Origin of the sequence: Flavobacterium sp. 9AF (assembly GCF_902506265.1) — a bacterium.
GTDB lineage: Bacteria > Bacteroidota > Bacteroidia > Flavobacteriales > Flavobacteriaceae > Flavobacterium.
In genome coordinates, this window is record NZ_LR733556.1 from 2,828,829 (window position 1) to 2,944,171 (window position 115,343).

The window sequence follows — 115,343 nt, forward strand, 5'->3', positions numbered from 1 at the left end:
CATTACAAAACATATTTCAAATCCGAAAAAAATAAAAGAGCAACTTTTACATTGGTCAAATCAATTTAGAGAAGTTGCTTTTTTAGATTCTAATGATTATCAGCAAAATTATACTTCTTATGATTGTATAGTTGCTGTAGATGCATTCACTTCAATTATAACAGATTATAATAATGCTTTTGAAGATTTGTACCAATATCAATCGCATAGTAAAGATTGGTTATTTGGGTATCTTTCGTATGATTTGAAAAATGATACGGAAAATTTGCGGTCAAAAAATTTTGATGGTTTGCAATTTGCAGATTTATTCTTTTTTCAACCGAAAAAAATTTTTCTTCTAAAAGGTGAAGAATTGGTAATGTCATATTTAAATTTATGTGATGATGAATTTGAAGAAGATTTTGAAATCATTTCAAGTTTTGAAATTCCATTTTCTAAAGAGACGCATCAATTAACAACTATTCAACAGCGTATCTCTAAAAAAAATTATCTTCAAAAAGTAGCAAAAATGTTAGAATATATACATTTAGGATCTATTTATGAGGCTAATTTTTGTATGGAATTTTTTGCTGAAAAAGCAACAATTAATCCTATAGCGGTTTATGAAAAATTAGATGCTATTTCGGAACCACCTTTTGCAACATTTTTTAAAAATAAAGAACAGTATTTGCTTTCGGCTTCACCAGAACGCTATTTGAAAAAAGTGGGAAAAAAAGTAATTTCTCAACCTATAAAAGGTACAGCCAGAAGAAGTTTTGATCTCGAACAAGATGATTTTTTGAAAAAGGAATTAATCCATAGCGAAAAAGAGCGTTCTGAGAATATTATGATTGTCGATTTAGTTCGCAACGATTTATCTCATACAGCTACAAAAGGTTCTGTGGTTGTTGAAGAATTATGTGAAGTATATACTTTTAAGCAAGTACACCAAATGATTTCTACAATTGTAGCTTCAGTAGATGCTACTATTTCACCGATAGAAATTATTAGAACCACTTTTCCTATGGGAAGTATGACGGGTGCACCTAAAATTTCAGCTATGAAAATTATTGAAGAGTTAGAAGTTACTAAAAGGGGTTTATATAGCGGTGCAGTAGGCTATTTTACACCGAGTGGAGATTTTGATTTTAATGTTGTTATTCGAAGTATTTTATATAATGCTAAAAAGCAATATCTTTCTTTTTCTGTGGGTAGTGCAATAACAGCTCAATCCATTCCAGAAAGTGAGTATGAGGAATGTTTGTTAAAAGCAAAAGCTATGTTTGAGGTTTTGCAAAACAATTAATTTCTTATTTTTGGTCATGCTACAAAAAATCCAACAACATTTTGAAAGAAATTTTTCTTTTATAAAAGAAAAAAGATTTCTTTTGGCCATTAGTGGAGGCATTGATAGCATGGTATTGCTTTCTGTTTGTAAAAAACTGCAATTAGAAATAGGTGTGGCTCATTGTAATTTTCAGTTAAGAGCAGATGAAAGTAATGCAGATGCTTATTTTGTGGAAGAAAAAGCAAACGAATTACAAGTGCCTTTTTTTTTGCAATCATTTGATACAGAAAGTTATGCTAATAAAAAAAAGCTTTCTATTCAGATAGCAGCTAGAAAATTGCGTTACGACTGGTTTCATGAATTATTGATTCAAGAAAATTATGATTTTATAGTTACTGCCCATCATTTAGATGATCAAGTTGAAACCTTTTTGATTAATCTTTCTAGAGGAACTGGTTTAGAAGGATTAGTTGGTATTCCTGCTCAAAATGGAAAAATTATTCGTCCTTTTTTAGGAATTTCAAGAATCGAAATCGAATCTTATGCTAAAGAAAACCAGATTATTTGGAGAGAAGACGCTAGTAATGCTTCAGATAAGTATGTGAGAAATAAAGTAAGACATAAGATTGTTCCTGTTTTAAAAGAATTGAATCCAAGTTTTTTAACTGGTTTTCAAAATACTATAACTCATTTACAGCAAGTAGCACAATTGGTTAACGAATCTAGTAAAATAGCATTTGAAAAAGTTGCAATGATAGAAGGTAATACAATTAAATTTGATTGTGAAAAGATACTGAAATATACTAATTATAAAGCTTATTTGTACCAATGGCTGAAAGAATATGGTTTTACGGCTTGGGATGATATCTATGATTTGATACATGCGCAAGCTGGGAAAAAGATTTTTTCTTCCACATATTTACTTTTAAAAGATAGGAATTATGTATTACTTACTCCTGTAAATAAAGTTGAAACAGAAGAAGTGTATTATATTAAAGAAATAACTCAGAATCTTAAATTTCCCTTAAATATTACCCTTTGTCAGACAGATAACATTTTAAAACCAAGTAACAATAGTATCTTTGTAGACCAAAATAAGTTATCTTTTCCCCTTGAAATACGTAAAAAAAAGGAAGGAGATTATTTTTTTCCTTCAGGAATGCAAGGAAAGAAAAAGTTGAGTAAATATTTTAAAGATGAAAAATACTCCTTATTAGATAAAGAAAAACAATGGTTGTTAATTTCTAATAATGAAATAGTTTGGATCATTGGAAAAAGAGCAGATCAACGATTTTTGGCACATTCAAAAACAAAAGAAATAGTAAAAATAGAATTAAAATAATGAAAAAAATACTTGTTGCTTTCGCATTTTTATTTTCATTTTTAGGACAGTCCCAAATTGTCGATGTAGTAAAATGGAAAACCAAAATAACCCAAAAATCCAATACTGAATTTGAGCTAGTAATGGATGCCCAAATTGAATTTGGCTGGCACTTATATGCTTTAAATACTCCAGATGGCGGTTCACAACCATTAGTTTTTACCTTCAAAAACGCTGGAAAAGATTATTTATTAGTAGGTAAAACAAAACAAGGTAATTATCATAAAGAATACAGTGAAATTTTTGAAGTAGATGAGTATTTTTTTACAAATACTGCGCAATTCAAACAAACGATAAAAGTTACTAATCCTGCATTGAAAGAAATAAAAGTTGCTTTAGAAGGACAAACTTGTATTGACGGTAGGTGTGTGCAAGAAGATGATAATTTAACGTTTATTCTACCAATAATAAAAACGGAAGAGGAACAAATTGAAAATAAAAAACCAACTGAAACTTCAATAGTAAAAGAGGTCGTTGTAAGTGCCGAGAAAGTAGATTCTTTAAAAGAAATAGTTTCTGAAGTGATTGCTACTGAAAGTAAGGATACTATTCAATCTTCTAATTCTCAGTTTGTAAAAATTGCTAATAAGCATGAAAAAGAGGAAAAGAAAAAAGATTTATGGACGATTTTCATTTTATCCTTTTTAGGGGGGTTTGCAGCCTTATTAACTCCATGTGTTTTTCCTATGATTCCAATGACAGTTAGTTTTTTTACAAAGCAAAGTAAGAATAGAGCTCAAGGTATCAGAAATGCGATTGTTTATGGGATCTCAATTATCATAATTTATGTTGGTTTAGGCTTAATCATTACCGCTATCTTTGGAATTGATTCATTAAATGCACTTTCTACTAATGTTTGGTTTAATTTAATATTTTTTGTCATTTTAATAATATTTGCAGCTTCATTCTTGGGAGCTTTTGAAATAGTTTTACCAAATTCTTTGCTAAATAAAATTGATAGACAAGCGGATAGAGGTGGAATAGTGGGAATATTTTTCATGGCATTAGCATTAGCAGTAGTTTCATTCTCTTGTACGGGTCCTATAGTAGGTTCGCTATTAGGAGAATCTGCAAGGCAAGGAGGTATAGGCCCTATTGTAGGAATGTTTGGTTTTTCTTTCGCAATAGCTTTACCTTTTATGTTGTTTGCAATGTTTCCAGGATGGATGAATTCACTACCTAAGTCAGGCGGTTGGTTAAATACGATTAAAGTGTCGCTAGGGTTTTTGGAATTAGCATTTGCTTTTAAATTTTTATCTAATGCCGATTTAGTGTTACAAATGCATTTGTTAGAAAGAGAGGTTTTCTTAGCAATTTGGATAGCTGTATTTGGAACTTGGGCTTTTTATTTATTGGGAAAACTAACGTTACCTCATGATACTCCTCAAAATCATATTTCAGTTGGTAGATTGTTTATGGCTTTGTTAGTTAGTACTTTTACGATTTATTTAATTCCAGGATTGTGGGGTGCACCTTTGAAAATTTTAAGTGGTTATACACCTCCAATGACCTACAGTGAAAGTCCTGACGGTGTTGGGTTTAAAAATGAAGTTATAATAGCCGATTTTTCTAAAGAAAAAACTACAGAAAATGTACATAAAGGGCCATTAGGTTTAATGGCTTTTCATGATTATGAAGAGGGGATTGCCTATGCAAAAAAAGTAAATAAACCAGTTTTATTAGATTTTACAGGTCATGCATGTGCTAATTGTAGAAAAATGGAAGAAAATGTTTGGTCTAATCCAGCTATATTTAACATGCTTAAGAATGAAATTGTTTTAATTTCTTTGTATGGAGATGATCAACGTGAGTTACCAGCTGAACAAGTTTATGTTTCTAAAATATCTGGTAATGAGGTAACTACCATTGGTAAAAAATGGAGAGAATTTCAAATTGAGAGATACAATATTAATTCCCAACCTTACTATGTTGTATTGGATAATGAAGGAAAAGATTTAAATGAACCAGTCGGTTATACACCTGATATTGAAGAATACAAAGCTTGGTTGCAAGAAGGTATAGCAAATTTTAAAAAGAAATAATTCTTTCAGGTTGAAAAAAAATCTTTCTAATTAATGCTTTAATCTTAATACTATATTCTTTATTTTTGAAAAAATTTCATACAAAATATATCAATAAATGAAGAATACTTCTCAACAATATGATGCTATAATTGCTATATGTCGCGATTTGTTTACTAAAAAAACCAAAGATTACGGAACGGCTTGGAGGATTCTTCGTTTACCTTCTTTAACAGATCAAATTTTTATTAAAGCACAACGCATAAGAAGTTTACAAGAAAACGAAGTGCGAAAAATTGACGAAGATGAAACATCAGAATTTATTGGTATCATAAATTATTGTATTATGGCACTCATTCAAATCGATAAGGGTATAGCAACTCAACCCGATTTAGAATTTGAAGAAGCGGTTCAATTATATGATACTAAAATTGCATTGACCAAAAAATTAATGGAAGATAAAAACCATGATTATGGTGAAGCTTGGAGAGATATGCGAGTAAGTAGTTTAACCGATTTAATTTTGCAAAAATTATTACGTGTAAAGCAAATTGAAGACAATAAAGGAAAAACAATTGTTTCCGAAGGTATCGATGCGAATTATCAAGATATGATAAATTATTCCGTTTTTGCACTAATTCATTTAGGAAAAGCTAATCTTTAATTAGGAATTGTAAATTATAAATTATGAATTTTAAAAATATAGTTACACAAATAGCAAGAATTCTAGTAGGAGTATTATTTATTATTTCTGGATTAATTAAACTTAATGACCCACTTGGTTTTTCTTATAAATTAGAAGAATATTTTAGTGCCAATGTTTTAAACATGGAATTTCTTGTTCCAGCTGCTTTAATCATATCCTGTTTTATTGTCATTTTTGAAGTGGTTTTAGGTGTCATGTTACTCATAGGATTTAAAACTAAATTTACAGTTTGGAGTTTACTTTTAATGATAGTTTTTTTTACCTTTCTAACCTTCTATTCTTGGTATTTTGATAAAGTAAAAGATTGTGGTTGTTTCGGTGATGCTTTAAAATTAACTCCTTTCGAATCTTTTATTAAAGATCTTATTTTATTATTTTTAATCTTAATTTTATTCTTTAATCAAAATTATATAAAACCTTTATATGGAAAATCAGCTTTAAACTTGTCCGTTTTTGCTGCTTATTCTTTATGTTTATTTATGGCCTATTATGTTTTACAGCATTTACCAATAATTGATTTTAGAGCTTATAAAATAGGAAATAATATTCAAAAAGGTATGGAAATCCCTGATGGAGCTCCTAAAAGTGAATATGAAATGGTTTTTATTTACAAAGTAAACGGGGTAAATACTGAAATTCCTTACAATGATGTAATGAATAATAAAATCCCTGAAGGTGCAGAATTTGTAGATAGAAAAGATAAATTAATAAAAGAAGGTTATGTGCCACCTATTCATGACTTTACAATAGAAAAAGACGGCTCTAATTATGTAGAAACTATCTTACAAGAACCTAAGGTTGTACTTCTTATAGCTTATGATTTGAACAAGTCTAAGGAAAAAGGGATGAAAAAATTAGAAGATTTTAATCAAAGAGCTGTAAAAAATGGGTATCAAGTGATTGGGTTAACCGCTTCTGATGAAACATTGATAAGCGAAACAAAAAAGAAATTCAATCTTTCTTATGATTTTTATTTTTGTGATCCTACTACTTTAAAAACAATTGTTAGAGCCAACCCTGGAATTGTGATTTTAGAAAAAGGTACAATTGTGCAAAAAGTACATTTTAACGATTTAGAAAAAGTGGTATTAAACTAATTAAAGTTTCTCACAAATCGAGGAAAATTAGTTAGCTAAATAACAAAAGAGAGGTTTTATCTTTTTTCTAACTAAATTAGAATTCTTAAATAGTACATTTGAAAAAAAATATACAATGAAAAAAATACTTTTTATTATAGGACTAACGCTTTTTCTAACTTCATGTTCTAATGCTCAAGATACAGAATTTAAAAAAGAAGCCTTAGAAAATGTAATGATTACTACAAATAATGAAAACATTACATTCAAAGAAATTACTGAAAAATATAAAGGAAAAACTGTTTTAATTGATGTTTGGGCTTCTTGGTGTCCTGACTGTATAAAAGGGATGCCAAAAGTAAAAGAGTTGCAAAACCAATTTCCAAATGTGACTTATTTATTCATATCTATGGATAAGAAATATGACGCTTGGTTAAAAGGAATTGAAAAATACGAAGTCAAAGGAGAACATTATCTAACTTCAGATGGTATGAAAGGCATTTTTGGTACATCTATAAAATTAGATTGGATTCCAAGATATATGATTTTGGATAAAGAAGGAAAAATTGTACTGTTTAAAGCTATTGAAGCTGATGATAGTAAAATAATAAGTACATTAAAAGGATTAGAAAAATAAACGAATTCTTTTTTTACAAACTATATATACAAACTAAACTAGAAATAATGAGAAAAAATATTGTAGCTGGTAACTGGAAGATGCATAAGACGAATACAGAAACTTTGGCTTTACTAGATGAAATTTTATTAAAAAAACAGGAAACTAAGGCTGAAATTATTGTAGCACCTACTTTTGTAAATTTAAAATCTGCTCAAGACAAAGTAGGAGGGAAAGGCATAACAGTAGCAGCTCAAAATATGCATCAGGCTGAAGGCGGTGCCTTTACAGGTGAAATAGCGGCAAGTATGTTAACTGATATAGGTGTTAAAACGGTTATTTTAGGACATAGCGAGAGAAGAGCGTATTTTCATGAAACAGATGCTTTATTAGCAAATAAAGTTGATACTGCTTTAAAACATGAAATGCGAATAATTTTTTGCTTTGGAGAAGAGTTAAAGGATCGTCAGGCAGATAATCATTTTAATATAGTTGAATATCAACTAAGAGACGGGCTTTTCCATTTAGATAAAAAAGATTGGTCTAGTATTGTATTGGCTTACGAACCAGTTTGGGCTATTGGTACTGGTGAGACTGCTACACCAGAACAAGCTCAAGAAATGCATGCTTTCATAAGAAATTTAGTTGCAAAAGTATATGGAAATGATGTTGCGGATAACTTAACTATTTTATATGGTGGAAGTGTAAAACCTGAAAACGCAAAAGAGATTTTTTCTAAACCAGATGTAGATGGAGGTTTAATTGGAGGAGCTTCGTTAAAAGCGGATGATTTTTTAGCTATCGCAAACGGATTTTAAATAATTTTTTTTAAAATATCTAGAAACCCTTATTATTTCATATAGTAAGGGTTTTGTGTTGTTAAAAAATATAATATTGGTAACAAAAAAGAATTTAAAAAGTCTTATAAGAAACAATTTAACAAATGAAACATTTCCATCTATTTTATAGTTTTTTATTTTTTTGTAATGTTACACTAATTTTTAGTCAAGATAATGCATTTACAGGTTATGCTATTTCAACCGTTAATCAGGATAGTATTGTTACTATGGAAACTTATGGCTACGCTAATTATGCTGAAAAAAAATTATATGCTAAAAATACGATTCAGCCAATAGGTTCGGTAAGTAAAACTTTTATTGGCTTAGCATTGCTGATCGCTCAAGAAAAAGGAATGTTAGATTTAGACACCGATATTAACTCGTATCTTGATTTCAAAATTCAAAATCCGCACATTAAAAAAAACAATATCATTACATTGCGTCATTTAGCAACCCATACTTCTGGAATTATTGATAACGAAGCTATATATAATAGCATTTATACCTTCGAGAAATTACCCCAAAAAAGCCTTCACGATTTTTATTATACCCATTTTTATGTAAATAAAGAAACAGTAGCTACTTTATTCAGTAAAAATAAAGCAGGTAAAAGTTACTCTTATAGTAATATTGGAGCTGCTCTTGCCGCCTATATTGTAGAAAAAGTAAGTGGCCAACCTTTTAATGAATTCACTAAAGAGCATATTTTTATACCTTTACAAATGAAAAATACAGGTTGGTTTCACCATGAAATTAATCTAAATCAATTTTCTACGCTATATGACGAAAAAGACAATGAATTAGAGTTGTATTCTTATGATACGTACCCTGATGGTGGGTTAAAGACGACCATAACCGATTTATCACTTTATCTTATCGAACTTATTAAAGGATATAATGGAAAAAGTAATTTATTAAGTACCAAAGGCTGGCAAACCTATTTTTCTAAAAACTTTAATTCGTCAAGCTTGCAACCCAAAAACATAAAAGAAAAAGAGCCTAATATAGGTGTTTTTATCATTTATTTTAAATCGGGAATGATTGGACATACTGGTTCCGATTTAGGTGCGTCAAGTGTTTTAATGTTTGATCCCGATGAAAATAAAGGGGCTGTTTTTATGGCAAATGAAGACATTACTTCAGATAATTTAAACACTTTTAAAACGCTTTGGAAAATGAACTAAAACTTGAAATAATTTTATATTTCAACAAAGATTTTGCTTATTTTTAAAGCAAACATTCAAACATGAAAAACAGAATTGTATCATTTATTTTAATTTATTTACTATCGGCTTGTCAAACTAAAAATAAGAACGAAAATTCTTTAGAAGAAATTAAAGAAGATACATTTTCAACTACAATTGCTACGTATGAAAAAAATGAAAAAAAAGAAGTATTTTGGAAAGGATACATTAATCAATCTATTCCAATATTTTTACATTATCAAATAGAAGACAATATTGTAGTTGGTGAAATTTTATACCTTAATACAAAAGAAAAAAAACCTATAAAGATTATTGGAAACCTACTAGAAGATGATAATTTTCGTTTATTAGAATTTGACTCTTCTGGAAATATAACAGGAATTATTACTGCTACTGTTTCTTCTGAAAATCGTTTTGTAGGCGAATGGTTTTCACCCAAAAGTAGAAAGAATTATCCTTTAGATTTAACTATAAAAGATACAACTGTTGTAATACCTGAAATAAAAGTTAAGGATAAAAAAATCTTTGGTACTTACCGATATGCTTATAGTGAAGCGGGTTCTCAGGGAGAGTTTTCAATAGAAAAAATTAATGAAAAACAAGTAGCGTTTGAAATTTTTAGCGTTACAAGCGATCCAGCACGTAATATAGCTTCTGTAGAAAAAGACACTATTAATTTAATAAACAATAGTTTTATTTATAATATTCCAGATTCTGATGACTGTGAATTTAAAGTAAATTTCTACAAAGGTTTTGTTTCAATACATTATACTAAAGGATTTTGTTCTGGACAGTTTGGTCACAATGCGACAATTGAAGGTGTTTTCTTAAAAATAAATTAATTATTTGGCAATATAATGACATGTTTAAAAAAGGATTATTATTCTTATTTTAGACGTTTAAATTTTTATCAAACAAACAAACTCTAAATATGAAAACAAACAAACCAAAACTGTTGATTTTGCTAGTTATCTTCTGCAAAATCACGATTCTTGCATCACAAAATTTGAATCTCAAAATCATGTCTTTTAATGTGCAACAACCTTATAGTACTAATTGGGATGGAAGAAAAGCAAATGCAGCTTATATAATTAATACCACACAAGCAGATATAATAGGAACACAAGAGGCTGTAAATTATCAGCGAGATTATTTAATTCAACAAACGGGTTATGCATGGTTTGGTATAGGTCGAGATGGTGGTGACAATGGAGAAGGTTCTTGGATATTTTATAAAGGAGATAAATACAATTTAGATACAGCTAATTCTGGAAATTTTTGGTTGTCAGATACGCCTAATACACCTTCTCGATTTGGTGGAGCTTATAATCGAATTTGTACTTATGTACATTTAATTGAAAAATCATCAGGTAAAGGATTTTATCTGTTTAATGCTCATTTTCCAACTCCAGATTTACCTAATGAAAGACTCAAAAGTATGAAGTTACTTGCTCAAAGAATGGCTAATAGAGCCATACAATCTGATCCAGTATATCTTACAGGGGATTTTAATTCAAATGAAGGAGATTCTGTTACACTTTGGATGAAAAATGGCTCAGATAATCCTATTAAATGTAGAGATACTTACAGAGATGTTTTCCCTTCAGGCAATGTAGATACAGGATTTGGAACAAAATTTGATTATATTTATTGTGTGAATAATTCGAATTATTCTTCTCAAAATTCATGGGTTATTAAAACTCCTGTCGCTTCAGATCATTTTCCTATAGTAGCTCAAGTGCAATATGCTTTCCAAAACAATCCACCTTTACCCGTTACACACAATATTCCTGGTACAATTGAGGCAGAACAGTATGCGAGTCAATTTGGAACACAATTAGAAAACACTACAGATAGTGGTTTGGGGCAAAATGTAGGATATTTAGAACCAAATGACTGGATGGATTATAATGTTAATATTTCAGCTACAGATAATTATACTTTCGAATTGCGAATAGCAAGTATGAGTGCCAATGGACAATTGAATGTGTTTGTTGATGGGCAGTACAATCAAACTTTAAGTATGCCACTAACTAACGGATGGCAAAATTGGGAAACTATTATTAAAAGCATCAATTTATCTTCTGGCTTGCATACTGTTCGATTAGAAGTGGTAACAGGTGGTTTTAACTTGAATTGGTTCAAACTTACTAAGCCAAATTTTCCTCCTTCTGGTTTAGTTATTCCTGGAAAAATTGAAGCAGAAAATTATTCTTTTTCTTATGGAATTCAATTAGAAGATACTTCTGATGCTGGTGGTGGAAAAAATGTGGGTTATTTAGATGTAAATGATATTTTAGAATATAATGTTACAGTAGCAACTTCAAATAATTATAGCTTTGATATTAGGGTAGCCAGTCTTTCTTCTAGTGGTCGAATAAATGTTTTAGTAGATAATCAGATTAAAAAAACAATCGATTTACCAATTACTAATGGATGGCAAAATTGGCAGACACTTACAGAAATTATCTATTTGCCTCAAGGAGCGCACACCATAAAACTAGAAGTAGTTAGAGCCGGATTTAATTTAAACTGGTTTCACTTTACTGCTGCTTCTAATGTAAGGCAAAGTTTAGTTTCAAATGAAAAATCTTTAAATTCTTTTTATCCTAATCCTACTACTGATTTTATCTATTTTAACCAAGAATACCAATGGATTGTTTATGATCTTACTGGTAAAGAAGTAGCTAAGGGTCGTTCACAAATAGCCGATTTGAGTAGGCTAGATGAGGGTATCTATATGGTGCATTTTAAAGGAGAAAGAAAGAAGTTGATTATTAATTAAGATATTTTAGTTGTTTTAAAATAAATATGCTAAAATATTTAGATAAAGTAATTATGTACTTTTATTTTTGCTATTCTAATTTTTAATAAATTCTCAAGCAAATATGAAAAAAGTAATTTCAATTTTTGTTTTCTTACTTACTACTGTGTGTTTAGCTCAGAAAGCGACACAATTCGTTGATTCTGTAAGAATTGTATATAAAATACCTGAGCTAAGTTATGCAGTAGTAGATAGTAAAAAAGTTTTAGAAATACATGCGCTTGGAAAACATTCGATTTTATTAAATGATTCTGCTACTGTAAATGATCGCTTTCATCTTGGTTCCAATACCAAAGCAATGACTGCATTTATTATAGCTAAATATGTTGAAAAAGGCAAATTAAAATGGACTACTCGTTTCTTTGATTTATTTCCTGAATGGAAAAGCCAAAGTAGATTAGAATATGCAAATATAACTTTACAAGAATTACTCTCTCATAAAGCGAGAATTCAACCTTTTCAAGGAGAAAATGACCCCGAAATTCCAAATTTTAAAGGTTCAAAAAAAGAGAAAAGAATGGCATTTGGAAAATTTGTATTAACCACAGTACCAGTTGATATTGATGAAGAAAACCCTTTTGTGTATTCTAATGCGGGTTATACTTTAGCTACATTAATGTTAGAGAAAGTTACTCATAAAACATGGGAACAATTGGTAAATAAAGTTTTTAATAAAGATTTAAAATTAAATGTTCAATTTTCATGGCCAGAAAATCAAAAAAATAAAGATACTTGGGGGCATTCCTTTGAAAATGATGAACTAATTCCCGTTCCTTCAACGACCGATTATCATTTAGATTATACGGAACCTTCAGGAGATTTAAACTGTGATTTGAAAGATTACATACAATTTATTCAGCTTAATTTAAGAGGATTACAAGGAGAAGACAATTATTTAAAAGCTTCAACTTATAAATTTATACATAAAGGGATAGAAAATTATTCCTTAGGTTGGTATAATATTTATGAAAATGAAAAAGAATTGTCAACTCATTCGGGTACAGCTGGGACTTATTATACACTGGTACACATAGATAGGATTCAAAACAAAGCATATATAATTTTTACTAATTCTTATTCAATCGATACCAAAATGGGTGTAAGAATAGTAATGAGAAAATTAAAAGAATTTTACGAAAACAATTAATTTTTAAAGTACCCGATGAGACTTATATTTCAATTCTACTTTCTTGCAATATTTTCTTTTACAGTTATTAGTTGTAAATCTGAAAAGGAAGAAAAGTTTATGCCTAAAGAAATTTATAAAACGGAAACTTTAGTGATCGCTCAAATAGCTAAAAATTCGTACCAACATACTTCTTTTCTTCAAACGGAAGATTTTGGTTATGTTCCTTGCAATGGTTTAATTGTAAAAAATAATAATGAAACAATTGTTTTTGATACGCCTACTACAGATAAAGCCTCTAAAGAATTAATGGAATGGATTACAAAACAATTGAATTGTAATATAAAAGCAATCATTCCAACTCATTTTCACGATGATTGTTTAGGAGGTTTACAAGCTTTTCATGAACAAAAAATACCTTCTTATGCTTATTTTAAAACGATAGATTTAGCCAAAGCTAATCATTATACTGTGCCACAAAATAGTTTTAATGATTCTTTAAAGTTAAGCATAGGAAGCGAATTTATTATCGCAAAATTTTTTGGTGAAGGACATACTAGAGACAATATTGTAGGTTACTATCCTTTAGATAATATAATGTTTGGTGGTTGTCTTATAAAAGAATTAGACGCTACCAAAGGATATTTAGGTGATGCAAATACAGCAACATGGTCTAGAACAGTAGATAAGATTAAAAAAGAATACCCAAATTTAAAAATAATTGTACCAGGACATGGAACATTAGGTAATACAGAATTATTAGACTATACCAGTAAACTTTTTAAAGATGATGAGATTGAAAATAAATAATATTAGAGTAAGGAAATACAATAAGGCTACATATTTTAAGTACAGTAAAGCTTTATCAAGAATGTGAGTTTAAAAAAAATTAAATATAAAAAAACTAGATTGTATATCAAATTAGTCCATTCTCTTTAATAAAGTTTAACAATTCTACCACATTTTTTACTTGAAATTTAGATAATAAGTTTCTTCTATGTGTTTGTACTGTGAGATAACTTAAAAACAATTGATCTGCTATTTCTTGTGTTGATTTGCCTTCTTTTAACAATTGCAGAATTTCTTTTTCTCTTACTGTTAAGCGTGGAATTGCTTTGAAATCTTGAATTGTTATCTTATTTATTATTTTGTTTACTTCATCGCAAAAAGCTAGTTTACCTGCTATAGCATCTTCAATACATTTAGTAATTTCCTTCATGGATGCACTTTTTAAGAGATAACCATTTGCACCATTTTTTATCATTTGCATTACAATACTTCTTTCCGATTGACTACTTATGCCTAATACGATTATTTTTGGATGTATTTTTTTTAATTTGGTACAAATATCGATACCGTTATTATCAGTTAAGAAAATATCTAAAAAGATAATGTCTATAGAGGATAAATCAGTGTAACTAAAAATACAGTTTCCTTTATTAAAAGTTGCTTTTACATTAATATTATTTAAAGACGATAATAAATTTTTTAGCCCTTCAATAACTATTGGATGATCATCAACTATTAGTGTATTGTATATTTTATTCATGGTTTGTTTGAATGTGTAGTTCTATATTAAAAATTGTTCCAGAATTAGAAGATTTTAAGTCTAATTTACCGTTTAAAATAGCAATTCTATTTTGAATATTTTTTAAACCTAATCCTGTAAAATTATTCATATTATTTGGGTTGAACCCGATACCGTTATCTTCAAATGAGATTAAAAATAAATCATCATTTTGGCTACATTCTAAAAATATTTCATCACAATTAGAATGTTTTAAAGCATTAGATAATAGCTCTTGTACAATTCTATAAATTGTAATTTGATTAGATTCTTTTATGTTTTTTTGAATTTCATATGCAGAAAATGTTATTGGCATTTTTTCTGTTGCCATAGAAATGCACAAATCTTGCAATGCTAATTCTAGGCCTAATTTAAGAAGAGTTTCTGGTATTAAATTATAAGCGGTTTGTCTTAAATCGGAAATAGAATTGTTTAGATCAGTAGTAATTCTTTCTATTTCAAGCATTGGAATATCTTTTGAGGAAAGTTGGCTTATTTGCATTTTTAAAGAGGAAAGTCTACTGCCTATGCCATCATGTAAATCGCGAGCAATTCTTTTTCTTTCAGCTTCTTCACTTTGTATAACAGCTTGCATAATTTGCAATTCATTTTCTTTTTCAATAAATTTTAATTGCTGTTTGTAATTTGCCTCATTTTGTTTAGTAATCCATTTTTGGTTTTTTAAATATTTCCAAAGAAAGAATATCAAAGAGAGTAAAATAATTGAAATTAGGGCCAATATTAAATTGTATAATCTATTGTTTTTTGCTTTTAAATCGGCTTCATTTTTTTCTTTTTCAAGTAATAGTATTTTCTTTTCCTTTTCAGAAACATTAAATTTTTTGTCTAATTTTAATATTTCTTTACGGGTTTGACTCTCTACTAAACTGTCATTAATTTTTATATATTTTTTGCTATATATATACGCATTTTTATAGTCATTTAATTTTTCATAAGTAAATGATATTTCTTTATAATAATTTTTTTTATCGCCAGCTAATAAATTTCCATTTTCTACTAAATCAATTAAAAGTTGATTAGCATCTTTATATNAATTCTTAAAGAGAAAGAAATAGAACTTGAAGTTTATGAAGTATTAGCGAAGCTAAATATTTGATTTACCATCAAAAAAACATTATATCCCAAGTTATTTCCCCTAAACAACTGAAACGTTTAGCTTTTGTAAAAACGGTCTATTTAAATTTAAAAACTCGATTGTAAGCTATCAAATTTTAAAATTTTGAATTATATTTAAAAAACAAACTTCTTTTAAATGGATTTTAAAAGGTTGATTCTTATTTTTTTAGAGTTATTTTGAAAAAACAGTAGTTGTACAACTGTTACCTTTTTATATGTAGCTTTTTTTTCATTCGTGTTTTGGTTCATTAAGGTCAAAATAATTTCCTTTTGTTCTGTCCAAAACCTCTTTAATCAACTTAAAATTATGCTCTGTTGGTTTTAGATTTATATATTTATCAACGATTGTTCTGTGTTTGTATATAATAAAAGTGTTTTCAATACTCACATTTATTTTGTTGCGATTTGCTTCACTTTCTGTATCTGCAAATGAAGACACAAAAGTTAAAGCAATTTTTTTAAGTCCTAATTCATTACCGATTTTTTCTAACTCTATCTGTCGTGCCTGTTTATTGTAATTTTTTGAGTTCCCGTAAACAAAGTATGCTTTAAGATATTTTTCTCTTGATATACTTTCGTTGTCTAATTGTTTAAGCCATTTTTTGATTTCGTCCCAATTTGGATTTTTACCAACAAAATATACAATTCCTTGATAGCGTCCATATTTACAAACAGGGCAAGTCCTTGTTCCTTTGTCGGGTCCAAAGGCGTGAAATGGTATAAATGAAGGTTGGTCTTCTCCAATATTTAAACCCGATTGAATGTCTGTTTTGCTTTTAATAGGGTAATTGGGAATATTTAATCCTAATATAATATTGTGCTCTGCGATTTGAATGTTTCCGTCTAAAACAATTCTTAGTAGTTCTGTTCCTGCTCTGTCAAGTTTGCCATATTTCTTCTTATGGTTAAGATACAATGGGTCATCATCAAAATAAAGATCGGCAAAATATTCGTTAGTGATGTCTGGTTCTTTTACTGATAAATGAATATGCTGTGGAATATTATCATTAGGATAAGCAGTAGGTCTGCTTGTCTTTATTGTATAGTTGCCACTCTTGTCGGTCTTTACCCAACCTCTCAATGTACCGTGTTTCTTTGCTTGTTCAGGTGTTTCCTTGTTTGATGAATACAATCCGCTATCGTCAGTATGCCAATAATAGATGATGACATCAGATGCAGGTGTTTTGCCATCAATTTGAAAAACCTTTCCTGTTAGGATAAGTTTCTTTTTGCCTTTAATCCAACCATTACTTGTGTGTTCTGATAGAATTATTTTTGGTATTCCAACATACATTAGTTCACAACCTTCACAACCACCACCAACAAGTTTGTTCTCGACTTCTTTAATTTCAGCTTGATTGCTTTCAGATTTTGTCTGTCCGTTACAACTTGTCAAAAAATGGAATAGAATAATAAAACCCCCGATTTTAAATAATTGTTTCATTGTTAGATATTTTGACTGCTAAAATGTCTTTTATTTACCTTCTGTACAAATGAAATATAGTATGGTGAGTTTATTTTGTTTTGAGCTGATGGAAATCAGAGAATTTTGATTTGAAATTTTTAGCGTAGTTCCTGCTCAAACGTAATATTGTGTTATCTGAAAGTGTAATATCATAATCTCCATTTTTTCGAGATTCGATTGTCGAAATTTTATAGATATTCACCATATAAGATTTGTGAATACGGACAAACTGTTTATTGTCTAATTGCATTTCTAAGGACTTCAAAGTTTCAGTATGCAGATACTTTTTTTGTGAAATATAAATGCTAACGTAGGGTGTGTTAGCCGAAAGATAAAGAATGTCATTTACCTTTATCAATATTTTTTTGTTATTGGAGTCATTGATTAAAATTGAACTTATAAAATCTTGTTTATGAGTTATTGCTTCTACTTCTTTTTCTATCTGTGATAATTGGATTTTTTTATTAATTAGTGTAAACGCCAAAAATGAAAAGCCGTAAATAATTACCGATTTTATAAAATAAGCCGATAATCCAAAATTGAAAGTCTGCCAATAATCAAAAGTGTGATAGTAAAAAAAATTTGAAATAATCCAAACCAACGCAGGATATGAAAACAAATGACATATAATTGCCAAACTTACAAAAATTAATTTCAGATTTAATCTTTCTGTTTCCTGTATCATCTTTAAAATTAATGTCATTAAAGGCAGAAACAAAAGCCAATAAGAAGAACTGAACAGTAAAGATTCTGAAATGTAAAATGAACTGTTTTGGGATAAGGTAGATAAAAAATCCAATATTACGTTTGTAAAAATGAACAGCACTATACAAGTCACAAAAATGAAATTTGCCTTCTGTTTGTATTGAAAAATTTGATATGTCTGTTTGATTGTCAATGCGTTTTTATTTATAAAGGCTGTTCGGTTAGATTTGTAAATAACGTTTTCGAGCTTGATCTCAGTAGTGTTACATCAACACCAAACCATAACAAATATAAACTTATTTTAGAATATTCGGAGACACAAGCACAAAGTGTGAAATGGTGAAACAATTTTCGGAATAGTACAGAACAAGCCATTACTTGTAACCGTTGTGCTTGTTGTACAATTGCTGTTTTTCTATTAAATGCCTAATTTTATGTTTTTATAGAATCATAAAACTTGATTTAACGCTTATTATTTTTTAAAAATGATTGAAAATCTAGAATTATTGCATTTGATTAGTTGCGCAACAGCCACGCTTGTTGGCAGTTGTACTTTTTTTATCTTTTAAGAAATTCTGTTTCACTTCTAGATTTCAGCTTATTCTTTAATGCTAATATAGCTAAAACTAAAAGAATTATGTATCCAACTATAATTTTAAGACTTCCAAGATTTGAAATTATAAGTACAACTCCTGTAATACCTGGATTTCCGTGTCCAACAAGTTCGTATTCTACACCACTTTCAATTTGAATAGCCAAATATAGTGACCAAATAAAAATTCCGGTTAAAGTTAATAAAGCAAAAAGTTGTCCTTTTGCATAGTTTTTAATACTTGGAATTTCAGAACTATATTTTAAATTCTTGTTTTCACTTTTTATAAACTCAAAAACTTCGTTTTTAATGTTTTCATTGTCGATATATAGTTTTTCTTGTGAGTCTTTTCCAAAAAATATTTTGATATAATTTTTGCCTTTTTGGTTTTCTATTTGTTTAATGTATGAATATGGAATACTGAATAAATCTTTTAAGAAACTAAAATCAGTAGTTTCTGAATTCACTCGATTTAAATCATCTATTTTCGGATTTCCTTTATAGATTACTTTTTCTCGTATTAAAATCAGTTTGTTAGATTTTGATTCGTTTAACTTCCAAATTTTATTCATTTATTACATTTGTTTTTTAGGTTCTGTGAGTGTATTACCGCTAAAGTCAGTCTGTGAAAAAACTTCACAAATCTCTCCAAATATAACCAAAATAGTTGTTATAAAAGGCGAATTTTCGTGTATTTAATAATGTAACACATTCAAGGAATCTCCCGTAATCAGTTATATCTGTACAACTTAGAAGATAAAATTACCCCAGATAATCTTGTGCGCTTTATAGATGCTTTTGTGGGTTGTATTGATCTACAAAAGATAGGATTTACGCCCGTAATTTTAAAAAACAAACCTCGTTTAAATCACTTTAAATGAGGTCAATATTTTTATTTATTTAGAAAATTTAGCTTTTAGGAGAGGTTGTGCAACAGTTACGGCTGTTGGCAGTAGTATTTTTAATATTCAAATTCTATTATTTGATTCGATGGATTTGATGTTAAACTAATATCTTGTATAAAGAATGTGTCAACATTATTTTTCCATTTAAATATTCGCACTCGATTATTACCTATCGCAGTTGTAAAATTAAATGTTGAATTAAGACCCGTCGATTGTTCGTTTTTGCATAAGATAAATTGATTTTCAAATCCATATTCCACTCTATGTTCAAAACCAAAACTATCAGTTGGAACAATTGAGATATAATTATTTAGCTTAATTGTTAAATCGGTCTTATAAGGAATCTTAAAATTTGGTACGCTAATAATTTCATTTCTATTTTCAATACCTGGAATTATAATTTCTTCAATTTTTGGAACAATTTCTTGCAGTAATTCGGATGGTTTTAAATAATTAGCAGTTAAAGAATTTTCTATTTTCACTTTATCAACTAAAATTTGAAATTTTTCACTTGTCCCAAGTTCACTATCTTTTATAAAAGCTTGCATTTCATAATTCCCATTTTCATCGGTTTTAGTTTTCGCAATAACTCTTCTGTAACTGTAAGGAGCAAAGAAAACATATGAGAATGTTACTTCGACTCCTTCAATGCCAGAATTATCTGCTCTAAGAATTTTACCTTTAATTGTTGTGCAATTTCCATTGCAAACAGAATTAATGTCATCCTTTTCACAAGATGTAAATTGGATTATTAAAACAAAAGCCAATAGTTTAAAAAGTGTTTTCATTGTAACGTGAGGTTTAATATTACTGCCAACGGTTCGCAGCTAGGCGGCGCTGGATTTTATGTTTAATTGTTGTCCCCAAGTTAACATTTTAGTTTTTACAAGATTGAAGTTTTGAAACAAAATCCGCCAGTGACACCTAGGTACTGTTATAAGCCGTTTTATTGTCATGGCATCAAAAATATGTCAATAAGTAATTGGTTTTCAAGTCGCCATCGCAACCAACCCGTCAATGGATTTTTGCATTTGTCAATGTAATTTTGACAAGGTTCACCTTCATATGAATTATTTTCGTCATTGTAGAAACAATCATATCTCACTTTAATCCAATCACCTTTAATTTCTATTGGGCAAAACAACTCGTGTCCTTTAGGAATTGCCAATGAGTCTGCATTGTCTTCAGGTTTAATTCTTAATGTGTAGTTTTTTGAAATTACTACATTATCGTTTGTAAGCCTTCTTATTCCGAAAGATTGAGATATGTATTCGTCCCAAGTTTTGAAGTCATATTTCTTTGTCTTAGGTAAATATTTAATTTCGGAAAAGTTCACTAAAACCTTATATGTTTTTTCACTTTTTGCAATACACACAAAATGCATTATCCCATAGTCAGGCTTGAAAAATTTTGAGCATATATTTATTTTAGTTTCATCTTCATACATGTCCCAACTTGCGATTTTTTCGCTCAGCAAACTGTCATTATAAATTTCAAATTTTGGTGGTGCAATGATTAAACCAATACCTAGACTTGATACTTGATTGTCATAACTGAAATTTTTGTCTTGGTCGATTTGTTTGTTAATAGGTTGTGTTGAAAAAGTATCAACGGAGGAATTGTCAATGGTGTCAATTTTACTTTCAATGTTGTTACTTTTCTGTCCGCAAGAAAAGAAAAACGTCAAAATGAATATGGTTAAAAATTGTCTTATCATGGTCGTCTTAAAATGGCTTATAACGCCAGTCTGTGAAAAAACTTCACAAATTATTTTCAAATATAGTCAAAATAATTTCTTAAAAAGAAAGAAATAGAACTTGAAGTTTATGAAGTATTAGCGAAGCTAAATATTTGATTTACCATCAAAAAAACATTATATTCCAAGTTATTTCCCCTAAACAACTGAAACGCTTAGCTTTTGTAAAAATGGTATTTACAGACTTCATAATTTCAAATTTAAGCACCCTAAATTTTAGAAATTTGTATAGGAACTAAAAACAAACCTCGCTTATAAGTGCTTAAACAAGATCAGAATTTTATGTTTTTTGAAATTTTATTTAAAAAATGATAGTTGTGCAACAGTTACGCCTGTTATACGATGTATTTTACAATTCCTTCTTTAAATTCTTCGTAATGATTATGAATATGGTCAAAGCCTTTATTTACTATCCATTTTTCACCATTATATAAAAAAGAAACAAAATAATTAATGTAAGGTCGTCTAAATTTACCATTTATGTTTTCTATTACATATTGAATTTCCATTCTTATTTCATCATTTTCATTAGGTTCATATTCAAAATCAAAAACAAAATCATCATTAAGAAACTTTGCGATTTTTTCCGCTGTTATTTCATCTGTTAGTCTATCTTTTGCTGACATTGGAGTGAAATCTAAACCATCATATATCACAGGTCTGATATATTTTCTTAGTCGCCAAGAGATTTTAGTTTCTTCACATTCTTCCTTACTTAATACTATTTTAGCTTTATGGCGACGAGAATTTTTGTGATGAATAATTGGTTTCACTACATCAAATGAGTCATTTTGAGTGTTGACTGTAATTAATACAAATTGAAAATTTTCTATATTCATTTTCTTGTGATGTCGTTTTTTTAATATATAGTATAACGGTTTGCAGCTTGGCTTAGTTGAGGCCAAAGCGAATTGATTATTTCTGTTAAAATAAAACATTCTGCGTGAATTCATTATTTCAATTTTGGAAAAACCAGCAATTGAGCCAAATGGTGGTTGGCAGATGTTTTTAATTGACATTATATATTTCACCTAAATCTATATTAAAATCTTCTAAAGGTAAATCTATAAAAGCATAACATTGAACTACTTTTGGAATACAATTTAAAAAAGAAATTCCGATGCTTTTTTCATTTATTGAAAACTGTATTCCATTTATTGAATAATATTTTAAATGGTCTAATAATATCTGTTTATGTTCACCATCTTCTGAATACTTTTTAATAATTGAATCAAAAAAAGATTTTTCATTATCAATTTCAATGATGTCATTTAGTTTTATCTTTCTTTCAGGAGATAAAACATAATTTAGGGAAATAATTTGATTTCTAGGGTAAGGACCACCTAGAGAACTAAAAGTTACTATATCAACACTTATGAACTTTGAGGAAATAAGGTGTATATTATAACCTATTTCATAAAAATAATCTGATATTTGAGGAATTTCATTTAAACCCTTTTCTGCATCAATTAAATCATTTCTTAAATCACTTAAAATTTCATAAACAACATTTTGAAGATTAATGTTAATATTATTGCAATCGAACTTATCACTATCTTCAAAAAAAGGTATGGTACATTTATAATCAATTTTTACATTATTATAAATATTTAGAGGTAATTCAATCTCTTTAAATTTAATGATTTTAGAATCTGTTTCTTTTAATCTTAAAATAAAAGCCCCACCGTCATGGCCTAAACCATTAAGTGTACCACTTCGGGGTGTTTGACTTATTTCTTTAGGGAATTTTAATATTACTTGATTTGCTATAACTTCTATTGAAATTTCTTCTTCTTGATTTTCTTCTAATATTTCACACAAAACTTTATTAAACGGACTTGATTCGCCTATTTTTCCATCTTTAACTTTTTCTATACTTCCTGATGTTAAAGCAAATCTTGATTTTCTATTTTCTAAAGATTTAATTCCACCACCTCTTTCGAATTCTTGAAAAATTGCACCTGAATAGCAATTATCAGATATTAAGCAAAAATGCAATAGGTCTGCATTTTTTACAAAATTTAGTATTTCAAGTGTAGAAATCCAACTTGATTGGTCATTAATATCAGCATCGGAAGGAAGCCAAAAAGATGTTTCAATTCTGGGGTTATATTCACCATGACCTAAAAATAAAATTATTAAATTTTCGTCATCTAAAGAATTGATTATGTATTCATAAATTGTTTTGTAAATAAAACTTCTCGTAGTCTGTTCTTTTTGAAGTAATAATTCTACTTCATCAAATTGATATTTAGATTGTAATAGATTAACTAATTTATTTAAATCACTTTGGCAATTATTTAATTTTTTAATTCTTCCATCTAAATATTGATCAATGCCAATTCCTAAAATTTTATTCACCATTTAATTGATTCAAATTTACGTTTAAGTTCTTCCAAAATATCTGCTAACTAGTATATATGCGCTATTGCGTAGCGCCAATTTACCCATTTTGGGAGGTATATGCGAATGTTTGTTGTGTTTTTATTGTTCTTCAAATATAAGGTTTCTAATTGCTACTTACAATAGGTAAAATTATCTGTTTTTATCTTAAAAGTATACACACCCTAAGATAAGAAAATAGAGTACGCTACCAAAAAGAAACCCTGCCATTACTTTTGATGCAGTAAGCGCAGGGTTTATATGTTGTAATAAATATGGGCAGCTAAAAATCAGTTATTAGATTTTTACCGTCCATCCAAAAGTATCTTCTTCTAATTTATATTGAATGTTATTCAATTTTTCTTTTAATGCTAAAGCAATTGGTTGGTCTAACTTTGGTAATTCATAATAGGTACCTTGGTATTCAAATCCTACAATTGGGTTGACCACAGCTGCAGTTCCAGCTCCAAAAATCTCTTGTAAGGTACCGTTTTTGGCCGCAGCAACTAATTCATCAACTAATACCGGACGCACTTCTACGTTGATGTTTTCTCTTTTAGCAAGGTCAATCAAACTTTTACGGGTTACCCCATCTAAAATACGTTCGCTTGTAGGTGCTGTATATAAGGTATCGTTAATTCTAAAGAATACGTTCATTGTACCCGCTTCTTCTAATTTGGTATGCGTCGCATCATCGGTCCAAATGATTTGTTGGTACCCTTTTTCATTCGCTAATTTGGTGGGATAAAATTGTGCAGAATAGTTACCTGCTGCTTTTGCAGCACCTATACCACCATTAGCAGCACGGCTATAATGCTCGGCAATTAATACCTTCACTTCACCAGAATAATAGGATTTAGCAGGAGATAAGATAATCATAAAGCGATAATAAACCGCTGGAGCTGCTACTACACCTTTACCCGATGCAATCATAAAAGGTCTAATATACAACGAATTCCCTTTTCCTTTTTTTACCCAATCTTTCTCAATTTCAAGTAAACGTTTTAAACCACCTAAAAAGACTTCTTCAGGTACTTCTGGCATTGCCATTCTTACGGCACTTTTATTAAAGCGCTCATAATTTTGATCTGGTCTAAAAAGCCAAACGTCATCTTGTTCGTCTTTATAGGCTTTCATCCCTTCAAAAATAGCTTGTCCATAATGAAATACTTTAGCAGATGGATCAATCATAAAAGGAGCATACGGTTCTATAGAAGGTTTCTTCCACACACCATTTTCATAATCACATACCAGCATATGATCTGTGAATACATTACCAAAGCTCACATTTTCAAAATCTACTTCATTAATTTTAGAAGTAGTAGCTAATTTGATATCTAAATCTGCTATCGTTTTTAATTCCATTTTTTTAGTTGTTTATCTTGATTTAGTATAAAAAAATCAATAGAAATATTTACTTCTTGATTTTCATTGCAAATTTAACAAAAAAAGATTTGTTCTTTTTGTTTGTTAAAGAAAATAAATAGTAGTATTATGTGCAAAAAAAGTATAATTTTAAACAATTAAATTATTTTTGTATTAAATAAAACAACAAATCAATGAGAAAAATTATTTTAATGGCTGTTTTTTCAGCTTTTTACATCAGTTGTCAAGATAAAAAACAAGAAGAAACTCCTGTAGCTGATACACCAAGTGAAAGTAAATATGCTTCTTTTGGAGACGCAATTAATGAAGAGGGTGCTTTAACTTCTGAAGAAATGATGAAAAAGTTTGAAGGCTTAAAAGAAGGTGATACTGTTAATGTAAAATTTAAATCAACTATTCAAAATGTATGTCAGAAAAAAGGATGTTGGATGACTTTAGGATTAGCTAATGATAAAGAGACTTTTGTTAAATTTAAAGACTATGGTTTTTTTGTTCCTAAAAATGCTACCGATAAAGAAGTTATTGTAAATGGTAAAGCATTTGTAAGTGTAGAGAGTGTGGAAGACTTGCAACATTATGCAAAAGATGCAGGAAAATCGCAAGAAGCAATAGATAGTATTAAAGAGCCAAAAGTAACTTATTCTTTTATGGCTGATGGTGTTTTAATTGCTAAATAATGAAAAGTAAATTATTACTATTGCTTGTCTTTTTTTATTTTAGTTGTAACCAAAAGAACGCAACTAGTGTAGAAGAAGACAAAGAAGAATTTGAAATGTATGAGTTTTCAGAAATGGCGGGTTTAATGGAACAATTTTATGCTGAAAACAACAAATTGAAGCAGCAAATTATTAAAGGGGATACGATTGCTGAGTTTCCCGAATATTTTTTAAATATTCATACGGCAGTTTTAACAGAGGCTTCAGATAGGGATGATTTTTTTAATGAACAAGCGCGAAAGTTTATTGAAGCAGAAAAATTAATTTTTGAAGATTCATTGGAAAGGAAAGATCATTTTAATGCGGCTGTAGATGCTTGTATTGCTTGTCATCAGCAAAAATGTTTGGGTCCCATACCCAAAATTAAAAAATTATATATTAAATAGTGATAAAGGAAGTTATCTAAAAAGATTCTGTTTGTCTTTCCGAATTTATATAAGCTCGTTGCATCTTCGTTTTCGGAATCTAAATAAATACTAAAATGGAATTAGTATAGAAACTGAAACAAGTTCAGTTTGACAAAATGGACTTTTTTTAGGTAACTTTTCTGTTAAAGGGTAGCTATGAAAAGAGAAATTATTATTACAAACGACGGTTCGGCAAGTATTCATTTACCCGAATGGAATGAAAGTTACCATTCTAAGCACGGAGCCATTCAAGAAGCCAAACATGTTTTTATAAAAAATGGTTTGGATCTTTTTCAAAATGAGGAGGCAATAGCTATTATGGAGATTGGATTAGGCACAGGTTTAAATGCATTTATTACCTTATTAGAAGCGAATAAAAGACAACAGCATATTCATTACACAGGAATTGAAGCTTATCCAGTTTCATTAGATGAAATTGAACAGTTAAATTATGCTATGCAATTAGAGGAGCCTGAAATGCAGCATCTATTTTTGAAAATGCACCAATCGCAATGGGAAAAACCTTTTATAGCTTCGGATTATTTTTCGATTACCAAAAGGAAGCAGTTTTTTGAAGAAATTACTCTAGAAAATCAATTTGATTTAATTTATTTTGATGCTTTTGGTTTTAGAGTACAACCAGAATTGTGGTCTGAAATAATTTTTAAGAAAATGTTTGCTGCTTTAAAAAACAAGGGTATATTAGTAACATATGCTTGTAGAACTAGTATTAAAAATGCAATGAAGGACAGTGGTTTTGAAGTTGAGAAATTGCCTGGTGCGCCAGGAAAAAGAGAAATGTTAAGAGGTAAAAAAAATATATTGTAAAATTTTGATAGCTAGCTTAATAAGGGTGGAACAAGAAATTTTAGCAAAAATTTAGCATAGTTTTACTAAAAAATAAACGCATTCTATTAAAAAAAAAGCTATTTTTACCATATGTTCTTATTACAACGTTTAACAAACATTAATTGAATTAGAATGACTAGATCTATGTTTTCCTATTCAAAAGCTATACTTGAAAGAGTGAGTTTTGACCCTAAGTTATTTTGTAAAGAATTAGAAAAGGCAATTAAAGTTTTATTGCCATATGAAATTGACCAATTACGAGATTGGTTATTACAATTTACCGAAGAAAAACCTGAATTAAGGCAATGTTTAATTTATATAAATTAAAAAAAGGAGCAAATGCTCCTTTTATTATTTTTTGGCTTTTGGACTTATAATTTCCACATCATGAAAAGCGATGGCACCTCTTACTACACCAGCTATTGTGTCTCTTAAAGCATTTATAATATGAATTTTTAATTCGTTCTTTGGGTAAATTAAGCTTACTTCTCTTGAAGGTTTTGGGTTTTTAAATTCTTTTAGTTTAGACTTGTTTTTTTCATTTAAATCTAAGCTATGTAAATAAGGTAATAATGTTATTCCTAACCCTTCATCTGCTAATTTTATTAAAGTTTCAAAACTACCACTTTCAATTTGAAAATGATTTTCATTTAAATAGGAATTGTTTTTACAAAGATTTAAAATGCCATTTTTAAAACAATGTCCATCTTGTAATAAAAGAATACGATCCAAGTCTAAGTCACTTACTTCGATTTCTTTTTTATCAAAATTTTGATGATGTTCTGGTATATACGCTACAAAAGGTTCGTAATAGAGAACAATTTCTTTTATATTTTCTTCTTCCAAAGGAGTTGCTGCAATAGCACAATCTAAGTGTCCGTTTTTTAACTTTTGTATAATGTCTTCAGTAGTATTTTCTTCAATAACCAAATTTACTTTAGGGTATTTATTAATGAAATTAGTAAGAAACATGGGCAATAATGTAGGCATAATTGTAGGGATAATTCCTACTTTAAATTCACCGCCAATATATCCTTTTTGTTGATCTACAATATCTTTTATTCTTCCAGCTTCATTAACTATATTTTTAGCTTGATTAACGATTTTTTGTCCTACTTCTGTTAGTAGAATGGGTTTTTTACTTCTATCAAAAATTAAAACGTCTAGTTCGTCTTCTAATTTTTGAATTTGCATACTTAACGTGGGTTGCGTTACAAAACATTTTTCGGCAGCTAAGGTAAAATTTTTGTGTTCCGCAACCGCTAAAACATAATATAATTGAGTAATGGTCATTGTATCATTTTTTTTGATAAAAATATAAAAACTATCAATTTGACTTATGATAAAACCTGTTTTTTTTGAAATAATTTTGGTTATAAATAAATCAATAATGTAAAAATATGAAAATTAATAAGTTAGGTTTGTCTGTAAAAGAATCTGAAGTTATAGTAGAAAAATTGAATGTGTTGATGTCAAATTTTCAAGTGCATTATCAAAATTTGAGAGGATTGCATTGGAACATAAGAGGAAAACGCTTTTTTGATTTGCATTTAAAGTTTGAAGAATTGTATAATGATAGTCAATTAAAAATTGATTTAATAGCAGAAAGAGTACTTACATTAGGAGGAAAGCCTTCACATACTTTTGAAGCATATTTAGAAAAAAATATTTTAAGAATAGGGGAAAATATTTCGAAGGATACAGAAGCTGTACAATTGGTTATTGAATCATTAGTTACTTTATTAGAAATTGAGAGAGAAATTTTACATTTTTCAGATGAAATAAACGATGAAGGAACGAATTCGATGATAAGCGATTTTATAAAAGAGCAAGAAAAAATGATTTGGATGTTTCAAGCATGGTTGGAAGAATAGTAAAAAAATAAAAAAAAGTTTACTTATACATATAATAGCTTTATATTTGCTATATGAAGTTTTTTTGTAAAATAAGTTTATTATTTTTTTTAATCTTTTTGACTACACCAACCATAATAAGTTTGTGTGCTGAAAAGGTTTCGATTACTTCATTTTATGATTTAGAAGAAGAAGAGGAAAATTTGAGTGAGTTTTCGTGTAAAGAAATAAAACTTGTTTCACAAATAACGATGCCTCATTATGAATTAATTTTTCAAAAGAAAAAGGATCTTGCTTTTAATCTTGTAGATGATTTAATAATTTGTAAATACAAAGTTTCTATTTTTATTCCACCTCCCAATATAATTTTAAAAAGAAGTTGTTAATTGTTTACTACTATTTTTAAAATTAATTTTACATGTTTAAATATTTAAAAAACGATATTCCTGCGAGTATTGTTGTTTTTTTCGTTGCACTACCATTATGTTTGGGTATTGCATTAGCTAGCGATGCACCACCATTGTCGGGTTTAATTGCGGGTATAATAGGTGGAATATTTGTAGGTACATTAAGTGGTTCCAGAATAGGAGTGAGTGGACCAGCAGCAGGATTGGCTGCTATAGTTGCAGTTGCTATAGCTAAATTGGGAAGTTTTGAATTGTTTTTATCCGCAGTAGTATTGGCAGGAGTAATTCAAATTATTTTTGGCTTTTTAAAAATGGGTGTCATAGGTTATTATTTTCCTAATAGTGTAATAAAGGGAATGTTAACTGGGATAGGGATTATTATTATTTTAAAACAGATTCCTCATTTTTTTGGATATGATTTAGAAGCTGAAGGTGCCGATAGTTTTTTTTGGGGTATCTCTGGTGAGAATACCTTTTCAGCTATTGCACATGTTATAGATAATATTACTTTAGGTTCTTTAATAATAGGAATTTTAGGTTTATTGTTAATTTTATTATGGGATACCATATTAGCTAAAAAACATTCATTTTTTAAGATTATTCAAGGTTCTTTAGTAGCGGTTTTTATTGGTACTATTTTGCAAATACTTTTTAGTAAAACTAAAGATTTAGCCATTGAAGGAAAACATTTGGTTGAAATACCTGTTCTTAAAAGTATTTCTGAAATTGATACTATTTTACGTTTCCCAGATTTCAGTAATATTTTTACATCAGATGTTATTATTATTGCCTTTACGTTAGCTTTTGTAGCTAGTATTGAAACAATATTAAGTGTTGAAGCCACAGACAAACTAGATCCAGAAAAGAGTATTACACCTCCTAATAGAGAATTATTTGCACAGGGTTTTGGGAATATTTTATCTGGTCTTATAGGAGGATTGCCTATAACTCAAGTAATTGTGAGAAGTTCAGCAAATGTGCAATCTAATGCTAAGAGCAAATTTTCGGCTATTTTTCATGGCGTTTTGTTATTGTTAGCTGTATTAGTAATACCGTCATTATTAAATCATATTCCAAAATCTGTTTTAGCATCTGTTTTAATTATTGTAGGGTTTAAATTGGCAAAACCTACCTTATTTAAGAAAATGTACAATTTAGGTTGGACGCAATTTGTTCCTTTTATAGTCACTATTTTAGTTATTGTTCTAAAAGATCTTTTATGGGGAATAGGAGCTGGATTAATAGTGGGAGTTATAGTTATACTTGTAAAAAGCTATCAAAATTCGCTATTTTTAAATATTAAAGATTCGGATAATAAAAATGTTGTTGAAATGACTTTTGCAGAAGAAATTACGTTTTTAAATAAGGCTTCTATTCAAAAGGAATTATTTTCATTACCGGATAATTGCAGATTAGAATTAGACATTACTAAAACCACTTATTTAGATTATGATATAGTTGAGATTTTAGAAGATTTTGTAGTTCAAGCAAGAAATAAAAATATTTTTATTCATTTAAAATCAGAAAGAGGAATAGTAGATAATCCTAAAAGTTTTATTGAATTTTTTAAATTAAAGAAGAAATCACATTAAAAGAATGTAGTATGCCAGAATTTTATAAAAAAATAATTGAAAATAATAAGAAGTGGGTTGAAGAAAAACTGAAGATTAACCCAAATTATTTTGCACGTTTAGCCGAAGGGCAACAACCTCCTTTATTATGGATTGGTTGTTCAGATAGTCGTGTGCCAGCAAATGAAATCATTGGTGCAGAACCAGGAGAAGTTTTTGTGCATAGAAATATTGCGAATATGGTAGTGCATACAGATATGAATATGTTAAGTGTTTTAGACTATGCCGTGAATGCGTTAAAAGTGGAACATGTAATAGTATGCGGGCATTATGGTTGTGGTGGAGTAAAAGCAGCAATGGGTAACGATTCAATAGGAGTTATAGATAATTGGATTAGACACATTAAAGATGTGTATCGTTTTCATAATGAAGAATTGGATGCCATTACAGATGAGAATGAACGTTTCAATCGTTTTGTGGAATTAAATGTTAAAGAACAAGTAATTGACTTGGCAAAAACTTCCATCGTTCAAAGTGCATGGAAAAATGGGCAAAAATTGCATATTCACGGTTGGGTATATGGGTTAAACTCGGGTTATGTAACTGATTTAAATGTAAACTTTAGTTCTAACAAAGATTTAGATGAAGTGTATCAATTATATTTCGGAAAATAATTAATCTTCTAAGTTTTCATTAAAGGCAGAAGGTAAAAGTTGTGGAATATACTTAACTAAAATAGGTAATAAAATTCCACCACCAGGAAGTAAAAAAATGGTTAATGAGGGTATGGTTTTACAAATATCTAATAACTGTTTTTTTACTTTCTTTTTTTCTTCTTTATCTAACTCTTTTGTGGTTGATTTTGCTAACAAAACCATAAGTTCTTTACTTTCAGAAATTTCTTTTATTAATCTTTTTTTATTTCTGGTAATTAATTTTGATACCGTTTTATTGGTTTGATCATAAAAGTGTTTTACAGGGTTTGAAAAATTAAAATAGGAGATTTCTTCTTTATTTTTCGAAATAAAATCTTCAATAGTATAAATGCTTTCTGTTAAAAAATGAGGTTCAATATTGAGTTCTATGGTTACATTCGTAAGAAAATCTAATTCATAGGAATCTAATTTAGAATCGCTCCACACAGCCATTTCTACTAAATCTAGTATATATAGTTTTTCAATTATAGTTTCAAATTTATTGAAATTTACATCATTGATTGTTAATGTGTTAATATTTTGAAGTTTAGAATAGCGCAAAGAGTTTTCAAATAATTTTATTAGGAGTTCATCATATTTGGTCTTATTGCTTTTAATTTGAAAAGCTAATGATACAATTTTCATGCAACTCGATTCAAAATCTTTTAAATATTTTTCTGAAAAATCTTTATTGGTAATAAATTGATCATAGGCTAAAACATCCAAAAAGAGCATGGCATTGATTACAATATGTGAAAAACTCTTTGTAATAATATTTTGATTGGTTTGTATGCGATCGTTTATAATGCTCTCAAGTTGTGAACTTTTTGAAGAAGTAGGTAATAACTTGGTCAGAAAGTTATAATTTTCATTTTGTATAGATTTATAAAATGAATTGATACTTTTAAGAAAGTGTTCAATATGGGGCTCTTTATTGTTTAGACAATAAATAGTGTATAAAGTATTTAAGAAAGCTATTTTAGTGATTTCATCTAATGATAATCCAGATAAATCTAATGGCTTTTTTAAAGCTATGGATATAGGATGTCCATAAATAAATCCTGATTTTCTTAAGTCATAATAAAAAGATTCATAATCAGAGTAATCGTTAAAATTGCTTTGATTTTCTATGAAAAATTTGTCTATCCAGCCGTTTATCGAAGGGTTTATCATCTTAAAATTATTGGGACAAATTTAAAAAAATCTTGTTTCTATATCGTTAAATTTACAAAGTATTTATATCTTGCTAAAAAATATTCTTGTATGAATTTTGCTATAATTATTACAATTTGTGTATTACTATTATTAGCCTATGCTTTTACAATTAGTTCATCAAAAACCAAAATACCGTCTGTTATTTTGCTATTGTTATTGGGTTGGGTTGTGAAACAAATAACAGATGTTTTTCATATTGTAATTCCCGATTTAAATTCATTATTACCCATTTTTGGAACAATTGGTTTGGTACTAATCGTTTTAGAAGGATCATTGGAATTAGAATTAAATAAAAAGAAAATACCTTTTGTAAGAAAAACATTAATTACAGCTGTGATTCCATTATTTATCACAGCATTTTTGATAGGACATTTTTTTTATTATTTTTTAGATTCAAGTTATAAAGATGGTTTAATAAATGCTGTTCCTTTATGTATTATTAGTAGTGCCATTGCAATATCTAGTGTAGGGCATTTAAATTCGTATAATAAGGAATTTGCAATTTATGAAAGCAGTTTATCTGATATTTTAGGTGTCTTATTTTTTAATTTTATTGCATTAAATTCTGTGATTGATTTTGATACATTAGGTCATTTTGGATTGCAAATTATATTGATGCTTATTATTTCTTTTATAGCTACCGCTTTTTTAGCCTTTTTATTAAGTAGAATTGATCACCATATAAAATTTGCCCCTATCGTTTTGTTGATTATATTGATTTTTGCTATTTCCGAGATTTATCATTTACCAGCATTAATATTTATTATGTTGTTTGGCTTATTTATAGGTAATTTTGATGAATTTGAGCGATTTAAAGCCATTCAATATTTAAAACCACGTTCATTGGATAAAGAGGTAAAAAAGTTTAAAGAATTGATTATTGAAGCTGCTTTTCTTGTTCGTTCATTATTTTTTCTTTTATTCGGATTTTTAATGAAAACAGAAGATATTTTAAATCCACATACGCTAGAATTAGCTGTTGGTATAGTAGTTTTAATTTATTTAGTAAGAGCATTACAATTAAAGTTTTTTAAGGTAAAATTAATGCCATTATTATTTATAGCTCCTAGAGGATTAATTACTATTTTATTATTTTTAAGTATTCCTGAGGATAGTAAAATCCCTTTGGTAAATAAAGCTCTAATTATACAAGTGATTGTATTAACTGCTTTAATGATGATGATAGGTTTAATTTTTAATAAGAAAGAAGAAATTAATAATGATAAAAATGAAAGTGAAAATCTAACTATCGAAGATATGGAAGTTCCATTATAATAGTTTTTCATTTTATTTAATGTAATAAAAAAATCCACTTTGATAAAAAGTGGATTTTTAAACAAACTAAACCAAAAAATCACAGTTTCTTAGTAGCAATATTTATTTTCGCTAATTAATTTTGCTGCAATCTTTTCTCTTAAACCAACTACGTTTGGCATGTTGGTATATTTTGTAAAACGCTTAAGTCCCATTAACATCATACGTTGTTCATCGCCTTCAGCAAAAGAAACGATACCTTCTTTACCTTTTTGGTTCACAGTATCAACTGCATGATATAAGTATAATTGAGCCATAGCAATTTGTTCTTGAACTTTATCAGCACCTTCTTTCTTAGCTAATTTCTCTGTTCTAAGAATGGTGCTTTCTGCCATATAAATTTCGATTAAAATATCAGAAGCAGCCATTAATAATTGTTGGTGTGATTCTAATTCTGGTCCATATTTTTGAACAGCAGCACCAGCAACCATTAAGAATACTTTTTTCAATTTAGCGATCATTTCTTTTTCTTCAGCAAATAATTCTGAATAATCAGGCACATCAAAAGATGGAATACCCATTAATTCTTCAGCTACAGCCATTGCAGGACCTAATAAATCCACATGACCTTTCATCGCTTTTTTCACTAACATACCTACAGAAAGCATTCTGTTGATTTCATTAGTACCCTCATAGATACGAGCAATACGAGCATCTCTCCAAGCACTTTCCATTGGAGCATCTTCAGAGAATCCCATACCTCCAAAAATTTGGATTCCTTCATCTGTACAGCTTTGTACATCTTCTGAAACCGCCACTTTTAAGATAGAACACTCAATTGCAAATTCTTCTACACCTTTTAATTCGGCTTCTTGGTGCGAATTTCCTTCACTTACTCTAATATTAATTCTTTTTTCAATATCATTGGCTGCTCTATAAGTAGCACTTTCACCAGCATACGCATTGGTTGCCATTTCAGCCAATTTAGATTGGATGGCTCCAAAACTAGAAATAGGTGTTTTAAATTGTATTCTTTCATTTGCATAGTTCACTGCACCAGAAATCGTTCTTCTTTGTGCTTCTAAACAAGCAGCAGCTAATTTAATACGTCCTACGTTTAAAGCATTCATGGCGATTTTAAATCCTTCACCACGACCGGCTAACATATTTTCTACAGGAACTTTCGTTTCGTTAAAGAAAACCTGACGCGTAGAAGAGGAGCGAATCCCTAATTTATGTTCTTCATCTCCTAAAGAGATTCCATTTGAAGGATCATTTTCAACGATAAAACCAGTAATGTTTTTATCATCTTCAATACGTGCAAAAACGATGAAAACCGAACAGAAACCTGCATTCGAAATCCACATTTTTCCACCAGTAATTTTATAATGAGTACCGTCTTCAGATAAAACCGCTTTTGTTTTACCAGAATTTGCATCAGAACCAGCTCCTGGTTCTGTTAAACAGTAGGCACCAAACCACTCACCAGAAGCTAATTTAGGAACATATTTTTGTTTTTGCTCTTCCGTTCCATATAAGGTAATTGGCATGGTTCCAATTCCTGTATGTGCTCCAAAAGCTGTTGAAAAAGATCCAGTTGCTCCAGAAATGTAGTCACAAACTAAAACGGTATTGGTAAAACCCATTTCCATTCCTCCATATGCTTCAGGAACTGCAACGCTTAAATAACCTAATTCTCCTGCTTTACGCATTACTTCTTCAGTAAGTGCATAATCTTTTTTCTCAAAACGCTCTTTATTTGGCCATAATTCTTTATCCACGAATTCGATAACAGAATCACGCATCATAACTTGCTCTTCTGAGAAATCTTCAGGTGTGAAGATGTCCTCACATTTTGTTTCTTTAACTAGGAATTGACCTCCTCTGATAATATTTGACATGACTTATAATTTGTTATATTATTATTTTGGAACACAGATTTATGGAATTAATAAAATTTTAAAAATTTCTCTGATTTCTTAAATCTGTGTTCCTTTTTTTATTTTAAAAACTCATAAATTCCCGCAGTACCTTGTCCAGTTCCTACACACATGGTTACCATTCCATATTTTGCGTTACCACGTTTGCGCATTTCGTCAAATAATTGAACTGATAATTTAGCACCAGTACAACCTAGAGGATGTCCTAAAGAAATGGCACCACCATTCACATTGATGATCTCTGGATTTAGACCTAACTCTCGAATTACCGCTAAAGATTGTGAAGCAAATGCTTCGTTTAATTCAATTAAATCGATATCTGATTGTTTTAAGCCTGCTTGTTTTAAAGCTTTTGGAATAGCCTTTACAGGTCCGATACCCATAATTCTAGGTTCAACACCTGCTGAAGCAAAATTTACCAAACGAGCAATAGGTTCTAAGTTTAATTCTTTAACCATTTCTTCACTCATCACTAAAACAAAAGCGGCTCCATCACTCATTTGAGAAGAATTACCAGCTGTAACACTTCCATCTGCAGCGAATACAGGTCTTAATTTTGATAAAGCTTCAACTGAAGTTCCTGCTCTAGGTCCTTCGTCTTTTGCTACTACGTAAGAGCGAGTTTCTTTTTTACCATTTTCGTTTACAAAAGTTTCTTCTACTGTAATCGGTACAATTTGGTCATCAAATCGTCCTTCAGCTTGTGCTTTTAAAGCTTTCATGTGAGAATGATAAGCAAACTCATCTTGATCTTCACGAGAAACATTAAATTGTTTTGCAACTGCTTCTGCTGTTAATCCCATTCCCCAGTAGTAATCTTCATGCCCTTCTTTAGACAATTTATAATCTGGAGTGGGTTTATAACCACCCATTGGAATATAACTCATACTTTCTGCACCACCTGCGATAATACAGTCGGCCATTCCAGCTTGAATTTTGGCAGTAGCCATACCAATAGTTTCAATTCCAGAAGCACAATATCTGTTTACTGTTACACCAGGAACATCTTCTACTTTTAATCCCATTAATGAAATTAAACGACCTACATTTAATCCTTGTTCTGCTTCTGGCATTGCATTACCTACCATGACATCATCGATACGTGTTTTATCGAAATTAGGTAATTCTTTCATCATGTGTTCGATAGTCTCTGCAGCCAACTCATCTGGTCTTTTGAAACGAAAAACACCTTTAGGTGCTTTACCTACTGCAGTTCTATACGCTTTTACTATATATGCTGTTTTCATATTTTCGATTTTTTTGATTTTTCGATTCTTTGATTTTTTGGACTTCTAACAATCTAGAAATCTAATTATCAAATAATCTAATTTCTTAATGGTTTCCCTTTCGTTAACATGTATTGAATTCTCTCTAAAGATTTTCTTTCACCAGTTAAGGATAGGAAAGCTTCTCTTTCAAGGTCTAATAAATATTGTTCTGTAACTAGAGTGGGTTCAGATAAATCACCACCAGCCATTACGTAAGCTAATTTATTGGCAATCTTTTTATCATGTTCTGAGATGTATTTTCCAGCTTCCATACTGTCAGTACCAACTAAAAACATACCTAAAGCTTGTTTTCCTAATACTTTAATATCTTTTCTTCTAGGAGCTTGCGTATAGCCTTGTTCTGCCATTTGTAAAGCCACTTGTTTCGCTGTAGCAATTTGACGATCTTTGTTTACAACAACCATATCTCTTCCTTTTAGAAGAACTCCAGTATCAAATCCTTCATAAGCAGAAGTAGCTACTTTAGCCATACCTACAGTTAAGAAGTATTCTTGTAAAACGTTTAATTCCACATCATTTTTACGGAATAAGTCAGAAGCTCTTAAAGCCATTTCTTTAGAACCACCACCACCAGGGATGACACCTACACCAAATTCTACTAAACCAATATAGGTTTCTGCAGCTGCAACAGCACGGTCTGCGTGCATTGTTAATTCACAACCACCACCTAATGTCATACCATGAGGAGCAGCAATAACTGGAATTGCAGAATAACGACAACGCATCATGGTGTCTTGGAACATTTTGATAGCCATGTTCAATTCGTCATACTCTTGTTCTACAGCCATCATGAAAATCATTCCTAAATTAGCTCCTACTGAGAAATTCGCTCCTTGGTTGCCAATTACTAAACCATTATATTCTTTTTCAGCAATATCAATCGCTTTATTAATACCTTGAAGTACACCAGCGCCAATAGAATTCATTTTTGATGTAAATTCTAAGTTGATGATTCCATCTCCTAAATCCGTAATAATAGAGTCGCTATTATTCCATATTTTTTTGCTTTCGCGAATGTTATTTAAGATAATAAAAGCATCTTGTCCTGGAATTTTTTCTGCTTTTTTAGACTGAATATTGTAGTAATATGTAGCTCCTTCTTTAACAGAATAGAAAGATGTGTTTCCTGAAGCAATCATTTCAGTAACCCAAGCAGCTGGTTCGTATCCTTCCGCTTTCATTAATTCAATACCTTTTTCAACACCGATGGCATCCCAAATTTCAAATGGACCATTTTCCCAACCAAAACCAGCTTTCATTGCATCGTCGATTTTGTAGAAATCCTCTGTAATTTCAGGAACACGGTTAGAACAATATTGGAACATTGCTGAAAAATTCTTTCTGTAAAATTCTCCCGCTTTATCTTTACCTTTTACTAGTACTTTAAAACGATCAATCGGTTTATCGATAGTTTTAGTTAATTCTAAAGTTGCAAAAGAAGCTTTTTTATTCGGTCTATATTCTAATGTGTCTAAATCTAAAGTAAGAATATCTTTTCCTTCTTTTTTATAGAAACCTTGTCCTGTTTTACTTCCCAACCAATTGTTGTCCATCATGGTTTGAACGAAAGCAGGTAGTTTGAATAATTCATGAGACTCATCATTTGGGCAGTTCTCATAAATACCGTTAGCCACATGTACTAAAGTATCTAAACCAACCACATCTACTGTTCTGAAAGTAGCAGATTTTGGTCTACCAATCACTGGCCCTGTTAATTTATCTACTTCTTCAACAGTTAATCCCATTTCTTTTACCTGATGGAATAAACTTTGAATTCCAAAAATTCCTATTCTGTTACCAATAAAGGCAGGAGTATCTTTTGCAACTACTGAAGTTTTTCCTAAGAATTTTTCACCATAACTATTTAAGAAATCCAATACTTCTTGTGACGTTTTTGGTCCAGGAATAATTTCGAATAATTTTAAATAGCGTGCAGGATTAAAGAAGTGTGTCCCACAGAAATGTTTTTGGAAATCTTCACTTCTTCCTTCGCTCATAAAATGAATTGGAATACCAGAAGTGTTTGACGTAATTAAGGTACCTGGTTTTCTGTATTTTTCTACTTGTTCAAAGACTAGTTTTTTAATATCTAATCTTTCAACAACTACTTCAATTACCCAGTCTGCATCTGCTATTTTAGGCATGTCATCAGTAGTATTACCCGTAGTAATTCTATTGGCAAAATTTGGATGATAAATAGGAGATGGTTTCGATTTTAAAGCATTTGCCAGATGATCATTTACCAAACGATTTCTAACAATCTTACTTTCTAAGGTTAATCCTTTTTTTTGTTCAGCCTCTGTTAATTCTCTTGGAACGATGTCTAATAATAATACTTCAACACCGATGTTTGCAAAATGACAAGCAATTCCGCTTCCCATAATACCTGAACCAATAACAGCAACTTTTTTAATATTACGCTTCATATACTTGGTTATAATTTGTTTTCAAATTCTTCTTCTGAATAAATCTTTTTATCAGCAATTAATTCATTAATTACTTCTGCCACTTCCATAAAATGAAATAGTTTCTCTTCAGAAACATGTTCTTTTATTGTTTCGTTAAATTTTAATACCGTATTTTTTGAGAGTTCTCTTTTTTCCTGACCTTCATTTGTAAGTTGAATAATAACTCCTCTACCATCCGAAGGATTTTTTTTACGAGTGATAAGTCCTTTTTCTTCCATAGACTTGAGAGTTCTGGTTAGACTAGTAGCTTCCATTCCCATTTTTGGGCCTAACATGGTAGAAGGTGTTCCTTTTTCTTTATCTATACTTAATAAAGCAAAACCAGTAGCCATGGTAGCACCATATTTAGATGCTTCTTCATTGTACATTCTTGCCACTGCTTGCCATGTATATCTTAGAATATAATCGATAGTTTTATCTTGCATTCCGAAATCGTTTTAGCAAATATAAAAAAAAATACTATGCATGCATAGTATTTTTTAATTTATTTTATATTTTTTTTTATTAGTTCAAAGTAATTACTCCTAATTGAGTATTTGCGCCAATAGTTACTTGTACATTAGTAATTATTTCTGGTAGTAGTGGAGTAGCAGGTGTAACTGTTACAGTATAAGTACCAGCTTGTAAACCACTTAATTTAAATTGACCGTTTTCATTTACTATAGTTGTATATTCTACTCCAGTGCTTGATTCTGCAGTAACAGTAGCTCTAACTCCAGTAACTGCTAAAGAACCTTGAATATTTCCTTGTACATCAGATTCAACTTCACGTAAAACAGGTTTTAATGTGTAAGTTCCATTTCCTTCTTCTACAATTGATTGATGTGCATCAAAATCTATTAATAATGTATTTTCAACATTTGCTGTTAAGTTTTGATCTACATTAATTTTTAATCCAGATTGTTGTGCACTAGGTGTACTTAAAGGATAAGATTGTCCCTCTACAACTACTGAATTATTCGTACCTAAAATTAATCTCACTTGGTGTACATTAGGTATCTCAATATTGTCGCTTGCAATTTCAATACTTAAACCATTTGATAATTCTAATAAATTATATACTTGTGCATTTGTTTCAAGAACTGCACTTGATCCATTTGCACCAATGACCTCTACTCCTTGAACATCTATATACACTGCATCATAAGGAGCTGGTGCATCTGTCATTCTTACATTGTAAGAGTATTGTGCGTTAGGATTAGAATCATCATCATTACATGATGTTAAAAATAATGATGTTGTAGCTGCAAATAATAAAAAAATCTTTTTCATTGAATTTTGTTTTAATGTTAATATTGCAAAGTTCAATAATGAATGGATAAATTATTTACAGCATTTTTTCTAATAGTTATACAATTTAAATAATAGTATACTAATTATATATTTTAGCGTACAAATCTCTATATTTTTCAATAATTATTTTCCTTTTAAGTTTCATAGTTGGTGTTAAATGACCACTTTCTATTGTCCAAATATCAGAAGTTAATTCGAATCGTTTTACTTTTTCCCAGTTTCCAAATTTTTCATTTGCGTGATCAATTTCTTCTTGTATACGTTCGATTACATTATTATTAGTTACGATTTCTTCATTTGTAGAACCTATAGCTATATTTTTTCTATTGGCCCAATCTTTAATGAATTCAAAATTAGGTTGAATAAATGCGGCTGGCATTTTTTCACCATCACCTATAACCATAATTTGTTCAATAAAACGGGATTGTTTTAAAGTGTTTTCAAGTATTTGAGGTGCTACATACTTACCACCTGAAGTTTTGAACATTTCTTTTTTACGGTCGGTTATTTTTAAAAATCCTTCGTTGTCAATTTCGCCAATATCACCCGTATGGAAATATCCATTTTGTAAAACTTCATTTGTTTTTTCTTCATCTTTATAATATCCAACCATAACATTAGGTCCTTTACAAAGAATTTCTCCATCTTCAGCAATTTTTACTTCAACTCCTTCTAAAACTTTACCTACAGATCCAATTCTGAAGCCTCTGTTTTTCATTACATTTACAGAAATTACAGGAGAGGTTTCCGTTAGCCCATAACCTTCCATCACGGGTATATTTGCTGCACAAAATACTCTTGAAAGTCTTGTTTGCAAGGCAGCACTTCCGCATACTAATAATTCCAATTGCCCTCCTAATCCTTCTTGCCATTTTGAAAAAATTAATTTTCTAGCAATTTTTAATTTAAATTCATACCAAAAACCATTTTCTCCATAAGGTTGGTATTCCATTCCTAAATCTAAAGCCCAAAAGAACAATTTTTTCTTAATTCCCGTTAAATCAGTTCCTTTTGCATATATTTTATCATATACTTTTTCTAATAATCTAGGAACAACAGTCATTACATGAGGTTTTACTTCTTTTAAGTTTTCACTCATTTTTTCTATACTCTCAGCGAAATAAACCGAAATTCCATGATATTGATAAAGGTATAATAGCATTCTTTCAAAAATATGGCAGATAGGCAAAAAACTTAAAGCTATTGCATCTCCATCACGTAAAGGAACTCTTGGAGAACTCATTAAAACATCTGTTACAATATTTTGATGTGTAAGCATAACACCTTTTGGTCTTCCAGTGGTTCCAGATGTATAAATAATTGTTGCCAAGTCTGTAGTTGTAACATTACTTTTTCTGTCTTCAACAACATCTTGATTGGATTCATCTTCGCCTAATTCTAAAATTTCTTTCCAATTTTTACAACCTTTAACATCATTAAAAGAATATATTTCTTTTAGAGATGGTACATTATTTTTTATCGAATTTAATTTATCGAAAACTTCTTGGTCAGAAACAAAACAATAAGATGATTCTGAATGGTTTAAAATATATTCATAATCTTCAGCAGTAATAGTAGGATATACTGGAACATTTTGTGCACCTACTTGTAATATACCTATATCACAAATATTCCATTCAGTTCTATTGTTTGAAGAAATAAGTGCAATTTTATCATTTTTCTGAACGCCCAATCTTAATAAGGCTCTCGAAACAGTATTTGCTTTTTGTAGGTATTCTTTAGTAGATGTTTTTATCCATTCTTCACCATATTTAGTCACAAGGGCATCAGATAAATTATATTTTTCTAATTGGTGATAAGGGAAATCAAACAAACGGGTAATGGTAGACATAGATTTATATTTTTATATGTATGCAAATTATAAAAATATTATTAATTAACCAATTATTTATGAATATGTTAAATAAAAGAATTAAATATTTGATAATTAATATATTATGCACGCATAGTAAATATAAGTTTTGAATGAAATAGGTTCTGTCGATTAAAAATAATCTATGAATTGGTTAAAAAAGAATAAAATTTGACCTATTTTATGAAATTTGTCACATGAATTATAGTGTAATTTTACAGTTATTTAGAAATATAGAATAGTAAATAAATTAAACCCAAGTTAAAAATGTGAAATGCTGATTAGTTATTATTATTTTTGCATTTAAAATATTTTAATTAATGAAATCATTCTTTCGGTTAGAAGAGTATAAAGTATTATTGTATCGTATATTTTTAGTTTATTTCTTCTATTTTATTGCTCGCGTTCTTTTTTATTTATATAATTCCAAAGTTGTAGAAGTGGATAGCATGGTTGAATTTTTAAAAATTTCCTATCATGGTTTAGCTTTTGATACAACAGCTATTTTGTATATTAATGGGATTTTTATTTTACTGTCAATTTTACCATTTTTTATTAATACAAAAGCGAGTTATCAGAATTTCTTATTTTGGTTTTATTTTATTTCGAATTTAATCTTTTATGCATTAAATTTTATAGATTTTATCTATTATAAATACAATTTTTCTAGATTAACATTGGCTGCTTGGGATATTGTTAAACATGAAGAATCTAAAGGAAGTATGTTTACTCGTTTTTTAATTACCTATTGGCATGTGTTTCTTTTATATATATTAATAAGTGCAATTTGGATATTTTTATATAAAAAAATAAAAATAAAGCATAATTTAAGACAAGATTCTAAGATTAAATATATTGCTAAGTCAATTATAGGGTTAATAATTATTCTTACTTTATCTGTTGGAGGAATAAGAGGTGATTTTAAAAAGAGTACAAGACCTATAAATCTAGTTGATGCCAATAGACATGTAACAAAAGTGCAACAAGCAGATTTAGTTTTGAATTCTCCTTTTACTTTTTTAAGAACAATTCGTGTTAAGTCTTTTAAAAAACAGGATTTTAATATTTCACAAGAAGTGATTGAAAAGAATTTTAAGCCTATAAAGAGCTATCAGAATAATAATCCTTCTAAACCCAATATTGTTTTGATAATAACTGAAAGCCTTGGGCGCGAATATTGCGGGGCTTTTAACCAAGATGTGTCTATTAAGGATTATGTAAGTTATACTCCTTTTTTAGATTCATTAGCGCAGCATAGTATGATTTATACCAATGCTTATGCAAATGGTTATAAATCTATTCATGGGATGTCTTCAATTATTTCTGGAATACCTTCTTTTAAAGACGCTTTTACTTCTTCTCCTTATGCAAGACAAAAAATAGAGTCGATGGTTTCCTGTTTGAAAAGCAAAGGCTATGATACTTCTTTTTTTCATGGTGCGCCCAATGGTTCCATGGGCTTTCTTGGATATGGAAATATTTTAGGATTTGATCACTATTATGGAAAAACAGAGTATAATAATGATGCTGATTTTGATGGGTCATGGGGTATTTGGGACGAACCTTTTTTGCAATATATGAATACAGTTATTAGCAAAAAACAAACCCCTTTTTTCAGCACAGTTTTTACTGTAACTTCTCATGAACCTTATGTAATTCCAGAAGAATATAAAGGAAAATTTCCAAAAGGAGATATACCTATGCATCAATGTGTAGGTTATACAGATTTTGCTTTTAAGAAATTTTTTGAATCCGCAAAAAAACAATCTTGGTTTGAAAATACTATTTTTATAATTACAGCTGATCATTGTAATCAGGTAAATTATTATGAGAATTATTATCATGATATTATGAATAGGTTAGCTGTTCCCATATTAATTTATAAGCCTAATAGTGACTTAGTTGGGAAAAGTAATGAAATAGCTCAACATATGGATATTTTTCCAACGGTTATGGATTTAATCGGTTATGATAAACCTTTCCGAAGTTGGGGTAGGAGCTTGTTAACAAAAGAAAAGGATATAGCACCTTATCTGATTAATTATAATTCTAATAATTATTATTTTATGAAAGATGAGTATATTTGCTTGTTTGATGGTTCTAAAGCCATTGGTTTTTTTGAGATTAAAGATAGAAAATTGGAAAATAATTTAATCAAAAAGAGGAATGAAAAAATGAATGAATTAGAAATACAATGCAAGGCATTCATTCAAGATTATTTTAATAGGATTATAGACAAAAATTTAACTAGTATTCAATAATTTGATATTTAAAAGAAAATGAAGAAGAAGATAATAATTTTAATACTGATTGTTGCGGCCTTTTTTGGAGGAAAGTATTATTATGATATGAATATCAATCATAACTTTGAAACTATTACGGAAGGTAAAGTATTTAAAAGCGGAGTTATACCACCTGATGAGTTGCCAGAATACATTAAAAAATACAATATTAAAAGCGTAGTTGATTTGCGTTTTCCTGGAACAGGTGATGATGTGAATAATCCTGAAGTTCCTGAAGAATTAACTGCTGAAAAAGAAGCGATTGCTAAGCTAGATGGTATTAATTATTTTAATAATGGTTCTGACCAAGTACCACAAGAACATAATTTAAAAATGTTCTTTGAAATAATGGATAACCCTGATAATTATCCTGTTTTGATTCATTGTTACCATGGAGTTGGTAGAGCGGAAATGTATTCTGCTATTTATCGAATTGAATATGAAGGAATGGATCCAAATGAAGCAAGACAAAGTACTCGTTTTTTAACCAAATGGAGTTCGTTTGATTTAGGAAAACCTAAAGGCGATTATTTATTCAACTATACTAAAAGAAAAGATAGCGTAAAATAAATCATCTTTTTGCGATTTTGTTATTTGAAATCTGTCTTTGTCGGGTACATTTAAATCTGCCTTCTTCGAAATTTCTTAATTTTTGATGTTTCGTTTTGCGATGGGTGACTCTTTTTCTCCATAATTCATAGCTGGAACGTTTTAATTCCCTACGCATTAATGCTTTGGTTTCTATTTCGGTTATACCAAATTGAAAGGTAATGGCTTCAAAAGGAGTTCGGTCTTCCCAAGCCATTTCTATAATACGATCAATTTGCTCAGGTGTTAGAGATATTAACATAATCGGACTGAATATATTGTTCTTTTAAACGTAAAATCTTTGCTAAAAAACTGTAGTTTTTTCTTAGATATTGATTGTTCCTAAATTTGATAAACATACCATCGGCGTGAATACTTAGTGTTTCAGATTGAAAGAGCGCAAGTTTGAAATAGGGAATAAGCCAGGAATAATTTTGTAAACCTTTATTAATATGTAAAATAATACCTTTGGGTCTTAGCTCTATATTTGCATAATTAATATCCGAATTGGTATTTAACACATTCCTAAAATGAGGACTCACTTCCTCAATCATCATTCGATGCGAACCAGTACCTTTTAATTGTATCGCTTTTAGAAAGGAGTAAGGTTTACCTAATAATGTATTGATTTCTCTTGTGATGGTATTATCTACATATGTGGTATTAAACAACATAATTTTTAAAGTTATTAATTTGAATTGCATTGGCTTTTATGTCATGCATTAAATTATATAAGCCAAAAAAGGTTCTATTGATATAAATAAAATGTTTGGAACCTCGATTTCCGTTCATGTTTCTTATTTCATTACTTTTAGAATAACGTTCTCCTAATTCGGCAATTTGGCCAAAAAAAGTTTCGTCAGCAAAATCAAATGTTTCTTGATGGAAAGGTTGTGTAAAGAGACTCAACATTTCGTGAAAGAGTTCGGTAAAGAATTTTTTCTCTTTAGCAGTATCTTCTGGTTTTAAAATTTCAAGCTGATATAGTTTTTCTTCAAAAACAACTGGATTATCTATATTTTCTTTTTTAGCCAATTCAAAATACGGAATATAAAAATCATTGGGTACCGCTTTCATACAGCCAAAATCGAGAACAATTAATTTTCCTTCTTCAGATACCAAAAAATTTCCAGGATGAGGATCAGCATGTACTTTTCTTAATACGTGTATTTGGTACATATAAAAATCCCATAAAGCCTGTCCGATTGTATTTGCTAATATTGTGTTGGTATTTGAAACGCTAAACTCTGAAAGGTGTTTGCCACTCATCCAATCCATAGTTATGATTCGTTCCGAAGACCATTTTTCATAATAATTTGGAAATTGAAGATGGGGCAAATGTTGGCAGGCTGCTACTATTTCTTTACTTTGCGTTACTTCGTTGATATAATCAGTTTCTTCAATAAGTTTCTCTTCCACTTCTTTGAAATACTTATCAGAATCTTTTCCTTTTATGTTAAACATTTTAATTGCTATAGGTTTAACTAATGCTAAGTCGGAGGAAATACTTTCAGCAACACCAGGATATTGAATCTTTACAGCTAATTTTTTTTTATTTAATGTTGCTTGATGTACTTGACCAATGCTAGCAGCATTAATGGCTTCCAGATTAAATGTATCAAAAATTTCGTTTGGACTTTTGCCAAAATACTTTTTGAAAGTTTTTAAAACTAATGGAGCAGAAAGAGGTGGTACAGAAAATTGAGATAAAGAAAATTTCTCTACATAAGCTTTGGGTAAGATACTTTTTTCCATACTAAGCATTTGAGCCACTTTTAAAGCACTTCCTTTCATTTGTTTTAAGCTGTCATAAATATCTTCCGCATTCGAAAGGTTTAAATTCTCTTTAGCTTCTTCTTCTGTTTTTGTTAGTTTGTCACCATAATATTTCAAATAATTCACACCTACTTTTGCACCGGTCTGAATTAATTTTGAGGCACGTTGTATTTTGGAAGTTGGAATACTATCGATAGATTTCATAAAGGCTATTTTAGAAATTACGTTTTAAAAATTAAACGAGTGAAATGAAAGGCGTTGTTACATCGAAACTTTTTCTTTCCAAAGGAATTTTCCGAAATCGATAATATTTTTTAAAGGAGTCATATCGATAAGGTCAAAACTAGCATGAATTGATTTTTCAATAAACACATCGGTTTTTTCAAAAGAAGGAGAGGTGTCGTTTATCCAAAATTTTAAGGTCATTAAAAATTGAATCCAACTCAATTCCGAAATGCTTTTTTGTTGGAATTTTTCAAAGGTTTCTTGTGGTATTTTTAAAGTTTCTATACCTAATGCATCCACAAAACCTTTAAACTTAATTCTGAGATGGCTTAGCTTTTTAAGATTTTTTAATTGATTTTTGTCCTCATGGAGTAAATGCATCACAAAACTTCGATTGGCCGTCATTTGTTCAAAATAAGTAAAATAAAAACTTAATAATTTAGTTTTTGAATCATAAGTTGCATATTCTTCACTGTTTTCCAAAAGAGATAAAGTGGAATCAAAAAAAGTGATAAAAACAGCTGCTTCTAGTTGATCAAAAGAGGTGAAAAAGCCATAAAATGTGCTTTCATCAACTTTGAGATATTCACAGAACTGATAAATAGAATTTGGTTTTTTCCCTTCCGTTAATACAAATTTTGAATATTCTGAAAGAATTCTTTCTTTGGTGAGATTTAATTTCTTTGCCATGACCCGTATTTTATCTCAAAGATACGAAATAATTGTTTAAGTATATTTTAAAAATAGTTAAACAAAATATAAATTATTAAGTAAAAAGTAAGATGTAAGCACCTCCACCCACTAAGTAACCAATTAAAGCATAAAGGCTGATTTTTTTTAAGTACCAAAAGAAATCTATTTTTTCTAATCCCATTGCAGCAACACCAGCAGCAGAACCAATAATTAAGATACTTCCACCCGTTCCAGCACAATAAGCAATAAACTCCCAAAAATAATGATCCATAGGGTATGTTTGTAAATCATACATTCCCATAGATGCAGCAACTAGAGGAACATTATCAATTATAGCTGATAAAATACCTAAACTTATTGAAATAATTTTTAAATCTCCTATATTTTCACTTAGACTACTTGCAAGATTAGATAAAATTCCTGTTGATTGTAATGTTGCTACAGACATTAAAATTCCTAAAAAGAAAAGAATACTTGGAGTATCTATTTTTTTTAATGCATGAGTAACAGAAATTTTCTCATCATTTTCTTTTTTTCTATCGAGGTATTCTGTTACAATCCATAAAACAGCTAAGCCAATTAATATTCCCATAAAAGGAGGTAAATGGGTTATTGATTTAAAAATAGGTACAAAAACTAAAGCAGAAATTCCAAGATAAAAAACTATATTTTTTTGATAATTTGGAATTTTTGTTTCTGTAATAAAGCTAGTTTTTTCAATTTTGCCTTTTACAATTCTACTTATTAAGAGTAATGGAACTATCATGCTTATTAAACTTGGTATAAATAGCTTTTGCATAATATTCGTTGCAGAAATTTGTCCACCAATCCATAGCATTGTAGTAGTAACATCCCCAATTGGCGTCCATGCACCACCAGCATTTGCTGCTATGATTATCATTCCAGCAAATAGCCATCTGTCCTCTTTATTTTCAAGTAACTTCTTTACTAAAGTAACCATAACAATAGTAGTTGTTAAGTTGTCTAAAATAGCAGATAAGAAAAACGTTATAAAACTTACAGTAATTAACAGAGTTCTTTTATTTGTGGTTTTAATTTGTTTACTAATAACATCAAAACCATTATAAGAATCAATTAATTCCACTATGGTCATAGCTCCTAAAAGGAAAAATAAAATTTGCGAAATATCTCCTAAATGTTCAATCAATTCATGAACAACACTTTCAGGATTGGAGTTTGATAAAATATAAACTGTCCAACAGATTACTCCCGTTAAAAGAGCAATAGCTGCTTTGTTTATATTTATTTTATGCTCAATGGTAATAAGTAAGTAACCTAGAATAAATATTGCAATTAATATGAAGCTCATAATTTTAAAAATTATTAAGAGTAAATTTTATGTTACAAATGTTATTCTTTTTTTGTTTTAAATAAAATTTATTGAGTATCAAATAATTGTTGTTTTTTATATAAATTGCAATTTTTGAAAATATGCAAAAAAAGCCATTTCAAAAGAAATAGCTTTTAAGATTATTTTTATTAATGTAGAATGGATTTTAGAAAAAACTTAAATATGTTTTGAAATTAAAATAAATCTAGTTCATTCCATTCTAAATAGTTCATTATTCTACATTCTCTTGCATCGTATGATACACATTCATTACATCGTCATCTTCTTCAATCTTTTCTAATAGTTTTTCAACATCGGCGACTTGGTCAGCTGTTAATTCTTTAGTAACTTGGGGAATACGCTCGAAACCAGAGGATAAGATTTCTAAACCTCTATTTTCTAATTCTTTTTGGATGGCACCAAAGCTTTCAAAAGGGGCATACATTACAATTCCGTCTTCATCAGCAAAAATTTCTTCTACCCCAAAATCAATCATTTCAAGTTCTAGTTCTTCTACATCTTGACCTTCAGCAGGTATCCTAAAATTGCATGTATGATCAAACATAAATTCAACAGAACCTTGTGTTCCCATAGTTCCATTGCATTTATTGAAATAACTTCTAATATTAGCAACTGTTCTATTGTTGTTATCTGTTGCTGTTTCAATTAAGATGGCAATTCCATGTGGTGCATAACCTTCAAATAATACCTCTTTATAGTTAGCCGTGTCTTTATCAGATGCTTTTTTGATAGCGCGTTCTACGTTATCTTTAGGCATATTTGCTGCTTTAGCATTTTGTATAACCGCTCTTAGTCTGGCATTTGTTTCAGGATTTGGTCCGCCTTCTTTTACAGCAATAACAATATCTTTTCCTATTCTAGTAAACGTTTTAGCCATGGCAGACCAACGTTTCATTTTACGTGCTTTTCTAAATTCAAATGCTCTTCCCATTTCTGATTTTTTACTCTAATTTATATTGCAAAAATAAGTTTTATTACCAATTATTCAAATTGTAATTAATCATTTGGAACATGTTTTGAAATAAATTTTTCTGAAGTAGCATTCCATTCGGCAATGGTTTTATTTTTTTGATTAATTATTTGGACATTCAAATTATTAAAATCATTAATTTTTTTATTTACATCATTAACCATTTTATTAAAATTATCTACTTCTTCTTTAGTTCTTTCCTTTGCGGATTTACTTTCCAAAGCTGTTTTTGTTTCATGAAATTTAGTATTAAACATATAAAAATCAATTACATTTGGAACATATTCTTCATTCGTTTTTTTATACATCTCTAATGTTTTAATTGTAATGTTTTTTAATGAAGCATCATTGTTATAGGAATTCATAGTCTTTAATTTTTCTAAACCTTCATCAACATAACTTGATAATGTACTTGAATTTTGTTGAATGGCAGCAATATCTTTTTTTTGTACAGAAGCTAAAAGGAGGGCATCTGTAATATTGCATTTGAAAAAAATTAAATAAGTTTCATTTTGATATTGAAATACTTCATTTGAAATTTTCATCTTTTTTGCAATGTCTGATTCAGAATCATTTAAAATAATATTGTATTTTAAAGCAAAACTTTTTTGTGCAACATCTACTTTTTCATATTCTTCAGCCATTTTTTGATTTACTAAATCTTTAGTCATAATGAAAGCTTCCATAAAATCATAAGATTGTTCTGCAACTTCTTGCATATCTATAATTTTGCTATAATCTTGACTAATCATATTCTCAGAAAAAATCAAATAATTAATAACAACATCTCTGTATTCTATATCACTTTTATACCCTTCTTTTAATCCAGATATATTTTTTTTAGCAAGTTGAATGGAATTAAGGAGGCTTTTTCTTGTTGCATCTATTTTCCTAGCACTTTTTGAATGTGCTACTGATTTAGTATATTTCCACATATTTTTTGCAATATTTTGTTGCTCTTTAGAAATATAGGACAAGTAGTCTATAGGAGTGGCAATATTTTGTGAAAAACTATTTAATGTGATAAAAAATAGGATTAAAAAAAAACTTTTTTTAAAGGACATAATTGTTATTTTGTTATATTATTTAATATTTGAAGTGCTTCATTGATAATTGCACTAGTTTGAATTTCTTCTATTTGTTTTTTTGAGATTTTGTCTGAAAAAGTGGTTTTGAAGTTGTTTTCATTGTCATATGAATTATTTTCAACTGTAAAATTAAATTTTTCTTTGATGAGTTCATTAGCCTTATTAAATAAGTTAGATGTTTCATGAACATCATTTAGAACGCCATTAAAATCTAATAATACTATTTTTTCTTTTTTATTTGTTACTAAGTTGTCTATTTCGTTATTAAGATTTATAATTTTTTTAAAATAAGGATTTTCTTTAATTCGTTCTCTGCTTGAGCGAATTACAGTAGAAAAGTCATTTTCATAGCTTTTATATCTAGAATTGGAAACAATTTCATCATTAGTTAAAACTGTTTTGAATTGTTTTTCTTTTGGAACTATTTTTTCAAATAAATAGGGAATTTCTATATCGGGTATTGTACCAGTTGCTTGATGACTTTTTCCAGTTACTCTGTAAAATTTTTGTATGGTTAAGTTTATGAAATCTGTATTTGAATCTGTATCATCTAATGGAACTATACTTTGCATACTGGCTTTTCCATAGGATGTTTTACCTACTACTAATGCTCTATTATAGTCTTGTAATGTATTGGCAAAGAGCTCGCTAGCTGAAGCTGAAAATCCATTAATTAACACTACTATAGGTTCATTAAATATAACTCCTCTGTTATAATCTTTTAAAATGGTTTTGTTTTTTTTATTATCTACTGCTATAGTAATTGGACCTACATCAATAAACATTCCTGCTAGTTTTATGGCTTCATCTACATTTCCACCGCCATTAAACTGTAAATCAATAATAAGACCTTTTATTTTATCATTTTTTAATTTTATTATTTCCTTTGCAACATCGTTAGATAAAGTATTAATACTAAAATCTGATGAATAAAAACTAGGGATTTTTATATAGCCAAATTTGTTATCTATATTTAATACATAGCTGTAGGCAGTATTTTCTATTGCTTTCATTATTTTTTTTTCAATCAAAGCAGTATAGATTTCACCATTTCTTTTTCTAAATGTAAATTCTAATTCTTTATAATTATCTGAACTAATTAGATTTGAAATTTGTTCAAAAGTGCTACAATTAACCAAATACTCTTCATTTTTAAAATTTATTTTAATGACTTGATCACCAGTCTCTATTTTCTCATTTTCAAAAGCAATACTTCCAGGAATAATTTCATTAACAAAAATTTCATCATTTTCATTAGCTTCAAACAGTAAACCTAGAGAACTATTAGATGAGTTTAAACTTGAGAGAAAGTTGGATCTATCATCATAAGAATAATAATCAGTATGTGGGTCAAAATAGTTACAAAATGCTTTAAAAAATACTCTTTTTATTTCTTCATGAAAGTTTTTTTCATCTTTTAAAAGACTTTGAATTTTACATTTGAAGATGCCAAATGTTTTCGTTTTTTCTTGTATAGCTAGTTTGTTAAAATGTAGTTTTAGGGAATCTGAATTAGTGCTAAGCAACGCAATATTTCTTAAACTTTCATAAACAATCATTTTTTTCAGAATGCGTCTAATTCCTTTCTCATCATTATAAAAAGAGTTTTCACCCTTAGTAAAAAAAAGAGTATCATTTGTGTTTAGAGAAATATTTTCTTTTTCTAACTGATCAATTATTTTTAATTTTCGTTCTAAGCCTTTTTTGTAAAAAACTGTAAATTCATCAAGAAAAGAGCAATTCTGATTTAAAATATAGTTGTCAATATTATATTTATGCTTGGAAAGATTTTTATATTCTGAAAGCAAAAAGATGTTTCTCTCTCTGTCTAATTTTTCAATTATGGTATTAAAAACATATAAAGAAAGACTATCATCAACAGGTTTGGGTTGGTAATGATAGTCTTGAATAAGCAAATTTATTTTTGTAATAGTGACACAGTTTTCTTGTTTACTTTGTGAAAAAATAAAATGAAAAAAAAATAAGAAGTAAAGTGTCGTTATTCTCATATTTATTTTTTATAAAAGGGTAATTTAACCACTTTTGCTTTGATGTCTTTATTTCTAATACGAATAAAAATTTCTGAATCAATAGAAGATAAAGATGTTGGTACGTAGCCTAAACCAATAGCAATTCCTAAGGAAGGCGATTGAGTTCCTGAGGTTACTATACCTACAATATTACCATTAGCGTCTGCAATTTCATAATCATGTCTTGGAATACCTCTTTCAATCATTTCAAAAGCGACTAACTTGCGTGAAACGCCTTCTTCTTTTTGCTTTTTTAGATTTTCAGAATTAGTAAAATCTTTAGTAAATTTAGTAATCCATCCTAAACCAGCTTCTAAAGGAGAAGTAGTATCATTAATATCGTTTCCATATAAACAGAATCCCATTTCTAGACGTAAAGTATCTCTTGCAGCTAAACCAATAGGTTTTATGCCATAAGCAGCACCAGCTTCAAATACTTTGTTCCAAATTTGTTCTACTTGGTCGTTTTTACAGTAAATTTCAAAACCTCCAGAACCTGTATATCCTGTGGCTGAAATAATAACATGTTCAAATCCAGCAAAATCTGCCACTTCAAAATGATAATATTTAATAGCTGATAAATCAATTGAACTTAAAGATTGCATCGCTTGAACTGCTTTAGGACCTTGGATGGCTAATAATGAATAATCATCAGAAAGATTTCTCATTTCAACATCTAAATTATTGTGAGCTGAAATCCATTCCCAATCTTTGTCTATATTTGATGCGTTTACAACTAGAAGGTATTGTTCTTCTTTAATACGATAAACAATTAAATCATCTACTATTCCGCCTTCATTATTAGGTAAACAAGAGTATTGTGCTCTACCAATTTCTAGAACAGAGGCATCATTTGTAGTAACCTTTTGTATTAATGCTAAAGCATTTTTACCTGTTAATAAAAATTCTCCCATGTGTGAAACATCAAAAACGCCTACTGCATTTCTTACAGTTTCATGTTCAATGTTAACACCTTCATATTGTACAGGCATATTAAATCCTGCAAAAGGTACCATTTTTGCTCCTAAACTTTCGTGAATGTGAGATAAAGTTGTGTTTTTCATCATTTAAATTTTGTGGTGCTAAATTAATTAAATTTAGTGGATATAAAAATGTCTGATAAAACATATTATTATCAGACATTTTACTAGAGATTGCTAATTTTTCTTTTTCTTAATCAATTTTTATACTTTTTTTGCATTATATTCATCTCTTATTTTTTCTTCTTTTCTAATTTGGTCCCTATGCGGTGCAATAACTTTTTCTAGTTCTTCTTCAGTTATTGTCAATGCTTTAGGATTACTTTTTAAGGTTAACCAAGGTTTAGGTGCATTGAAATCATATTTTCCGAAAATAATTACGGGTGTTCCTTTGATTTTTACAACATCTTGATTTTCTAAAACCCATTGTTCAGCAAAATCATAAAGCATTTCAGCATCTTTTTGTCTTAATCGCATACAAGAATGCGAAGCAGGATAACCAGGTAATTCATATTGATGAAAACCAACCCCAAGACTATTTTCAACATTAAAATTCCATTTTAACAACCATTCATCATTAACAGTACTAGTTGTTTCTTTTGCTTTCCAATTAGTGAAAAATAAGCCTGTAGGCGTTTGTGCGTTTTCTTTCCCCATATTTGTAGGTCCTTCATGAGTTAGAATTCCATATTCATAAGTAGCAAATGTTTCGGTTGGGTAGGAAAAAAAGATTATTTTTTTAATTGAATCTAATGTTTTGACCTCTAATGGAAAAGGTAAGTAAAATTCTATATCACCAGAAAGATCTGTTGGAAGTAAAATAGAATCAGTTTTTTTAAGATTTGCTTTATCCATTCTATTTACCGCTAATATAATATCTAGTTCTTTTGTAGATAAAGAATCAATTGCTAAATTTTTAGTCTTAATGTATGAATAAGTATACTCTTTTGGTTTAATTCTTTCAGGTAAAGCCCTTTTTAACGTAGGCTGCTGTTCTGATGTGTTGTCTTTATTACATGATGTAAATGCAATAAAAAATAGAAATAATAAGCCAGTAATTCGTTTCATAGTAATTCATTTTATCGATACTTTTTGAAAAGTCAAAAAATATTGTTTTTAACATTTGGTAAAATTGAAAAAATTACTGGCCTATTGTTTTATATCATTTTGAATAAAATTTATACAATTATTAGAATAGTTTTAACTCTATTTCAAAAGGTAATCTTTTAAATCTGAATAATCTTTAATAGGAATGCTTTGTTTTACTTTATTTAAAACACTTTGTATCTGTTTTGGTATTTCTAATGTAACTGACAATGTTGGTTCAACTATATCTAAAAATTTTATAGGATGAGCCGTTTCTAAAAAGAAACCGATACTTTCAGGTTGTAATGCTAATGCTCTTTGTAAGCCCAAATAACCCACAGCTCCATGTGGTTCCGCAATATAATGGGAATTGGAATAAATCGATTGCATGATTTCTTTGGTTGCTTCATCGGAATAAGAATAAGAGGAAAAATCTTTTTCAAACGCCTTTAAATCGTCAGCAAACATTTCTTGAATTCTAACAAAATTACTTGGATTCCCTACGTCCATTGCATTCGAAATAGTCGCTACAGATGGTTTAGGTTGGTAAACACCATTTCTTAAAAATCTTGGCACCGTATCATTTGCATTGGTAGTGGCTACAAAATGGTGAATGGGTAATCCCATTTTTTTGGCTAAAATACCCGCACATATATTACCAAAATTGCCACTGGGACAAGATGTAATAATCGGTTTATTGTATTTTTTTAATTCTTTGTAAGCAAAAAAGAAATAAAACATTTGAGGCAACCAACGTGCAATATTAATTGAATTGGCAGAGGTGAGTTTTTTATCTTTTAAATCCTGATCTAAAAAGGCCTTTTTAACCATATCCTGACAATCATCGAAAACGCCATCAACTTCTAGAGCCGTTATGTTTTGACCTAATGTAGTAAGTTGTCTTTCTTGAATATCACTCACTTTTTTAGAAGGGTAGAGGATAACAACATCCACGCCTTTAACCCCTAAGAAACCACTCGCAACAGCACCTCCTGTATCGCCAGAAGTGGCTACTAGAACTGTATTCTTAGTATCTTTGTTTTTATTGAAATAGCCTAAGCAACGTGACATAAATCGAGCGCCTACATCTTTAAATGCCATAGTTGGCCCATGAAATAATTCTAATGAAAAGACATTGATTTCAATTTGTACTAAAGGAAATTCAAAAGATAATGTTTCTGATATAATTTTTTTTAAATCGTTTTCAGGAATTTCATTTCCAATATAAGGTTGAATTGTTTTAAAAGCAATCTCTTCATGAGATAGACTTTCGATAGAATCAAAGAAAGAAGCTTCTAATTTTGGGATTTCTTCAGGAAAATAAAGCCCTTTATCTGGAGCTAAACCATTGGTTACGGATTCTTGAAAAGAAACTAAATGTTTTTTATTATTTAAACTATAGTATTGCATGGTAAATAGATAATGCTTGTTTATATTAGTGTAACTCCTTTATCATTTATTTTGGAAAGGTAAATATCAAAAGGAATTTGTGTTTTAGAGTATTCTTTATGCATCGCTTCAGCAACGGTTTCTGCTATTTGTTTGCCTTCACATAAGGCAAAAATGGAAGGTCCAGCACCCGAAATACCGGATCCTAAAGCACCGTTTTGGAGTGCTATTTGTTTTACTTTTTCAAAATGTGGAATTAAATGTTTTCTAAAAGGTTCTACTACTACATCTTGTAAAGAACGACTAATTAAAGCATAATCCTGAGTATATAAACCCGCAATTAAACCGCCTAAATTTCCCCATTGTGTTATGGCTTTATGAAAAGGAATGGAAGGTTCTAAAACCGCTCTGGCATCCACCGTTTTAACTTCTATATGAGGATGTAAAACAACAGCATACATTTTTTCAGGACTCGTTATTTTAATCACATCTAAAGGATGATAACCTCTCACTAAGGTAAAACCACCTAATAAACAGGGTGCTACATTATCTGCATGTTCGCTTCCACTAGCTAAAGCTTCTCCTTTCATAGCAAATTCTATTAATTCAGGTTTAGAAAAAGGTTTTCCTAGTAATTCATTTACACCAAAAACAGCACCTGCTGCACTAGCAGAGGAACTACCAATGCCACTTCCTGCTTTTATTTTTTTGTGAATTTCTATGGCTATACCAAAATCAATATCTCTGTTTTCTATTACAGCTAAAGCTGCAACACCGGCTACATTTTTTGATGCTTCATATGGTAAATCTGCTCCCGTTATATTTGTAATTTGTATCCCTTTTGTAGCGGTTTTTCTAAATATCATTTCATCACCAATGTTTTCCAAACACAAGCCCATTACATCAAACCCACAATTTAAATTGGCTATAGTTGCTGGACAAAATACACGTACTTCCATAAGTTCATTTTTAAAAGTTACCAATTCGAATCACATCAGCAAATATTCCAGAAGCAGTTACAGCTGCACCAGCACCAGCACCCTTAATTAAAAGAGGTTGGTCTACATAGCGATCGGTATAAAACTGAACAATATTATCTTTACCTTCTAAATTATAAAATGGGCTATCAGACGGAATAAATTCTAATCCTACACTTGCTTTTCCATTTTCAAAGGAAGCTACAAATTTTAATCGGCTGTTTTTTGCTTTGGCTTGAGCCAATAAATTTTCAAAATGCGCATTATGTTTCACTAAAGAGTCAAAAAATGCATCATTAGTTGTGGTGTTCATACATTCTTCCGGAAGAAAACAATTATTTTGAATGTCTTCAATTTCCATTTCGTAACCACTTTCTCTGATTAGAATAAGTATTTTTCGAGCCACATCAATTCCACTTAAATCAATCTTAGGATCTGGTTCTGTGAAACCTTGAACACCTGCTTCCTTTACTACATCATGAAAAGAATAAGTTTCACTGAAATTATTAAAAATAAAGTTTAAACTACCTGATAGAACAGCTTGAATTTTATGAACTTTATCACCTGAAACAATAAGGTGTTTTAAAGTATCTATAATTGGTAAACCTGCACCAACATTGGTTTCAAAAAGGAACGGAGCATTATATTTACGAGATAAATTTTTTAAATATTTATAGTTGTCATATTCTGATGAAGCGGCAATTTTGTTACAAGTTACAACTGCAATATTCTCTTTTAAAAATTGATCATATATAGTTGCTACTTCACTGTTTGCAGTAATGTCAACAAAAATACTATTTCTATAGTTTAAAGTTTTTACTTTATTAATGAAGCTTTCTCTATTCGCGGTTTCTCCTTCGTTAATTTTTATTTTCCAGTCTTTCAAATCTATACCTTCAGGATCAAAAAGCATTTTTCTAGAGTTTGATAAAGCAATAACACGTACATTCAGTTTTAAGTTGTCCTTTAAAAAATCCTTTTGTTGGTATATTTGGTCGATAAATTTTTCACCTACGTTGCCTACTCCCATTACAAAGAGATTCAATTGTTTCGTGTTATCTTCGAAGAATCGTTCGTGTAAAGTATTTAGTGCCTTGTGTACATCTTTTTTTGCGATAACAACTGAAATATTTCGTTCTGAAGCTCCTTGAGCAATGGCTCTAATATTGACATTGTTTTTTCCTAGAGTACTAAACATTTTGCCACTTAAACCTTGGTGATTTTTCATGTTTTCTCCAACTAAAGCGACAATGCATAAATCTTCCTCAACAATACAGGCATCTATTTTATGTTGTGCAATTTCAATTTCAAAAGTGCCATCTATTGCAAGTTTAGCGGCTTCAGCATCTTGGTTTTGAATTCCAATACAAATAGAATGTTCTGAAGAGGCTTGTGTAATGAAGATAACGTTAATATTATGATTTGAAAGTGTTTCAAATAAACGCTTAGAAGAACCAGAAACACCTATCATGCCTGATCCTTCAAGTGTTATCAAAGCAATAGATTCAATATGAGAAATTCCTTTTATTGGGTTTCCATTGGATTTGTATTGATTTGATATGTAAGTTCCTAAAACTTCAGGTTCGAATGTGTTTTTTATCCAAATAGGAATATTTAAGTCTAAAACAGGTTGTATCGTAGGTGGATATAAGACTTTAGCTCCAAAATGAGACAATTCCATGGCTTCTTGATAAGTGATGGAAGCAATTGGCTGTGCTTGTTTTACAATTTTGGGATTGGCTGTAAACATTCCATTAACATCTGTCCATATTTCTAAACTATGTGCTTGTAATGCTGCTGCTAGAATTGCAGCTGTATAATCTGAGCCTCCACGACCTAAAGTAGTTGTGTTTCCATTTGTTGAAGAAGCAATAAAACCAGGAAAAACGACAACTTGAATACTAATTGATTGAAAATAGCTAATAATTAATTCATTGGTGGTTTTAAAATCTACAGATGCTTTACCAAAATTTGTATTGGTTTTAATTATTTCTCTACTATCTTTAAATTGAGTTTTTGGTAATACTGCTTGTATTGCAACAGCAATAATTTGTGAAGATAACAGTTCTCCAAAACTTAAAATTCTATCTTGAGTTTTAGAGGTTAATTCGCCTAATAAATAACAACCATCTAGTAAAGTTTTTAAATGATTTAATTCATCATTTAATAAATTATATAAAGTCTCTTTTTTATTTGAATCGATGAGTTTTTCAACTACATCATAATGTTTTGATTGAATTTGTTGTAGTAATTTCTTATAGTGTTCATCTTTTGATGCTGCAGTGTTAGAAGCTAAAAGTAGTAAATCGGTTATGCCGCTAAATGCAGACACGACCACTGCGAGTTTATCTTCTTTGGATTTTTGTGAAATAATTTCAATTACTTTTTTTATGTTTTGTTCATTGGCTACAGATGTACCACCAAATTTTAATACATTCATGATTGTTTGCTTAAATATAATAATTCAGAATTTTTATTTTTCAAATGAAAAATATATAATATGGGATTATATGTAATTAACTATACCCCGAAAGGGGTAATAATTGTTGTCATAGCAAAAGTGCCTATCGAAGTGCCGATAGAAATAGGGGTGATGTAATATTTATTTTTGCTATTTAACATATTCCAAAGATAAAATTTATTTTTAGCCAAAAAAATCGTATTAGTATTTTTACGAATAGTTTATTTTACCAACTTTAAAAATCTTTAAAAAATCATTTTAATAATTTTGATACCCTATGATTATCAATATGATAATAAAATAGTAGTTAAAAATCTTGCATTTTAACATTTGTTTGTAGAATTTTGACGTTTTAAATGCAAAAAATGGAAACAATACATTATATAAGTTCTGATTTACTTTCAATTAATCAAATAGAAACCATTGTTTTACAAGACATGAAATTAGAGTTGTCTGAAGAAGCCAGAGCTAATATTGTGAAGTGTAGAATGTACTTAGATGATAAATTGAAATCTAATGAAAAACCAATTTACGGCATCAATACAGGCTTTGGGTCTCTATGTAATGTTAAGATTTCGAATGAAAATTTATCAAAATTGCAAGAAAATTTAGTTAAGTCTCATGCATGTGGAACTGGAGAGGAAGTACCTCATGAGATTGTAAAAATTATGCTCTTATTAAAGATACAATCTTTAAGTTATGGACATTCAGGAGTGCAATTAGAAACGGTAGAACGCTTAATAGATTTTTATAATCATAATATCTTACCTGTAATTTACAATCAAGGCTCTCTCGGAGCCAGTGGAGATTTAGCTCCTTTAGCTCATTTATCGTTACCATTGATAGGAGAAGGAGAAGTCTATTTTGATGGATTTAGACAACCAGCTTATAAAGTTTTGGAGAAAATGAATTGGAATCCAATAGTATTACAATCTAAAGAAGGTTTGGCATTATTAAATGGCACCCAATTTATGAGTGCTTATGGAGCTTATATTTTGATTAAATCTTGTAAATTGTCCTATTTAGCTGATGTAATTAGCGCGATTTCTTTAGAAGGATTTGATGGTAGGATTGAACCTTTTACAGATTTAATTCATTTGGTACGACCTCATAAAGGACAAGTGCAAACAGCGGAACGCATTAGGGAAATATTAGAAGGAAGTGAAATTATTACTCAAGAAAAGAAACATGTACAAGATCCATATTCTTTTAGATGTATTCCTCAAGTACATGGTGCAAGTAAAGATGCTTTCGATTATGTGAAAAGGGTTTTTCGTACAGAAATTAATTCAGTTACCGATAATCCAAACATATTTGCCAGTGAAGATATAATTATATCAGGAGGAAATTTTCATGGACAACCTTTAGCATTAGCATTAGATTTTCTAGGAATTGCTTTGGCAGAAATTGGAAACATATCAGAACGAAGAACGTATCAATTAATCTCAGGATTAAGAGATTTACCTGCATTTTTGGTAAGCGACCCTGGTTTAAATTCTGGGTTTATGATTCCACAATATACAGCAGCAAGTATTGTAAGTCAGAATAAACAATTAGCCACTCCTGCAAGTGTAGATAGTATTGTATCTAGTAATGGACAGGAAGATCATGTGAGTATGGGAGCCAATGCAGCTACAAAAACTTTGCGTATTTTAGATAATTTAGAACGTATTCTGGCTATTGAACTGTTAAATGCATCACAAGCAATAGAGTTTAGAAGACCTTTAAAGTCTAGTGATTTTATTGAGATGTTTTTAAAATCATATAGAGAAGAAGTTTCATTCGTAAATGAAGATAGAATTTTACATTATGATATAGAAAAAACGATTGCATTTTTACAAAGTTTTCAGGTTGAAGAGGAAGTAATGTAAAAGAGAAAATAAAGTATATTTAAAAAGGGCATTTATAATTAAATGCCCTTTTTAAATATTGTATAGAATTTAATTTATGAAAACAGTAAACTAAGGAGAGCTAAAATTGAGGGTATTCCTTGTACAAAAAATATTCTTTTAGAGACAGAATAAGCCCCATATAACCCAGCAACTAATACACAAACTGAAAAGAAAATAGCTATGTTTTTACTCCACTCTATGTTGCCAATGCATAAAGACCAAATTAATCCAGCAGCTAAAAAACCATTGTACAAACCTTGATTGGCTGCCATAGCTTTTGTTTTTGGGAACAATTCTTTAGGAACAGTTCGAAAGACTTTTGGTCCTTTGGTTGTCCAAACAAACATTTCAAGCCATAAAATATACAAGTGTAAAATAGCTATAAATCCTATTAAAATTTGTGATAGTAAATTCATATATTTAATTATATTATTTCCATTTAAAGTTTTTTTCTATTGCTTTTATCATTTCGCCAGCAATATCTTTGTTTGTTGCACCTTCAATGCCTTCAAGACCAGGAGAAGAATTAACTTCTAATAATAAAGGCCCCTTACTTGAACGAATAATATCGACACCAGCAACTTTTAAATCCATTGCTTTTGCAGCTTTTATAGCAATTTTCTTTTCTTCCGAAGTAACTTTGACTACTGAAGCCGAACCACCCATGTGAATATTTGCTCTAAATTCTCCAGGAGCAGCTTCTCTTTGCATAGCAGCAACCACTTTGCCATCTACAACAAATAGGCGCAAATCTTTTCCATTGGCTTCTTTAATAAATTCTTGAACTAATATATTGGCATTTAAGCTTTTAAATGCATTGATAACTGATTCCGCTGCTTTTTTGGTTTCAGCTAAAACCACTCCTTTTCCTTGGGTGCCTTCGAGCAATTTTACAATTAAAGGAGAACCTCCTACCATTTTAATTAAGTCGTCTGTATCTAAAGGAGAATTTGCAAAACCAGTAGTAGGAATGTCTATTCCATTATTTAATAATAATTGTAGAGAGAATAATTTATCTCTAGATTGAGTAATGGCTGCAGCGCTATTTAAAGCAAAAACTTTTAAGGCTTCAAATTGACGGGTTAACGCACAGCCATAATAAGTCATACTAGGTCGAATTCTAGGAATAACTGCATCAAAATCATTTAAAATTTTGCCGCCTCTATAATGTATTTCAGGATTATCTGCATCGAGTTTCATATAGCAATATTTTAAATTTAAAAAATGCATTTCATGACCTCTTAATTCTCCTGCTTCAATAATTCTTTTATTACTATATAATTCGGGATTACTTGCCAAAACACCAATTCTTAAGCCTTTTTTCTCCGTTGAATTGTCAAAATAAAGTTCTTTTAGTTTTTCATTAGAAGGCTGTCCCAATAAATATTTTTTTTCAGGATCTACAAGTATTCTACCAGACATGGCTTCTCTTCCCAAGAGCATTCGAAATCCCATAGAATCTCTATTAGTAAGTGTAAGTTGTACTTCCCATTTTTTTTCACCAATTTCTAGTGTAGTTTTGATGACAAATCTTCTTTCTCTGTAGCCACTTGAACTTTTTACAATTCTTTGGTCTACTAGCTCAGCCTCACAATTGATAATAGTTTTCGCATTGTTTTGGATAGGATTAATATCAAATTTAACCCAATCTTTTCCTTCTTTTTGAAAAGTCTTTAAGTTTGTGGCATGTAAAGCAGATGTTTTTGCTCCAGAATCTATTCTTGCTTTTATAGTTGGAATTCCTAAAGTAGGGAAGGAACACCATTCTTCGCTACCGATAATTGTTTTTTGTATAGACATAAATATTTAAAAAACTAAGATAATAAAATTTGAAACAAAAGGATATGTTTTTTCTTCAAATTTAATTGTTTTCTAAATAACAAATTGACAAATTGGATTGGAAAGGAAACATTAAAGTTTGAAAGTTATTGTCTTTTTCAGTTTCTACACTTATTAGATAGCTATTATTTATTGTGTCTAAGAGTATTAACAAGGGCGAGTAAAAAGTAATTCCTATTTTGTGTTTAGAAATATCAGTAATATCTGTATTTATTATATCAAGTTGAAAATTGGTAAATGGGAAATAATTATTTCCTAATATGTCTGTAACTCTATGGAAATTATTTTTTAATTGATCGACATACCCTTGAGCTGCAATTCCTATTAAGAAATTTAATTGTGAAGCTTTTTCATTTTCACTTAATAATTCCCTGTAGGTTAATAAAGGTTTGTTTTTGTTGTTAAATAATTGATTTTGAAGTATGTATTCTTTGTATGTGTCTTCAAAAACATATTTATCCCACAAATAATTTGAGGAATGATCAATTATTATTCTATAAGCAAGTCTAATTTTTTTCATTCTAATTAATTTATAAATAAAGAGATTTAAGTTCTATTTTTAAATCTCTTTATTTTAACCCTGATGATTTATTATTGAATTATCATCTTTTTTGTTTGCTCAAAAATTCCTCCTTCATTAGTTACTTTAACTTTATAAAAATAATTTCCGCTACTTAAACTACTTATATCTAAAAATAAGTTATTATTTCCTAAAAGTAATTGCTCATTAGCTAATGGAGTATAAATTATTTTACCGTTGATATCTAAAACTTGAACAGTAACTTGGCTATTGTTTTTTAAATGAATGGGTATTGTTATTTTATCTTTAGCAGGATTAGGATAGCTTTGTTTTATGATGAATTCTTGGGTTGCAAATTCATTGCTACCAAGAGTGCCAGCAGCTACGTATATGGTATGAGTTAATATAAAACCTGTTGATACACTACCACTAACAGTTGCCATTTCATTAGTTACACCATCTGAAAAAACATTGTCAGTAGCATTGTAAGTATATCCAGTCATGCCTTTGGTATATCCGTAAGAAGTTGCCGCATTAGCTAAAACAACCGCGCTGTTTGCACTTTCAGGAAAAGCAATTTGAGTTACTAATAAAGAATTTCCAGAATTGTCATAAATATGAACATGAATATGTGTTGCTCTACTGGTATACCAACCAGGAAAAATGGATGTGAAACTAACAAAGCCATTTGAATCTGTAAATTGACGTCCTCTTAAAAAAGTATTATTTGTGTAATTGGTTGATTGCATTGCTGTTCCACCATATTGTGAGTAATTGCCATCTTTATCACAATGCCAAATATCAACAATAGCATTTTCTAAAGGAACACAATTTGCATCTACATTATTAATGGTGAGATTAATTGTAAATGCTATACCTGTTCTATCACCAATCATGTTTGTTCTTACTAAAGAAGAAGGAGTAATAGTAGGAAATGGCCCTGCTGTTTCACTATTGGTAGTTGAACATGTAAATAAATCATCATTTACCTTTGAATTGGATTTTAATAAACTTGGAGCTATCATTGTTACACCTAAAAATCCGATGCTGTTTTTAAAGAAATCTTTTCTATCCATTTTTTTTATAATTTAAGTTTTTAATTCTAATAATATAAGTAGTGCGTCATTTGTTAATGATTCAAACTCCGCATTTTCGATATCCCATATCAATAATGCATCTTTATCTTCTAATAATCTATTTTGAAATTCAAATGCTCCATTTATTACAAAAGCAAATAATGAGTTTGTTTTGTTTTCTAAATAATAATTATCATCTGTTCTTAAACTGTATTTACCAATTGAAACAGTTATTTTTTGATTTTCAAATGTTTTGGTAAGTTGATTAGATATACTGAAATCTAGATTTATTGTTTCGATACTGTTTGAAGTGGAACAGAAATTCAGCTTGAAATAAATAAAACTTACAAGTTCATCTTCAAAAGGATTTATTATTGAAAATGTATTATATTTTTTAATATCGATTATTTTTAATTGATTTACAGGAATAAACTCAACACTTTCATCAGACTTTTTTAGATTAACTGCTCCCACCAAAGGAAATATAAAAAGCATACAATCATTTTCAAAAAAATAAAGTTTCTCTTTTTTGGGAGCAAGTGTTTCTTCTGTGAAATCACTTAATAAAATTTGGTTATCTGAATTATAATTTCTATCAATTTTTGAAGTTAGACTTCTGAAATTTGAAGTTTCATCAAGACTTCTCATGTTTGATTTAATAATTATTGATGGATGCTGTTTTATCATTTAGCCTGCTACTTTTATGGTATGTGTTAATTCAAAACCTGAACTAATTGAACCTGTTATTGATGCCATTTCATTAGTTACTCCATCTGAGAAAACATTGTCGGAAGCATTATAAGTATAACCAGACATTCCTTTGGTATAACCGTAATTTGAAGCCGAATTTACTTGTTCAACAGCACTATTTGATCCTTCAGGAAAAGCAATTTGAGTCACAAGCAGAGAGCTTCCTGCACTATTATAAATATGTACATGTATGTGTGTGGCTCTGCTCGTGTACCAACCAGGAAAAATAGAAGTAAATGCTACAACACCATTCGTGTTTGTCGTTTGCCTCCCTCTTAAAAATGTATTGTTAGTATAATCTGAACTTTGCATAGTTGTACCACCATATTGAGAATAATTACCATCTTTGTCGCAATGCCAAATATCTACAATTGCATCTGCTAAAGGATTACAAGAGTTATTGGTATTTTGTATTGTAATTGTTATAGATAAAGGTATTCCTGTTCGATCTCCAACAATATTTGTTCTCACTAAACCGGAAGGTGTTATTGTTGGAAACGGACCAGCTGTTTCAGAGTTTGTAACAGTACAATTAGTATCGTTGTTGTTTGTATCAGAAGATATTATATCATCATCTTTACTACAACCTTTTAATGCAGGAAGAGCAATAGTTACACCAGCAATTCCTAATCCTTTTAAAAAATCTTTTCTATTCATACCTAAAAATTTATGATTATAGATAAAGATACTTTGAGGATTTTTTTTAAAAAAAGAATTGAGGTTAACTCCTTATTAATTGAGGTGAATTTTATTTTTTTGTTAAATTATTTAACAATGTTTTATATGTGTGACCAATTGGTATAATTAAATCTCCAATTTCAATGGTTTTATTACTTATTGATTTTATCTTATTTATGGGTACAATATAGGTTCGATGTACTCTTATGAAATAATTAATGGGTAAAATTTCTAAAAAAGCTTTCATTGTATATCGTGTAACAATTTTTGTTGCATTTGTTAGATGAATTTTTATATAATCATCTAAGCCTTCAATTAGCAAAATTTCATCAATATTTATTTTATGTAGTTTATAATCAGCTCTTATTGAAATATAGTTATCATCATTTAGATTTATATTTTTATCAATTGTTAAGCTTTTTTTTACTTTTTCAATTGCAATCTGAAAACGTTCTTTGCTAATGGGTTTTAGTAAATAATCAGTTGCATTTATATTAAATCCTTCTAGTGCATACTCACTATAAGCAGTTACAAATACTAATTGAGGCTTAATTTTTAAAGAATTGTAAAATTCGAACCCAGTTTTATTAGGCATTTCTATATCTAAAAAGATCAAATCTACAGGGAATTTATTTAAATATTTTAAAGCTTCATTCTGACTTGTGAATGTTTTTTTTAAATCTAAAGAATCAATTTCATTAGCGTAGGCTGAAATAACTTTTAAAGCTAAAGGTTCGTCATCTATTGCAATTGCTTTAATTGTCATTCTAGTTCAATTTTAAGATTAATATGATAAGTCATATTATCATTATTAATAGTTAATGTGTGTTTTTTTGGGTACATCAATTGTAACCTTAATATAGTGTTTTTAGTACCAATGGATGTTTTAAGGCGTTCATCTATTTGATTTACAATATCATTTTTTATATCCAAAGTAATAAGATTTTCATTAATTAATATAAAACCTTCAATTTTACTTTTTCGATCAGGATTTATGCCATATTTGAAAGCATTTTCAATAAATGAAATAAAAATTAAAGGGCTGATGCGATTATTCTTAAAGTTACCAATAAATTTAAAATGAATAGTTTCTTGTGTGCTACGAAGTTTTTGTAAATCTATGTAATCCTTAATATGATTTATTTCGTCTTCTAAAGGCACAAAATCATTATTACTCTCTGAAACAGTATATCTAAATATATTAGAAAGCTTAAGTATTCCTTCTTGAGCATTTTTAATGTCAAATAAAGTTAGTGCATATATATTGTTTAATGTATTAAATAAAAAATGAGGATTAATTTGCGATTTCAGTTGTGAAATTTCTGCATTCCTCTTTTGAATTTGTATTTCAGAAATTCTTTCGTTCTGCTTTATAAAATAGCTAACAGAAAGAGTTAATAGAAAGGGAAAAAATTTTTGAAAATCAAAGATTTTAGGATTATCAATAAATCTTAAATCAGCGTTTAAGTTTCTAGTAAATGATTTTTCAGTTGGTAAAATGAATTCTGGCAGATACCAATATATTAAAAAACAAACAAGTATCGTTAAATAATATAAATACCACTTATTCGTTTTATATATTTTCGGAATAAATAGATAATGATTTAAAAAAAAAATAGGAATAAGTAAAGAAGAGCTTAATATATTTCTTTGAAAAGGAGGAATGTTAATTAATTTTAAAATTCCTTCATTTACATCAGGTGAACCAATTATTGGGATTAATAATAAAGTGAACGAAAAAAATATATTAGTTAAAATGGCTAATTTTTTCTTATTCATAACTGAGAATTATAAAAAAAACCTACTATTTAGTAGGTTTTTCTGATTTATTAATTGTAATGGTGAGTTCATTACTTGTTTCATCTAAATCCATGAAAATTTGATCCCCTTCATGAATTTTTGAAGTTATAATTTCTTCTGCTAATGCATCTTCAACATATTTTTGTATGGCTCTTTTTAAAGGTCTAGCACCAAATTGTTTGTCAAACCCTTTATCAGCGATATAATCTTTAGCTTTTTCAGATAGTTTTAAATCATATCCTAAATCTTTGATTCTTAGATATAATTTGTCCATTTCTATATCAATAATTAAATCAATATCCTCTTTCTCTAAAGCATTAAAAACGATTACATCATCTATACGATTTAAGAATTCAGGAGCAAATGCTTTTTTTAGCGCATTTTCAATAATACCTTTAGAGTGCTCATCAGCTTGTGATGTTTTAGCCGCTGTTCCAAATCCTACTCCTTGTCCAAAATCTTTTAGTTGACGCGCACCCACGTTAGAAGTCATAATGATTATTGTGTTTCTAAAATCAATTTTTCTTCCTAAACTATCAGTTAGGTGTCCATCATCAAGAACTTGAAGCATCATATTAAATACATCGGGATGCGCTTTTTCAATTTCATCTAGAAGCACTACACAATATGGTTTTCTTCTGACTTTTTCAGTTAATTGACCACCTTCTTCATAACCTACATATCCTGGAGGTGCACCCACTAATCTTGAAATGGCAAATTTTTCCATATATTCACTCATATCTATACGGATTAAAGCATCTTCAGAATCAAAAAGTTCTTTTGCTAAAACTTTTGCTAATTGCGTTTTACCCACACCTGTTTGGCCTAAAAAGATAAATGAACCAATCGGTTTATTTGGATCTTTTAATCCTGCTCTATTTCTTTGAATGGCTTTGGCAATTTTTTCAACTGCATCATTTTGGCCAATTACTTTGCCTTTAATTAATTCTGGAAGCTTTGCTAATTTATTACTTTCAGTTTGTGCAATTCTATTCACAGGAATGCCTGTCATCATAGAAACCACATCTGCCACATTGTCTTCTGTTACTGTAACTCTATTGTTCTTTGCATCTTCTTCCCATTGTTCTTGTGCAATAGCTAATTCTTTTTCAATTCGTTTTTCATCGTCTCTTAACTTAGCAGCTTCTTCATACTTTTGTTTTTTTACAACCGTGTTTTTTAATTCTCTAACATCTTCTAATTGTTTTTCTAATTCTAGAATTTGTTTTGGAACATCAATATTCACGATATGTACTCTTGAACCTGCTTCATCCAATGCGTCAATAGCTTTGTCTGGAAGAAAGCGATCCGTCATGTAACGATTTGTCAGTTTTACACAAGCTTCAATTGCTTCATGAGTATAAGTTACATTATGATGATCTTCATATTTCCCTTTAATATTATTAAGAATAGTAATAGTTTCTTCAACAGATGTAGGTTCCACAATTACTTTTTGAAAGCGTCTTTCTAAAGCGCCATCTTTTTCAATGTATTGGCGGTATTCATCTAAAGTGGTAGCGCCTACACATTGAATTTCTCCTCTTGCTAAAGCGGGTTTAAACATGTTTGAAGCGTCAAGAGAACCAGTAGCTCCACCAGCTCCTACAATGGTATGAATTTCATCAATAAAAAGAATGATATCATCATTTTTTTCAAGTTCATTCATTACTGCTTTCATTCGCTCTTCAAACTGTCCTCTATATTTGGTTCCTGCGACTAAACTGGCTAAATCAAGTGTTACGACTCTTTTATTAAATAAAATTCGAGAAACTTTTTTCTTTACAATTCGTAAAGCTAATCCTTCTGCAATGGCTGATTTACCTACACCAGGTTCACCGATTAATAAAGGATTATTTTTCTTTCTTCTACTTAAAATTTGTGAAACCCTTTCGATTTCTTTTTCTCTTCCTACAACAGGATCAAGTTTGCCTTCTTCTGCCATTTCAGTCAAATCACGACCAAAATTATCTAGAACAGGAGTTTTAGATTTTTTATTAGTTTTATTTCCAGAGGTAGGATTGTTGAAACCACTATCTCTAGCACCATCCTCTTGCCCAGATTCATCATTGAATTCTGCTTTCGGTATGTCTTCTGAATAATCATTTTCGTTTGTTATCATAGCTGTATATTGATCTTTAATCAATTCGTAATCTAATTTTAGTTTGTTTAAAAGTTTTGTTGTTGGGTCATTTTCATTACGCAAAATACACAACAATAGATGAGCAGTGCTAATAGTATTACTATTATATAATTTAGCTTCTAAAAATGTAGTTTTTAAAGCTCTTTCTGCTTGACGAGTAAGATGAAGATTTTTTTTATCATTATTTTGAGTAGAAACAGTACTTGCTGGACTTAATACCTCTACTTTTTTTCTTAGATAATCAAAATCAACTGCAAGATTGTTTAAAATTGTCATTGCTTTTCCTTGTCCTTCTCTAAGTAAACCAAGAATAAGATGTTCAGTGCCAATAAAATCGTGCCCTAATCGTAAAGCTTCTTCTTTACTATAAGAAATAACATCTTTAACCCTTGGTGAAAAATTATCGTCCATATGTTAGAAATTGTATTTGTAAATATACTAAGATATCAACTAATAAGCAAAAAATATGCCTTTAATAGAATGATTAGCTAATTGACAAAAAAAAAATGACAAAAAAAAATTCTTGTCAGGTCATTTGAGATGTTTTTTTAAGAAATAATTGTTAATAAATCATTTAAATTTATCCTTTAAAACAAGAGTAAAAATTGTAAAAAGCCGTATATTGGCGCGTTAAAGAAAAAATATAATTTTAATATAAAACTTATGTCTGAAGGAGAAAAATTAATTCCTATTAACATTGAAGATGAAATGAAATCAGCTTACATTGATTATTCAATGTCAGTTATTGTATCAAGAGCGCTTCCAGATGTTAGAGATGGTTTAAAACCTGTACATCGAAGAGTATTATTTGGTATGCATGAATTAGGAATTAGATCCAATAGTGCTTATAAAAAATCAGCAAGGATTGTTGGAGAAGTATTAGGTAAATACCACCCTCATGGAGATACATCTGTATATGACGCAATGGTGCGTATGGCTCAAGAATGGAGCTTAAGATATTTAATGGTTGATGGTCAAGGTAACTTTGGTTCTGTTGATGGAGATAGCCCTGCAGCAATGCGTTATACAGAAGCAAGAATGCGTAAAATATCTGAGGACATGTTGGCAGATATTGAAAAAGAAACGGTTGATTTTCAATTGAATTTCGATGATTCATTAGAAGAACCGAAGGTATTACCAACAAAAGTACCTACATTGCTTATCAACGGTGCCTCAGGAATTGCTGTTGGTATGGCAACTAATATGCCTCCTCATAATATTACAGAAGTTATTAATGGAACTTTAGCTTATATTGATAATAATGACATCGAAGTTGATGAATTAATGCAGTATGTTAAAGCACCAGATTTTCCAACAGGAGGAGTTATCTATGGGTATGAAGGTGTAAGAGAGGCGTTTAAAACAGGTAGAGGACGTATTGTAATGCGTGCAAAAGCTAATTTTGAAGAATCAAATAATAGAGAAGCCATAATTGTTACTGAAATTCCATACCAAGTAAATAAAGCTGATATGATTAAAAAGACAGCTGACTTGGTTAATGAAAAGAGAATAGAAGGAATTTCTGCTATCCGAGATGAATCGGATAGAAATGGAATGCGTATTGTTTATGAATTAAAAAGAGATGCAGTACCAAACGTAGTTTTAAATACACTGTTTAAATATACTCAATTACAGTCCTCTTTTAGTGTAAATAATATTGCATTAGTTAATGGAAGGCCTGAATTATTAAATTTAAAAGATTTAATCCATTATTTCGTTGAGCATAGGCATGAAGTGGTGGTAAGAAGAGCGCAATATGAATTAAGAAAAGCTGAGGAAAGAGCGCATATTTTAGAAGGGTTAATTATTGCTTCTGATAATATAGATGAAGTTATTGCGTTAATACGTTCATCAAAAGATGGTGAAGAAGCAAGAGAAAAATTAATTGAGCGTTTTAAATTAACCGAAATCCAAGCGCGTGCCATTGTTGAGATGCGTTTGCGTCAATTAACTGGTCTTGAACAGGACAAGTTAAGAGCGGAATACGAAGAAATTATGAAGTTAATTAATGGTTTAAAAGAATTATTAGCAAGTAAAGACTTGAGAATGGAGCTTATCAAAACCGAATTAATTGAAATGAAAGATAAGTATGGTGATGATAGACGTTCAGTAATTGAATATTCTGGAGGAGATGTAAGTATAGAAGATTTAATTGCTGACGAACAAGTTGTGGTTACAATTTCACATGCGGGTTATATTAAACGTACTTCTTTAACGGAATACAAAACACAAAATAGAGGAGGAGTAGGACAAAAAAGTGCCGCTACAAGAGATCAAGATTTCTTAGAACATTTGTTTGTAGCTACAAATCATCAATATTTGATGTATTTCACGCAAAAAGGGAAATGTTATTGGATGCGTGTTTTTGAAATTCCAGAAGGGACCAAAGCAAGTAAAGGTAGAGCAATTCAAAATCTAATTAATATTGAACCAGATGATAAAGTGAAAGCTTTCATTTGTACGCAAGATTTAAAAGATGAAGAGTACATCAACAGTCATTTTGTCATTATGGCTACTAAAAAAGGTCAGGTTAAGAAAACGCCTTTAGAGCAATATTCTAGACCGCGTCAAAATGGTATTAATGCGATTACTATTAAAGAAGACGATGAACTATTAGAAGCAAAATTGACTACAGGAAACAGCCAAGTTTTAATAGCTGTAAAATCGGGTAAATTAGTTCGTTTTGAGGAAAGTAAAACTAGACCTATGGGAAGAACGGCTTCTGGAGTAAGAGGTATTACATTAGCCGATGAAAAAGATGAAGTTATAGGAATGGTTTCAATTGATGAAAGTCATATCAATGATTCTCAAATTTTAGTAGTTACTGAAAATGGTTATGGTAAGCGTACCAAATTAGTAGATGATGATGGAGAAGATGTATATAGAATTACTAATCGTGGAGGTAAAGGAGTTAAAACGCTAAATATTACTGAAAAAACAGGAGCTCTTATTGCAATAAATGCTGTAACGGATGAAGATGATTTAATGATTATTAATAAATCTGGATTAACCATCAGAATGGAAATTTCCGATTTGCGTGTGATGGGTAGAGCAACTCAAGGTGTACGATTGATAAATTTAAAAGGAAATGACTCAATAGCAGCAGTTACTAAAGTACTAAGAGAGGAGTCTGAGGAAGATTCTGAAAATTCTGGTACAGATTTTGATTCGGTAGATGATAATGAAACAAACGAATAGAAAATAAAAACCCAAAATAATTTTGGGTTTTTTATTGAACAATAAACTATAAAAAAGATTAGAAAAATGAAACAATTATTTTTGGGTGTTGCCACCCTTATTTCAATGTCTGCTTTTAGCCAAAAAGATGAATTGAAAACATTAAAAAAAATTTATAGCAAAGACGCTATTACAACCGAAGATTTATCAAGTTATAAGGATGCATCTGATAAATTAAACAATCTCGCTTCTTCTGATGCAGACAAAGTGTATGCAAAACTATTCAAAGTAATTTACCCGGCTGTTGAATATGAAGCAAAAGGAGCAAAAGCTACATTAGAAGATAAAACAAAATTGCTAAATCCAGATTTTTTAGCAGATTATGGTAGTATTCTTGATAAGACTATTGAATATGAACAAAAATCAGGTAAAAAGTTACTTTTAGATGATTTAATTAAAGATAAAAATGAGTTTAGAGATTTTTTATATGGTTCAGCTACAAGATTATATCAAGAGTCTAGCTATAGAGAAGCTTCTCTAATGTTTCATAATTTATATGTTTTTGATCCTAAGAATGAAGGAATTGCTCTTAATAATTCTGCGGAATTAGCTGTACAAGCTCAAGATTATCTTTTAGCAGAAAAATTTTTCGAAGATTTGAAAACGAGTGATTACTTAAAAAATGGTGTCGATTATTATGCAACTCCATTGACTACGGGCGAGGAAATTTTATATCCTGAAAAAGCAGAAAGAGATAGACAAGTTCAGTTAGGTGTTGCTAGTAATCCAAGAGATGTAAAAATGGCTACAAGAAAGCCTGAAGTATATAAAATGATTGCTAGATTAGCATTGCAAAATAAGGATTATGAAAAAACGAAGAAAGCTTTAGAAGAAGCGAAACCTTTAAATCCAAACGACACTGATTTAATTGAAACAGAATTTCAACTTTACTTTACGTTAGGGTATGATTATCTTAAAAATGATAATAAATTAGTAGATGAAATTAATAAAAATGTTGGTGATACGGCTAAATATAATGAATTAATGGCGAAAAGAAAGGAAACTTTTAAATCTTCATTGTTTTATTTAGAAAAAGCTTATCAGCTAAAGCCTGAAGATGAAAACACTAAAATTTTATTGCGTTCTGCTTATGAAATCTTAGATATGAAAGATAAGGCAGCGAGTATAAAATAATTTAATCTATTTATGTAGAAATTATAAAAGAGTAGCAGATATGTTACTCTTTTATAATTTTTTACTATACGTTCTTCTGCGCTTTTTTACTGAGGTATCAAAATTTTTCCATAAATTATGAATGGCGTTATTTTCCTCAAGTTCGGGAGTTCTAACACAAGTGTGTATTCCTTTTGCTGTAAAAACTTTATAATATTCTTCAAAAATAATTGCAGTTATTCCTTTACTTTGATATTCAGGAGTTACACCTATTAAATAAAAAACGGCCTCTTTTGAATGTTTTCTAGCGTGTAATAAATGATAAAAACCAAAAGGAAATAATTTACCTTTCGCTTTTTTTAATGCATCACTAAAACCAGGCATTACTATAGCAAAAGCAACCATTTTATTGTCTTTATCTAGAATAAACTTAATGTATTCAGGATTGATAAAACCTATATATTTTTTCTTAAAATATTCCTTTTGAATTGGATTAATAGCTACAAAAGACTGTAATTTGGCATAAGTTTCATTAAACAAGTCAAACATTTCGTCTACATAAGGCATAATCTCTTTTGTCTTAGTAAAATTAATCGCTCTTAGTTGATAACGTTGTTTTACTAAGTTACTAATTTTTTTAAAAGGAGCGGGATCGATATTAGTAAAAGAAAAACTACTTTCAATATATTCTTTTTCTTTAGTTAAACCTAATTTTTCAAAGTGGTCTTTATAATAAGGCATATTATACCAAGTGACCATATTTCCCATTTCTTCAAACCCTTCTACTAAAACACCTACTTTGTCTAAATTTGAAAAACCAATCGGACCTTCAACCATTTCTAAATTATGTTGTCTACCTAAATCATAAACTTTTTCAAGTAAGGCTTTAGTAACTTCTATATCGTCTATAACATCAAACCATCCAAAACGAACTTTGCTTTTCTTTAGAATATTAACTTCATCCCAATTAATAATTGCGGCTATTTTACCAACTATTTTCCCCTCTTTATATGCCAAATAAAAATGTGCTTCGGCAGATTGAAAAGCTGGATTTTTTGTTTTATCAAATGTTTCTAATTCTTCAGAAATTATTGGTGGAATCCAATAAGGATTGTTTTTATATAATTCAAATGAAAATAAAATATATTCTTTTAAATCTTTTTTATTTTCAGCTTTTTTTATTGTAATCATTTTATTCTATTTCGACTTCGTCTTTACGTTTTTTCTTTTCTTTTTCTGCTTTCTTTTTCATCTTCTTATCCATTTTGCTACCCTTGTCTTTCTCAATTTTTACTTCTTTATAATTGGCATCAAAACGCCAAGAAAATCCTAAACCAGCATTAAATAAAGAAGGGCTATCTTTGATGTTTTTTCCTATAGAAGCATCAACCTGCATTTTATTATTTAACAAATAAGCTGCTCCTACTCTAAAAATACCATCGGAATAATAATCACCATTATAACCTTGATTTTCTACAAAACCAGACCATTTTTCGTTAAAACCTCTAGTAAGAGTAATAATATAATTGATTGATGCAAAGTCAGATGCTATTTTATCATACATAATATTGGTAACAAAAACCCATCTAGTTCCAAAATGATTTTGTGCAATAAGCATTACTTTTGGGCTTACTGTAGTTTCTTTTACATAGCTTGGTGCATAATTAAAAGGATTGTCTGAAAAATTCAAATTAATTCCAGCATAAATACCTACAGCAGGAATAAATTGTCTCCATTTAAATCGGTGATTTGCTTTCCAACTGTATAAATTAGGTTTTTCTTCATAATTTTTAAAAGGATCATAAATTAAATATTTAGCTCCAAGTAAAGTCTTTTTTAAAGCAGAACGATTTTTACTCTCAAAAGTAGAGTTATACTTATCATTTTGGTACTGTAACTCAGCTATAAATTCTAGTTCTTCAAAAAATAATCCCCATCTTAAATCAAAATCAACTAAAAAACCGTTAGCATCATACTTTAAGGATGCATGGTCTTCATTCTGATAGTTTAATCCTGTTTCTAATTGAACAATTGATTTACCTACAGAAAATGCCATCATCGATTTTCCAGGACGATTAGAATTTATTTCATCTGTAAATTGTGCATATTGGGCTTGATATACAAACAAAATTAAGAAAACTAAAATTTTAGAATATTTCATGTTGCTAATATTTAGGTCAAAAATAGTATTTTTATAATAATTTTAAGAAAGATTACTGTGCTTTTATCTACTAATAAACGTAAATTTGAATTTTAAATTGAATTAGGATGGAAACAGCAGGTTTGACAAACATTTTTAGAACGGTTGGAGCTATAGTTTTATTTTATTACTTGTTTAAATTTTTGTTCCGCATATTTGCACCAATATTGATGCGTACCGCAGTGAATAAATTGCAACAAAAAATGCAAGATCAAATGAATCAACAATTTGGGCAACAATCAAATTATAATAATCAATCTAATGCTCAAAATAACGAGCCTAAAAAAATGCCTAAAGAAAAGAATATAGTAGGTGAGTATGTAGATTTTGAAGAAATTGAGTAGAATTAGAATTAACTTATATAGTTATTAAAGGATATTATTGCAATATCCTTTTTTTATTTACCTTAGCGTTTTTATTTTTGATTTTATTTACCAATGAAAAAAATACAACCTTTATTTCCACACCTTTTAGCTATTTTAGGCTTTATTTTAGTTGCTGTTATTTATTTTTATCCCGTTTTAGAAGGGAAAAAAATATACCAATCTGATATTGCACAATATACAGGTATGGCTAAAGAGCAAAATGATTTTAGAAAGGAGAATGAAACGGAACCTTATTGGACTAATAGTGCTTTTGGAGGAATGCCAACGTATCAATTGGGAGCTAATTATCCCCACAATTATGTTAAAAAATTAGATTCAGTTTTACGTTTTTTACCTCGTCCTGCAGATTATTTGTTTTTATATTTCATTGGATTTTATATACTTTTATTGGTATTAAAAATAGATCCTTTAAAAGCATTTTTTGGTGCTTTAGCTTTTGGTTTATCCACTTATCTAATTATAATTCTTGGTGTAGGACATAATGCAAAAGCTCATGCAATAGCCTATATGCCTATGGTTGTTGCAGGCGTTTTATTAGTTTTTCAAAGGAAATATGTGTTAGGTGGATTATTAACTTTAATAGCTGCAGCATTAGAAATACAAGCAAACCACTTTCAAATGACCTATTACTTATTATTTTTATTGCTAATAATAGGTGTTTTTTATGTTTATCAATTCATCAAAGAAAAAGCGGTTAAAGAATTGTTTAAAATTATAGGAATCTTTATTGTCGCAGGATTATTAGCAATAGGTGCCAATGCCAGTAATCTCTTAGCAACTTCTGAATTTACCGACTATAGCATAAGAGGTAAAAGTGAATTATCTTTTAATGATGATGGTTCCAAAAATGAAACTAATTCATCTATGAAATACGACTATATAACTGAATATAGTTATGGAATTGGCGAAAGTTTAAATTTAGTTGCACCAAGATTATTTGGTGGTGGAAATAGTGAAACTTTAGATGAAAAATCTTCTCTATATCGATTTTTAATAAATTATGGTGCTTCGCATGAAGAAGCAATTCAAACAGTTAAATACTATGGTAAAACGTATTGGGGTGAGCAACCAATAGTTGCAGCTCCTGCTTATATTGGAGCCATCATTTTCTTCTTAGCTGTTTTAGCTTTATTTAATGATAAACGAAAGATAAAATATGTTTTTTTATCAGGAGCTATACTCTCTTTGTTATTATCATGGGGTAAAAATTTTGATTTTTTAACTCGTTTCTTTGTGGATTATGTACCTTTATATGATAAGTTTAGAGCAGTTTCATCCATTCAAGTTATTTTAGAATTATGTTTACCCGTTTTAGCCTTAATGGGATTGCATTCATTTTTTACAACTGAAAAGAAAGAACAATTACAAAATGTATTCAAATCTGTTGGCGTAAGTTTAGGATTGTTAATTATATTGTTGCTATTTAAAGGAATTTTATTTGATTTTTCAGGATCAATTGATGGACAATTATTGCAAATGTTTTCTGAAGGTCAAGATCCATCCTTTGGTAACGGATTTATTGATGCTTTAAGAGAAGATAGAAAATCAATGTATGTAAATGGTATTTTGCGTTCTGGAGGATTTATTTTAGCTGTAGCAATTGCTTTATGGATGTTTATAAAAGATAAAATATCAGTAGTTACAACCGTTATAATTGTAGGTGGGTTAATGGTTTTAGATTTGTTTGTAATTGATAAAAATTACGTTAATAGTAAAGATTTTGTGAGTGCAAGAGAGGTTGATTATCCATTTGAAGCTAATGAAATTGATAATCAAATTCTAAAAGATACTTCAGTTTATAGAGTTTATGATATTCAAGGACGCTTACAAGCTAAAACTTCTTATTTTCATAAATCTGTTGGCGGTTATAGTGCAGTTCGTCCAAGAAGAATGGATGAATTATTTACATATAAAGTTGAAAAAGATTTAAACAGAATTGGAGGGTCTATAGACTCAACATTACATATTACTAAGAGCAATGCTATATTGGATATGTTAAATATAAAATATCTTGTTGTACCCACAGGTAAAGGAGAAATAGCTGTTACTAATCCTTTTGTGAATGGTAATGCTTGGTTTGTAGAAAAAATTGATTTGGTCAATTCTGCAGATGAAGAAATGAAAGCCTTAGATAGTTTGGATACTAAAAATATTGCTGTAATGAATGTTAAAACTAATGAATATAAAGGTAATATTTCAAAAGATTCTACAGCTACAATTAAATTAAAAACTTATCAACCTAATTATTTAAAGTATATATCTAATAATTCAAAAAATGGTTTCGGAGTATTTTCTGAGATGTATTATAAAAACGGTTGGAAAGCAACAATAGATGGAAAAGAATCTCAAATATATAATGTAAATTATGTGTTAAGAGGTTTGTCTATTCCTGCTGGAAAACATACTATTGAGTTTAAATTTGAACCAAAAGTAGTTCAGACAGGAAGTAGAATTGCATTATTTTCAACCATTGGAATTGTTCTTTTACTGATGGCTGGAATGTATTTGGAATTTAAAAAAACGAACAATTAAACCCATAAAAAAAATACTTGTTATAACTTATTATTGGCCTCCAGCTGGTGGACCAGGAGTGCAACGTTGGCTAAAATTTGTAAAATACTTACCAGATTTTGGTATTGAACCACATGTATATATTCCTGAAAACCCAACGTATCCATTGCAAGATGATAAATTAATAAAAAATGTTTCAGAGAATACGATTATTGTAAAAAATAAAATTTTTGAACCTTACGGATTAGCTTCCATTTTTTCTAAAAATAAAGCAAAGAAAATAAGTTCTGGAATTATTCCGAATCAAAAAAAACAATCTGTAATTGAAAAATTTTTGCTATGGGTAAGAGGAAATTTATTTATTCCAGATGCTAGAGTTTTTTGGGTGAAACCATCGGTTCGTTATTTAAAAGACTATCTTAAAGAGCATCAAATAGATACTGTTATTACAACTGGACCACCACATAGTTTACATCTTATTGGGTTGCAATTAAAAAAAGAAGTAAAAATGAATTGGCTAACCGATTTTCGAGATCCTTGGACGACAATTGGTTACCATAAACAATTAAAATTAAGTTCTTGGGCTGCCAAAAAACATAAAAAATTAGAACAAGAAGTTTTACAAACTTGCGATGCCGTCATTGTAACCTCTGAAAATACAAAAAATGAATTTCTGAGAATAACTAATAAACCTATTGAAGTGATTACTAATGGATATGATGTTGAGAAAATCATTAAAAAACCTTTAGATAGCCAATTTAGCTTAGCACATATAGGTTCTTTTCTTTCAGAAAGAAACCCACAAATTTTATGGGAAAGTTTAGCCGAATTAATAACAGAAAACCAGCTTTTTGCTACCTGTTTTGAATTAAAATTAATGGGTGCTGTTAGTAATGAAGTTTTAGAGAGTATTTCAAAATATAAATTAGCCAATTATGTAAATAATAAAGGTTATATTTCTCATGAAGAAGCTTTACAAGAGCAGAGATGTTCTCAAGTCTTGTTATTAATCGAAATTGATTCTGAGGAAACCAAATGTATTATTCCCGGAAAATTATTTGAATATATGGTTTCAGAAAGACCTATTATTGCTATTGGACCACAGGAAACAGATTTTGAAAGAATTATTAAATCGACAAATACAGGTACGTTCTTTAATTATCAAGATAAAGAAGCTTTGAAAAATCAAATTTTAAATTACTTCAATGCTTATTTAGAAAATAGTTTAAAAACTTTTCCTGTAGGATTGCAACAATATAGTAGGAAGAGTTTAACTGAAAGACTTTCTAAATTTCTAATTTCTGAATTCTGATTTTATTATGGGAATCGTAGTCAATCAATCCATAAAAAATACTATTATAACTTATATTGGTTTTGCTATTGGTGCAGCTAATGCATTATATATGTATGTACATTTTTTAGGCGATGAATATTATGGATTAGTTGGATATATCTTATCATCAGCAAATATATTAATGCCTATAATGGCTTTTGGAGTACATAATACATTAGTAAAATATTTTAACGAATATAAAACAGAAGAAGAAAAGTCTAAATTTTTGAGCTTTGTTTTATTCTTACCTTTATTAATAGTGATACCTTTATCCATACTAACTTTCTTAGGTTATAATGAGATTGCTACTATTTTGTCAAAAAAAAATAACATAGTTTATGATTATGTATGGCATATTCCTATTATTGGTTTGTCAATGGGTTATTTTGAAATTTTTTATGCTTGGGTGAAAGTGCATTTGCAATCTGTTTTTGGTAATTTTATCAAAGAAGTTTTATTGCGAATTTTAGTTACAATTAGTCTTATGGCTGTATATTTTAATTGGATTACACCTGTTCAGTTTATTTACACTTTAATGGGGATTTACCTTTTTGCCATGTTCTTAATGCAATGGTATGCTTTTAGGTTACAATTTCCTATTTTTTCTTTGCAACTTCCTCATAATACCAAAGCAATCATTACTTATAGTTTATTTATTATTTTAACTGGAGGTATTGCCAATTTATTCTTAGAAATAGATAAAGCTATGTTGAATAATTATGTTGAAATTGAAAATATTGCCTATTATTCTGTTGCTATTTTTATTGCTACTGTAATTGCTGTTCCTAGTAGAGCAATGCATCAAATTACTTATCCCATTACTGCAAAATTAATGAGTGAAAATAAGTTTGAAGAGCTTAATAATTTGTATAAAAAAACATCAATAACTCTTCAAATTATTGGAGGACTTATTTTTATTGGTATTCTATGTAATATAAATCAATTGTATCAATTATTACCTAGTGAATATGCAAGTGGAATTTTTGTTGTTTTTGCTATTGGAATGTCTAAATATTTTGATCTCATTTTAGGAAATAATAATGCTATTATTTTTAATTCTCAATATTATAGGACTGTACTTTTTTTAGGGGTTTTACTTGTTTTAATTACGATAGGACTTAATATGATTTTTATTCCTCTTTACGGACTAAAAGGAACAGCTTTTGCCACTTTATTATCAATTACACTATATAGTTTATCGAAATTATTATTTGTCGTGATAAAGATGAAATTATTTCCTTTTAGTATAAATACTTTAAAATCATTAGGTATATTATTACTTACTTTTTTACTTTTTTATTTTTGGGAATTTAGTTTACATCCAATAATTAGTATTTTTATCAAATCCATTTTGATCACTTCATTCTATTTAGGATTGACATATTATTTTTCACTTTCGATGGATATAAATACGGTTTTAAGAAAATTATTTAAAAAAATATTCTAAAAAGAAAAATCCTGTTTCACATTACTGATCCACAGGACTTTTAACAAACAAACTAAACCAACCAAAACTATTATGAAATTTTATTTAAATTATTTTTTATCGATGCCTTTAATATCATCTGTAGACATTTTTGCTTTTGTCCCATCTTGACGATAATAGTAGTAATCTTCATCGTTATTGTTGTAACCATTATCTGAATGATAATCATTATAGTTATCTGCTTGATAATGATTGTTGTTAGTAGTATAAGTATAATGACCACTATAACTATTTACTGTACCAACAATATCTATAATTCTACCTCTTCTATCGTAAATGATACGTAATCCACCTACTTGTGTAAGTGCAAAACTATTATAATTCATATATACAGAACCTACTCTTTTTACTCTACCTGTTGCATCATAGTTAATGAATACATTTCCCACTCTACGTACACGTCCCATATAATCATGCTCAACTTTTGTTCCAGTAGTACCATAGTATCCTCTTGAATTACCTCTCACTCCAGGAGCACCATGAGTTCTATTTAAATTATTTGACCTTGTGGTTTGAACCGTATTAAAATCAAATTCACCATTAGGAAAAACATAAAATTCAATTCCTCTTTCCATGAAAACTATCGGATCTGCATATCTATAATCTACAGGTGGATAATTTCTTTCAGTAGCATCATCATAAACCTTTTTATCAGATGCTTTAGCAGTATGCAAACTTAAAGTTAAAACTGCCATAACTAATACTTGAGTAATTTTTTTCATAACACATCAATTTAAGGTTAAACTTTCAACTTCGTTTTTTATTTAAAACTTGTTGCTTGATTTAGTATATCCAATTTGCGTGCCAAAAAATAAAAACTTTGTAAAGTTTTTTTTAATTATCTGATTTTTAGAATGTTGTTTAAAATAAAAAATCCAGCATAAAGCTGGATTTTTTTATTATAGTGCTCAATTTTTATCTTGAACTGTATTTTCTCATCATTTCTTCTTGCATTTCTTGAATTCCATCCATACCTAAAGTCGAGAATAGATAAATAGTGTATATTAGATAAAGAACATTTAATGCAATTCCAATGATACACAAAATTCGCCCAATATTCAAGTTATTGTAGTTTACATAAAGAGAAGGGTTTTCTTTGTACATTAATAAATCTTTTCGTGAAATTAAAAGACCTACAATACCAAGTATCAATCCTATAACTCCATAACAACAACAAGTTAAAATAGAAAAGATTCCTAAAATTAGTACGGCAGTAGCATTGGGTAATTTTTGATTTTCCATGTGTGAGTAATTTATTTGATTTATTTTAATTTACTAATAAAAATGTTTGTAGTAATAAGCCACTATCATTATTAAAGCATTAACAATTGCAGTCGATATTACTATTTTACTATAATTTCTAGATTTATCGATAAAATGAATGAATAGAAATGTAAAAAAAAGTAACGTGGTATATATAGCAGGATACATTTTGAATGCTCCAACAAAATCACCATGTAATAATAATACCAAGGAACGTTGTGTTCCGCATCCTAAACATTCTACTCCAAATAATGTTTTGCTTAAACAAGGCAGCATATATTCTTCCATAAATAGAAACTTTTTACAAGTTTACAAAAATTAAATTGTAAAAAAAATAGCTTCTCTACATTAGTTTTTTATATTTGAAAAAAGAATTAAAATGAAAAATCTTATTTTTAACCTATTGCTTTTTGCTTTAGGTATTTATGCTATTTATGAACAGTCGAAGCCAGAGCCAAATAAAATAATAATGTTTGTTGCTTTTGCATTATTTATGATTGGACTATTTAGAATTATGAAGAAAATTCCAAGTAAAAAAGATAAAGAAGATTTAGATAATGAATAACGATTTGAAAATAGGCGATAAAGTAGCTGTTTTAGATGATGCTATTGATGGAGTGGTTACCAAAATTAATCAAGGTGTTATTACAATTCATACGACAGATGATTTTGTAATAGAGTTTAAAGCAGAAGAATTGGTTAAAATTAATAAAGATTCTTTAACAAATTTATTTTCATCTAAAAGTGCATCACAGGTAATTTCTGAAAAAACGGAACCTAAAAAACGATCTTTTGTAAAAGAAAAAAAGTCTAGAAAAGATGATTTTGTGTTAGAAGTAGATTTGCATATAGAAAAGCTAGTTCCAACAGTGAAAGCAATGTCAAATTACGACATTCTAAATATACAAATAGATACTGCCAAAGGACAACTAGATTTTGCTATAAAAAATAGAATGCAAAAAATAGTTTTTATTCACGGAGTAGGGGAAGGTGTTTTAAAATCGGAGTTGGAATTTTTGTTACAACGCTATGAACAAGTCACTTTTCAAGAAGCAAGTTTTCAAAAATATGGTTTTGGAGCTACAGAAGTGTATATCAAGCAAAGTTCTTTTTAGTTTACATTTATTTTGTAATTTCCAAAATTATAACTTACAAAACTAAAAGAGTTGTCTGTACTTGTAAAATTGACATTGTTTAAAGTTATCGTATGTGTATGTGCTGTTATTTCATTGTTCTCAACAACTTCGTTCGTTTCAACTAAAATAGTTCCTCCAGTTGCGACCCATTCTTTTGAAACAGTAGGTGATGAAACAGGAATAGTAGCACAAACCGTATTATAAGATACGGTTCCAGAGTATTTTCTATAAATAATTTGATTATTACCACTAATTGTTATAGTGCGAGGTGTACCATTGGTAGGAGAAGCTACAAAAGTGGCATTATATACATTTTCGGGTATGCTTATTAATAGTAATTCATCATTATTTGTTTTAAACAATAAAAAGTTATCACTACATTTTTGAATAATTTGATTCTCAAAATTGAATGATTCTAAAGTAATGTCACCATCATCACATGACGAAAATGTAATGATTAATACAAAAAAAAGGAAAAAATTTCTCATTAAAAACAAGTATAATAAATAGGTAATACTAAGAGGAGTATATATAACAGTATAAATAATAGCCCATTTTATTTCAATTCTGAAATTTTGTAACATATAGTGTATAATTTGTATTCAAAATTAATATAAAATATGATAATTGAAATTAAATGATCCTATTTTTTATCTTTGTCAAAAAATAGACTATGGATTTTCTTTATGGAACGTGGCATTGGTCAATTTCTGGTTTTTTAATTGGAATTACGATGCTGTTATTAATATATTTTGGAAAAACATTTGGAATGTCATCAAACCTTAGAACCATTTGTACTATACTAGGTGCAAAAGGGAAATCTAATTATTTTAATTTTGATTGGAGAGAGCAAAAATGGAATTTAGCTGTGGTTTTAGGGGCTATTTTAGGTGGGTATTTCGCTACGCATTTTTTAAATGGTGATGACATACTTCAATTAAATGCTAAAACTTTAGAGCAATTAAAACTATTGCATATTGATTTGCCAAATGGTAAAATTGTTCCTGATGCAATTTTTAGTATAGATAAACTCTTTTCTTTTAAAGGATTCTTCGTTTTATTGTTAGGGGGTTTTCTTATTGGTTTTGGAACACCCTATGCAGGAGGTTGTACTTCTGGACATGCCATTACAGGATTAAGTAACTTACAATTACCCTCTTTAATTGCTGTAATAGGTTTTTTTATTGGTGGTTTGATTGCGACTTATTTTTTAATACCATTACTTTTTTAAAATGAAATTATTGCGATTTATTTTTGTTGGTTTTATTTTCGGAATTGTTTTGACTAAATCTGAAGCTATTTCTTGGTATAGGATATATGAAATGTTTCAATTTCAATCGTTTCATATGTATGGTATTATTTTTACTGCAATACTCACTGGAGTAGTAGGTATTCGATTCTTTAAAAAGAATGATATTAAGGATTATAAAGGATTGCCTATTGAAATTTTAGATAAAGAAAAAGCGAGGTTTAGGTATATAGTTGGAGGGATAATGTTTGGATTAGGTTGGGGTATTGTAGGTTGTTGTCCTGGTCCTATTTTTGTACTTATTGGAGCAGGTGTTGGAACAATTGGTGTGGTATTACTTGGTGCTTTAATTGGAAATTACATATACGGTATTTTAAAAGATAAAATTCCTCATTAGAAATATTTAAATTGACAATTTGTTATTTTTAAAAGATTAAAAAATATAATTTTAATTTTTTTAACAATCTAATTGTAAATATCATTATTCTATTTCTTGTGTTGTTAAATATTTGTAAAATTGGTTTTTTTGTTGTTTTTTTGATATAAACTTAACAAATAAAACTATTAATTATGAAAAAATTAACTATTATGTCTTTTTTGACATTTGGCTTTGTATTATCTTCTTTTAATACATTTGAAAATAAAGAAGTTTCAATCGTAGGTAGATGGAAATATTATCAGGAAGGTAAAAAAATAAGTAAAGCTGAACTGTTGTTTTCATATGAACATGAAGAAAAATGCGGTAATGATTATGTGGAATTTTTTGAAGATGGAAAAGTTAACGATGTTTTTTATTATGGAGAAGATAATTGCGAAATGTCTGTTGATAGTGGTACATGGAAAAAGGAGGATAATAACTTGATTATCTATTTCCCATTCGCTGGTGAAGAAAAAGGAGAAATACTTTTATTAGATGCGACTACATTGAAAATAAAAGCAGAAGTTGAAGGTAAAGAAGTAATCTACATTTATAAGAAGATATAAAAGTTAATTTTTTATTAAAATTATTTTTATTTTCCTTTCTGTTTTCGAACTTAATGTCTTGTATTTTAATTATATATGTTGTTTTTTGATTTGTTTTTATGTGAGGTGGAATTAATTTTAGTTTATTTATTTTGCATTATAACATTAAAATAAACAATATGATAGGTTTACAAGAATTAATTATTTATTTAATTACCGATTACAATCTTACAGCATTTATTGGATTAGTAGGTGGTGCAGCAGTAAAATAATAAGAAAAAAATTATTCACAAAAAATCCCGATTTGTCGGGATTTTTTTATTTCAATATAAGACAAAACTTGTTAAATAAATGTTAAAGAATGAAGTGTTGTAAAAAATAAAAATACTTTTGATTCCTGAAAAATTAATTTAATAATTATGAAAAAATTTAAATCTTTATTTGTATTCATTTTAATGTTCTCTATAGTTTTAGTTTCATGTAATAAGGATGATGATGCAAGTTCTGTGTCAATAGAAGGGAAATGGGAATATTATAAAGAAGGATATATTAATAATAATTCAGAAATATTAATAGATTATCAAAATGATTGTTCTAATCAAAAAGATTTTGTTGAGATTCTTTCAGGTTCAGTTATTAAAACTCATGTGTTTGAAATCCCTTTTCAATCTACTACTTGTCAAGAGGCTATTTCAACAGGTACTTGGTCAAAAAATGAAAATTCAGTTGTTATAACTTTTAGCGGAGAATCTACAAATAATGAAATTCTTGAATTATCTGATCAATATTTAAAAGTTAAATATTATGATGAAAATGAGCAACAATATGCTATATATATATTTAAAAGAATATAACTGTGTATAAATAAAAAAAAACCGAAATTACTTCGGTTTTTTTATTTATTGTATTTCTGCACTTAATCCAGCATCTAACAAGGCAGAACATTGCGGTTTTAATTCATCATAGCTTCCCGTCTTAACAGTACATTTTCCTTTATAATGTACAAGTAAAGCACATTGTTCTGCTTGTAAAGCTTCATGATTACAAACGCGTATTAGTGTTTCTATAACATGATCAAATGTATTTACATCATCGTTATATAATATAATTTCATTGTTTAAGTTCACTAATTCTTCAACTAAAACTTCTTCCTGTATTTTTTCTATCGCGCTCATTTTAAGAGTTTTAAATTTATTGTAAAATTAATTATTCTTTTATATATTTCAAAGCTACCCAATTGTTTCTTTCGAATTTTTTAACATAAGTCAGTCCTTTTTCCGTACAACAAGAATCTATAACAGGAATATCTTGCGTGTAAAAGCCACTTAAAAATAAAATCCCATTTTGGTTTAAACAATCTACATATTGTTGCATGTCGTTTAAAAGAATATTTCTGTTAATATTGGCAATGATAACATCATACTTTTTACCTTTTAAAAGCGAAGCATCACCTTCATATACGCTAATATTTTTACAATTATTTCTTTCGGCATTTTCAATAGAGTTTAAGTAGCACCAGTTATCAATATCAATGGCGTCAATTGGTTTAGCTCCTTTCATTTCAGCTAAAATGGCTAAAATAGCTGTTCCGCAACCCATATCTAGTGTTTTTTTATCTGCAACATCTGTTTCTAATAAATGTTGTATCATCATGTGTGTCGTTTCATGATGTCCTGTACCAAAACTCATCTTAGGTTCAATTACAATATCAAATTCTGCATTCGTCTTTTCATGGAAAGGTGCTCTTACATGACATTTTCCATCAACATTAATCGCTTCAAAATTCTTTTCCCATTCTTCATTCCAATTCACTTGTTCAATTTCTTCGAAAGTGTAGGATATTTTAAATTCTTCATTGTTAAGAATATAAATATCTTCCAATATATTTTCATTCCAAAGTTCTTTTTGTACATAGGCAGCAAGACCTGTTTCTGTTTCAACAAAGCTTTCAAATGCAGTTTCTCCTAATTCAGCTAATAAAATTTCTGAACCTAATTCTCTAGGTTCAATTGTAAAATAATAGCCTATATAAATATTTGACATGATGTAATTTTTTGCAAAGGTAAATAAAGGAAAAGATATTCTTTAAAATATTTTATTTTTGCGAGCAATTCAACACAACTACATTTTAATGAAAAAAATATTTATTCTATTTGTACTTGCCCTTTGCCAGTATTCATTTGCGCAATTCAAAAAAGATTCCTTACATAATAACGATATAAAATTAGCCGCTTTGCCTTATTACAGTTATGGAAAAGGCTTGGGTGTTACTTCTCCAGACAGTATTTTTCAGCTGAATATTCGTTTTAGAATGCAAAACAGAGTAACGTATATCAATGAGGAAAATGAAGACAATCGATATGAAGCCCAAATTAGAAGATTACGTTTGCGTTTTGATGGATATGTAGGTGATCCAAAGTTTTTATATGTTATCCAACTTTCTTTTGCTCCAGGTGATGTAGGTGTTATTGAAGATGGAGAAAACATAAACATTATTAGAGATGCTGCAGTTTTTTATAGACCTAATAAAAATTGGAATTTTATTTTCGGTCAAACTAAATTACCAGGAAATAGACAACGAGTAAATTCTTCAGGTGCTTTACAATTAACAGATAGAACCATTAATAATGCAAAATTTACTATTGACAGAGATTTTGGTGTACAAGCGTATTATTTAAACGAAAAGAAAGATGCTTTTTCCTATAATGTAAAAACAGCGATTTCCACTGGTGAAGGAAGAAATTGGACTAAAACTTCAGATGATGGAGTGGCTTTAACAGGTAAAATTGAATTGTTCCCTTTTGGAACTTTTAAGAAGAACGGTATTTATTTTGAAGGCGATATTTTACGAGAAGAAAGCCCTAAATTACTTCTATCAGGTGCTTTTCAACAAAATAATAGAGCCGTGAGAACACAAGGACAATTAGGTAAGGAACTTTTTCAACCAAGAACCCTGCGTTCCACATTTTTTGATGCTCTTTTAAAATATAATGGCTGGAGTTTTATGAGCGCTTATATGAATCGAAAAGCGAAAGATATAATTACTTATGATGTCGATGATGTAACTAATTTTAATTATGTTTTTGCAGGAGAAGGTTTTGATTACCAAATGAGTTATGTGTTCCCATCCAATTATGAAATAATCGGAAGATTTTCAACCCAACATGTAGCCAATGAAATAAAGGATTTGACACCTAGTTCTAAGCAATATAGTATTGGATTAACGCGCTATTTATGGGAACATACTTTTAAATTGCAAGCAGAACTCACCTATAATGAATTAGATTATAATTGGAGTTCTTCTTCATCCAATTGGTATGCTCGTTTTCAGATTGAAATAGGAATTTAATTTTTTTACGATGCATTTAATTACCTTTACACCATAATTCAAATTAAGTATGTTACAGATAGGTCAATATAATACTCTAAAAATATTAAGAACTACTAAAGTCGGACTATTTTTAGGTGATGGAGTTAATGAACAAAATGATGTTTTATTACCTAATAAATATGTTCCAAGAGAATATGCTATTGGTGATGATTTAACTGTTTTTATTTATTTGGATCATGAAGAACGCCCAGTAGCAACAACATTAAAACCTTATATTAAATTGGGTGAATTTGCTCATTTAAAAGTGAATTACATTAATAAGTTTGGCGCTTTTATGAATTGGGGGTTGGAAAAAGACCTATTTGTACCCTTTAAAGAACAAGCCCGACCCATGGAAGAAGGGAAACGTTATTTAATATATTGTTTTATGGACGAAAAAACCAATAGATTAGTTGGTTCTAGTAAAACACAGCAATTTTTAAATAATGAGGACGTAAACCTAGAAAATGGAGGAGAGGTTGATATTATTGTATCTCATATTACAGAAGCAGGAATTAATGTAATAATTAATGAAAAACATAGAGGTTTAGCTTACAAAAACGAAGTTTTTGAAGAGGTTAAACCAGGTATGAGAATGAAAGCTTACATTAAAAATGTGAGACCAGATGGGAAAATTGATGTATCGCTAAGAAAAATAGGAATAGAAGCCATCGAACCTTCTTCCCAACTAATTTTAGACGAATTGAAATCAAATAATGGGTTTTTAGGTTTACATGATAATTCCAATCCAGAAGATATTCGAACTGTTTTAAAAATGAGTAAAAAAACTTTTAAAAAGGCAGTAGGGAATTTATACCGTCAAAAATTAATTGAAATAAAAGAGGATGGTATTTATTTAATTGTTTAGTTATACTTGTATGCCTTTTATTGACTCTTCATTATATAACCAATCTGTTTCTCTATTACATAAAAATAAACATGTATCTACCATTTATGCAGGTATGTTTAAAAAATTCCCTGTTCCAAATTACCAAAGAGAAATTTTAGAATTAAATGATGGCGATTTTTTAGAAGTAGATTTCAATTTAAAAAATCCAAATAAAGCGGTTATATTGTGTCATGGTTTAGAAGGAAATTCACAACGAACTTATATTAATAGTTGCGCAAATTATTTTTTAGAAAGAAATTTTTCTGTTTTTGCATGGAATAATAGAAGTTGTAGTGGAAACATGAATCGATTACCAAAATTGTATCATCATGCTACCATAGAAGATTTAGATGCAGTTGTACAATTTGTTTTAACACAAGTAGAAGAAGTTTATTTAATAGGTTATTCTATGGGTGGCGCACAAACCTTAAATTATTTAGGTCGAATAAATAATTTAGATAAAAGAGTAAAAGCTGGTGTAGCCATTTCTGTTCCTATTGAAATAAAATCTAGTGCAGACTCCTTAAAAAAAGGATTTAATAAAATCTACATGAAAAACTTTATGTATGATTTAACAAAAAAGCTAAAATATAAAGCGGAACAATTTCCAGATTTGTTAGATTGGTCTAAAATTAAAAATATTGATGGATTTGATTATTTAGACGATCACTTTACAGCGCCCTTGCACGGTTTTAAAAACAAAGAAGATTATTATTATCAAGTTTCACCAGCTAGAAGTATAAATGACATAAAAAAACCTGTACTCATTTTAAATGCACTAGATGATCCATTTTTAGGAGAGGATTGTTATCCAAAAGAACTGGCTCAAAAAAGTAATTGTATTCATTTAGAAATTCCTAAATATGGAGGACATTGTGCTTTTCCTATGAAAAAAAGCAAGTATTCTTATGCCGAAATTAGAGCTTTTTCTTTTATAGAAATGATCAGTAACAATTAATTTTAACATTTAATTAGTTTTTAATTGTTTGTTAAAAATTAAAAATGATATAATTTTGTGCTTTATATGAAGAAAAAGACTATAAAATATTTTTTACTATTTATAGTAACTCTTTTGGTAACTAACATTAATTCATTTAATGATATTTACTTTGATTCTTATTTTTCTTCCTATTTAAATTCAAATCCTTCAGATAATAAAGAAAATTGTTATTCTTCAACAAATTTTCTATTCAATCAAACCATTCAAAATTATGTAGATGTCGAAAGACACAAAATTAACGGTTTAGATATAGAAATTGAAGAAGACGAATTATTTACGAATAAAAAAGTAAATGATTCAGATATACTTTTTCATAGATTTTTTCTTTCTTCAATTGAAAAATGCCCATTAAGTCTTCTTAATAAAGAGCTTGTTTTTAGTCTTAATAGTTATATATTTTCTACAAAAAAACTATTTATCATATTCGAAGTCTTTAGAATATGATTTTTTATTAAAACAGGAATATTATATTTTCTGATTTAGTTATTTATTAACTGCATTTATTAATTTTTTAAGGAATTAGAATAATAATTTATTATTACTACTATTCCATTAATTCTACCCTTTTATTTAAAAATATTTATTATGAAAAAAATTCTCATATTTATGAGTGTATGCGGTTTGCTATTAAACACAAGTTGCAAAAAAGAAATTGAAAAAAAAGAAGAAAACACCCATTTTCTGGTTACTAACCCAATAAAAAAAGATACTTTAATTACGAAAGATTATGTATCCCAAATTCAATCGAGTAGACACATTGAGTTAAGAGCTCAAGAAAGAGGTTATTTACAAAAAATCTTTATTGATGAAGGTCAATTTGTAAAGCAAGGCCAATTATTATTCCAAATTATGCCTAAATTATATGAAGCTGAAATGGAAAAAGCGAGAGCTGAAGCTAGTTTTGCCGAGATTGAATATAAAAACACAAAGCGTCTAGCAGATAGTAATGTGGTTGCTCCCAATGAATTAGCAATGGCAAAAGCGAAACTAGATAAAGCGAATGCGGAGTTAGCTTTAGCACAAGCACATTTACAATTTACGCAAATTAGAGCTCCTTTTGATGGTATAGTGGATAAATTCCATGTTCGTTTAGGTAGTTTAGTGGAAGAAGGCGATTTATTAACTAATCTATCGGATAATAGTAAAATGTGGGTATATTACAATGTACCTGAAGCCGAATATTTAGATTTTAAAGCAGAGCAACAAGGAAGCGTTAAGCCTACGGTTAATTTATTAATGGCAAATAATAAATATTTTGAATATCCTGGAGTTGTTGAAACAATTGAAGCTGATTTTAACAATGAAACGGGAAATATTTCTTTTAGAGCAACTTTTCCCAATCCAAAGAGTTTATTACGTCATGGAGAAACGGGAAATATCCATGTTACTTTACCTTATAAAGACGCAATGTTAATTCCTCAGAAAGCTACTTTCGAAGTATTAGATAAAAAATATGTTTATGTAATTGATAAAGAAAATAAAGTGGTATCTAGAGAAATTAAATTAGCCGCAGAATTACCACATTTATTTATTGTAAGTGAAGGTTTATCTGAAGATGATAAAATTCTTTTAGAAGGATTACGATTGGTTAAAGAAAATGAAAAGATTGAATATAAGTTAGAAAAGCCTGAAACCGTTTTAGCGCATTTAGAGCTTTATGCTGAATAATTGAAATTATAAAAAGATAAAAACATGTTTAGTAAATTTATACAAAGACCCGTTTTTGCAATTGTAATTTCAATTATGATTGTCTTTATGGGAACGCTCTCTATCTTAAAATTGCCTACTTCGCAATTTCCAGATATTGCGCCCACAACGGTTAATATTTTTATAGCTTATCCTGGAGCGAGTGCAGACGTATTAGTAAAATCAACATTAATTACACTTGAAAACTCCATTAATGGGGTACAAGGTATGCGTTATATGGCTACGGATGCAACGAGTGCTGGAGAAGCTACCTTAAGAATTATTTTTGAACCAGGAACTGATCCTAACCAAGCAGTAATTCGGGTAAAAACTAGGGTGGACCAAGTGATGCCCTTATTACCTGAACTGGTTCAAAGAGAAGGAGTTGTAATTACACCTATTCAGCCCAGTATGTTGATGTATGTCAATTTATATGCTACTGGTAAGAATATGGATGAAAAATTCCTATACAACTATGCGAATGTGAAAATGCTTCCTGAAATTAATCGTATTAAAGGAGTAGCGAGATCGCAAATTTTAGGAAGTAGGACGTATGCGATGCGTATTTGGTTGAATCCAGACCGTATGAGAGCCTATAATGTTTCTACAGATGAAGTAATGGATGCTTTGGCAGAACAAAGTATTGTAGGACGTCCAGGTCGTATCGGTCAAAGTTCGGGTATACAAGCCCAATCTTTGGAATATGTACTAACTTACAAAGGTAGGTTTAGTGAGCCAGAACAATATGAAAACGTCATTATTAGAGCCAATGCAAATGGAGAAAGTATTCGTTTGAAAGATATTGGTCGCGCAGAATTAGGAAGTGAATTCTTTGATATTTATTCTAATTTGGATGGACATCCATCGGCTTCTATTGTATTAAAACAAAACTACGGAAGTAATGCTAATGATGTAATCGAACAAGTAAAAGAAAAATTAGAGGAAATGAAAGAAACTTTTCCTCCAGGTTTGGATTACAAAATTAGTTATGACGTTTCTAAATTCTTAGACGCTTCTATTGAGCAAGTAATCGATACCCTTCGAGATGCTTTTATATTAGTAGCACTTGTGGTTTTCATATTCTTAGGGGATTGGCGTTCTACATTGATTCCAATTTTGGCTGTACCCGTTTCATTAATTGGTGCCTTTTTTGTGATTCAATTTTTTGGTATAACCATCAATTTGGTAACACTTTTTGCCTTGGTACTAGCAATTGGTATTGTGGTGGATGATGCTATTGTCGTCGTTGAGGCGGTGCATGCTAAGTTTGAAGAATTTCCGCATATTACACCTTATTTAGCGGTTAAAAAAGTATTAGGAGAAATTAGTGGTGCTATTATAGCAATTACTGCGGTAATGGTATCGGTATTTGTACCTATTTCATTCATGTCAGGACCTGTAGGGACTTTTTATCGTCAGTTTTCAATTACGATGGCAAGTTCGATAGTTATTTCCGCGATTATTGCCTTGACATTAACACCTGTTTTATGTGCTATGTTACTTAAAAATCATCATGGTAAAGAAAAGAAAAAGAATATTTTAACGAAATCCCTTGATAAGTTTAATAGTGTTTTTGACAAATTAACTGGAAAGTATGTAAGATTATTAAAATCGATTGTAAGTAGAAGGTGGTTAACTTTCTTTGTATTAATCGCATTTTGTGCTGGAACATTTTTTGTAAGTAAAATACTTCCATCAGGATTCATTCCTAGTGAGGATCAGGGAACTATTTATGCGATTATTCAGACACCTCCAGGTTCAACCTTAGAAACTACCAATCAAGTCTCACAAAGACTTCAAAAAATTTGTGAACATGTAGAAGGAGTGGAGTCTGTATCATCTTTAGCAGGTTATGAAATTATGACGGAAGGTCGCGGTTCAAATGCAGGTACTTGTTTGATTAACTTAAAACCATGGTCTGAAAGAGAGCATAAAGTAACTGAGATAATGGAAGAATTGGAAGAAAAATCGAGAGATTTAGGAGCAAAAATTGAATTTTTTGAACCACCAGCAATTCCAGGATTTGGTTCGTCAGGAGGTTTTTCTATGCGTCTTTTAGATAAAAGTACCACAGTAGATTATAAAGATTTTGATGAAATCAATAAGAAATTCATGGAGAATTTGGAGAAACGTAAAGAGTTAGCAGGTCTTTTCTCTTTCTTTGCGGCAAACTATCCTCAATATGAATTAGAAATAGACAATCAACTAGCGATGCAAAAAGGAGTATCTATTGGTAAAGCTATGGAAAACCTTGACATATTAATTGGTAGTACCTACGAACAAGGATTCATTCGATTTGAACGTTTCTTCAAAGTATATGTTCAATCTGACCCTAAATTTAGAAGATTACCATCTGATATTTTGAATTTGTATATTAAAAACGATCATGGTGAAATGGTACCATATTCTGCCTTTATGAAATTGAAAAAGACACAAGGACCCAATGAGATTACCCGTTTTAACATGTACAATTCTGCGGCTATTCAAGGATTACCTGCAAAAGGATATACCACAGCTGAAGCGATTGATGCTGTTAGAGAAGTGGCCAAAGAAACGTTACCAAAAGGTTATGATATCGCTTGGGAAGGACTTTCCTATGATGAAGCGAGTAGAGGAAATGAATCTATTTACATCTTCTTAATTGTATTAGTATTCGTATATTTTGTGTTATCTGCACAATATGAAAGTTTTATTATTCCTTTATCGGTAGTATTCTCGTTACCTGTGGGAGTTTTTGGTACGTTCTTTTTATTAGAATTGATGGGACTTCAAAATGATATTTATGCGCAAATTGGTTTGATTATGTTAGTAGGATTACTCGGTAAAAATGCCGTGTTAATTGTAGAATTTGCAGTACAAAAACATCATGAAGGACTTTCGATATTAGAAGCAGCAATTGAAGGTGCTAAGGTACGTTTCCGACCTATTTTAATGACCTCTTTTGCTTTTATTACAGGATTAATTCCATTAATGGTTGCTTCTGGAGCGGGTGCCATTGGTAATAGAACCTTAGGATCTGCTGCATTAGGAGGTATGCTATTTGGAACCCTATTTGGAGTTATAATTGTACCAGGATTGTACTTTATATTTGGTTCATTGGCTAGCGGAAGAAAATTAATAGATGTAGAAGATGATAGTTCATTAAGTGAAGATTTTGTACATCAATTGGATCGTTTTCCAAAAGAAGAAGAGGAAGAATAAAATGAATTTAAAATTGAAACATATGCTTCGTAAAAAGTATTATATACCTGTGACAACTTTTATAATTATATTAAGTTTAGCAGGCTGTAAAACAAGTAATTTGGCACAAAAAGAAGCCAATACAACTGTTCCAGAAAGTTATTCAACTAGTAAGGATACTGTTAATTCTGGAATTATGAATTGGAAAGACTATTTTGTTGATACTCATTTAAATTCATTGATTGAGACAGCATTACAAAATAATCAGGAACTGAATATTACGTTACAAGAAATCGAAATTTCTAAAAATGAAATTAGAGCACGTAAAGGAGAATACCTTCCTTTTATTGGGTTAAAAGGTGGTGCAGGCGTTGAAAAAGTGGGAAGATATACGAGTCAAGGGGCTAACGATGCGAATACAGAGATTAAACCTGGTGTAGAAACTCCAGAACCGTTACAAGATTATATGGTAGGAGCTTATGCAACTTGGGAAATTGATATATGGAATAAATTGCACAATGCAAAAAAATCAGCTATTAGTAATTATTTAGCTACTGTAGAAGGTAAGAATTTCATGATCACTAATTTAATTTCTGAAATAGCGAATTCGTATTATGAATTGTTGGCTTTAGATAACCAATTAGTCATTGTAAAAAACAATATTGAGATTCAAGAAAATGCGCTTAAGATTGTTAAGTTACAAAAAGAATCAGCTCGTGCTACAGAATTAGCGGTAAAACGTTTTGAAGCACAAGTTTTTGATACGAAAGGTTTAGAATTTGAAATTCAACAAAAGATAATTGAAACTGAAAATAGAATTAATTTCTTAGTAGGACGTTTTCCACAAAAAGTAGAAAGAAGTAACGATTCCTTTATTGATATTGTCCCTAATACAATACATGAAGGTATCCCTTCGCAATTGTTAGAAAATAGACCCGATGTAAAACAAGCAGAATTAGAATTAGCTGCAGCAAAATTAGATATTAAAGTGGCTAAAGCTAGATTTTATCCTTCCTTAGGAATTTCAGCGGGTATTGGTTTAAGAGCTTTTGATTCTAAGTATTTATTTACTACTCCAGAGTCTTTGTTGTATTCAATTGCTGGAGATTTAGTAGCTCCATTAATTAATAGAAATGCAATAAAAGCGACTTATAATACAGCAAATGCGAAACAGATTCAAGCGGTTTATAATTATGAAAAAACAATTTTAAACGCTTATGTTGAAGTAGCGAATCAATTGGCTAAAATTGAAAACATGAAAAATATTTATCAGTTAAAGTCAAAGCAAGTGGAAGCTTTAAATCAGTCGGTTACTATTTCCAATGATTTATTTCGTTCTGCAAGAGCCGATTATATGGAAGTACTTTTAACTCAAAGAGACGCTTTAGAATCTAAATTTGATTTAGTAGAAGCTAAAATACAACAGATGAACGCTATGGTAAGTATTTATCATGCATTAGGCGGAGGATGGAATTAGTTTCTGAATAATTGTTAATTTTTTTTTAAATCCTAAACTTTTATGGTTTAGGATTTTTTATTTTCATACATTTGTATATACAAATATTGTATTGTGAAGAGAGCTAATTTTATTAAAATAATTACAGGAGGTCTTATTATGTCAAATATCAATTCGTTTTACAATTGGTCAAATTCCTTATTGGAAACAGACCAGAAAATGCCTGTCTTATTTATTGGTCACGGTTCGCCAATGAATGCTATTGAAGATAATGAGTTTTCAAAACGTTGGCAACAAATGAGTCAAGAAATACCTAAACCAAGAGCAGTAGTTGTGGTTTCGGCTCATTGGCTAACCCAAGGAACAGCAGTAACAGCCATGTCTCATCCTAAAACAATTCACGATTTTGGAGGTTTTCCACAAGCTTTGTTTGAGGTACAATATCCTGCACCAGGTGACCCCAATTTAGCTGCTGAAATTCAAAAATTAGTTACCAATCCATCCGTAGTTTTAGATCATGAATGGGGTTTAGATCATGGAACTTGGTCCGTGGTAAAGCATATGTATCCCAATGCTGATATTCCTGTATTGCAACTCAGTATCGATTATCATAAACCAGCAAAATATCATTATGAATTGGCCAAACAATTATTGTCTTTACGAAAAAAAGGGGTGTTAATTATTGGTAGTGGTAATATGGTTCACAACTTGAGAATGGTAGCTTGGAACAAATTGAACGAACCAGAATATGGTTATGATTGGGCTTTGGAAATGAATGCCATTTTTAAACAAAAAATTAGTACTAGAAATCATTCCGACTTAATTGCTTATGATAAACTCAATAAATACGCTAGTTTAGCTATTCCAACACCAGATCATTATTATCCATTATTGTATATCTTAGCTTTACAAACAGACAACGATGAGGTAACTTTTTTTAACGAAAAAGCGGTAGGTGGTTCATTAACCATGACTTCGGTAAAAATTGGTTAAATAAACTATTATTTATCATTGTTGGGTACCAATGGCCCAGTAATTTCCAGCAAAATCATAAAAGGAGCCTCTCATATCTGGGTCACCTGCTTTACAAACAGGTGCTTCAATACTTTGACAACCTTGGTTAATAGCTTTTTGGTAAGTTTCAATTACATTTGGTACATAGACATGTAGCATGGTTGTATGCGCTTTATAGTTTTCTGTACTATTGCTAATCATGAGGATGCTATCGTCTATTTGTAGTTCAATGTGAGCAATAGTCCCATTTTCATGATCAAAACGTCTTAAAGTCGTCGCATTAAATACAGTTTTCAGTAAATCCACTAATTTTTGGGCATCATCTACAATTAAATAAGGCGATAAAGAATTGTAATTTTCAGGTTTGTAGTTTTTCATAAAGATATTATTTTCTTATAAAAATACGATTTTATTCTTCATCTTCAATAGTAAAAGGATAATCACCAAATAAACTCGATAAGCGTTTGATTTGGTATACTTTACTTGTATATTTGTTGGACAGTGCTATCATAGTTACTGTATCTTTTTTCAAAGTGATATATGAAGTTTTATTTCCGTGCCACCAACCGTTATGATAAAACATGGTTTTACCATCATCCCATTCTCTTAATCGAATACCTAAACCATAATTATTAACACCTTTTTTTTCATAACTATATCCTTTGTATGCTTTTGATTTTATGTCTTTACTTAAAAAATCATCAGAATATGTGGCTAAATCTAATTTTAAAATGTCTCTTGGTGTTGAATATATATTTTTATCTCCGTACACTGCATCTTGATAATTACATGGAATTTCTTCCCAAGTGCTTTTATAATTTTTTCCTACTGTATCTTCATGCTTATCAATTTCAAAGACAAAGGTATTATTCATTTGTAAAGGTTCAAAAAGATAAGTTTTCATCGCTTTTGGAAAAGAGAGCTGTGTTATTTTTTCAATTACCAAAGCTAAAATAGCATAATTTGTATTGTTATAACTAAATTTTGTATTGGGTTCAAAATCTAATCCTACTTTTTTTGATATAATTAAATTTAAAATATCTTCATTGTGTATCATTTTTGATTTATCCCAAATAGAATCAATATCTGAAAAATGCAAATAATTTGGTAAACCACTTCTATGATTTAAAAGGGTTTCAATTGTTATGTTTGAATAAGGAAATTCTGGAAAATATTCTTTTATTTTCGTTTCTAATGTTGTTTTTTTTGCATCAATAAGTCTTAAAATAACAGTCGCAGTCATAACTTTACTAATAGATGCTAAATGGATAGCTGATGAAGAATTAATTTTTGTCTTATTTTTAAAATTAGAATATCCTGTATATTTTTCGAATAATACTTTTCCGTTTTTAGCAACCAAAAAGGAACCACTAAAATGATCAACATCAATATTTTTTGTGTAAAAATGAGCTATTTCTTTTCTTTTTTCTTGAATGTATTTTTTTTCTAAGGAATTAAATTTTGGGAAAGAAAAAGAGGTTTTAGAAATTTTAGTCGTTTCTAGGTCTTGTTTTTTATTGCCTTGGTTTTGGCATGAAATTAGAAAAGTAATACATACAAAAAACAGAAATACATACTTTATTTCTCTAGGGTAAAATTTTGATATTTTCATTTATTCGTATTAAAATTTCTATAAATTCAGCTTCGTTTTCAGGTGAAATATAAATATCATCATAATAATTATAACTAATAATAAGTCCTACATGACTTAAAGCTAATTTTAATGTAACAGGTATAATAATACCATTGTGGTGCTTAATTTTTTTTATATTCTCTATTGGTATCTTTTTATTAAATGGACCAGATTTACAATATAAATGTGTTTTATCAATTCGATACTCAGTATCAAATAGAATCCAAGCTAAAAAAAATAAGGCAGATAAATTGATGCTTACAACAATTATAAAGGAAGCTAAATCATTACTATTAAAAATGGGTATGGTTGCTAAGATTATGATTATGAAAACAAAAGCAAATATTACTTTATTGGCTTTACTAATACTAGACTTGTAAATCATGTTATAATCCTAAATTCTTTTTTGTTGTTTTATTTATGCCATCTTTATGTAATACTATAGATATAGCTTTTAATTTCATATAGGATTCACTCATAAATATAAAACCTCCATTTTTAACTTTACTTTCATCAGTTCCCCATGAATTTTTAATTTTATAATAATTATTTCCTTTTTGATCTTTTACTTTACCTACAATATGCATTAAATGATCATCAGTAGTGTTAAAATTTTCAAATTCTTGTTGACGAAATTGAGGTGTGATTCCCTTTTCTGTTATAATTTCTGTAAGTCCAGTAGTGTTGTCGTTTTTGTTTTCTGGAATAAATGCAATACCTTTTTTGGCTGAAAAAGTAGTTTCAGAAACATCACAATCTAAAGCTAAGGTGAATCCTTTTTCAAGAGCATAATCGATTGTACTAATAAATTCATTTAAAGGTAAATTATACATACTACCATTGGAAAAATTGTCTGGAATGTCTAAAATAAAAGATTGGTAAATTGGTTTATGTGTAAAAGAAGTAAGGGTAATATAATCGATAGGTTTTATTTTAGTCATTTCTAAAAAACTCATTGGAGAATACTGTTTTCCTTCATAAGTAAATTGACTTGGAATAGGACCTAAATAAACATCAAGTACTGTTTCTATAGCTTCTTTCCATTTATTGGATAATTGTTTACCTGGATTGTCAACATAAGTTTTAACCATTGCTTCTAAAACAGCAATTAGCTCGGCATGATTATGTTTTTTCTCATCTTCAGATAAGCCGCTATAAACGGAAACAGGAACTAAACCATTTGTGGTCAAACTATTGATTACATCATGACTTAAACCGCCTTCACCAAATTGTGCTTTTCCTTGTCTCATAACATAATTATAAGCCTTTTTAGGATAAGTGGTTCTTACTTGATACATTTCAGATAAATCAATTTTTTTACCCGTTAAACGAATAATTTCTGATTCTAAAAAAGAAGAAGTAGAAAAACTCCAACAGGTTCCTGTATTATCTTGAGAAATGACAGGTAAACAATCTAAATTAATAACTTCTTGAAATTCATAGTTTTGTGCAAAATTTGATAAGACTCCAGTAGTCAATAGAAGTCCTAAGTATAGTTTTTTCATTATAGTATTTGTTTAGTTAGTGCAATATAATGCAAAAAATGAATTATTTTTACCTGAAATTATATAAAATTTGACATAAAAGTAAGCTTTAACTTGAAATTTGAAATAATAATTAAAATAATACATTAACAATGAGTACAATAAACTGGAAAACTGCTTTAGAATTTGAAGATATTACCTATAAAAAATGTAATGGAGTGGCTAGAATAGCATTTAACAGACCAGATGTTCGTAATGCTTTTCGTCCTAAAACTACAAAAGAATTAATTCAAGCCTTTTATGATGCGCAAGAAGATACATCAATAGGAGTAGTATTACTTTCTGCAGAAGGACCAAGTTCAAAAGATGGTATTTGGTCCTTTTGTAGTGGTGGTGATCAAAAAGCACGTGGACATCAAGGTTATGTAGGTGAAGATGGTTATCATCGTTTGAATATTTTAGAAGTACAACGAATGATTCGCTTTATGCCAAAGGCTGTTATTTGTGTGGTTCCTGGTTGGGCAGTAGGTGGTGGACATTCTTTACATGTAGTTTGTGACTTAACTTTGGCAAGTAAAGAACATGCTATTTTTAAACAAACAGATGCAGATGTTACTAGTTTTGATGGTGGCTATGGTTCTGCATATTTAGCCAAAATGGTGGGACAAAAGAAAGCGAGAGAAATTTTCTTTTTAGGTAGAAATTATTCAGCTCAGGAAGCTTTTGAAATGGGTATGGTAAATGCAGTTATTCCGCATGCTGAATTAGAAGATACTGCTTTTGAATGGGCACAAGAAATTTTGGCAAAATCACCAACTTCTATAAAAATGCTAAAATTTGCTATGAATTTAACAGATGATGGTATGGTGGGCCAACAAGTTTTTGCTGGTGAAGCCACTCGTTTAGCCTATATGACAGATGAAGCAAAAGAAGGAAGAGATGCGTTCTTAGAAAAACGCAAGCCTAATTTTGAAAAAAAATACTTGCCATAGGAAATTAGAGTTTAGAAATTAGAATTTTGAAAATAAATATACAATGCAGCACTTTACTAATAAAACTATTGATATTTCGAGTTTGCCAAAATTTGAAGAAGTATTTTTAAAAAGATTAGATGTAAAATATTTTAAAATTATTTTGATTAATATCTCAATTTTCTTTGGAATATTATTTTTAGCTCTAATTTCTGTTTCATATGTAAATGAAGATTTTTTTTCAAATACAGTTTGGTTATTAATCGGTATTTGTTTTCCAGTATTACTAACAATAACTATTATACTTTATTACTATAGTTATAAGAAAAGAGGGTATGCATTAAGACAACATGATGTGATTTTTAAATCAGGTGTTATAAGTGAAACTACAGTTATTGTAACCAATAATAGAGTGCAACATGTAGCCTTACATCAAGGTTTGTTTTCTAGAATGTTTGGGTTAGCATCTATTGAATTATTTACAGCAGGAGGTAGTTCTAGTGATTTAAAAATTGATGGTATTTTAATTGAAGAAGCCAAAAAAATTAAGGAAAGTGTTTCGAAAAAAATAATTGAAATTACTGAAGAGCAAAAGGAATTTATAGAAGAAGAGTTAGGAAAAACTGAAAATCAATTGCATGAAACATCTAATTTAAACAATGAAACTGATGCCTTCAACTAAATTTGACTTTTCGGTTCCCCAAAGACAATCGTTAGTTGGCGTATTTGTTTTATTTGCAAATACTTTACAAAAATCGTTAAGAGCTTTTTGGCCTATTATCTTAGTTTTTTTATTCAAGAATAAAAATTATGAACCCTTCCAAGTTTATGTGAGTATTTTTGGAATCATAGCGTCCATCAGCTTAGTTGCTTTTTTACGATATTGGTTTTTTAAATTTTATATCGATTATAGTTTGAAAGAATTTGTTATCGAAAAAGGAATATTTAATAAGTCTAAAACTACTATACCTTTTCATAAGATTCAAAAAGTAACGATTGACCAAACTCTAATCCAAAGGATTTTTAATGTATATAAATTAGAATTAGACACAGCAGGAAGTGATGAAAAGGAAGCTTCAATTAATGCAATTTCTCACCCAATGGCTCTAGAATTAAAGAAAAACCTTTTAGCGAGCAATGAGAACGAAAGCCATCAAATCATTTCTGAAAATCAAGAAAATGAAAAGTCTGCTTCTTATATAACCATTGGTTTGGTTAGTCTTTTAAAAATAGGCATCACGGCTAATTATATTGCAAGTTTTGCTTATTTAGTGTTGTTGTTTTCTACTATTTCTGAAAATTTAAGCAAAATAGGAAGAAAAGATATTTTAGAAAATAATATCAATCAGTTAGAAAAGTTATCTATTACTAGCTTGGTTCTTGGATTTTTGATTTTTATTATTACAGCAGTTTTGTTAATAAACCTTGTATTAACAGTTGTAAAGTATTACAATTTTACCATTAAAAAAGATCAAAAATCTTTTGTATTAACTTATGGGCTTTTAAACATTAAGAATACGATTATCAATCCAGAAAAAGTTCAAATTATAAAATTAACACAAAACTTTTTTCAGAAAAAGTTACATGTTAATACAGTAGAGATTTTTCAAGCTACAAGTGAAACAAAACGGGCAAATAGTAAGGATAAAACAAAAATTCCAGGATGTAATGAAAATGAGAAAGAAAAAATCATTAGACTTTTAATAAATAGGTTGCCAAGTTATAACTTTGTATTGTACCCAAATATTAGAAAACTTTTTATCAATTTTATTATATTTATAATTTTACCTATAGTTTTTGGTGCTTTTTTGAACTCACTTACGAATAGATTTTCAATTAATACTATGATTATATTTATTATTATTTATTCTATTATTATTGGAACTATATTGTTTTTCTCTTTTAAGAATTATCGTTTATTCATATCAGATGATTTTATTATGAAACAAAGTGGTGCTTGGGACATCAATCGGGAAATAATAGCACCTTATAAAATTCAAGCTGTTAAAACACATCAATTTTTTTGGCAAAAAAGAACCAATATAGGTTCTGTTATTTTATATACAGCAGGTGGGAAAATATCATTCTCAACAACTAATTATACGGAGATTAAAAGCCAAGTGAATAAATGGTTGTACCAAGTAGAAAGTTCTAAAAAAAATTGGATGTAAAATATAATATTATGATAGTAATAGCAAAGTATACAGTCTTACTTTTTGGTTTGTTTTTAATTTATGCTAGTTTTTTCTTTTTTTTTAAACCTTTTAAGGCTAAAGAAATAATTGCAAAAGCAGGAAGTACTTATTTTATCAATTACTTAGAATTAGTTACAAGACTTATTATCGGATTGGCATTTATCATTTCTTCTGAAAAAAGCAACTTTCAAATACAATTTAATATAGTGGGGTATTTTTTAGTAATTTCAGCTTTGATTTTGATGATAGTTCCCATAAAAAAACACAATCAATTTTCAAGAAAAGCAGCAGATAAATTAAAACCTATTTATCTAAAAATTAGCGCTCCTATTTCACTTTTTCTTGGAATTTTATTATTAATAGCATTTAAAAATTAAATATAATGAAACACTGGATTCAAGCGGCTCGTTTAAGAACATTGCCCTTATCGCTTTCTGGTATAATCGTAGGTAGTGCTTATGCCTATCATCAAGGCTTTTTTAATTATAAAATTTTAGCTTTAGCTTTTTTAACCACATTAGCTTTACAAATTTTGTCTAATTACGCAAATGATTATGGTGACGGAGTAAAAGGAACCGATGTAAATAGGATTGGAGAAAAACGCATGGTTGCTGCAGGTGTAATTTCTGCTAAACAAATGAAAAGAGCAGTAATTAGTTTAGCTATCATCACTTTGCTTTTAGCTTTAAGTCTAATTTATGTTGCTTTTGGGAAAGAAAATTTTGTTTTAAGTTTAATTTTTATTCTTTTAGGAATCAGTGCAATTGCAGCTGCTATAAAATATACAGTGGGAAGTAATGCTTATGGATATAATGGTTTAGGAGATCTATTTGTTTTTATTTTTTTTGGGTTAGTATCAGTAATTGGTTCTAATTTTTTGTTTACCAAAATAATAGATTGGCAACTATTATTACCAGCAACTACAATAGGTTTATTAAGTGTAGCGGTACTAAATTTGAACAATATGAGAGATATTGAAAATGATAGAAAAGCGGGAAAAATGACTTTGGTTGTTAAAATGGGATTGGCTAACGCAAAAAGATATCATAATACTTTATTAACGATTGCATCTTTAAGTTTCTTACTTTTTAACCTCCTAACAAAAACATCTTTATTTCCTATCTTATTAATAAATCTACCCATAATCATGCATATTAATAGTGTAAGAAAATCCACTACCTATGCAGATTTTGATCCAGAATTAAAAAAAGTAGCCTTGAGTACATTTGCATTAAGTATATTATTTTGGTTATCTTTATTATTATAAAAGCATAAGTAATCAAACCTTTTAAAAAATTAAATAATATGAAAATAACATTTTATGGACATGCTTGTTTAGGAATTGAAGTTAATGACGTTTCTATATTAGTAGATCCATTTATTACAGGTAATCCTAAAGCTTCTCATATCAATATAGATCATTTAAAAGCTGATTTTATTTTGTTAACACACGCACATCAAGATCATGTTTTGGATGTTGAAGCCATTGCAAAACGTACCGATGCAGTTATTGTTTCTAATTTCGAAATTGCCTCTTATTATGGCAATAAAGGCTTTTCTTATCATCCCATGAATCATGGAGGTAGTTGGGATTTTGAATTTGGTACTGTTAAATACGTAAGCGCTTTGCATACTTCTTCTTTTCCTGATGGAACTTATGGCGGTCAACCTGGAGGATTTGTAATTGAAGGTGAAAGAAAGAATATTTACATTGCAGGTGATACTGCTTTAACTATGGATATGAAATTAATTCCGATGCGTACGCAATTGGATTTGGCCATTTTGCCAATAGGAAGCAATTTTACAATGGATGTCGAAGATGCTATTATTGCTTCCGATTTTGTACAGTGTGATAAAGTTTTAGGCTATCATTTTGATACTTTTGGGTATATCGAAATCGATCATGATGAAGCCAAACGTAAATTCTTCGATAAAAATAAAGATTTGATGCTGTTGGAAATAGGCGAGTCTATTGAACTTTAATAAACAATGTCAATATCAATATCAATGTCATTATGAATGTTAACATTAAATTTATTATTGAAATTGTAATTGATAATGTAATTCAATATGAAAGCAACTTACAAAAAGCATATCCTTGCTTTTAAGAGACCCAGTGGTACCTCTCGAGGTATTTTATTGGAAAAAGAGACTTGGTTTCTTATTTTAAAGGAAAACGATAAAATAGGCATAGGTGAGTGTGGTATTCTCAGAACACTCTCTGTAGATGATCGACCAGACTATGAACAAAAACTCCAATGGGTTTGTGAAAACATCCATTTAGGGAAAGATCAATTATGGGATGCTTTAGTCGAATTTCCTTCCATCCAATTTGGAGTAGAAATGGCTTTTTTGTCTCTAGTTTCAAAAACTCCGTTTGATTTATTTCCTTCAGAATTTACATTTGGACAAAAAAAAATGGAAATTAATGGTTTGGTTTGGATGGGTGAGGAGGCTTTTATGAAGGCTCAAATTGAAGAAAAATTAGCGCAAGGATTTCGTTGTATAAAATTAAAAATTGGTGCTATAGATTTTCAAAAAGAATTGGGTTTGTTGGCTTTTATTCGAAATCATTTTGATGAAAAAATGGTTGAAATTAGAGTGGATGCAAATGGAGCTTTTGGTTTAAATGAAGCTTTAAATAAGTTAAATCAATTATCTGGTTATAAATTACATAGTATCGAACAACCTATTTCTAAAAACCATACTGACAGTATGGCAGAGCTGTGTAAAATGAGTCCTTTGCCTATTGCATTAGATGAGGAACTTATAGGAGTGTTTGGAATTGAGAGAAAGACGAATTTATTGCAAAAAATTCAGCCTCAATATATCATTTTAAAGCCTAGTTTGATAGGAGGTTTTCAAGGTACCTTAGAATGGATTGAAGTGGCAGAAAAATTAAATATTCAATGGTGGATTACTTCTGCATTAGAAAGTAATATAGGTTTAAATGCGATTACGCAATTTACCTATACTTTACAAAACCCTTTGCCGCAAGGATTAGGAACTGGTGGTTTGTATACCAATAACTTTGATTGTCCTTTAGAGGTAAAAGAAGGTAAAATTAGCTACAATAATAAAAAATCTTGGTGTGTTCATATTATTTAATAAACAGAGCCAACAATTAATTGTTGGCTCTGTTTATTATTTCGCATTGTAATAGTTTATACTATTTTATTTATTTGTTTTCTGTGTCAATGTCAACTTCAGTTTTTTTCTCTCCATCTTTAGTTGAGAACTCCACACCATCATTACTGATACTTAGAGAGGTTCCATCATTTTCTTCCGGTTGTGTTTCTTTTTCAATTACAACGGTTTCCGTCTTTTCCACCACTTGTGGCTCTTCATTTTGTTCTTTACAGCTTACACTAGCTAATATAACTAATGTAGCTAAAATTACGGTTACTTTTTTCATATTATTTATTTTTAAAATTATAGGTGCAAGTTATGTTGGTTAAAGTAATTAAGTGTTATTGCTTTTTTTGTGTTTATTACATAATTCCCATTTAATTTATTTTGTTATAATTACGTTAGTTTATTTCATTGAAAAGATTAATTGTAAAAAATGTATTTTTGTAATCAAATACAATACCATGTTTCGATTAAAATTACCAACTGACCCAAGATGGGCCAATATTGCTGAAGGAAATTTAGAAGAAATTTTAACAGACCATGCTTGGTGTGAACAAAAAGCAGCTTCTAATGCAATTATGTTAATTACCATGTTGCCAGAATTTACTGAAATTACAACAGAACTAACCAAAATTGCAAAAGAAGAATTGGATCATTTTGAGCAAGTTCACGAAATTATAAAAGCAAGAGGTTGGGTTTTAGGTCGCGAAAGAAAAGACAGCTATGTGAACGATTTGTTCAAATTCATGAAACCAGGTAATCGGAAACATATCATAGTGGAACGTATGCTTTTTGCAGCCATGATTGAAGCGAGAAGTTGTGAACGATTTAAAGTATTGTCTGAAAATATCAAAGATCAAGAACTGGCTACTTTTTACAGGGGATTAATGATTTCTGAAGCCAATCATTATACTGCATTTTTACAATTTGCACATGACCTAGCAGAAAAAGGCTACGATGTAAAAAAACGTTGGGAAGAATGGTTGGAACACGAAGCGAAGGTAATTGCCAGTTACGGAACAGGTGAAGCGATACATGGGTAGTTTATTTGTCATGCTGAACTTGTTTCAGCATCTACTATTATAATATTTTACTAATGAAAAGATTCCGCAACAAGTTCGGAATGACAATTTTGTATTAATTCCCATTCTTTAACGAAATCCATTTGCTCATGTATTTGGTACTTTGCAAGCTTTGATGTTGGAAGACTTGTCCTAAAAAATTTTGAATGCGATGTTGTTTCAGATGTTGATTCAAGTGATTTACTTTGGTAATACAATCGGTTTCAAATAAAGTTTTAGTAAATCTTTGGTTAATAATTGCAATTCCGTTGAGTTGTGCTTGTTTCCAAATGACCTCATTTTGATATAACGCAATGGCTTTTTGTACAAACTCTTCTTGGGTTTGGGTAATGTATCCGTTCCAATTTAAATTTCCATGCATTCCTTCAGCTCCTATTTCAGTTGTAACATTGGGTAAACCGAATTGCATACTTTCTAATAATTTGCCTTTCAAACCCGCACCATAAGGAATTGGTGCCAATAATACTTTACTCGAATTAAAAACTGTAGCAACATCTAAAGCACGTCCTTTGATTAAAAATCCTTCTTTTTCGTTATGCAATTGCTGGGCTTTTTGGGTTACGTACGAACCGTAAACATGTAATTCAGCTTCAGGAAGGGCTTTTTTAATCGATTTCCAACATTTTTTGAGTTGGAGTACTGTTTGCCAATTTGGTTCGTGTAAAAAGTTACCTATGCTTATAAAATGACTTCTTTGTGAAAATGGAGGTATTTCATTTGTAAAGTTTTCTGAAATGGTTTCCACCAAAAAAGGCAAGTACTGTAAAATAGATGAATTGACTTGAAAGGTTTCAGTAAGTAATTCCATTTCGTATTCGGAAATAATCAAATTCAAATCGCAACGATGCATCGCTGCAAATTCTCTTTTAAAAACATCTGAGAGGTAATCTTCAAAAACCAATTCCCTGTTTTGTTTGTATGCTGTTTCCCTAGCTTTTCTTAAAAAGTGTACATCTTCTGTATCTAAAATTCGAATAGCATCAGGACACTGATCGGCTACTCTCCAACCGTATTGTTCTTCCATCATAAAGCGATCAAAAAGTACAATAGAAGGTTGTAAGTTTTGGATTAAGGTATCAAAGCTATCCTCATTCAATGCAATCGAATAACAATCAATATCTTGCGATTCTAATGGGAAACTAAACTCTGATTTTTTTGCAGAAGATAAAAAACTGATGCTATAATTGTCTTTTTGAAACAAAGCAATGAGTTGTAGCATTCGGCTTCCTGCAGCAGTTGAATTCGGTTCGGGCCAAACGGTTCCTATGATGACAAGGTGTTTAGACATTGCTACAAAATAATGTTTAAAGAATGACATTTATGACATTCAAAATGCGTTGTAAAAAGTGTTTTCGTTTTGCAATTATGACAAGTTGAATCAACTGAAATATGCATTATATATGCTTTACTATCTTTTAAATCGATTTTTCCGTTCTTATTTATGAAAAGTATTGCATTCATGTATTCTTGATTTTCAAGTATTTTTTTTAAATGCTTAATTTGTAATTCATTTAAGAATGGCGTTGTCAAATTATAATTACATTTTTGGCAATACATGATCTTTTTATTTTGTTCAAAAATACTTAAAGATTCTTACTTGAACTAAAATTGCTAACGTATAATTCGTAATTTTGAAACTATAATTTATTTCCATGTCATTTTTCACCTATTGTCCGAATTGCAAATCCACTCATTTTACTTTTGAAAACAACTTTAGATTTCACTGTAACACGTGTGATTTTGTCTATTATCATAATATTGCTGCGGCTGTTGCAGTTGTCTTTACGTTTGAAGACGCTGTTTTATTTACCGTTCGAAATGTGGATCCCGATAAAGGGAAACTCGATTTACCAGGAGGTTTTATCGATCCTAAAGAAACAGCGGAAGAAGCAGCTTGTAGAGAAATTAAAGAAGAATTGGGAATCACAGTAGCACCCAAAGATTTAAAATATATTACCACGTCTCCAAACGATTATTTGTATAAGAATGTACCGTATCGTACAATGGATATCTTTTACGAATGTCCCTTAGTTTCCAAAACGGTTTCTGTCACTGCTAAAGACGAAATCCAAGATTTAATTTGGATCAATAGAAAACAAATAGACTTAGAAAAAATTGGCTTTGCATCTATTCGAAAGGTGATTGAAAGCTATTACAAAAAGTAATTATTTGTATAAGGGAATAATTTTACGTTCCAAAAATAATCTTTCGTAGTCTTTTACTTGAAAATTTTCCATGGTTTCTATATCGTCTTCATCAATACCGAAAAATAAAGCACCCGAAACTTCATATTCTCTGATACTATCTAGTTTAATACTGATTTCTTTATTCTCGTTTTCTTTTAGGCTAACTATATAAGTTATTTCTGTATCAGTATCTTTTAAATATAGGCTAGTATAGTAATAAATAGAATCTATTTCTTTTAATTCCATTTTTGCAATGAGAGAATCTTTAGATTGTGAAATTTGAATTTCTAAATTAGAAGATTGATGAACGATACCATATTGTTTGGGTAAAGAAGTTGCAATAAAAGCAAAGGAACAAATACATAGAATAGCAGGTTTTGCTATTTTGGGTAACAGTATAATGGTTTTTGTTGGGTTAAACCAATACCAATAGGAGAGTGGTACTATGGCTAATGTATATAAATCGGTGTAATCAACGGTTCTATTTATTCCAATACCAATACTTTGAAACCAAAGCAGTAATGGTTCAATCCATTCTGATTTCCAAACAATAAAAAGTAAAATTGAAGCGATATAATTTAGTTTTACTTTTTTGGGAAATAATAAACTTATAAAATATGGGAATGCAAACAAACCTGTAACATCAGATAATTTTCCTGTAATTTCATTATGAAAAGTTTCTTTTAAAATAAAATCATTAATAAGTAATATTCCTACAGCAATTAAAAAGAAAAATCGATAGTATTGTTTACTTTCATTCTTATTCTTAGTTAATTGTGTCATTTTTTGGAGCACTAACAGGTTTAGACGTTATAGTTGGTTTGGTTACCGGTTTAGGAATTTCATTTTTAACTTTAACTGGTATTAAAATTTCGGTAATGAATTCGGATGGATTATTCGTTTGACTAATGTCTTTTTTATAGATTTCTTTAATAGCATTTGTTGTTAGGTCTAAAGCATATTCTTGATTTTCTTTGATAAAAGCAAAACCTTTATCCCAAGCTTCTTTTCTATGATAATAACTACCTTTTAAGGTTATTTTTAAAGCACTATATTCTTCTTGAAAATGTCCAGTAATGTCACTTAAAGGAGTTGTTAATATTTCTTCTTCTATAGGAATACAAGCAGCAAAAGAAATAGGTTCTTCAAAATTCCAAGTAAAATATTGGATGAAATTATTACCATTAATTACAATATCATTTTGTTTTACAAATTGTAAAACATTATCCATTGCTTTTTTCGTTTTTACAGGTAAATTAATTCCAGTTGCGGAATCTTTTTGTTGTATATAATAACTAGCAGGATACTTTGTTATTCCATTAATTGAAATAGCATAGTTGCTTATTTCATTTACTAAATAATTAGTAATATTTTCTAAGCCTTGTTCCATTTTTGAAGTGTACACAAATTCGTTTCCACCTTTTAAAAAGGATGTTAGTTTTTCATTAAAACTTAATTTTCCTTTTATTTGCCAAGTAACTTTTGTTTCACCTTTAATTTCTTCCAATTTCCAATGCCATTCGTATGTATCATTTTGTTGTTCTTTCAATTGATAGATGGAATCGTTTGAAAAAACTTTTGTTGTGATTACTTTAGAATTATCCCAACTTATGAAAGCACCTTCACCAGTAGTTATTTCAGAAAGAGATATTTTAGTTTTAGTGTTTAATTCTGGATACCAATGATTCCAATTTTTATAGTCATTGATAAATTGAAATAGCGTATTTTTTGAAGTTTTTATAGTTCTTTCCGATTTATAGGTAAATTCATTAGGTTGTGTAGCTATAAAA

General features: G+C 29.4%; 109 protein-coding genes (2 of these 109 cut by a window edge). 53 read left to right on the forward strand and 56 right to left on the reverse strand.

The window, feature by feature from the left end; translation table 11 throughout:
* From HALO113_RS12885 to bla, 12 genes are all read left to right on the forward strand, one after another.
* On the forward strand, nucleotides 1–1,285 hold the 3' portion of the coding sequence (locus tag HALO113_RS12885; RefSeq protein WP_159779408.1) for an anthranilate synthase component I family protein. The gene continues 11 nt to the left of window position 1, outside the view; 1,285 of the gene's 1,296 nt are visible here — the last part of the coding sequence; its start codon lies beyond the left edge, outside the window; it ends in the stop codon at nucleotides 1,283–1,285.
* Between the two features lie 16 nt (nucleotides 1,286–1,301).
* On the forward strand, nucleotides 1,302–2,609 hold the full coding sequence (gene tilS, locus HALO113_RS12890; RefSeq protein ID WP_159779409.1) for a tRNA lysidine(34) synthetase TilS: 1,308 nt from the start codon (nucleotides 1,302–1,304) through the stop codon (nucleotides 2,607–2,609).
* Entirely contained in the window at nucleotides 2,609–4,690 is a 2,082-nt protein-coding gene (locus HALO113_RS12895; protein WP_159779410.1) for a protein-disulfide reductase DsbD, read from the forward strand. The genes tilS and HALO113_RS12895 overlap by 1 nt, the downstream gene beginning before the upstream one ends.
* Before the next feature lie 97 nt (nucleotides 4,691–4,787).
* Nucleotides 4,788–5,333 (forward strand): DUF1599 domain-containing protein, encoded by a 546-nt coding sequence (locus HALO113_RS12900; RefSeq protein WP_159779411.1) that lies wholly within the window; start codon nucleotides 4,788–4,790, stop codon nucleotides 5,331–5,333.
* 23 nt (nucleotides 5,334–5,356) lie between these two features.
* The gene (locus HALO113_RS12905) at nucleotides 5,357–6,472 is read left to right on the forward strand and encodes a BT_3928 family protein (protein WP_159779412.1); all 1,116 of its coding nucleotides are present in this window, start codon (nucleotides 5,357–5,359) and stop codon (nucleotides 6,470–6,472) included.
* 115 nt (nucleotides 6,473–6,587) lie between these two features.
* Nucleotides 6,588–7,088 (forward strand): TlpA family protein disulfide reductase, encoded by a 501-nt coding sequence (locus HALO113_RS12910; protein WP_159779413.1) that lies wholly within the window; start codon nucleotides 6,588–6,590, stop codon nucleotides 7,086–7,088.
* A gap of 47 nt (nucleotides 7,089–7,135) precedes the next feature.
* On the forward strand, nucleotides 7,136–7,885 hold the full coding sequence (gene tpiA / locus HALO113_RS12915) for a triose-phosphate isomerase (RefSeq protein ID WP_159779414.1): 750 nt from the start codon (nucleotides 7,136–7,138) through the stop codon (nucleotides 7,883–7,885).
* A gap of 125 nt (nucleotides 7,886–8,010) precedes the next feature.
* Nucleotides 8,011–9,090 (forward strand): serine hydrolase, encoded by a 1,080-nt coding sequence (locus HALO113_RS12920; RefSeq protein WP_159779415.1) that lies wholly within the window; start codon nucleotides 8,011–8,013, stop codon nucleotides 9,088–9,090.
* A 62-nt stretch (nucleotides 9,091–9,152) separates the two neighbouring features.
* On the forward strand, nucleotides 9,153–9,953 hold the full coding sequence (locus tag HALO113_RS12925) for a hypothetical protein (protein WP_159779416.1): 801 nt from the start codon (nucleotides 9,153–9,155) through the stop codon (nucleotides 9,951–9,953).
* Between the two features lie 179 nt (nucleotides 9,954–10,132).
* Nucleotides 10,133–11,896 (forward strand): carbohydrate-binding protein, encoded by a 1,764-nt coding sequence (locus tag HALO113_RS12930; protein WP_159779417.1) that lies wholly within the window; start codon nucleotides 10,133–10,135, stop codon nucleotides 11,894–11,896.
* Nucleotides 11,897–11,999: 103 nt separating this feature from the next.
* Nucleotides 12,000–13,082 carry a serine hydrolase gene (locus HALO113_RS12935; protein WP_159779418.1) on the forward strand — a complete coding sequence of 361 codons (1,083 nt, stop codon included), beginning with the start codon at nucleotides 12,000–12,002 and terminating at the stop codon, nucleotides 13,080–13,082.
* 15 nt (nucleotides 13,083–13,097) lie between these two features.
* The gene (gene bla, locus HALO113_RS12940) at nucleotides 13,098–13,871 is read left to right on the forward strand and encodes a subclass B1 metallo-beta-lactamase (protein WP_159779419.1); all 774 of its coding nucleotides are present in this window, start codon (nucleotides 13,098–13,100) and stop codon (nucleotides 13,869–13,871) included.
* A 106-nt stretch (nucleotides 13,872–13,977) separates the two neighbouring features.
* Here bla and HALO113_RS12945 read toward each other — a convergent pair whose 3' ends face one another.
* From HALO113_RS12945 to HALO113_RS12990, 10 genes are all read right to left on the reverse strand, one after another.
* Complete coding sequence (locus HALO113_RS12945; RefSeq protein ID WP_159779420.1) at nucleotides 13,978–14,610, reverse strand: response regulator transcription factor; 633 nt, start codon at nucleotides 14,608–14,610, stop codon at nucleotides 13,978–13,980.
* The gene (locus HALO113_RS12950) at nucleotides 14,603–15,223 is read right to left on the reverse strand and encodes a sensor histidine kinase (RefSeq protein ID WP_370519384.1); all 621 of its coding nucleotides are present in this window, start codon (nucleotides 15,221–15,223) and stop codon (nucleotides 14,603–14,605) included. The genes HALO113_RS12945 and HALO113_RS12950 overlap by 8 nt, the downstream gene beginning before the upstream one ends.
* Nucleotides 15,224–15,994: 771 nt before the next feature.
* Nucleotides 15,995–17,209 (reverse strand): intradiol ring-cleavage dioxygenase, encoded by a 1,215-nt coding sequence (locus HALO113_RS12955; protein WP_159779422.1) that lies wholly within the window; start codon nucleotides 17,207–17,209, stop codon nucleotides 15,995–15,997.
* 70 nt (nucleotides 17,210–17,279) lie between these two features.
* Complete coding sequence (locus HALO113_RS12960) at nucleotides 17,280–17,915, reverse strand: LytTR family DNA-binding domain-containing protein (protein ID WP_236554683.1); 636 nt, start codon at nucleotides 17,913–17,915, stop codon at nucleotides 17,280–17,282.
* A gap of 578 nt (nucleotides 17,916–18,493) precedes the next feature.
* A complete protein-coding gene (locus HALO113_RS12965; RefSeq protein ID WP_159779423.1) occupies nucleotides 18,494–19,099 on the reverse strand; it encodes a hypothetical protein in 606 nt (201 codons plus the stop codon).
* 389 nt (nucleotides 19,100–19,488) lie between these two features.
* Nucleotides 19,489–20,220, reverse strand: coding sequence for a hypothetical protein (locus HALO113_RS12970; protein WP_159779424.1), 732 nt, complete (start codon nucleotides 20,218–20,220; stop codon nucleotides 19,489–19,491).
* 164 nt (nucleotides 20,221–20,384) lie between these two features.
* Nucleotides 20,385–21,119 (reverse strand): hypothetical protein, encoded by a 735-nt coding sequence (locus tag HALO113_RS12975; RefSeq protein WP_159779425.1) that lies wholly within the window; start codon nucleotides 21,117–21,119, stop codon nucleotides 20,385–20,387.
* 404 nt (nucleotides 21,120–21,523) lie between these two features.
* Nucleotides 21,524–22,027: a hypothetical protein gene (locus tag HALO113_RS12980; RefSeq protein WP_159779426.1), complete on the reverse strand. Its 504-nt coding sequence runs from the start codon at nucleotides 22,025–22,027 to the stop codon at nucleotides 21,524–21,526.
* A gap of 169 nt (nucleotides 22,028–22,196) precedes the next feature.
* Nucleotides 22,197–23,552 carry a caspase family protein gene (locus HALO113_RS12985; RefSeq protein WP_159779427.1) on the reverse strand — a complete coding sequence of 452 codons (1,356 nt, stop codon included), beginning with the start codon at nucleotides 23,550–23,552 and terminating at the stop codon, nucleotides 22,197–22,199.
* Nucleotides 23,553–23,867: 315 nt separating this feature from the next.
* Nucleotides 23,868–24,935, reverse strand: coding sequence for a branched-chain amino acid aminotransferase (locus HALO113_RS12990; RefSeq protein ID WP_159779428.1), 1,068 nt, complete (start codon nucleotides 24,933–24,935; stop codon nucleotides 23,868–23,870).
* A 194-nt stretch (nucleotides 24,936–25,129) separates the two neighbouring features.
* Here HALO113_RS12990 and HALO113_RS12995 point away from each other — a divergent pair, with 194 nt between their 5' ends.
* The 4 genes from HALO113_RS12995 (at nucleotide 25,130) to HALO113_RS13010 (ending at nucleotide 27,255) form a co-directional block, all read left to right on the forward strand.
* Complete coding sequence (locus tag HALO113_RS12995) at nucleotides 25,130–25,633, forward strand: DUF4920 domain-containing protein (RefSeq protein WP_159779429.1); 504 nt, start codon at nucleotides 25,130–25,132, stop codon at nucleotides 25,631–25,633.
* Nucleotides 25,633–26,058, forward strand: coding sequence for a hypothetical protein (locus tag HALO113_RS13000; protein WP_159779430.1), 426 nt, complete (start codon nucleotides 25,633–25,635; stop codon nucleotides 26,056–26,058). The genes HALO113_RS12995 and HALO113_RS13000 overlap by 1 nt, the downstream gene beginning before the upstream one ends.
* 177 nt (nucleotides 26,059–26,235) lie before the next feature.
* On the forward strand, nucleotides 26,236–26,907 hold the full coding sequence (gene mnmD / locus HALO113_RS13005; protein WP_159779431.1) for a tRNA (5-methylaminomethyl-2-thiouridine)(34)-methyltransferase MnmD: 672 nt from the start codon (nucleotides 26,236–26,238) through the stop codon (nucleotides 26,905–26,907).
* 153 nt (nucleotides 26,908–27,060) lie between these two features.
* Entirely contained in the window at nucleotides 27,061–27,255 is a 195-nt protein-coding gene (locus HALO113_RS13010; protein ID WP_159779432.1) for a hypothetical protein, read from the forward strand.
* A 24-nt stretch (nucleotides 27,256–27,279) separates the two neighbouring features.
* On the opposite strand, the gene HALO113_RS13015 is transcribed toward HALO113_RS13010, so the two are convergent.
* The gene (locus tag HALO113_RS13015; RefSeq protein WP_159779433.1) at nucleotides 27,280–28,221 is read right to left on the reverse strand and encodes a LysR substrate-binding domain-containing protein; all 942 of its coding nucleotides are present in this window, start codon (nucleotides 28,219–28,221) and stop codon (nucleotides 27,280–27,282) included.
* Between the two features lie 107 nt (nucleotides 28,222–28,328).
* On the opposite strand from HALO113_RS13015, the gene HALO113_RS13020 reads away from it, so the two are divergent.
* The 4 genes from HALO113_RS13020 to can all read left to right on the forward strand — a co-directional run bounded on the left by HALO113_RS13020 (nucleotide 28,329) and on the right by can (nucleotide 31,433).
* Nucleotides 28,329–28,802, forward strand: coding sequence for a Dps family protein (locus HALO113_RS13020; RefSeq protein ID WP_159779434.1), 474 nt, complete (start codon nucleotides 28,329–28,331; stop codon nucleotides 28,800–28,802).
* Between the two features lie 98 nt (nucleotides 28,803–28,900).
* Nucleotides 28,901–29,167, forward strand: coding sequence for a hypothetical protein (locus HALO113_RS13025; RefSeq protein ID WP_159779435.1), 267 nt, complete (start codon nucleotides 28,901–28,903; stop codon nucleotides 29,165–29,167).
* A gap of 32 nt (nucleotides 29,168–29,199) precedes the next feature.
* On the forward strand, nucleotides 29,200–30,780 hold the full coding sequence (locus HALO113_RS13030; protein ID WP_159779436.1) for a SulP family inorganic anion transporter: 1,581 nt from the start codon (nucleotides 29,200–29,202) through the stop codon (nucleotides 30,778–30,780).
* Nucleotides 30,781–30,791: 11 nt separating this feature from the next.
* Entirely contained in the window at nucleotides 30,792–31,433 is a 642-nt protein-coding gene (gene can, locus HALO113_RS13035) for a carbonate dehydratase (protein ID WP_159779437.1), read from the forward strand.
* Here can and HALO113_RS13040 read toward each other — a convergent pair whose 3' ends face one another.
* A complete protein-coding gene (locus tag HALO113_RS13040) occupies nucleotides 31,434–32,627 on the reverse strand; it encodes an LETM1-related biofilm-associated protein (protein WP_159779438.1) in 1,194 nt (397 codons plus the stop codon). It abuts the gene before it with no gap.
* Between the two features lie 90 nt (nucleotides 32,628–32,717).
* Between HALO113_RS13040 and HALO113_RS13045 the strand changes: the two genes are divergently transcribed.
* A complete protein-coding gene (locus HALO113_RS13045; RefSeq protein WP_159779439.1) occupies nucleotides 32,718–33,944 on the forward strand; it encodes a sodium:proton antiporter in 1,227 nt (408 codons plus the stop codon).
* Between the two features lie 89 nt (nucleotides 33,945–34,033).
* On the opposite strand, the gene HALO113_RS13050 is transcribed toward HALO113_RS13045, so the two are convergent.
* The 6 genes from HALO113_RS13050 to HALO113_RS13075 all read right to left on the reverse strand — a co-directional run bounded on the left by HALO113_RS13050 (nucleotide 34,034) and on the right by HALO113_RS13075 (nucleotide 42,765).
* Complete coding sequence (locus tag HALO113_RS13050; RefSeq protein ID WP_159779440.1) at nucleotides 34,034–35,824, reverse strand: acyl-CoA dehydrogenase family protein; 1,791 nt, start codon at nucleotides 35,822–35,824, stop codon at nucleotides 34,034–34,036.
* Between the two features lie 98 nt (nucleotides 35,825–35,922).
* Complete coding sequence (locus tag HALO113_RS13055; RefSeq protein WP_159779441.1) at nucleotides 35,923–37,110, reverse strand: acetyl-CoA C-acyltransferase; 1,188 nt, start codon at nucleotides 37,108–37,110, stop codon at nucleotides 35,923–35,925.
* 77 nt (nucleotides 37,111–37,187) lie between these two features.
* Nucleotides 37,188–39,578: a 3-hydroxyacyl-CoA dehydrogenase/enoyl-CoA hydratase family protein gene (locus HALO113_RS13060; protein WP_159779442.1), complete on the reverse strand. Its 2,391-nt coding sequence runs from the start codon at nucleotides 39,576–39,578 to the stop codon at nucleotides 37,188–37,190.
* A gap of 8 nt (nucleotides 39,579–39,586) precedes the next feature.
* Nucleotides 39,587–40,045, reverse strand: coding sequence for a MarR family winged helix-turn-helix transcriptional regulator (locus tag HALO113_RS13065; RefSeq protein WP_159779443.1), 459 nt, complete (start codon nucleotides 40,043–40,045; stop codon nucleotides 39,587–39,589).
* A gap of 79 nt (nucleotides 40,046–40,124) precedes the next feature.
* Nucleotides 40,125–40,892, reverse strand: coding sequence for a DUF4382 domain-containing protein (locus HALO113_RS13070; protein ID WP_159779444.1), 768 nt, complete (start codon nucleotides 40,890–40,892; stop codon nucleotides 40,125–40,127).
* Nucleotides 40,893–40,992: 100 nt separating this feature from the next.
* Nucleotides 40,993–42,765 carry a long-chain fatty acid--CoA ligase gene (locus HALO113_RS13075; protein ID WP_159779445.1) on the reverse strand — a complete coding sequence of 591 codons (1,773 nt, stop codon included), beginning with the start codon at nucleotides 42,763–42,765 and terminating at the stop codon, nucleotides 40,993–40,995.
* A gap of 341 nt (nucleotides 42,766–43,106) precedes the next feature.
* On the opposite strand from HALO113_RS13075, the gene HALO113_RS13080 reads away from it, so the two are divergent.
* Nucleotides 43,107–45,047 carry an LTA synthase family protein gene (locus HALO113_RS13080; RefSeq protein WP_159779446.1) on the forward strand — a complete coding sequence of 647 codons (1,941 nt, stop codon included), beginning with the start codon at nucleotides 43,107–43,109 and terminating at the stop codon, nucleotides 45,045–45,047.
* 18 nt (nucleotides 45,048–45,065) lie between these two features.
* Nucleotides 45,066–45,638: a dual specificity protein phosphatase family protein gene (locus HALO113_RS13085; protein WP_159779447.1), complete on the forward strand. Its 573-nt coding sequence runs from the start codon at nucleotides 45,066–45,068 to the stop codon at nucleotides 45,636–45,638.
* 1 nt (nucleotide 45,639) lies between these two features.
* Here the strand turns inward: HALO113_RS13085 and HALO113_RS13090 are convergent, their stop codons facing one another.
* The 13 genes from HALO113_RS13090 to thrA form a co-directional block, all read right to left on the reverse strand.
* Complete coding sequence (locus tag HALO113_RS13090; protein WP_159779448.1) at nucleotides 45,640–45,918, reverse strand: TIGR03643 family protein; 279 nt, start codon at nucleotides 45,916–45,918, stop codon at nucleotides 45,640–45,642.
* The gene (locus HALO113_RS13095; protein WP_159779449.1) at nucleotides 45,896–46,330 is read right to left on the reverse strand and encodes a hypothetical protein; all 435 of its coding nucleotides are present in this window, start codon (nucleotides 46,328–46,330) and stop codon (nucleotides 45,896–45,898) included. The genes HALO113_RS13090 and HALO113_RS13095 overlap by 23 nt, the downstream gene beginning before the upstream one ends.
* Nucleotides 46,320–47,636 carry an AarF/ABC1/UbiB kinase family protein gene (locus tag HALO113_RS13100; protein WP_159779450.1) on the reverse strand — a complete coding sequence of 439 codons (1,317 nt, stop codon included), beginning with the start codon at nucleotides 47,634–47,636 and terminating at the stop codon, nucleotides 46,320–46,322. Before HALO113_RS13100 ends, HALO113_RS13095 begins: the two co-directional genes overlap by 11 nt.
* 57 nt (nucleotides 47,637–47,693) lie before the next feature.
* Nucleotides 47,694–48,347: a TetR family transcriptional regulator C-terminal domain-containing protein gene (locus HALO113_RS13105; RefSeq protein WP_159779451.1), complete on the reverse strand. Its 654-nt coding sequence runs from the start codon at nucleotides 48,345–48,347 to the stop codon at nucleotides 47,694–47,696.
* 76 nt (nucleotides 48,348–48,423) lie between these two features.
* On the reverse strand, nucleotides 48,424–49,680 hold the full coding sequence (gene nhaD, locus HALO113_RS13110) for a sodium:proton antiporter NhaD (protein ID WP_159779452.1): 1,257 nt from the start codon (nucleotides 49,678–49,680) through the stop codon (nucleotides 48,424–48,426).
* Between the two features lie 253 nt (nucleotides 49,681–49,933).
* Nucleotides 49,934–50,653 carry a YebC/PmpR family DNA-binding transcriptional regulator gene (locus HALO113_RS13115; protein WP_159779453.1) on the reverse strand — a complete coding sequence of 240 codons (720 nt, stop codon included), beginning with the start codon at nucleotides 50,651–50,653 and terminating at the stop codon, nucleotides 49,934–49,936.
* Between the two features lie 65 nt (nucleotides 50,654–50,718).
* Nucleotides 50,719–51,756, reverse strand: coding sequence for a hypothetical protein (locus HALO113_RS13120; protein WP_159779454.1), 1,038 nt, complete (start codon nucleotides 51,754–51,756; stop codon nucleotides 50,719–50,721).
* A 5-nt stretch (nucleotides 51,757–51,761) separates the two neighbouring features.
* Nucleotides 51,762–53,789 carry a S41 family peptidase gene (locus tag HALO113_RS13125; protein ID WP_236554686.1) on the reverse strand — a complete coding sequence of 676 codons (2,028 nt, stop codon included), beginning with the start codon at nucleotides 53,787–53,789 and terminating at the stop codon, nucleotides 51,762–51,764.
* 2 nt (nucleotides 53,790–53,791) lie between these two features.
* On the reverse strand, nucleotides 53,792–54,874 hold the full coding sequence (gene gcvT, locus HALO113_RS13130) for a glycine cleavage system aminomethyltransferase GcvT (RefSeq protein ID WP_159779456.1): 1,083 nt from the start codon (nucleotides 54,872–54,874) through the stop codon (nucleotides 53,792–53,794).
* A gap of 120 nt (nucleotides 54,875–54,994) precedes the next feature.
* Nucleotides 54,995–55,858 (reverse strand): L,D-transpeptidase, encoded by an 864-nt coding sequence (locus tag HALO113_RS13135; protein WP_159779457.1) that lies wholly within the window; start codon nucleotides 55,856–55,858, stop codon nucleotides 54,995–54,997.
* Between the two features lie 138 nt (nucleotides 55,859–55,996).
* The gene (gene thrC / locus HALO113_RS13140; RefSeq protein ID WP_159779458.1) at nucleotides 55,997–57,286 is read right to left on the reverse strand and encodes a threonine synthase; all 1,290 of its coding nucleotides are present in this window, start codon (nucleotides 57,284–57,286) and stop codon (nucleotides 55,997–55,999) included.
* A gap of 20 nt (nucleotides 57,287–57,306) precedes the next feature.
* Nucleotides 57,307–58,224, reverse strand: a complete 918-nt coding sequence (locus HALO113_RS13145) for a homoserine kinase (protein WP_159779459.1) — start codon at nucleotides 58,222–58,224, stop codon at nucleotides 57,307–57,309.
* A 10-nt stretch (nucleotides 58,225–58,234) separates the two neighbouring features.
* Nucleotides 58,235–60,682, reverse strand: a complete 2,448-nt coding sequence (gene thrA, locus HALO113_RS13150; protein WP_159779460.1) for a bifunctional aspartate kinase/homoserine dehydrogenase I — start codon at nucleotides 60,680–60,682, stop codon at nucleotides 58,235–58,237.
* A 386-nt stretch (nucleotides 60,683–61,068) separates the two neighbouring features.
* Here thrA and hutH point away from each other — a divergent pair, with 386 nt between their 5' ends.
* On the forward strand, nucleotides 61,069–62,574 hold the full coding sequence (hutH, locus tag HALO113_RS13155; RefSeq protein ID WP_159779461.1) for a histidine ammonia-lyase: 1,506 nt from the start codon (nucleotides 61,069–61,071) through the stop codon (nucleotides 62,572–62,574).
* Nucleotides 62,575–62,648: 74 nt separating this feature from the next.
* Here the strand turns inward: hutH and HALO113_RS13160 are convergent, their stop codons facing one another.
* The 9 genes from HALO113_RS13160 to HALO113_RS13200 all read right to left on the reverse strand — a co-directional run bounded on the left by HALO113_RS13160 (nucleotide 62,649) and on the right by HALO113_RS13200 (nucleotide 71,809).
* A complete protein-coding gene (locus tag HALO113_RS13160; RefSeq protein WP_159779462.1) occupies nucleotides 62,649–63,011 on the reverse strand; it encodes a DUF1304 domain-containing protein in 363 nt (120 codons plus the stop codon).
* 13 nt (nucleotides 63,012–63,024) lie between these two features.
* Nucleotides 63,025–64,395, reverse strand: coding sequence for a 30S ribosomal protein S6--L-glutamate ligase (gene rimK, locus HALO113_RS13165; RefSeq protein WP_159779463.1), 1,371 nt, complete (start codon nucleotides 64,393–64,395; stop codon nucleotides 63,025–63,027).
* Between the two features lie 61 nt (nucleotides 64,396–64,456).
* The gene (locus tag HALO113_RS13170) at nucleotides 64,457–64,954 is read right to left on the reverse strand and encodes a hypothetical protein (RefSeq protein WP_159779464.1); all 498 of its coding nucleotides are present in this window, start codon (nucleotides 64,952–64,954) and stop codon (nucleotides 64,457–64,459) included.
* Between the two features lie 71 nt (nucleotides 64,955–65,025).
* On the reverse strand, nucleotides 65,026–66,030 hold the full coding sequence (locus tag HALO113_RS13175) for a T9SS type A sorting domain-containing protein (protein WP_159779465.1): 1,005 nt from the start codon (nucleotides 66,028–66,030) through the stop codon (nucleotides 65,026–65,028).
* Nucleotides 66,031–66,042: 12 nt separating this feature from the next.
* A complete protein-coding gene (locus tag HALO113_RS13180) occupies nucleotides 66,043–66,717 on the reverse strand; it encodes a hypothetical protein (protein ID WP_159779466.1) in 675 nt (224 codons plus the stop codon).
* Nucleotides 66,718–67,437, reverse strand: a complete 720-nt coding sequence (locus HALO113_RS13185) for an intradiol ring-cleavage dioxygenase (RefSeq protein ID WP_159779467.1) — start codon at nucleotides 67,435–67,437, stop codon at nucleotides 66,718–66,720.
* A gap of 91 nt (nucleotides 67,438–67,528) precedes the next feature.
* Nucleotides 67,529–68,224, reverse strand: a complete 696-nt coding sequence (locus HALO113_RS13190) for a LytTR family DNA-binding domain-containing protein (protein WP_159779468.1) — start codon at nucleotides 68,222–68,224, stop codon at nucleotides 67,529–67,531.
* On the reverse strand, nucleotides 68,221–69,237 hold the full coding sequence (locus HALO113_RS13195) for a sensor histidine kinase (protein WP_159779469.1): 1,017 nt from the start codon (nucleotides 69,235–69,237) through the stop codon (nucleotides 68,221–68,223). The genes HALO113_RS13190 and HALO113_RS13195 overlap by 4 nt, the downstream gene beginning before the upstream one ends.
* A 25-nt stretch (nucleotides 69,238–69,262) precedes the next feature.
* Nucleotides 69,263–71,809, reverse strand: coding sequence for an ATP-dependent Clp protease ATP-binding subunit (locus tag HALO113_RS13200; protein WP_159779470.1), 2,547 nt, complete (start codon nucleotides 71,807–71,809; stop codon nucleotides 69,263–69,265).
* A gap of 252 nt (nucleotides 71,810–72,061) precedes the next feature.
* Between HALO113_RS13200 and gyrA the strand changes: the two genes are divergently transcribed.
* Nucleotides 72,062–74,596, forward strand: a complete 2,535-nt coding sequence (gene gyrA, locus HALO113_RS13205; protein ID WP_159779471.1) for a DNA gyrase subunit A — start codon at nucleotides 72,062–72,064, stop codon at nucleotides 74,594–74,596.
* Nucleotides 74,597–74,662: 66 nt separating this feature from the next.
* On the forward strand, nucleotides 74,663–75,769 hold the full coding sequence (locus HALO113_RS13210; protein WP_159779472.1) for a hypothetical protein: 1,107 nt from the start codon (nucleotides 74,663–74,665) through the stop codon (nucleotides 75,767–75,769).
* 51 nt (nucleotides 75,770–75,820) lie between these two features.
* Here the strand turns inward: HALO113_RS13210 and HALO113_RS13215 are convergent, their stop codons facing one another.
* Nucleotides 75,821–76,939 carry a GTP cyclohydrolase gene (locus tag HALO113_RS13215; protein ID WP_159779473.1) on the reverse strand — a complete coding sequence of 373 codons (1,119 nt, stop codon included), beginning with the start codon at nucleotides 76,937–76,939 and terminating at the stop codon, nucleotides 75,821–75,823.
* Nucleotide 76,940: 1 nt separating this feature from the next.
* Entirely contained in the window at nucleotides 76,941–77,909 is a 969-nt protein-coding gene (locus HALO113_RS13220; RefSeq protein ID WP_159779474.1) for a transporter, read from the reverse strand.
* 107 nt (nucleotides 77,910–78,016) lie between these two features.
* Here HALO113_RS13220 and HALO113_RS13225 point away from each other — a divergent pair, with 107 nt between their 5' ends.
* The 4 genes from HALO113_RS13225 to HALO113_RS13240 all read left to right on the forward strand — a co-directional run bounded on the left by HALO113_RS13225 (nucleotide 78,017) and on the right by HALO113_RS13240 (nucleotide 83,625).
* Nucleotides 78,017–78,292: a DUF4834 family protein gene (locus HALO113_RS13225; protein ID WP_159779475.1), complete on the forward strand. Its 276-nt coding sequence runs from the start codon at nucleotides 78,017–78,019 to the stop codon at nucleotides 78,290–78,292.
* 93 nt (nucleotides 78,293–78,385) lie between these two features.
* The gene (locus tag HALO113_RS13230) at nucleotides 78,386–80,866 is read left to right on the forward strand and encodes a YfhO family protein (RefSeq protein WP_159779476.1); all 2,481 of its coding nucleotides are present in this window, start codon (nucleotides 78,386–78,388) and stop codon (nucleotides 80,864–80,866) included.
* Between the two features lie 4 nt (nucleotides 80,867–80,870).
* Nucleotides 80,871–82,157 carry a glycosyltransferase family 4 protein gene (locus HALO113_RS13235; protein ID WP_159779617.1) on the forward strand — a complete coding sequence of 429 codons (1,287 nt, stop codon included), beginning with the start codon at nucleotides 80,871–80,873 and terminating at the stop codon, nucleotides 82,155–82,157.
* Between the two features lie 7 nt (nucleotides 82,158–82,164).
* Nucleotides 82,165–83,625, forward strand: a complete 1,461-nt coding sequence (locus HALO113_RS13240; RefSeq protein ID WP_159779477.1) for a lipopolysaccharide biosynthesis protein — start codon at nucleotides 82,165–82,167, stop codon at nucleotides 83,623–83,625.
* Nucleotides 83,626–83,714: 89 nt separating this feature from the next.
* Here the strand turns inward: HALO113_RS13240 and HALO113_RS13245 are convergent, their stop codons facing one another.
* The 3 genes from HALO113_RS13245 to HALO113_RS13255 all read right to left on the reverse strand — a co-directional run bounded on the left by HALO113_RS13245 (nucleotide 83,715) and on the right by HALO113_RS13255 (nucleotide 85,215).
* The gene (locus HALO113_RS13245; RefSeq protein WP_159779478.1) at nucleotides 83,715–84,386 is read right to left on the reverse strand and encodes a hypothetical protein; all 672 of its coding nucleotides are present in this window, start codon (nucleotides 84,384–84,386) and stop codon (nucleotides 83,715–83,717) included.
* Between the two features lie 193 nt (nucleotides 84,387–84,579).
* Complete coding sequence (locus HALO113_RS13250; RefSeq protein WP_159779479.1) at nucleotides 84,580–84,906, reverse strand: CCC motif membrane protein; 327 nt, start codon at nucleotides 84,904–84,906, stop codon at nucleotides 84,580–84,582.
* Between the two features lie 33 nt (nucleotides 84,907–84,939).
* Nucleotides 84,940–85,215: a DUF2752 domain-containing protein gene (locus tag HALO113_RS13255; protein ID WP_159779480.1), complete on the reverse strand. Its 276-nt coding sequence runs from the start codon at nucleotides 85,213–85,215 to the stop codon at nucleotides 84,940–84,942.
* Between the two features lie 91 nt (nucleotides 85,216–85,306).
* Between HALO113_RS13255 and HALO113_RS13260 the strand changes: the two genes are divergently transcribed.
* On the forward strand, nucleotides 85,307–85,492 hold the full coding sequence (locus HALO113_RS13260) for a hypothetical protein (RefSeq protein WP_159779481.1): 186 nt from the start codon (nucleotides 85,307–85,309) through the stop codon (nucleotides 85,490–85,492).
* Entirely contained in the window at nucleotides 85,485–86,042 is a 558-nt protein-coding gene (locus tag HALO113_RS13265) for a Smr/MutS family protein (protein WP_159779482.1), read from the forward strand. Before HALO113_RS13260 ends, HALO113_RS13265 begins: the two co-directional genes overlap by 8 nt.
* Here the strand turns inward: HALO113_RS13265 and HALO113_RS13270 are convergent.
* Nucleotides 86,039–86,647 (reverse strand): hypothetical protein, encoded by a 609-nt coding sequence (locus HALO113_RS13270; RefSeq protein WP_159779483.1) that lies wholly within the window; start codon nucleotides 86,645–86,647, stop codon nucleotides 86,039–86,041. The genes HALO113_RS13265 and HALO113_RS13270 overlap by 4 nt on opposite strands.
* A gap of 89 nt (nucleotides 86,648–86,736) precedes the next feature.
* On the opposite strand from HALO113_RS13270, the gene HALO113_RS13275 reads away from it, so the two are divergent.
* From HALO113_RS13275 to HALO113_RS13290, 4 genes are all read left to right on the forward strand, one after another.
* Complete coding sequence (locus HALO113_RS13275) at nucleotides 86,737–87,294, forward strand: YeeE/YedE family protein (protein WP_159779484.1); 558 nt, start codon at nucleotides 86,737–86,739, stop codon at nucleotides 87,292–87,294.
* A gap of 1 nt (nucleotide 87,295) precedes the next feature.
* Entirely contained in the window at nucleotides 87,296–87,709 is a 414-nt protein-coding gene (locus tag HALO113_RS13280; protein WP_159779485.1) for a DUF6691 family protein, read from the forward strand.
* A 173-nt stretch (nucleotides 87,710–87,882) separates the two neighbouring features.
* Nucleotides 87,883–88,296, forward strand: coding sequence for a lipocalin family protein (locus tag HALO113_RS13285; protein ID WP_159779486.1), 414 nt, complete (start codon nucleotides 87,883–87,885; stop codon nucleotides 88,294–88,296).
* A gap of 398 nt (nucleotides 88,297–88,694) precedes the next feature.
* Nucleotides 88,695–89,129 (forward strand): lipocalin family protein, encoded by a 435-nt coding sequence (locus HALO113_RS13290; RefSeq protein ID WP_159779487.1) that lies wholly within the window; start codon nucleotides 88,695–88,697, stop codon nucleotides 89,127–89,129.
* A 45-nt stretch (nucleotides 89,130–89,174) separates the two neighbouring features.
* Here the strand turns inward: HALO113_RS13290 and HALO113_RS13295 are convergent, their stop codons facing one another.
* Both HALO113_RS13295 and prmA read right to left on the reverse strand, forming a co-directional pair.
* Nucleotides 89,175–89,450: an ATP-dependent Clp protease adaptor ClpS gene (locus tag HALO113_RS13295; protein ID WP_159779488.1), complete on the reverse strand. Its 276-nt coding sequence runs from the start codon at nucleotides 89,448–89,450 to the stop codon at nucleotides 89,175–89,177.
* Nucleotides 89,451–89,481: 31 nt separating this feature from the next.
* Entirely contained in the window at nucleotides 89,482–90,318 is an 837-nt protein-coding gene (prmA, locus tag HALO113_RS13300; RefSeq protein WP_159779489.1) for a 50S ribosomal protein L11 methyltransferase, read from the reverse strand.
* Between the two features lie 88 nt (nucleotides 90,319–90,406).
* Here prmA and HALO113_RS13305 point away from each other — a divergent pair, with 88 nt between their 5' ends.
* The 8 genes from HALO113_RS13305 (at nucleotide 90,407) to ygiD (ending at nucleotide 100,849) form a co-directional block, all read left to right on the forward strand.
* Nucleotides 90,407–91,624 (forward strand): porin, encoded by a 1,218-nt coding sequence (locus HALO113_RS13305; protein WP_159779490.1) that lies wholly within the window; start codon nucleotides 90,407–90,409, stop codon nucleotides 91,622–91,624.
* A gap of 49 nt (nucleotides 91,625–91,673) precedes the next feature.
* A complete protein-coding gene (locus tag HALO113_RS13310) occupies nucleotides 91,674–92,513 on the forward strand; it encodes a S1 RNA-binding domain-containing protein (RefSeq protein WP_159779491.1) in 840 nt (279 codons plus the stop codon).
* A 10-nt stretch (nucleotides 92,514–92,523) separates the two neighbouring features.
* The gene (locus HALO113_RS13315) at nucleotides 92,524–93,492 is read left to right on the forward strand and encodes a YheT family hydrolase (RefSeq protein WP_159779492.1); all 969 of its coding nucleotides are present in this window, start codon (nucleotides 92,524–92,526) and stop codon (nucleotides 93,490–93,492) included.
* Between the two features lie 66 nt (nucleotides 93,493–93,558).
* Complete coding sequence (locus tag HALO113_RS13320; protein WP_159779493.1) at nucleotides 93,559–93,978, forward strand: hypothetical protein; 420 nt, start codon at nucleotides 93,559–93,561, stop codon at nucleotides 93,976–93,978.
* Between the two features lie 141 nt (nucleotides 93,979–94,119).
* Entirely contained in the window at nucleotides 94,120–95,202 is a 1,083-nt protein-coding gene (locus tag HALO113_RS13325) for an efflux RND transporter periplasmic adaptor subunit (RefSeq protein ID WP_159779494.1), read from the forward strand.
* A gap of 24 nt (nucleotides 95,203–95,226) precedes the next feature.
* Nucleotides 95,227–98,421, forward strand: coding sequence for an efflux RND transporter permease subunit (locus HALO113_RS13330; RefSeq protein ID WP_159779495.1), 3,195 nt, complete (start codon nucleotides 95,227–95,229; stop codon nucleotides 98,419–98,421).
* Between the two features lie 22 nt (nucleotides 98,422–98,443).
* Nucleotides 98,444–99,877 (forward strand): TolC family protein, encoded by a 1,434-nt coding sequence (locus HALO113_RS13335; protein WP_159779496.1) that lies wholly within the window; start codon nucleotides 98,444–98,446, stop codon nucleotides 99,875–99,877.
* Nucleotides 99,878–100,015: 138 nt separating this feature from the next.
* A complete protein-coding gene (ygiD, locus tag HALO113_RS13340) occupies nucleotides 100,016–100,849 on the forward strand; it encodes a 4,5-DOPA dioxygenase extradiol (RefSeq protein ID WP_159779618.1) in 834 nt (277 codons plus the stop codon).
* A 15-nt stretch (nucleotides 100,850–100,864) separates the two neighbouring features.
* On the opposite strand, the gene HALO113_RS13345 is transcribed toward ygiD, so the two are convergent.
* The 4 genes from HALO113_RS13345 to HALO113_RS13360 are packed head-to-tail and all read right to left on the reverse strand — an operon-like array spanning nucleotide 100,865 to nucleotide 104,008.
* A complete protein-coding gene (locus HALO113_RS13345) occupies nucleotides 100,865–101,248 on the reverse strand; it encodes a VOC family protein (protein ID WP_159779497.1) in 384 nt (127 codons plus the stop codon).
* 31 nt (nucleotides 101,249–101,279) lie between these two features.
* Nucleotides 101,280–102,482 (reverse strand): serine hydrolase, encoded by a 1,203-nt coding sequence (locus HALO113_RS13350; RefSeq protein WP_159779498.1) that lies wholly within the window; start codon nucleotides 102,480–102,482, stop codon nucleotides 101,280–101,282.
* A complete protein-coding gene (locus tag HALO113_RS13355; protein WP_159779499.1) occupies nucleotides 102,457–102,888 on the reverse strand; it encodes a PH domain-containing protein in 432 nt (143 codons plus the stop codon). Before HALO113_RS13355 ends, HALO113_RS13350 begins: the two co-directional genes overlap by 26 nt.
* Before the next feature lies 1 nt (nucleotide 102,889).
* The gene (locus HALO113_RS13360; protein ID WP_159779500.1) at nucleotides 102,890–104,008 is read right to left on the reverse strand and encodes a C1 family peptidase; all 1,119 of its coding nucleotides are present in this window, start codon (nucleotides 104,006–104,008) and stop codon (nucleotides 102,890–102,892) included.
* A gap of 131 nt (nucleotides 104,009–104,139) precedes the next feature.
* On the opposite strand from HALO113_RS13360, the gene HALO113_RS13365 reads away from it, so the two are divergent.
* The 7 genes from HALO113_RS13365 (at nucleotide 104,140) to HALO113_RS13395 (ending at nucleotide 110,261) form a co-directional block, all read left to right on the forward strand.
* Nucleotides 104,140–104,979, forward strand: coding sequence for a 1,4-dihydroxy-2-naphthoyl-CoA synthase (locus HALO113_RS13365; RefSeq protein ID WP_159779501.1), 840 nt, complete (start codon nucleotides 104,140–104,142; stop codon nucleotides 104,977–104,979).
* A 43-nt stretch (nucleotides 104,980–105,022) separates the two neighbouring features.
* Nucleotides 105,023–105,640: a PH domain-containing protein gene (locus tag HALO113_RS13370; protein WP_159779502.1), complete on the forward strand. Its 618-nt coding sequence runs from the start codon at nucleotides 105,023–105,025 to the stop codon at nucleotides 105,638–105,640.
* Nucleotides 105,618–107,129 carry a PH domain-containing protein gene (locus tag HALO113_RS13375; protein ID WP_159779503.1) on the forward strand — a complete coding sequence of 504 codons (1,512 nt, stop codon included), beginning with the start codon at nucleotides 105,618–105,620 and terminating at the stop codon, nucleotides 107,127–107,129. The genes HALO113_RS13370 and HALO113_RS13375 overlap by 23 nt, the downstream gene beginning before the upstream one ends.
* Before the next feature lie 11 nt (nucleotides 107,130–107,140).
* Entirely contained in the window at nucleotides 107,141–107,530 is a 390-nt protein-coding gene (locus HALO113_RS13380; RefSeq protein WP_159779504.1) for a hypothetical protein, read from the forward strand.
* A 5-nt stretch (nucleotides 107,531–107,535) separates the two neighbouring features.
* Nucleotides 107,536–108,420 carry a 1,4-dihydroxy-2-naphthoate octaprenyltransferase gene (gene menA, locus HALO113_RS13385; RefSeq protein ID WP_159779505.1) on the forward strand — a complete coding sequence of 295 codons (885 nt, stop codon included), beginning with the start codon at nucleotides 107,536–107,538 and terminating at the stop codon, nucleotides 108,418–108,420.
* 38 nt (nucleotides 108,421–108,458) lie between these two features.
* On the forward strand, nucleotides 108,459–109,136 hold the full coding sequence (locus HALO113_RS13390; protein ID WP_159779506.1) for a metal-dependent hydrolase: 678 nt from the start codon (nucleotides 108,459–108,461) through the stop codon (nucleotides 109,134–109,136).
* Nucleotides 109,137–109,223: 87 nt separating this feature from the next.
* Nucleotides 109,224–110,261 (forward strand): o-succinylbenzoate synthase, encoded by a 1,038-nt coding sequence (locus tag HALO113_RS13395; RefSeq protein ID WP_159779507.1) that lies wholly within the window; start codon nucleotides 109,224–109,226, stop codon nucleotides 110,259–110,261.
* A gap of 70 nt (nucleotides 110,262–110,331) precedes the next feature.
* Here the strand turns inward: HALO113_RS13395 and HALO113_RS13400 are convergent, their stop codons facing one another.
* Nucleotides 110,332–110,568, reverse strand: coding sequence for a hypothetical protein (locus tag HALO113_RS13400; protein ID WP_159779508.1), 237 nt, complete (start codon nucleotides 110,566–110,568; stop codon nucleotides 110,332–110,334).
* 178 nt (nucleotides 110,569–110,746) lie between these two features.
* On the opposite strand from HALO113_RS13400, the gene HALO113_RS13405 reads away from it, so the two are divergent.
* A complete protein-coding gene (locus HALO113_RS13405; protein ID WP_159779509.1) occupies nucleotides 110,747–111,328 on the forward strand; it encodes a tRNA-(ms[2]io[6]A)-hydroxylase in 582 nt (193 codons plus the stop codon).
* Between the two features lie 94 nt (nucleotides 111,329–111,422).
* Here the strand turns inward: HALO113_RS13405 and HALO113_RS13410 are convergent, their stop codons facing one another.
* On the reverse strand, nucleotides 111,423–112,655 hold the full coding sequence (locus tag HALO113_RS13410; RefSeq protein ID WP_159779619.1) for a glycosyltransferase: 1,233 nt from the start codon (nucleotides 112,653–112,655) through the stop codon (nucleotides 111,423–111,425).
* 364 nt (nucleotides 112,656–113,019) lie between these two features.
* On the opposite strand from HALO113_RS13410, the gene HALO113_RS13415 reads away from it, so the two are divergent.
* A complete protein-coding gene (locus tag HALO113_RS13415) occupies nucleotides 113,020–113,532 on the forward strand; it encodes an NUDIX domain-containing protein (RefSeq protein WP_159779510.1) in 513 nt (170 codons plus the stop codon).
* Here the strand turns inward: HALO113_RS13415 and HALO113_RS13420 are convergent, their stop codons facing one another.
* Complete coding sequence (locus tag HALO113_RS13420) at nucleotides 113,533–114,336, reverse strand: hypothetical protein (protein WP_159779511.1); 804 nt, start codon at nucleotides 114,334–114,336, stop codon at nucleotides 113,533–113,535.
* Nucleotides 114,320–115,343 carry the 3' portion of a hypothetical protein gene (locus HALO113_RS13425; RefSeq protein WP_159779512.1) on the reverse strand. Its footprint extends 59 nt past the window's final position, so only the last 1,024 of its 1,083 coding nucleotides appear in the window; the start codon falls outside the window, past its right edge — the gene reads right to left on this strand; the stop codon is at nucleotides 114,320–114,322. Before HALO113_RS13425 ends, HALO113_RS13420 begins: the two co-directional genes overlap by 17 nt.

What these genes read in the sequence shown, in the direction of transcription:
- tilS (WP_159779409.1), top strand. Translation starts at nt 1,302, where the DNA reads ATGCTACAAAAAATCCAACAACATTTTGAAAGAAATTTTTCTTTTATA.
- HALO113_RS12895 (WP_159779410.1), top strand. Translation starts at nt 2,609, where the DNA reads ATGAAAAAAATACTTGTTGCTTTCGCATTTTTATTTTCATTTTTAGGA.
- HALO113_RS12900 (WP_159779411.1), top strand. Translation starts at nt 4,788, where the DNA reads ATGAAGAATACTTCTCAACAATATGATGCTATAATTGCTATATGTCGC.
- HALO113_RS12905 (WP_159779412.1), top strand. Translation starts at nt 5,357, where the DNA reads ATGAATTTTAAAAATATAGTTACACAAATAGCAAGAATTCTAGTAGGA.
- HALO113_RS12910 (WP_159779413.1), top strand. Translation starts at nt 6,588, where the DNA reads ATGAAAAAAATACTTTTTATTATAGGACTAACGCTTTTTCTAACTTCA.
- tpiA (WP_159779414.1), top strand. Translation starts at nt 7,136, where the DNA reads ATGAGAAAAAATATTGTAGCTGGTAACTGGAAGATGCATAAGACGAAT.
- HALO113_RS12920 (WP_159779415.1), top strand. Translation starts at nt 8,011, where the DNA reads ATGAAACATTTCCATCTATTTTATAGTTTTTTATTTTTTTGTAATGTT.
- HALO113_RS12925 (WP_159779416.1), top strand. Translation starts at nt 9,153, where the DNA reads ATGAAAAACAGAATTGTATCATTTATTTTAATTTATTTACTATCGGCT.
- HALO113_RS12930 (WP_159779417.1), top strand. Translation starts at nt 10,133, where the DNA reads ATGTCTTTTAATGTGCAACAACCTTATAGTACTAATTGGGATGGAAGA.
- HALO113_RS12935 (WP_159779418.1), top strand. Translation starts at nt 12,000, where the DNA reads ATGAAAAAAGTAATTTCAATTTTTGTTTTCTTACTTACTACTGTGTGT.
- bla (WP_159779419.1), top strand. Translation starts at nt 13,098, where the DNA reads ATGAGACTTATATTTCAATTCTACTTTCTTGCAATATTTTCTTTTACA.
- HALO113_RS12945 (WP_159779420.1), bottom strand. Translation starts at nt 14,610, where the DNA reads ATGAATAAAATATACAATACACTAATAGTTGATGATCATCCAATAGTT.
- HALO113_RS12950 (WP_370519384.1), bottom strand. Translation starts at nt 15,223, where the DNA reads ATGCAAGCTGTTATACAAAGTGAAGAAGCTGAAAGAAAAAGAATTGCT.
- HALO113_RS12955 (WP_159779422.1), bottom strand. Translation starts at nt 17,209, where the DNA reads ATGAAACAATTATTTAAAATCGGGGGTTTTATTATTCTATTCCATTTT.
- HALO113_RS12960 (WP_236554683.1), bottom strand. Translation starts at nt 17,915, where the DNA reads ATGATACAGGAAACAGAAAGATTAAATCTGAAATTAATTTTTGTAAGT.
- HALO113_RS12965 (WP_159779423.1), bottom strand. Translation starts at nt 19,099, where the DNA reads ATGAATAAAATTTGGAAGTTAAACGAATCAAAATCTAACAAACTGATT.
- HALO113_RS12970 (WP_159779424.1), bottom strand. Translation starts at nt 20,220, where the DNA reads ATGAAAACACTTTTTAAACTATTGGCTTTTGTTTTAATAATCCAATTT.
- HALO113_RS12980 (WP_159779426.1), bottom strand. Translation starts at nt 22,027, where the DNA reads ATGAATATAGAAAATTTTCAATTTGTATTAATTACAGTCAACACTCAA.
- HALO113_RS12985 (WP_159779427.1), bottom strand. Translation starts at nt 23,552, where the DNA reads ATGGTGAATAAAATTTTAGGAATTGGCATTGATCAATATTTAGATGGA.
- HALO113_RS12990 (WP_159779428.1), bottom strand. Translation starts at nt 24,935, where the DNA reads ATGGAATTAAAAACGATAGCAGATTTAGATATCAAATTAGCTACTACT.
- HALO113_RS12995 (WP_159779429.1), top strand. Translation starts at nt 25,130, where the DNA reads ATGAGAAAAATTATTTTAATGGCTGTTTTTTCAGCTTTTTACATCAGT.
- HALO113_RS13000 (WP_159779430.1), top strand. Translation starts at nt 25,633, where the DNA reads ATGAAAAGTAAATTATTACTATTGCTTGTCTTTTTTTATTTTAGTTGT.
- mnmD (WP_159779431.1), top strand. Translation starts at nt 26,236, where the DNA reads ATGAAAAGAGAAATTATTATTACAAACGACGGTTCGGCAAGTATTCAT.
- HALO113_RS13010 (WP_159779432.1), top strand. Translation starts at nt 27,061, where the DNA reads ATGACTAGATCTATGTTTTCCTATTCAAAAGCTATACTTGAAAGAGTG.
- HALO113_RS13015 (WP_159779433.1), bottom strand. Translation starts at nt 28,221, where the DNA reads ATGACCATTACTCAATTATATTATGTTTTAGCGGTTGCGGAACACAAA.
- HALO113_RS13020 (WP_159779434.1), top strand. Translation starts at nt 28,329, where the DNA reads ATGAAAATTAATAAGTTAGGTTTGTCTGTAAAAGAATCTGAAGTTATA.
- HALO113_RS13030 (WP_159779436.1), top strand. Translation starts at nt 29,200, where the DNA reads ATGTTTAAATATTTAAAAAACGATATTCCTGCGAGTATTGTTGTTTTT.
- can (WP_159779437.1), top strand. Translation starts at nt 30,792, where the DNA reads ATGCCAGAATTTTATAAAAAAATAATTGAAAATAATAAGAAGTGGGTT.
- HALO113_RS13040 (WP_159779438.1), bottom strand. Translation starts at nt 32,627, where the DNA reads ATGATAAACCCTTCGATAAACGGCTGGATAGACAAATTTTTCATAGAA.
- HALO113_RS13045 (WP_159779439.1), top strand. Translation starts at nt 32,718, where the DNA reads ATGAATTTTGCTATAATTATTACAATTTGTGTATTACTATTATTAGCC.
- HALO113_RS13050 (WP_159779440.1), bottom strand. Translation starts at nt 35,824, where the DNA reads ATGTCAAATATTATCAGAGGAGGTCAATTCCTAGTTAAAGAAACAAAA.
- HALO113_RS13055 (WP_159779441.1), bottom strand. Translation starts at nt 37,110, where the DNA reads ATGAAAACAGCATATATAGTAAAAGCGTATAGAACTGCAGTAGGTAAA.
- HALO113_RS13060 (WP_159779442.1), bottom strand. Translation starts at nt 39,578, where the DNA reads ATGAAGCGTAATATTAAAAAAGTTGCTGTTATTGGTTCAGGTATTATG.
- HALO113_RS13065 (WP_159779443.1), bottom strand. Translation starts at nt 40,045, where the DNA reads ATGCAAGATAAAACTATCGATTATATTCTAAGATATACATGGCAAGCA.
- HALO113_RS13070 (WP_159779444.1), bottom strand. Translation starts at nt 40,892, where the DNA reads ATGAAAAAGATTTTTTTATTATTTGCAGCTACAACATCATTATTTTTA.
- HALO113_RS13075 (WP_159779445.1), bottom strand. Translation starts at nt 42,765, where the DNA reads ATGTCTACCATTACCCGTTTGTTTGATTTCCCTTATCACCAATTAGAA.
- HALO113_RS13080 (WP_159779446.1), top strand. Translation starts at nt 43,107, where the DNA reads ATGAAATCATTCTTTCGGTTAGAAGAGTATAAAGTATTATTGTATCGT.
- HALO113_RS13085 (WP_159779447.1), top strand. Translation starts at nt 45,066, where the DNA reads ATGAAGAAGAAGATAATAATTTTAATACTGATTGTTGCGGCCTTTTTT.
- HALO113_RS13090 (WP_159779448.1), bottom strand. Translation starts at nt 45,918, where the DNA reads ATGTTAATATCTCTAACACCTGAGCAAATTGATCGTATTATAGAAATG.
- HALO113_RS13095 (WP_159779449.1), bottom strand. Translation starts at nt 46,330, where the DNA reads ATGTTGTTTAATACCACATATGTAGATAATACCATCACAAGAGAAATC.
- HALO113_RS13100 (WP_159779450.1), bottom strand. Translation starts at nt 47,636, where the DNA reads ATGAAATCTATCGATAGTATTCCAACTTCCAAAATACAACGTGCCTCA.
- HALO113_RS13105 (WP_159779451.1), bottom strand. Translation starts at nt 48,347, where the DNA reads ATGGCAAAGAAATTAAATCTCACCAAAGAAAGAATTCTTTCAGAATAT.
- nhaD (WP_159779452.1), bottom strand. Translation starts at nt 49,680, where the DNA reads ATGAGCTTCATATTAATTGCAATATTTATTCTAGGTTACTTACTTATT.
- HALO113_RS13115 (WP_159779453.1), bottom strand. Translation starts at nt 50,653, where the DNA reads ATGGGAAGAGCATTTGAATTTAGAAAAGCACGTAAAATGAAACGTTGG.
- HALO113_RS13120 (WP_159779454.1), bottom strand. Translation starts at nt 51,756, where the DNA reads ATGTCCTTTAAAAAAAGTTTTTTTTTAATCCTATTTTTTATCACATTA.
- HALO113_RS13125 (WP_236554686.1), bottom strand. Translation starts at nt 53,789, where the DNA reads ATGAGAATAACGACACTTTACTTCTTATTTTTTTTTCATTTTATTTTT.
- gcvT (WP_159779456.1), bottom strand. Translation starts at nt 54,874, where the DNA reads ATGAAAAACACAACTTTATCTCACATTCACGAAAGTTTAGGAGCAAAA.
- HALO113_RS13135 (WP_159779457.1), bottom strand. Translation starts at nt 55,858, where the DNA reads ATGAAACGAATTACTGGCTTATTATTTCTATTTTTTATTGCATTTACA.
- thrC (WP_159779458.1), bottom strand. Translation starts at nt 57,286, where the DNA reads ATGCAATACTATAGTTTAAATAATAAAAAACATTTAGTTTCTTTTCAA.
- HALO113_RS13145 (WP_159779459.1), bottom strand. Translation starts at nt 58,224, where the DNA reads ATGGAAGTACGTGTATTTTGTCCAGCAACTATAGCCAATTTAAATTGT.
- thrA (WP_159779460.1), bottom strand. Translation starts at nt 60,682, where the DNA reads ATGAATGTATTAAAATTTGGTGGTACATCTGTAGCCAATGAACAAAAC.
- hutH (WP_159779461.1), top strand. Translation starts at nt 61,069, where the DNA reads ATGGAAACAATACATTATATAAGTTCTGATTTACTTTCAATTAATCAA.
- HALO113_RS13160 (WP_159779462.1), bottom strand. Translation starts at nt 63,011, where the DNA reads ATGAATTTACTATCACAAATTTTAATAGGATTTATAGCTATTTTACAC.
- rimK (WP_159779463.1), bottom strand. Translation starts at nt 64,395, where the DNA reads ATGTCTATACAAAAAACAATTATCGGTAGCGAAGAATGGTGTTCCTTC.
- HALO113_RS13170 (WP_159779464.1), bottom strand. Translation starts at nt 64,954, where the DNA reads ATGAAAAAAATTAGACTTGCTTATAGAATAATAATTGATCATTCCTCA.
- HALO113_RS13175 (WP_159779465.1), bottom strand. Translation starts at nt 66,030, where the DNA reads ATGGATAGAAAAGATTTCTTTAAAAACAGCATCGGATTTTTAGGTGTA.
- HALO113_RS13180 (WP_159779466.1), bottom strand. Translation starts at nt 66,717, where the DNA reads ATGATAAAACAGCATCCATCAATAATTATTAAATCAAACATGAGAAGT.
- HALO113_RS13185 (WP_159779467.1), bottom strand. Translation starts at nt 67,437, where the DNA reads ATGAATAGAAAAGATTTTTTAAAAGGATTAGGAATTGCTGGTGTAACT.
- HALO113_RS13190 (WP_159779468.1), bottom strand. Translation starts at nt 68,224, where the DNA reads ATGACAATTAAAGCAATTGCAATAGATGACGAACCTTTAGCTTTAAAA.
- HALO113_RS13195 (WP_159779469.1), bottom strand. Translation starts at nt 69,237, where the DNA reads ATGAATAAGAAAAAATTAGCCATTTTAACTAATATATTTTTTTCGTTC.
- HALO113_RS13200 (WP_159779470.1), bottom strand. Translation starts at nt 71,809, where the DNA reads ATGGACGATAATTTTTCACCAAGGGTTAAAGATGTTATTTCTTATAGT.
- gyrA (WP_159779471.1), top strand. Translation starts at nt 72,062, where the DNA reads ATGTCTGAAGGAGAAAAATTAATTCCTATTAACATTGAAGATGAAATG.
- HALO113_RS13210 (WP_159779472.1), top strand. Translation starts at nt 74,663, where the DNA reads ATGAAACAATTATTTTTGGGTGTTGCCACCCTTATTTCAATGTCTGCT.
- HALO113_RS13215 (WP_159779473.1), bottom strand. Translation starts at nt 76,939, where the DNA reads ATGATTACAATAAAAAAAGCTGAAAATAAAAAAGATTTAAAAGAATAT.
- HALO113_RS13220 (WP_159779474.1), bottom strand. Translation starts at nt 77,909, where the DNA reads ATGAAATATTCTAAAATTTTAGTTTTCTTAATTTTGTTTGTATATCAA.
- HALO113_RS13225 (WP_159779475.1), top strand. Translation starts at nt 78,017, where the DNA reads ATGGAAACAGCAGGTTTGACAAACATTTTTAGAACGGTTGGAGCTATA.
- HALO113_RS13230 (WP_159779476.1), top strand. Translation starts at nt 78,386, where the DNA reads ATGAAAAAAATACAACCTTTATTTCCACACCTTTTAGCTATTTTAGGC.
- HALO113_RS13240 (WP_159779477.1), top strand. Translation starts at nt 82,165, where the DNA reads ATGGGAATCGTAGTCAATCAATCCATAAAAAATACTATTATAACTTAT.
- HALO113_RS13245 (WP_159779478.1), bottom strand. Translation starts at nt 84,386, where the DNA reads ATGAAAAAAATTACTCAAGTATTAGTTATGGCAGTTTTAACTTTAAGT.
- HALO113_RS13250 (WP_159779479.1), bottom strand. Translation starts at nt 84,906, where the DNA reads ATGGAAAATCAAAAATTACCCAATGCTACTGCCGTACTAATTTTAGGA.
- HALO113_RS13255 (WP_159779480.1), bottom strand. Translation starts at nt 85,215, where the DNA reads ATGGAAGAATATATGCTGCCTTGTTTAAGCAAAACATTATTTGGAGTA.
- HALO113_RS13260 (WP_159779481.1), top strand. Translation starts at nt 85,307, where the DNA reads ATGAAAAATCTTATTTTTAACCTATTGCTTTTTGCTTTAGGTATTTAT.
- HALO113_RS13265 (WP_159779482.1), top strand. Translation starts at nt 85,485, where the DNA reads ATGAATAACGATTTGAAAATAGGCGATAAAGTAGCTGTTTTAGATGAT.
- HALO113_RS13270 (WP_159779483.1), bottom strand. Translation starts at nt 86,647, where the DNA reads ATGTTACAAAATTTCAGAATTGAAATAAAATGGGCTATTATTTATACT.
- HALO113_RS13275 (WP_159779484.1), top strand. Translation starts at nt 86,737, where the DNA reads ATGGATTTTCTTTATGGAACGTGGCATTGGTCAATTTCTGGTTTTTTA.
- HALO113_RS13280 (WP_159779485.1), top strand. Translation starts at nt 87,296, where the DNA reads ATGAAATTATTGCGATTTATTTTTGTTGGTTTTATTTTCGGAATTGTT.
- HALO113_RS13285 (WP_159779486.1), top strand. Translation starts at nt 87,883, where the DNA reads ATGAAAAAATTAACTATTATGTCTTTTTTGACATTTGGCTTTGTATTA.
- HALO113_RS13290 (WP_159779487.1), top strand. Translation starts at nt 88,695, where the DNA reads ATGAAAAAATTTAAATCTTTATTTGTATTCATTTTAATGTTCTCTATA.
- HALO113_RS13295 (WP_159779488.1), bottom strand. Translation starts at nt 89,450, where the DNA reads ATGAGCGCGATAGAAAAAATACAGGAAGAAGTTTTAGTTGAAGAATTA.
- prmA (WP_159779489.1), bottom strand. Translation starts at nt 90,318, where the DNA reads ATGTCAAATATTTATATAGGCTATTATTTTACAATTGAACCTAGAGAA.
- HALO113_RS13305 (WP_159779490.1), top strand. Translation starts at nt 90,407, where the DNA reads ATGAAAAAAATATTTATTCTATTTGTACTTGCCCTTTGCCAGTATTCA.
- HALO113_RS13310 (WP_159779491.1), top strand. Translation starts at nt 91,674, where the DNA reads ATGTTACAGATAGGTCAATATAATACTCTAAAAATATTAAGAACTACT.
- HALO113_RS13315 (WP_159779492.1), top strand. Translation starts at nt 92,524, where the DNA reads ATGCCTTTTATTGACTCTTCATTATATAACCAATCTGTTTCTCTATTA.
- HALO113_RS13320 (WP_159779493.1), top strand. Translation starts at nt 93,559, where the DNA reads ATGAAGAAAAAGACTATAAAATATTTTTTACTATTTATAGTAACTCTT.
- HALO113_RS13325 (WP_159779494.1), top strand. Translation starts at nt 94,120, where the DNA reads ATGAAAAAAATTCTCATATTTATGAGTGTATGCGGTTTGCTATTAAAC.
- HALO113_RS13330 (WP_159779495.1), top strand. Translation starts at nt 95,227, where the DNA reads ATGTTTAGTAAATTTATACAAAGACCCGTTTTTGCAATTGTAATTTCA.
- HALO113_RS13335 (WP_159779496.1), top strand. Translation starts at nt 98,444, where the DNA reads ATGCTTCGTAAAAAGTATTATATACCTGTGACAACTTTTATAATTATA.
- ygiD (WP_159779618.1), top strand. Translation starts at nt 100,016, where the DNA reads ATGTCAAATATCAATTCGTTTTACAATTGGTCAAATTCCTTATTGGAA.
- HALO113_RS13345 (WP_159779497.1), bottom strand. Translation starts at nt 101,248, where the DNA reads ATGAAAAACTACAAACCTGAAAATTACAATTCTTTATCGCCTTATTTA.
- HALO113_RS13350 (WP_159779498.1), bottom strand. Translation starts at nt 102,482, where the DNA reads ATGAAAATATCAAAATTTTACCCTAGAGAAATAAAGTATGTATTTCTG.
- HALO113_RS13355 (WP_159779499.1), bottom strand. Translation starts at nt 102,888, where the DNA reads ATGATTTACAAGTCTAGTATTAGTAAAGCCAATAAAGTAATATTTGCT.
- HALO113_RS13360 (WP_159779500.1), bottom strand. Translation starts at nt 104,008, where the DNA reads ATGAAAAAACTATACTTAGGACTTCTATTGACTACTGGAGTCTTATCA.
- HALO113_RS13365 (WP_159779501.1), top strand. Translation starts at nt 104,140, where the DNA reads ATGAGTACAATAAACTGGAAAACTGCTTTAGAATTTGAAGATATTACC.
- HALO113_RS13370 (WP_159779502.1), top strand. Translation starts at nt 105,023, where the DNA reads ATGCAGCACTTTACTAATAAAACTATTGATATTTCGAGTTTGCCAAAA.
- HALO113_RS13375 (WP_159779503.1), top strand. Translation starts at nt 105,618, where the DNA reads ATGAAACTGATGCCTTCAACTAAATTTGACTTTTCGGTTCCCCAAAGA.
- HALO113_RS13380 (WP_159779504.1), top strand. Translation starts at nt 107,141, where the DNA reads ATGATAGTAATAGCAAAGTATACAGTCTTACTTTTTGGTTTGTTTTTA.
- menA (WP_159779505.1), top strand. Translation starts at nt 107,536, where the DNA reads ATGAAACACTGGATTCAAGCGGCTCGTTTAAGAACATTGCCCTTATCG.
- HALO113_RS13390 (WP_159779506.1), top strand. Translation starts at nt 108,459, where the DNA reads ATGAAAATAACATTTTATGGACATGCTTGTTTAGGAATTGAAGTTAAT.
- HALO113_RS13395 (WP_159779507.1), top strand. Translation starts at nt 109,224, where the DNA reads ATGAAAGCAACTTACAAAAAGCATATCCTTGCTTTTAAGAGACCCAGT.
- HALO113_RS13400 (WP_159779508.1), bottom strand. Translation starts at nt 110,568, where the DNA reads ATGAAAAAAGTAACCGTAATTTTAGCTACATTAGTTATATTAGCTAGT.
- HALO113_RS13405 (WP_159779509.1), top strand. Translation starts at nt 110,747, where the DNA reads ATGTTTCGATTAAAATTACCAACTGACCCAAGATGGGCCAATATTGCT.
- HALO113_RS13410 (WP_159779619.1), bottom strand. Translation starts at nt 112,655, where the DNA reads ATGTCTAAACACCTTGTCATCATAGGAACCGTTTGGCCCGAACCGAAT.
- HALO113_RS13415 (WP_159779510.1), top strand. Translation starts at nt 113,020, where the DNA reads ATGTCATTTTTCACCTATTGTCCGAATTGCAAATCCACTCATTTTACT.
- HALO113_RS13420 (WP_159779511.1), bottom strand. Translation starts at nt 114,336, where the DNA reads ATGACACAATTAACTAAGAATAAGAATGAAAGTAAACAATACTATCGA.